This is a genomic window from Mesorhizobium sp. P3_A10 (genome assembly GCF_056403175.1).
Window position 1 is genome coordinate 54282 of the sequence record NZ_JBFUFZ010000004.1, and the last position, 108310, is coordinate 162591.

Sequence of the window (108310 nt, forward strand, 5' to 3'; positions counted from 1 at the left end):
CGCCGCCCGGTCATGCCGTCGGCAACCACGGCCGACAGCAAAGATTCTATGGCGCCGAGCAGGGTAAAGGAAATGGCGTCCGGCAACACCGCGACCACCTTGTCGGGGCTGAACGCCGGCAGCGCCGGAAACGGCAGGCTGCGCGGAATGCCGCCATAGCGCGTGCCGATCGTTTCCGCCGGCAGTGCCAGCAGCGCCACCACCAGCGAGGCCAGCCCGACGGCGATCAGCATGCCCGGCCAGCCGGGCCGCCAGCGTTTCACTGCGACAATGGTGGCGATGGTCAGCACCGCCACCAGCGTCGCGGAGATGTTGAACGTGCCGGCGGCGTCACCGATCGCCATCAGCTTCGGCACCAGTGGCCCGGGCTCCTTGCCCGCCAGTTTCAGCCCGAACAGTTCGACGATCTGGCCGGAAAAGATGATGATCGAGATGCCGGCGGTGAAGCCGACCGTCACCGGATAGGGAATGAACTTGATGTAGGTGCCGAGCCGGAGATAGCCGATGGCGAGCAGGAAGACGCCGGACATCATTGTTGCCAGCAGCAGCCCGTCGAAGCCTTCGCGCTGCACCGTCGCCGCCACCAGCACGATGAAGGCGCCGGCCGGGCCACCGATCTGGAAGCGGCTGCCGCCGAGCGCCGAGACGATGAAGCCGCCGACGATGGCGGTGAACAGGCCGCGCTCCGGCGTCACCCCCGAGGCGATCGCGATCGCCATCGACAGCGGCAGCGCCACGATGGCGACGGTCAGCCCGGCCATGAAGTCGGCCTTGAACTGCGGCAGGTGGTAGCCCTCGCGCCAGACCGTCACCAGCTTTGGCGTGAACAATTCGGAAAATGTCGGCCGTGCCGGATGGCGGCTTGCCTGATGGTCCATGAATGTGCCTTCCGCTCCGTGAAGGCGGCGGGATCGTCGGCAGCAATGTCGGCGGTCGCGTCGCGACTTTATCTGTGCCGGCTCAGGTTGGAGAGGCTTTAGCGCTGCGCGACCGGCTTGAGGCGCACGCCCCTGCCACCGCGCTCGCTGGTCTGGTTCTCGCCGATCAGTTCCACCCCGGCCTCGTCGAGAGCCTGGATGACCTTCATCAGCGTATCGACCACGCCCCTGACCACGCCGTCGCTCGCTTCCATGCGCTGGATGGTTGGAAGCGAAACTCCGGCGCGCTCGGCGAGCGTCTTCTGATCGATGCCGGCCAGCGCCCTCGCGGCGCGCATCTGCGCGGCAGTGATCATCGGCCAAAACCCCCGTCTGAGTCTGCGGGATCAATGCATAATACAATCATGATGATGTTTCAACCATCAGTATGCATATGTGAAACATGGGCTTTGCTCTTGTCGGCGCGATGGTGGTGCGTATGACATTCATGCTAGCCTACCGCATTGTCGTCGTTTGCAAAAAATCGACGGCGATCCCGTTTCATCGACAACATTGAGGGGATAAGCCGTTGAGACTCTTGAAGGCTTTGATGACATCGGCCTGTGTGCTGTCGACGATTTTCCTGCTCGCGGGCTGCGGGCACGTGATCAACAGGATGATCTGACGCTGCACGTGCGGACACGGGTTGGCTCAAGGCCCGGTCTTGCGAGGCGTCAGCCGCCGTCGGGCTGCCCGTGCCAGCGCTGCAACGCCCGGGCGGCGAGCCAGCACAGCATCGCCCAGGTGAAGCCGGCACACCAGCCGGCCAGTACGTCCGATGGCCAGTGGACACCGAGATAGATGCGGCTGATGCCGACCAGCAGGGTCGTCAGCATCGCGAGGCCCAGCACATAGATCTTCGTCGTTCGTCCGGGCAGGAAGCGTGCCGCCAGTGCACCGAGCGTCAGGTAGGTCACCGCCGACAGCATGGCGTGGCCGCTCGGAAAGGACAGCGACGTCTCGTCGACGAGATGCGAGACCAGTTCCGGCCGCGGCCGGTCGATGCCGGCCTTCAGCAGGCTGGACAGCACCTGGCCACCGGCCACCGCCACGAAGATCAGCAGCGCCGTTGCCGGCCGGCGGATCAGCAAGAGATAGACGATCACCGCCGTTACGATCAGCACCAGCACGCTGGCGCTGCCGAGGCTGGTGATGTCGCGCATCGCGCCTTCCAGCCAGGGCGGACCGATCGGGAGTCCCGGTTGACCCGGCTGACGGAAGGCGAGCAGGATTTCGGTGTCGAAGGCGTGCGGCGTGGTGGCGCGCGCCACCTCCATCAGCTCCTCGAACCCCCACAGCCCGCCAGCGATGACCAGCCCGGCCAGCAGCACCGGGAATTCGATCCAGTTAAGCAGGGCGTTCGTGGCGTTCTTCATCGGCAATTCGCCCCGTTACATCCGCCCCTGCAGATAGGGCCCGAGTGTGATCAGCGCCACCGCGGCGATCGCCAGCACGATGCCGGCCGCCTGCAGCGCGTTGACGCGCTCGCCGAAGAAGACCAGCGCCACCACATTGACCGACACCAGTTGGATGACAGCCGACAGGCTGAACGACACCGACATGCCAAATTCGCGGATCAGCCGCAGCATGATCAGATTGCCCAGCGAATAGAGCGCCAGCGTCAGCACGATCTTGCCGAGGCTCGGCGCCAGCCCCCATTGCTTCGCCGCCGTCGCCGCCAGTAGAAAAATCACCGTTGAAAAGCCGAGCTGCAGCAATCCCGAAAAACTCAATTTCTGCTCCTTGACCATGACCCTTGTCGCGGGTGTCGCAATCCTTGTTTCCGAACCGCTGGTCGCGGTCAAGCGGGGGCGATCAAGGACAGCAAATCGGGTCGGAAATTGGCCGGCTGTCGTCGTCATCGCAAAGCCGGGCGGTGGCAAGATCGCGGCCCGGGACGATCAGTCGGCACGGATCCGCATCTTTGCTTCGCCTTGAGATCCATTCAAGCCTCGGGAAAGATTGGCAATTTAAACGTGGCGCCCTAGGTCAGTACCAGGAGACTGCCATGACAAAATCCGTTTATGACCGTGGCCTGCTCAAACCCGCCGACATCGCCAGGCTGCAGCGCGTGTTCGATGAAGCCTGCAAGCGGCGCGAAGCGCATCCCGATTCGGCCGAGGCGCGCGAGATCGCGCTCACCTTGCTCGCCCTGCACAATGCCGGCATGGTCGAAGAAGAGATGCTGATGGAAGCCGTCGGTTTCCGGCGGCTCGAACCGAAATCGGCCTGAGGCCCGAAGTTGACGGTTTGCGCCTATCCTGCGCGCTGAACGACGGCCACATGCATCGGGCTGCGCAAGCTGAAGCCGATGGACTCGTACAGTTTTATGGCCGCGGCGTTGGTGGCATAGGCGTGAAGATACGGAACCTCACCGCGCGCCGCGATCTGATTGGCCACAAACACGGATAGCAGCCGGCCTAGGCCACCGCCGCGAACATCCGGATGCGAGCACACGCCGCTGAGTTCGGTATAGCCGGGCTGCTTCATGCGCTCGCCGGCCATTGCCGCCAGTCTGCCATCGATCTTCACCCCCCAGAAATCGCCGAGGCTGAGTGCCTTGAGCGAGAACGGGCCGGGCTTGGTCAGCGAGGCCAAAGCGAGCATCTCGGCCGCGTCGTCCTGCGTCAGCTGCTGCACGCGCTCGTCCGACACAGCTTGCAAGGGCGTCTCGAGAACCATCTGGACGCCGGAGGCGGTCGAGATCGCGGCCAGTCCCGCGGGAAGCACGATGGCGTCCGCCTGCAGCATGATGATGCTCTCGCCTGCGGCTACGAGCGCCTGAAGCGCCTGCAGGCTTTCGGCGTCGTCAGCGGCGCTGGCCGCAAAAGGAACGATCGACGAGGGATAGCGCCGGGCAAGGGCGCCGCCTTGCGCGAAGGCCTGATGTTTTGTGTCCAGCGCGCTCCAGACAGGGCGATCGAGCACGTGCCTCATTGCGCTTTTTCCACACGGCGATCGAGCGAGGAAGCAGCCAACCCGTCCTCGATGGCGGCCAACTGATCGAGAAGCGGCCCCGAAAGGTCCTTGCACAGATCCGCGACGGCGTTCTCGATGCGCGGCCACACATCTCGCTTGCCAGTATCGACCAGGCGCTCACCCTTCTTCGTCAGCGAGACCATCCTGCGCCGCTGGTCACCGTCCGACTGGATCACTTCGACCAGTCCCAGATCGGCCAGCAGCGACACGCTTCGCGTCACGCCCGGCTGCGTGATCCCCAGAGATTGCGCCAGTTCGCCGACGGGCAGCGGCCCCAGCCTGTCGAGCGCGGCCAGCAGAGGGTATTGGCTCGACTGCACCGGTACCTCCAGGCGATCGAGCAGACGCTGCGTATCAGCCTGCAATTGCTCGCCGATACGCTTCAGCCGGCTGCCCAGGGCGAGGTAGCCAAGAGATCGCAGAACGTCTTCCATGGTGGGCTCACCGCATAACCATAACAAGTTATATAACAAGGCAAGGAACGAGGTCAAGAGCGCGCCTTGGCGATTAGCTGGACCTTGGCGAGTGGCCGAAGCGCCCATCCCTTCGTCATCCACGGGCGGAGCAAGGAGCGTAGCGACGCAGCGCAGACCCGAGGATCCATGCCGCGACTTCTGAACTACGCTGCAGTGCAGGGTCTGCTCCGCTGCACTCTAAGACCAATGTCACGGAATGGATCCTCGGGTCTTCGCGACGCCGCTGCGCGGCTGCTTCGCCCGTGGATGACGAAGGTCCGAGGCGCCGCTACGATCCCCTGGCGATCTGCCTCGCAATATCGCGGGCCTGCAGGCCGGCGCTGTGGAAATAGCTGGTCAGGCTCGGCCGCATGCCGATGAACCATAGGCCGGGCTGGCCGCTCGGCGTGCCGCCATTGGCTTTCGGCACACCCTTTTGGTCGAGCACGCCCAGCTCGCCCACCATGGTTTCTAGCCCGGTGCGATAGCCGGTCGCGGCGATCACCACATCCGGTTCGAGCATCGTGCCGTCACTCAGCCGGACAGCCGCGCCATCGAAGCTTGCCACCGGCGCCACCACGCTGATGCGGCCGGCCTTGAGCGCGGCGACGGCACCGTCGTCGACGGCAATGGCGATCTGCTCGGCGCCGAGCCGGCTGGCGCCGCCCTTCGGCGCCGGCGGCAGGCCGAAGCGGGTGAGATCGCCGAAGACGAGGCGCTGCGTCGCCGAGATCATCCTATCGACGACGGGCGTCGGCAGTTGCGCCATCAAGCCGGCGAAGCGGTGCACGGCGACCTTGCCGATCCGCTTCGGCAGCAGCGACGGGCCGTGCCTTGCCGACAGCCAGGCATGTTTGGTGTCGACGCCTGAGAGATGGTTGAGCACGTCGAAGCCGGAATTTCCGGCGCCGATTACCAGCACGCTTTTGCCCGAATAGTGGTCCGCCGTGCCGAAGTCGGCGGCGTGGATGAGTTTGCCCTGGAAAGATCCGGCCCCTGGCCAGTCGGGCATCCACGGCAAGCGGTCGCGGCCGGTGGCGACGATCACATGCGCGGCGCTGCGCGGACCCGCGCTGGTATGCACCAGCCAGCGTTGGCCATCGTGCGCGATCCCTTCGACCGCTACGCCGAACTCGACTGCAAGGCCGCGCTCGCGGGCAAAGGCCTCGAGATGGCCAACGATGATATCCTTGTGCGGAAAGGCGGCGGTGCGCGGCGGATAGGCAAGCCCCGGCAGCGCCGACAGCGCGCGGTGCGTGTTCAGATGCAACCGCTCGTGCCGTCGCCGCCAGGGTTCGGCCAGCCGCATCTCTTTCTCCAAGACGATGGCAGGCACGCCGAGCCGGCCCAGTGCATCGGCCGCAGCCAACCCGGCCGCACCGGCGCCGATGACGATGACCGGTTCGTTTGTCGTTGCCGTCATTCCGTCGAGATTCCCTTCCATGGGCGCCGCAGGGCGCCGAGTGCGCCCTATATGGCACTTGCGCGATATGATCGATAATCAGGTCGCGTCAATACGACTGATTCGAGGCCCTGGGCTGGCCTCCATACCCCACGGCACGCGAAAGCTCGACCATGCCCTCGTTGCGCATCTATTTCGACCGACTGCTTGAAGGCGCCGCGCCCAAGGTTGCGCGACAGGAGCTGAGCCATGTCGAGCGCCTGGCACTGGTTCGCCGGCATGGCGATTTTTCGCTCGCCTATTCGACCGCCGCGCAACAAAAACTGTCCTATTTCGGCGATGCCGACGGCTACATCGCCTTCGGCACCAAGATGAAGCACCACTTCGCCCTCGGCGACCCGGTGGCTCACTCAGCCGATCGGCCCGACTACATCAAGCGTTTCGTCGAAGCCGCCGGTGGCCCCTGGTTCGTGCAGATCGGCGCGGAGACGGCGCGCGTGCTCGCAGGCCTCGGTTATCAGGTCAACCGCCTCGGCATCGACACCAGGCTTGTCCTGCCCGGTCACGATTTTTCCGGAAAGCGCAACGAGACCGTTCGTTATTCAGAACGCTGGCTGTTGAAAAAGGGCTTTTCCTTTGCCGAGGACAAGCGGACCATTTTCCTCGACGAGATCGCCCGGCTTTCCGAGAACTGGCGCGGTGACCGCATCGTCAAGCGCTGGGAGATGGGCTTTCTCAATCGCCCTTTCGCCGATCATCTTGGCGTCGACATGCGCCGCTTCGTCCTGCACGGTCCAGAGGGCGAGCTTGTCGCCTTGCTCGACTTCGATCCGCTGTTTCGCGACGGCAAGGTCATCGGCTATACCACCGCCTTCAAGCGCAAGCATATCGACGCCTCACCGCATGCCGAGATCGGCCTGACCAAATTCGCCGTCGACCGTTTTCGCGAAGAGGGCATCTCGGTCGTCACCCTTGGCCTGTCGCCGATGCTCGACATCGAGCCGAGCGGCTTTCTCGAAAGCGATTTCTGGCGCAATGCGTTCCAGCGCGCCTACGGCTCGCCATGGATCAACCGCCGCAGGTTCAACCTGCAGGGCCAGGCGGCCTTCAAGCGCCGCTTTCACGGCGTCGAGGAGCCGGTCTACATCGCCTTCCGCAAGGGGACCTATGTCGAGATGCTGGGTCTGCTGCGGCTGGTCAAGGCGATCTAGGCTCTGCGAAGCCGCGTCAGTTGCGCAGCCGGTAACCAGTCCTGAAGATCCACGCGACGATCGCGATGCAGACCAGTAGAAAGACGACTGTCATGCCGAGGCTGATGCCGACCGAGACATCGGACTTGCCATAAAAACTCCAGCGGAACCCGCTGATCAAATAGACCACCGGGTTGAACAGCGTCACCGTGCGCCAGACGCCGGGCAGCATGTTGATCGAATAAAAACTGCCGCCAAGGAAGGTCAGCGGCGTGATGATCAACAGCGGCACCAGCTGCAACTGCTCGAAGCTTTTCGCCCAGATGCCGATGATGAAGCCGAACAGGCTGAAGGTCACCGCCGTCAGCACCAGGAAGGCGAGCATCCAGAACGGATGCAGGATGGCCAGCGGCACGAACAGCGATGCCGTCGCCAGGATGATCAGCCCGAGGATGATCGATTTGGTCGCCGCACCGCCGACATAGGCGATGACGATTTCGAGGTAGGACACCGGCGCCGACAGCAGCTCGTAGATCGAGCCGACGAATTTCGGGAAATAGATGGCGAAGGAGGCGTTGGAGATCGACTGCGTCAAAAGCGACAGCATGATCAGCCCGGGCACGATGAAGGCGCCATAGCTGATGCCGTCGATTTCGGTGATGCGCGAGCCGATGGCCGAGCCGAAGACGACGAAATACAGCGATGTCGAAATCACCGGCGAGACGATGCTCTGCAGCACGGTGCGCAGGGCGCGCGCCATCTCCATCCGGTAGATTGCCCAAACTGCGCGAAGGTTCATGCGTCTTTCCTCACCAGATTGACAAAAATCTCCTCGAGCGAGCTGTTTTGCGTGTCGATGTCGCGGAACTGGATGCCTGATGCCTCGAGGTCGCGGATCAGCGAGGCGACGCCTGGCCGCTCGGCCTGGTTGTCATAGGTGTAGGTCAGTTGTCCGCCATCCGGCGACAGCTCCAGCGCATAGTGTGAGAAAGTCTCCGGGATGGCGGCGAGCGGGCTGCGCAGCTCCAGCACCAGCCGCTTGCGGCCAAGCTTGCGCATCAGTTCGGCCTTGTCCTCGACCAGGATGATCTCGCCGCGGTTGATGACGCCGACGCGGTCGGCCATCGCTTCGGCCTCTTCGATATAGTGCGTGGTCAGGATGATGGTGACGCCGTCCTCGCGCAGCCGGCGCACCATCGCCCACATATCCTGGCGCAATTCGACGTCGACGCCGGCGGTCGGCTCGTCGAGGAACAGCACGCGCGGCTCGTGCGACAGCGCCTTGGCAATCATCAGCCGTCGCTTCATGCCGCCCGACAGCGTGATCGCCTTGGCGTCCTTCTTGTCCCACAGCGACAGGTCGCGCAGCACCTTCTCGACGAAGGCATGGTTAGCCGGCTTACCGAACAGGCCGCGGCTGTAATTGACCGTTGCCCAGACGCTTTCGAAGGCGTCGATGGTCAGTTCCTGCGGCACCAGCCCGATCAGGCTGCGCGCGGCGCGATAGTCCTTGCCGATGTCGTGGCCGTCGACCGTGACCGTGCCCGACGAGCGGTTGACGATGCCGCAGACAATCGAGATCAGCGTCGTCTTGCCGGCGCCGTTCGGCCCGAGCAGCGCAAAGATCTCGCCGCGCTCGATGTCGAGGTTGATCTCCTTCAGCGCCGTGAAACCGGTGGCGTAGGTCTTGGTGACCCCGGAAATGGAAATGATCGATGGCATGGCGGGAAAACAACTGCTTGAAAGAGGCTGGGGATTATTATTGCGCTGAATGTCGGTGCGCGCGGCTGGAAGTCAATGCCGCTCCTGACAAATGTAGACAATCGTTCCACCCATGCCGCTCGTCCGGGGTGCTGACGCTTTCGCCCAAAGTGCTGCGACAACGCGCCCCGCGTGACGCCACGCCGCTTTGACCAGACCGCGCTTCGCGCCTATTCTTCAGGGCATAAGAAGCAGCTGGAGCCCGCCATGGACCCGCTCATCCTGTCGCGCATCCAGTTTGGCGCGAACATCTCGTTCCACATATTGTTTCCGACGATTACCATTGCGCTTGGCTGGGTGCTGCTGTTCTTCAAGCTGCGCTACAACACGACGGGCGACAGCGCCTGGATGCGCGCTTATTTCACCTGGGTAAAAGTGTTCGCGCTGTCCTTTGCCATGGGTGTCGTCACCGGCGTCACCATGAGCTTCCAGTTCGGCACCAACTGGCCGGGCTACATGCAGACCGTCGGCAACATCGCCGGGCCGCTGCTCGCCTACGAGATACTCACAGCCTTCTTCCTTGAGGCGGCCTTCCTCGGCATCATGCTGTTCGGCTTCCGCCGCGTCTCCAACCGCATCCACACGCTGGCCACCGTGCTGGTCGCCGGCGGCACCACCGTCTCGGCCTTCTGGATCATCGCGCTGAACTCGTGGATGCAGACACCGGCCGGTTTCGAGATGCGCGACGGCGTCGCCCATGCCGTCGACTGGTGGGCGATCGTCTTCAACCCGTCCATGCCCTACCGGCTGGTCCACATGCTGCTTGCCTCCGGCCTGACGGTGTCGTTCCTGATCGCCGGCCTGTCGGCGCTGCGCTATCTCACTGGCGACCGTTCGGAATCGATGTGGAAGGCGCTGCGCACTGGCGTCTTCACCGCCGCCATCCTGATCCCGATCCAGATCTTTGCCGGTGACCAGCATGGTCTCAACACGCTGGAACACCAGCCGCAGAAGATCGCCGCCATGGAGGCCAACTGGAACACCGGCCCCAACGTGCCGCTCGTGCTGTTCGCCATTCCCGACGAGGCGACGAAAGAGAACAAATTCGAGATCGCCATCCCCGACGGCGCCAGCCTGGTACTGCGGCACTCGGCCAGCGGCGTCGTGCCGGGGCTCAACGACTATCCCGGTCTCCATCCGCCGGTCTTCCCCGTGTTCTGGGGCTTTCGCATCATGGTCGGCACCGGCATTCTGATGCTCATCGTCTCATGGTCAGCCGCCTTCTTCCTCAAGCGCCGCCACAGCCTGCCCAAGCCGCTGGCGCTGCTGATGGTGCCGATGGCGCTGTCCGGCTGGCTGGCGACGCTGGCCGGCTGGTACACCACCGAGATCGGCCGTCAGCCCTGGCTGGTCACCGGCGTGCTGAAGACGGCCGACGCCGTCGGTCCGGTCGCCGGCAGCCATGTCGCGTTCACGCTTGCCGTCTATCTCATCCTCTACGTGCTGCTCTTGATCGCCTATCTCGGCGTGCTGGTGCATCTGGCGCTGAAGGCGGCGAAGGAGGGCGACAACTCGCTGCTACCGGGTGTCATGAAGACAGCCATGTCGCAACCGGCTGCTGGGGAGTAAGAAGATGACAATCGACTGGCCAACCGCGCTCCCCCTCATCTTCGCCGGCCTGATGGGCCTCGCCATTCTGATCTACGTCATCCTCGACGGGTTTGACCTCGGCATCGGCATTCTCTTTGCCGCCGCCGAAGACGCCGAACAGGACACGATGATCGCCGCCATCGGCCCGTTCTGGGATGCCAACGAGACCTGGCTGGTGCTGGCCGTCGGCCTGCTGCTGGTCGCCTTCCCGATGGCGCACGGCACCATCCTCACCGCGCTCTACATTCCGGTCTTCGTGCTTCTGGTCGGCCTCATCCTGCGCGGCGTCGCATTCGATTTCCGCGCCAAGGTGCCGGCGGGCAAGAAGCACCGCTGGAACCGCATCTTCTTCCTGGGCTCGATCATCGCCTCGCTGGCGCAGGGCTATATGCTCGGCGTCTATGTGCTCGGCCTCGATGTCGACATTGGCGGCATGGCTTTTGGCGCGCTGGTGGCGTTCTGCCTTGCCGCCGCCTATGCGGCGATGGGCGCGGCGTGGCTGATCTACAAGACGGAAGGCGCGTTGCAGAAGAAGGCGGTGCTGTGGCTGCGCACGGCGCTGGTGCTGGCGGCGCTCGGCATGGCCGCTGTGTCGCTGGCGACGCCCTTCGCCAGCCCACGCATCTTCGCCAAATGGTTCGTCTGGCCGCAGATGCTCTATCTGTCGCCGCTGCCGATCCTCTCGGCGCTGCTGTTTGCCTGGCTGTGGCGGCAGACCTTCCATCTGCCGAAGCCCGACGACCGCCACGCGCTGACGCCGTTCCTGACGCTCGCCGCCATTTTCACGCTCGGCTTTGCCGGGCTGGCGTGGTCGTTCTACCCGTTCGTGGTGCCCGACAAGCTGACCATCTGGCAGGCCGCCTCAGCGCCCGAAAGCCTCGCCATCATCCTCGCCGGCACGGTCGTCGTGCTGCCGGTCATCATCTTCTATTCGTTCTATGCCTACCGCGTGTTTGGGGGGAAGGCGACGGATTTGACGTATGATTGAGAGGTGAGGTGGGCGTTGGCGAATAAGGTGGCGTAGTCCTCGCGCCTTCGTCATCCTAGGGCGGAGCAAGGAGCGAAGCGACGCAGCGCAGACCCTAGGATCCATGCCGTGAAGTTTGTCGTAGAATGCAACGGAACAGAATGGCTCTTGTCCACGCACCGACGCTCGCTACCCTGAAACCATGACCGGCTACGTCTATATGACCGCGAGCCAGAAGCGCGGCACGATCTACATCGGTGTCACCAACGATCTTGGTCGGCGCATGCCAGAGCACAAATCCGGCCAGGGTGTGGGGTTCACCAGCCGATACGGTGTGCAACGGCTGGTCTGGTACGAGGAATTCTTCGACATCACGGATGCCATTCAGCGCGAGAAGTCTCTGAAGCGATGGCCGCGGCAATGGAAGATCGAGGCAATCGAAAAGGCCAATCCGGAGTGGTTCGAGCTCTTTCGCGGAACCGGTTGGTAGGCGCTCGGTTTCTTGCACCGCCGGAGCACTGCACTACGGTCACGGCATGGATCCTAGGGTCTGCGCTGCGTCGCTACGCTCCTTGCTCCGCCCTAGGATGACGAAGGGAGGGAGGGCATCGCTGCCCTCGCTCCTCTTCCAACCCCCAGCGCTCAGCCAAACCTCAATTGCTCGCCAGCACCAGCACCGGCTTGTCGCTGTACAGCGACGGGAACAGTTTCTTCAAATTCGCCAGCTTGGGCAGGTCGTTGTAGACGATGTAGGGATAGGTCGGGTTCAGCGTCAGAAAGTCCTGGTGGTAGTTCTCGGCGGGATAGAAGGTCTTGCCGGTCTCCAGCGTGGTGACGATCGGCTTGGCGAACACCTTGGCCTGGTCGAGCTGGGCAATGTAGCTCTGCGCGATCTTCTTTTGCGCGTCGCTTTCGGCAAAGATCGTCGAGCGGTACTGGGTGCCGCTGTCGGGCCCCTGATAATTCAACTGCGTCGGGTTGTGCGCCACCGAGAAATACACCTGCAGCAGCTGGCCATAGGTGACCTTCGACGGCTCATAGGTGATCTCGACGGATTCGGCGTGCCCGGTGCGGCCGCTGCCGACGGTCTCGTAGACGGCGGTGTCCTTGTCGCCGCCCGTATAGCCCGAGACCGCCTTGGTCACGCCCTTGACGTGCTGGAACACGCCTTGCACGCCCCAGAAGCAGCCGCCGGCGAAGATCGCCGTTTCTGTGCCGCTGGCTGCCTTTTCGTCCATCGCCGGCGGCGGGATCACCACCGCGTCCTCGGCCGAGACGGCCGGGCTCTGCCAGAAGGCGGCACCTGCCGCCGCCAGGATGAGGGCGGCGAGCGCGCCCTTGGCGAAGCTCGGCGATCTCGTCTTTGCAATGCCGGTCATGTCTGATCTCCTTGATGGTGGCGAAGACTATACGACAGATCGTCCCGCCTGGTTTCTCAAATTGCCGTGCGCTGGCCCGGCCGCCGGGCGGCCAGGCCCCGGCCTAAGCACCTATTGCGCGGGCGCCATCGCGTCCGCCGGCTTCATCGCATCCGCCGGTTTCATCGCATCGGCCGCGGGCGCTACTGCCGGCTTCATCGCATCCGTCGCTAGCTTCATCGCATTGGTCGCCATCGGATCGACGGGCTTCATCGCATCCGTGGCGGGTTTCATGGCATCGGTCGCCGGTTTCATGGCGTCCGTGGCCGGCTTCATCGCGTCGGTGGTGATCGGCGTGGCCGGCTTCATGGCATCTTCGGCGCGGGCGATGCCGCCGGCAAACAGCGCCGTCGAACACAGCGCCAGGGCAAGGGCCGGCAGCGTCAGGCGAGAATTGGTCATGGAAGTCTCCTTGGGTTGGTGGCGCGCGGATGCGGCCGGCAGTGCGGCGCCGCTCATGCGGCGTTGCGCAAATCTTGAAATCAGTTGGTCGCGGCGGCCAGGATCGGTCCGCCACCCGGCGTCTGCACCAGCACCGCGGTGCTGAGCCCACCAGACGCCGCCGGCAGCGGCAGCGTGGTGGCATCGCCGCTCCAGCTGCCTATCCTTTGCAGCGCATGCACGACATTGGCGTGCGGCAGCGTGCGCCCGGTGTTTTCGCCGCGTGCCACCGGCACCTCGACGACGCCTTGCTTGTACTGCACCAGCCAGACATCGGCCTTGCCGCCGGGCGCAGCACCAGCGCCGATGCTGATCTTGCCGCCGTCAAGCGACAGCGAGGGTCCCTTGGCGCGGCTGCTCGAGGAAATCAGCTGCTCGATTTCGCCCGGTGCGGCACCCACCGCGTCGGCATCGCCATTGACCACCACTTGCGGCGTGAACGGGCCGGAGCGGCCGAGCGCCGGCTCGTAGCTGACCTGGCGCTGGGTGAATTCCTGTTTGCCAAACGTGTCCTTCCAACCGAGATAGTCCCAGTAGGTAACGTTGAACGACAGCGCCAGCACGCCCGGCTGGTCCTTGACCTTGATCAGATTGGCATTGGCCGGCGGGCAGGACGAGCAGCCCTGGCTGGTGAACAATTCGACCACGGTGAGCGGCTGGGCGGCGGCAGCACCCGTCGCGGCAAGCGCCATCAGGGCGGCCAGCAGCGCGCTGCGTTTGGTTTTCGATCCGGACATTGGGGGAGTCTCCTGCGGCGGGGTTCATCTCCCACTTCGCCGCCGGCGGAGGCTTCGTTACATCGTTCACTGGTTTGTGATTGCGGGCGGTAGGTGCTTCTTCCCTTCTCCCCTTGTGGGAGAAGGTGGATCGGCGCGCAGCGCCGAGACGGATGAGGGGTGTTCCAGCGGAGTGAGACGCTGGCATTTCCTGGAACACCCTCATCCGTCGCCTTCGGCGACACCTTCTCCCACAAGGGGAGAAGGCAAGACGGAGCCACTACCGCCACGGCTGCAAGTTCACATCGCGCACATAGGCGATGATCGTGTCGCAAACCGAGTTCATGTCTTTCAGGACGTCGTCATTCCAAAACCGCAGCACGCGAAAGCCTCTCGCCTTTAGCTCAGCTTCTCGGGTCCGGTCTGAATCAGATTCCGCATGCTGGCTGCCGTCGATCTCAACGATCAGCCCGGCTTCCAGGCAGGCGAAATCGGCGACGTATTTACCGACAGGCACCTGGCGCCGGAATTTGATCTGGTCGAGCCTGCGGTCGCGCAATTCACTCCACAGCTTGCCTTCTGCCTCCGTCATCTCGCGCCTGAGCGCACGGGCAAAGCTGCGTTTGGCGGGTGGGACAGGTTGATGTGGCATGACGTCAGAATAGCGAACGCCTCACTCCGCTGGAACACCCCTCATCCGTCTCGGCGCTGCGCGCCGATCCACCTTCTCCCACAAGGGGAGAAGGCAAGAGGCGCCGCCACCCCCCGCCCCGCTTGCCCCTGCAACCCGCCCCTGCTAAAGCGCGCGACATGAGCACGCCCCTCGACCACATCCGCAATTTCTCCATCGTCGCCCATATCGACCATGGCAAATCCACGCTTGCCGACCGGCTGATCCAGTCCACCGGCGGGCTGGAGCTGCGCGACATGAAGGAGCAGGTGCTGGACTCGATGGACATCGAGCGCGAGCGCGGCATCACCATCAAGGCGCAGACGGTGCGGCTGAAATACCGCGCCAACAATGGCGAGGACTATATCCTCAACCTGATCGACACCCCCGGCCATGTCGACTTCGCCTATGAAGTGTCGCGCTCGCTGGCCGCCTGCGAGGGCTCGCTGCTGGTCGTCGACGCCTCGCAGGGCGTCGAGGCGCAGACGCTGGCCAATGTCTACCAGGCCATCGACAACAACCACGAGATCGTCGTGGTGCTGAACAAGGTCGACCTGCCGGCCGCCGAGCCCGAGCGCATCCGCGAGCAGGTCGAGGAAGTCATCGGAATCGACGCCTCCAACGCCGTGCTGATCTCGGCCAAGACCGGCCTCGGCATTCCCGATGTGCTCGAAGCCATCGTCCACCAGCTGCCGCCGCCGCGCGAGGGCGACGCCACCGCCCCGCTGAAGGCCATGCTGGTCGACAGCTGGTACGACGCCTATCTCGGCGTCATCGTGCTGGTCCGCATCATCGACGGTGTGCTGAAGAAGGGCCAGACCATCCGCATGATGGGCACCGGCGCCAAATACCTGGTCGAGCGCACCGGCGTCTTCACGCCCGCCCGCATCAATGTCGACGAGCTCGGCCCCGGCGAGTTCGGTTTCTTCACCGGCTCGATCAAGGAAGTGGCCGACACCCGCGTCGGCGACACCATCACCGAGGACAAGCGCCAGACGGCCAAGGCGCTGCCCGGCTTCAAGCCGGCGCAGCCGGTGGTGTTCTGCGGCCTGTTCCCGGTCGACGCCGCCGATTTCGAGGATCTGCGCGCCGCCGTCGGCAAACTGCGCCTCAACGACGCCAGCTTCTCCTATGAAATGGAAACCAGCGCGGCGCTCGGCTTCGGCTATCGCTGCGGGTTCCTTGGCCTGCTGCATCTGGAAATCATCCAGGAGCGGCTGGAGCGCGAGTTCAACCTCGACCTCATCGCCACCGCCCCCTCAGTCGTCTACCGGCTGCTGCTCAGCGACGGCTCGATGAAGGAACTGCACAACCCCGCCGACATGCCCGACGTGGTCAAGATTTCCGCCATCGAGGAGCCGTGGATCCGCGCCACCATCCTCACCCCCGACGACTATCTCGGCGGCATCCTGAAGCTGTGCCAGGACCGGCGCGGCGTCCAGGCCGACCTGTCCTATGTCGGCAAGCGCGCCATGCTGACCTACGATCTGCCGCTCAACGAAGTGGTGTTCGACTTCTATGATCGCCTGAAATCGATCTCCAAGGGCTATGCCTCCTTCGACTATCATTTGACCGACTACAAGGAAGGCGACCTGGTGAAGATGTCGATCCTGGTCAATGAAGAGCCGGTCGACGCGCTGTCCATGCTGGTCCACCGCACGGCGGCGGAAAAGCGCGGCCGCCAGATGTGCGAGAAGCTGAAGGAGCTGATCCCGCACCATTTGTTCAAGATCCCGATCCAGGCCGCCATCGGCGGCAAGGTCATCGCCCGCGAGACGATCTCGGCGCTGCGCAAGGATGTCACCGCCAAATGCTACGGCGGCGACGTCTCGCGCAAGCGCAAGCTGCTCGACAAGCAGAAAGAGGGCAAGAAGCGGATGCGCCAGTTCGGCAAGGTGGATATCCCGCAGGAGGCGTTTATTCAGGCCTTGAAAATGGGAGACTAAAGGGTAGCAGTTCAGGAAACGGATAGTCGGCCAGGTCTAGTCGGTATCGCGGCCAGCTCTACGAATTCATCAATCGGCAAAATCTATCGCAGCTCTTCGGTTGCGGATGCCCAATACCGATCTTCTGCTGGGTCTGCCGAGATGATAGTCAGCCTCCGTGCAACGTATTACACCTCATCTAGTGAAGCATAATTAATGCAGGAAGCCTAAATTCCTAGGGCGCTTTGTGCTTCGGGCAGCACTTGATTCTGGTGCCAGAATCAAGTGCTATCCCTAATTGCATCTGAATTTATACCACTCCCGCTCCAGCGCAATTATTTTGGCCATAGAAGATCTCCTATTTGAGCGACTATTACGGCCCAGAACTCTCTTAGCTGGGTGGCACCTTACACGGCGCGACGTCCTAAAGGATTTTTACCTCGACGACCTAGGGATGGAGTGCTTCGCCTCGAATCTTTCGAGTCATATCGCTGATACCACGCGCTCGCTTGCGCTGGGCGAATATCGGTTCTCTGAAATAAGGCCTATTTCTATCCCGAAGGGTCCACACGGCACGCGGCCTGGATCGATTATCGCACTTCGAGATCGAGTTACTCTTTGGGCGATTACTACCCTTCTGGCACCAGCTTTAGACGCTGCTCTCGTCGACGGAGTGCTTAGCTATCGGGTTCGACGCCCTTACCGCAGCGGTGACTTTTTCGAGGAAATCGACGAGATAGCCATCCCTTTCCTAAAGGGCTCTTTCGTAAATAGTAGGATATCTCCATTTTCTTCATGGTATTACAACTGGCGAGAGTTTGATGCGCTCTCAAAGAAGGCGTTCGACAGTGGTCATAAATACCTAGCTGTGACCGACATATCGGCCTACTTCGAGAATATTAACCTAGACATACTTAGGGATCTCTTACTTAAATTCCATCCACAGGATCATCGAACTGTCAACATGTTGATAGAGGCCCTGTGTTCATGGACCGTGGCAACGCCAACGGGCCACCGCCCTAAGCGTGGTATACCTCAAGGAAGTGGTATCTCCAGTTTCCTAGGTAATATCTTTCTGATGCCTGTGGATAAGGCTATCTCATCTCATCCCTGGACCTCTGGGATCGTATATCTTCGATACATGGACGATATACGCGTTTTCTGTAAAAACAAAAACGACGCTATCAAAGCCATACTTCTATTGGAATCCGAGCTCAGGAAGATACATCTTAGTGTTCAGTCAGCAAAAACAAAGGTTCTCGGCCAAGTTGAAATCAAAGAACTCCTTTTTGATAGTAGAATCGATCAGATAAAGGCGATTAGGGCTGCCCATCCCGCGCCAACATTTGCGACGTCCATCGCCGTCGCCAAACTCGCCAGAGTCGGAAGTAGCACTGGCAGCGGTGAGGCGTTAGCTCGACGCTTCGAGAACCGGACAGGCTTGCTAGAGAGAGCTACCCGAATGTGGATGAATTCCCTAATGTACTATGGGTCCACAGCCTACATCGGGATTCTAACTCACGTGATCGTCAAGAACGCCGATCCGCGCTATTCCGAAATTTTTGTTCGAACCGCCAAGCGTTTTCCAAATTTTTCATATAATATGGCGCAGATATATTCATATCTATCGAGTGATGCGAATATCTATGAGTATCATGAGTGCACGTTGCTTGAAGCCTGCCGCTATATGACCAAGAGAAGCGCCATAATTTACAGACGGTGTATCCAGATAATAAATGGAGACAACTCTTATAATTTGAAGCTCGCGGCGATACGGTACCTAGCGAAGTGGCGCCTGAGCGGCGTCCAGCTGAGAGCAGTCGAACGAGCTCAACAACGCGAGAAATTTATTCCCTGCGCTATGAATTACATTCTGATTCTTAGGCAGATGAATGGCGTCGATTTTTCAATAATGATTTCTCGAATAGGGCGCATACCGAGCGCGCAGAGCGTAGATACGTTGGAGTTCGTTCGACAGATCCAGCAGTATTCTGCGTTTACCAAGGGGTTTTTGGCATTCATGTTTGATGCGAAATTTCGCTTTCGTTTGAGTGATTGGATTGGTGTTTTGTGGGTCATGTCGCACACGAACGACTCGAGGTTAAAGCGACATCTAGCTGGGCTGGCTAGACGTCGAATATTGTCTGAGCCGGACACATTGATTACAACAGCGCTGGGCGCTATTGGAGCTAGACTGATATGATAGAATGGAACAAGTATCCGAGCTTAAATCGGATGTGGGAAACCAGAGGTGCGCGTTTTGCTTGCCATGAACGGCTTACGAAGACAAACATATGGACGAACTATGCGATCGCCACAGGTTCTGCCTATGTTATATTGTTCTCTCTTATTAGCATATTAAACCTAAATATTTTTTCGGTCGATGATTATAAAGTGATAAACATACTATCAATAGTGATTTCAGTTGTTCTCATTTTTCTGAGTTTGATCGAAGGGGGCAAAAATCTCGTCGCTCATGCAGAGGCGATGCATTCCTGTGCTCGGGAGATAAGTGTCATCTATCATGAGGCTGAGGCCCTTATCGAGATGGGCGGTGGGGCTGCGCAGGTAGACTTGTCGGATCAGGTCAAGCGATATGATGCGATCGTGGACAAATACAAATTCAATCACGATCCCTTGGATTTCGACGTGTTTAAGACGAGCAAGCGGAATGTTTATGAAGCTGTCACTGATGCGGACGTGAAGAGCATACTTAGGAGACGATGGCTAAGTATATATGGATCTTTTCTGATGGTGCTGTGCGGTGTGCCTCTGCTTTTCCTTGCAGTTTGGCTGGCCGGGCATCGAAACGCTTGATGCAATACGCCTCTGTGCATTGGCATCGCACAAATATCGGCGCCTTTGGCCCCGGCCATTGGGGCTAAGCGGAATGGTGTGAAAAGGTTTGTGTAAGGCCGACGCTGAACAAGCGCGAGAAGCTTTCGGCGGTGGCAGCATTTGTTTGTGCCGTATCACAAGGCTGCGGCAAATTAAGTCAAAGCCCGCTCCGGCCATGCCGGGGCGGGCTTTTTTGCTTTGCGACGGCCTCGCACCCTCCTCATCGCGCGCCGCTTGGAGAACCTCCCATCCTGAACTATCCTTGAGCCCGGCTTAGGGGAGGTTTCGATGCGCTCTAATCTGGATATCGTCGCCGCGATCGGCCTCGCCATCGGCGGCGCTCTTGGCCTTGCCGGCACTTTTGTGGCCAGCGCGGAACTGCGCGAAACGCTGTGGGCGATCGATGGCGTCGCCCTCGTGGTGGCAGCTGCCCTGTTGACGATGAAGTATCAGCGGCAGGGCAATGACTGCGTCGCCGCCGGGTTCCTGACCTTCGTCGCTGGCGAGAGCCTGCTTTTGGCCGGCAATGCGGCAGGCCTCGAGGCCAGCGTTCCCGCCTATGCTGGCGGTATCTCGCTGTGGGCGGCAGCCCTGGTCCTGATCAGCGCGCCAAAAACCTTCGCCTTGTGGATGCGTCTCACCGGCCTCATTGCGGCCCTTCTGTTTGCCGTGTCGGTTGGCAAAATCCTCTGGGGCGCGCCCTTGCTGCCGACATCCTCGCCCTTGCCAGCCGCCGGCTATCCGTTCCTGGTGCTGACCTTCGTCGGCTGGATCTGGAACTTGCTGAAGTCCGAACGCTGAGCGCATGTCCGCCCCCGTCGAACTCCGCAACAGTCCCACCGGCAAGATGTCTTCCGCCTTCGGGGCGCTCTTGTTCGCGGCGATCTTCGGCTTCTACACGCTCAAGGGGCTGGTCACCGGCGCCGATGGCGGGCGGGTGCTGCTGGTGGCGATGCTGGCGCTTGGCTTCCTCGGGTTCGGCTATTTCCTCGCGCGCGGCGCCTTCGACACTTCGGTCAAGGTCGTGCTCGACGAAAAGGGCTTTCGCGACCGTCGCCTCGGCGACGTGCTGGTGCCCTGGGACAAGGTGCAGAGCGTGCGCCTCACCTCCGGCAAGGGGTCGGGCATGGTCAATTTCGAATTGGCCGAGGCGCCGCCCGACGAGATCAAATACGCGCTGGCCAACGCGCTCAACCTGATGCTGCCCTTCGGCCAGAACACCGTGCATATGGAGGTCTCCTCGCTCGACATGAGCGGCGCCGACATCATCGCGGCGATCCAGAAGTTCGCGCCGCATGTGGCGGTGACGCGCTGATCTCCCCCTCAAAGAGGGAGATTACGCGCTCCTCCGCCCGTGCTCTACTGCGCCCCTCAGGGAACCCGCCATCATGATTCGCCTCACCCTCGCCGCCCTTCTCCTCACCACCTCCGCCCACGCCGCCGACATGGCCTTCTTCGTGAAGAACCTGCGGCAGCAATCGGTGGCGGTCGAGCTGTTCAGCCATGACCGCAAGACGGTGTGGCCGGGCGACGACCAGGTGTTCATGATCGAGCCGGGCTCGCAGAAATCGGTGCCGATCTCCTGCAATCCGGGCGAAAACATCTGCTACGGCGCCTGGGTCAACGGCAACGACAGCATCTCGGCTGGCGTCGGCCCGGACAATGACCAGCCCTGTGATACCTGCTGCTTCATCTGCGTGGAGAAGACGACGGAGACGATTGATCTGGTGGAGTGAGGAGCGGTCGGCCATAGGCCGATCAATCGACAACGATTTGTCGATTGAAGCGACGAACGCCCGGAGCCATAGCGGAGGGCACGAGCTGCCAATCTCCCCCTTCGTGGGGGAGATGCCCGGCAGGGCAGAGGGGGGCGCGAAGGATCGCCAAACTCGCGCCCTGCGACCGCGCAAAACAGTGTGAAGGCACAGTTGTATTCGATTGAGATGCCGGCGGGACAGCGCCCCCCTCTGTCCTGCCGGACATCTCCCCCACGAGGGGGGAGATTGGCCGTCACCCCGGCTTTCGCCAATCGCACCGACGCACAAATCAGGACCGCATTAGCCGATCCTGACTTCCGCCCCTCCGCACATCATGTAATGATTCCTCCCACGGCCGGGGGCCGATTCTCATCCAGGGGAGATTGCCATGTTTTTTGCCACCACGCGCCGCGTCGTTCTCGCGCTTTCGCTTGCCGCGCTGTTCGCGCCGGCGGCACATGCCGGCGATGTCACGTTCGAAATCAAGAACAGCCATCCCAACGCCATGCGCGTCGAGCTCTACAGCCAGGACCGCGACTATGTCTGGCCGGGCGATGGCAAGGATTTCTATCTCGACGACGGCGAGACCAAGTCGATCCCTTTGTCGTGCAATGACGGCGAATCAATCTGCTACGGCGCCTGGGTCGACGGCGACGAGCAGACCTATTGGGGCGTCGGCCCAGGCAACAAGGAAAAGTGCGAAGACTGCTGCTACACCTGCACCGGCGGCGAGACCGAGGAAATCGAACTGGTGCCGTGAGGCGGTGACGCTGCTGATCTCCCCCCGTGTGGGGGAGATGCCCGGCAGGGCAGAGGGGGGCGCTGTCCCGCCGACGTCTCAACCTACCAGCCCCGCCTTGGGGAATTTTGCCTGCCCGAACGACAGCAGGGCCGCGATCCTTCGCGCCCCCCTCTGTCCTACCGGACATCTCCCCCACGAGGGGGGAGATTGGCTGTCACCCTGGCCTTCGCCCATCGCAAAGGTCGCGCCCAGCCTCTCAGCTAGCTTGACGCGCTTCCGGCTACAGCCATAGCCTGCCGGCGAAAAACAGGAGCATGGCGATGGCAGTGGTTCAAAGCGACAAGGTCGACGTCGGTTTTTCCGGCAAACGCTGCATCCATTCACGCAACTGCGTGCTGGGCAACCCGCACGTCTTCGTGCCCAACGCGGCGGGCGAGTGGATCCACCCCGATGCGGCCAGCGTCGAAAAAGTGGTGGCCATCGCCGAAAGCTGCCCGTCGGGCGCCATCACCTATCTCCGCAAGGATGGCGGGCCGCAGGAAAAGCCTCCGGCGGTCAACACCGTGCGTATCAGGGAAAACGGCCCGCTGGCCGTCCATGCCGAGATCGTGCTCAACGGCGAGACCTTTTACCGCGCCACGCTCTGCCGCTGCGGCGCCTCGCAAAACAAGCCGTTCTGCGACAACAGCCATATCAAGGCCGGCTTCGCCGCCACCGGCGAACCGCCGCTGAAGGACACGCCGGCGCTGGAGGCGCGGGACGGCCCGCTCACCGTCACGCCGACCACCAACGGCCCGCTCAAGCTCGAAGGCAATGTCGAAATCGTCACCGGCACCGGCCACACGATCGACCGCACGCAGCGCACCTTCCTCTGCCGCTGCGGCCATTCGGCCAACAAGCCGTTTTGCGACAATTCGCATAAGAAGGTGGGGTTTGTCGGGTAGGCGACCGAGCTGCCAATCTCCCCCCAAGTGGGGGAGATGTCCGGCAGGACAGAGGGGGGCGCCGTAGAGCGCCAACTCCCCAACCACCGAGCATCGACAATGCCCCACACGCCATTGCCGCCAAAACATCGCGCAAACGCCAGGTCGATGCGCAAGGTCATGACCGATGCCGAACTGAAGCTCTGGAACGAGCTTCGCGCCCACCGGCTGATGGGGCTTGGCTTTCGGCGCCAATTTCCTGTTGCCGGGTACATTGTCGACTTCGCGTGCCCGGATAAGAAACTCGTCGTGGAGGTCGACGGCTCCCAGCATGCGGATGCGGTCGCCGGCGATGATGCAAGGACGGTGCGTCTGGAACAGGATGGCTGGAGCGTGCTGCGCTTTTGGAACGACGACATTCTCCGCGACATCGACAATGTCTGCCAGCATATTGTGATTGCGGCCGGACTCGAGGGTGCGCCTTAGGTCATGGCAAAGTAGGTGATCCTTCGCGCCCCCCTCTGGCCTGCCGGCCATCTCCCCCACGAGGGGGGAGATCGAACTCCTCCACTGGCCCATCTCTCCCGCCTTTATCCCCAGCCCGCTATCGGCTAAGGGCGGGGACTGCGAAATCTCCGGACCCACCTTTATGACCGCCAAGCCAAAACCCTCTCCCCTGTTCCTCGGCATCGACACCGGCGGCACCTACACCGATGCGGTGCTGTGGTCGGAAGCCGAGGGGCCGCACGGCAAGGTGCTGGCCAAGGCCAAGGCGCTGACCACGCGCCATGATCTCGCCGTCGGCATTTCCGGCGCGGTCGACGCCGTGCTGCAGAAGGCCGGCACCGACCCGGCCGCCATCAAACTGGTGTCGATGTCGACGACGCTCGCCACCAATGCGCTGGTCGAGGGCCAGGGCGGGCGCGTGGCACTGGTGATGATCGGCTTTACCGAAGGCGATCTCGCCCGCGACGGGCTGAAGGCAGCGCTCGGCACCGACCCGGTGGTCTTTTGTCCCGGCGGCCACGATGTGCACGGCAATGCGGCCAAGCTCGATCTGTCCGGGCTGGAGGCCGCGCTGCCGGAACTCGGCGCCTCGGTGTCCGGCTTTGCCGTCTGCGCCTATTTTGCCACCCGCAATCCGGCGCATGAACTCGCCGCGCGCGACCTGATCCGCCAAAAAACCGGCCTGCCGGTCACCGCCAGCCACGAGCTGTCGGCCAAGCTCGGCGGCCCGCGCCGGGCGCTGACGACGCTGCTCAACGCAAGGCTGATCTCGATGATCGACCGGCTGGTGGCGGCGACCGAAGGCTTTTTGGAGGCCCGCAAGATCGTCGCCCCCCTGATGGTGGTGCGTGGCGACGGCGCGCTGGTTTCGGCGGCGTTTGCCCGCCAGCGGCCGATCGAGACCATCCTCTCCGGCCCGGCCGCCAGCCTCGTCGGCGCCCGCCACATGACCGGGCTCGACAATGCCGTGGTCTCCGACATTGGCGGCACTACCACCGACGTCGCCGTGCTCGACGGTGGCCGCCCGCGGCTCGATCCGGAAGGCGCCACTGTCGGCGGCTTCCGCACCATGGTCGAGGCGGTGGCCATGCGCACCTTTGGCCTCGGCGGCGATTCCGAAGTGGCGCTGGAGGATGGCGCGCTCAACCCAAAAATCCTGCTCGGCCCGCGCCGCCTGGTGCCGCTCGCCCTGGCCGGCATGGTGCATCGCGAGGCGGTGACGTCGGAGCTCGAGCGCCAGCTGCGCGCGCCAAACCCCGGACGCATGGATGGCCGCTTTGCGCTGCGCACCGGCGTGCCGGACAGGCTCGCCGCCGGCCTGACCGCGCCTGAAGCCAAACTCTACGAGCAGATCGGCACTGTCCCTCTCGCCCTTGATAGGCTGCTGACCTCGAACGCCCAGAACGCCACGCTGAACCGGCTGGTGTCGCGCGGCTTGGTGCATATCTCGGGCTTTACACCCTCGGACGCCGCCCATGTGCTGGGCAAGCAGGCCAACTGGGATCCGGTCGCGGCCCGTCTCGGTGCTGAACTGTTTGCCCGCAAGCGCGACGGCCGCGGCCAGAACATCGCCGCCTCGCCCGAGGTCATTTCCGAACGTGTGCTGGTGACGCTGACGCGCTGGTCGGCGGAATATATCCTCGAAACCGCCTTTGCCGAGGACGGGCTGGATGGCGCGGCGACTGTGGCGCATGCGCTGGTGCAGCGCGCCGTCGATTCGCATCCCGGCATCGCTAGGCTCAGCGTCGCGCTCGACCGCCCGGTCATCGGTCTTGGCGCCTCGGCGCCGCTGCATTATGCCGGCCTCGCCGAGCTGGTCGGCAATGACTGCGTGGTGCCGGAGGATACTGACGTCGCCAACGCGCTCGGCGCCGTCGTCGGCCAGGTCCGGGTCTCGGCCGAGGCGCGGGTCAGTCAACCCCAGGAAGGGCTGTTCCGTCTGGCCTCGGGCGAAACCGTGCGCGATTTCACCGACGAGGGGAAAGCGATCGCGGCGGCCGAAGCCGACGTCCGCGCCATTGTCGCCCTGCGTGCGAAGGATGCCGGCACCGACAATGCTGAAATCGAAGTCGCCACTGAATTCAAGGTTTCCACTGTCGAAGCCCAGCGCATGTTCATCGAGGCGCATGTGGTGGCGGTCGCCTCGGGCCGGCCGAGGATTGCTGTGTGAGGAAGAGCAATCTCCCCCCTCGTGGGGGAGATGGTCGGCAGGCCAGAGGGGGGCGCTGTCCCGCCAGCCTCTCAACGGTGCTCAACCCCACGGCTTGGGTCTGTTCGATCGGTCGCAGAGAGGTTCGCGTTCCTTCACGCCCCCCTCTGCCCTGCCGGGCATCTCCCCCACGAGGGGGGAGATTGGCAGCTGCGCCAATTCGCGAAAATCCCCCCTTCACCCTAAGCTGAATTGACCCTGCACCCCTGACATGCCAAAGGCCGACTTAAGCCTTTCATCTGGAGAAGCCCTGATGACCGATCGCGTCGAGATCGCCGGATTGCAGATTGCCCGCGCGCTTCATGACTTTGTCGTCAACGAAGCGCTGCCGGGCACCGGCGTAGCAGTGGATGCGTTCTGGAGCGGCTTCTCGGCCATCGTCCATGATCTTGGCACCAAGAACCGGGCGTTGCTGGCCAAACGCGACGCCATCCAGGAGCAGATCGACGCCTGGTACCGCGACAATGGCGCGCCGAGCGACATGGAGGCCTACAAGAGCTTCCTGAAGGAGATCGGCTATCTCGTCCCGGAAGGCCCGGCCTTCTCCGTCGCGACCGAAAATGTCGACCCGGAAATCGCTGTCGTCGCCGGGCCGCAGCTGGTGGTGCCGGTGATGAACGCGCGCTATGCGCTGAACGCCGCCAATGCGCGCTGGGGCTCGCTCTATGATGCGCTCTATGGCACCGATGCCATTCCCGAGAGCGGCGGCGCCGAAAAGCGCAAGAGCTTCAACCCCGCGCGTGGCGCCAAGGTCGTCTCCTGGGCCAAGAACTTTCTCGACGAGTCGGTGCCGCTCACTCTGGGCAAATGGGCCGGCGTCAACGGTCTGACGGTCTCGGGCGCCACCTTGCGGCTCGGCGCCGGCGCCGGCGGCACCACGCTGGCTGATCCAAAACAGTTTGCCGGCTATCGCGGCGATGCTGAAAACCCTGAAGCGATCCTGCTGGTCAAGAACGGCCTGCACATCGAAATCCTGATCGACCGCGTCAACCAGATCGGCCGCACCGATCCGGCAGGCATTGCCGATGTCGTGCTGGAATCGGCACTCACCACCATCCAGGACTGCGAGGATTCGGTCGCCGCCGTGGATGCTGACGACAAGGTCGTGGTCTACCGCAACTGGCTCGGCCTGATGAAGGGTGATCTGGTGGAAGAGATAACCAAGGCCGGCAAGACCTTTACCCGAAAACTCAATCCCGACCGCAGCTACAGCGCGCCCAATGGCGGCCAGCTTGCCTTGCCTGGCCGCTCGCTGATGCTGGTGCGCAATGTCGGTCACCTCATGACCAATCCGGCGATAACAGACCGCGACGGCAACGAGGTGCCGGAAGGCATCATGGATGCGGCGATGACGGCGCTGATCGCGCTGCATGATGTCGGCCCGAACGGCCGCCGCAAAAACTCCCGCGCCGGCTCGATGTATGTGGTGAAGCCGAAGATGCACGGCCCGGAAGAGGTCGCCTTCGCCGTCGAGATTTTCGATCGCGTGGAAGTGCTGCTCGGCATGGCCAAGAACACCATCAAGATGGGCATCATGGACGAGGAGCGGCGCACCACCGTCAACCTCAAGGAGGCGATCCGCGCGGCACAAGACCGCGTCGTGTTCATCAACACCGGTTTTCTCGACCGCACCGGCGACGAGATCCACACCTCGATGGAAGCCGGGCCGATGCTGCGCAAGGGCGACATGAAGCAGGCCGCCTGGATCTCCGCCTACGAGGCCTGGAATGTCGACACCGGGCTGGAATGCGGGCTGGCCGGCCACGCCCAGATCGGCAAGGGCATGTGGGCGATGCCGGATCTGATGGCGGCGATGCTGGTCGAAAAGATCGCCCACCCGAAGGCCGGCGCCAACACCGCCTGGGTGCCGTCGCCGACAGCGGCGACGCTGCACGCCACGCACTACCACAAGGTCGATGTCCACGCCGTGCAAGCGGCGCTGAAGAGCCGGCCGAAGGCCAAGCTCGACGACATCCTGTCGGTGCCGGTGGTGGTGCGTCCGAACTGGACGCCCGACGAGATCCAGCGCGAACTCGACAACAATTCGCAAGGCATTCTGGGCTATGTCGTGCGCTGGATCGAGGAAGGCGTCGGCTGCTCGAAAGTGCCTGACATCAACGATGTCGGCCTGATGGAAGACCGCGCCACGCTGCGCATCTCCTCGCAGCACATCGCCAACTGGCTGCGCCACGCCGTCTGCTCGCGCATCCAGGTGATGGATTCCCTGCAGCGCATGGCGGCCATCGTCGACCGCCAGAATGTCGGCGATCCGCACTACCGGCCAATGGCGCCCGACTTCGACAATTCCGTCGCTTTCCAGGCCGCATGCGACCTGGTGTTCAAGGGCCGCGAACAGCCGAATGGCTATACCGAGCCGGTGCTGCACAGGCGGCGGCTGGAGCTGAAGGCGCGGGAGAAGGCCTGAATCAGCCCGGCCGGAGGTGATTGCTGTTACCGGCCGCTCCGCATCTGAGGCGGGATCCGCATGTGGTCGCCGGTTGCGGTGGCCTCACACGCGATGGATCGAGCGTGACAAGAAGACGTCCGTATGCCTGACATGCGCCGGAGTTTCGCGGAAAGGCGCGCAGGGCCTGAAGCCGAACGCCTCGTACAGCGAAACAGCGTTTTCCATATAGAAGGTCGTGTGGATCAGCACCGTGCGGGCCGGCCCTTTCTCGATCTCCGCCAATGCAGCGCCCATCAGCTCGCGACCTATCCCTAGTCCGCGGAAGGATGCGTCGACGAAGAACCTGTGAAGCTCCACTGTGGTGTCGGTGAACTGGTCGAAGGCGAGGCAGCCTGCCGGCCGGCTCTCCGATCGCCCGATGAACGCCATGGCACCCGGCACGCCGAATTGCATTGCCAGCTCGGGGCCGCTTGTTTCCGGCTGGAAGAGGGTCCTGACATCCTCCTCCGAGACGCCGTGGGGCGCCGAAGCGTCGACATCCCATTGCGCAAGCTTGCGACAGAGCCCTGCCAAGGTCTCGAAGTCTTCGGCGCTGCGCGCCGGCGACACTGAAATCATCCCCCAAGCCCCCGCGGATCTGCGCGATCATAGCACGCGCGGCCCCCCGACGCGAAAGCCGGTCACATAAATGAGATGTCGAGGTGATCGGCGATCGGTCTTGGGCGGCTTGACGACTAGCTGTCTACCTACTAGTTGGTAGGCAGTTGAAACGAGAGATCCCGTCATGCTTGGACAAATGAATGATCAGAGCTGTGCCCCGTCATCAGACGGGTGGCTCAAAAGCTATTATTATCTGCGGTTTGCCGTATCGGCAGCCTGGGTTACGGCGGCTTTCACCGTCGCGAAAAGCAGCCCACCGCTCGCTGCCACCATGCTGGTTGCCTACCCTGCATGGGACGCGCTGGCGAATTACATCGACGCTCAGCGCACCGGCGGGCTCGGCCGCAACAAGTCTCAATTGCTCAATTTCGTCGCCAGCATCGTCACTGCGATCGCTATTGCCATCGCGCTTCGCCACAGCATGAACGCGGTGCTCTCGGTCTACGGCGTCTGGGCCGTTGTCTCCGGCGCGTTTCAGCTCCTGACCGCGGCGCGGCGCTGGAAAACCAACGGTGCGCAATGGGCGATGATCCTGAGCGGCGCCCAATCGGCGGTGGCAGGTCTCTTCTTCGTCAAGATGGCCGGCGGCACAGAGATCATTGGCATCGCCAATGTTGCGCCCTATGCAGCTTTCGGCGCCTTCTACTTCCTCGTGTCCGCCTTGTGGCTGTCGGTCAGCGACGTCCTTCGCAAGTCGCCGCGGGTCGCAAGCTAGAGAAATTCCAGGAAAAGCGCGAACGATTGGGCTCGGCGACTTCGCAGTCGCCTCCGTCCGGGATCGCGTCAAAACAAAACAAAGACTTAATCTAAAGCGGGTCACTGTTTGCGTGAAAACGGTGACCCGCTAAGTAGGGAGGAGCCCTCTGCGGAGCAAGTTATGAGCAAGCCTTCAAACACCGCCGATGAGATCCTGGCCGCCGCGCGAACCTTCATCGTCGCCGGCGGATACAATGGCTTCAGCTACGCCGATATCGCCGAAGTGATCGGCATCCGCAAAGCCAGCATCCATCACCATTTCCCCAGCAAGGTCGACCTCGTGCAGACCCTGCTCAGGCGTTACCTCGAGGATGCCGTTACGGGCATGGGAGGGCTAGAGCGCAATGTCCCCGAGCCGCCGGAGTTGCTTCGAACCTATGCCGGCATCTGGGCTCGATGCATCGAGGACGCGAGCATACCGTTCTGCGTCTGCGCGCTGCTTGCCAGCGAGCTGCCGGCCCTTCCGCCGGAGGTTGGCATGGAAGTGCGGGCGTATTTTCAGTTTCTCTCGAAATGGCTGACTGGCGTCATCGAGCGCGGTGCCGAGAAAGGCACGCTGTCTATTTCCGCTTCGCCACGCGTTGAGGCCGAGGCCTTCATGGCGACCGTGCATGGCGCAATGCTTTCCGCGCGCGCTTATGGCGATGTCTTGACCTTCGGCATGATCCTGACGCCGACGCTTCAGAAGTTGATTCCCGCGACCGATTGAGCTGGGTAAAAGAGGATCGGCCGGGAGAAGCGGACCTGGCGTGTAGCTTCAAATGCCCTTTGACTATGCCGCCTGCGCCACGCGCTCCGACATCATGCGATAGGAAATCGCTTCGGCCAGATGAATGCGGCCGACCGCTTCGCTGGCCTCGAGATCGGCCAACGTCCGCGCCACCTTCAGCACCCGGTGATAGGCGCGTGCCGAAAAGCCGAGCTTTTCGCTGGCATCCCTGAGCAGCGACAGGCCTGCGGCATCCGGCATCGCGATCTCCTCGATGACCGAAGGCGAGCAATGCGCGTTGGTGGTGGCGCTGGTGACGCCTAGCCGCTCGAAACGCTCGCGCTGGATGGTGCGGGCGCGGGCCACGCGCAGCGCAACGGATGCACTCTTCTCCGCCCTATCAGGCCGGATCAGATCGCCGGCCGACACTGCCGGCACCTCGATCCTCAGATCGATGCGGTCGAGCAGCGGGCCGGAGATGCGCGCCTGATAGTCGGTGCGGCAGCGCTCGCCGCGCAGGCAGCGATAGCCGGGCTCGCCGGCCATGCCGCAGCGGCACGGGTTCATCGCCGCCACCAGCTGGATGCGCGCCGGATAGGTGACGCGATGGTTGGCGCGCGCGATCATGCAGTCGCCGGTCTCCAGCGGTTGGCGCAGCGCATCCAGCGTCTGCGGCGTGAATTCGGGAAATTCATCGAGGAACAGCACGCCGTGATGGGCGAGCGACACTTCGCCCGGCCGTGCCCTCAGGCCACCGCCGACCATCGCCGCCATCGACGCCGAATGGTGCGGCGCGCGGAACGGCCGCCGGTCGGTCAGCTTGCCCTCGCCTAGCTCTCCGGCCACCGAGGCGATCATCGAGACCTCCAAAAGCTCCTTCGGCGCCAGGGGCGGCAGGATCGACGGCAGCCGCTGCGCCAGCATCGACTTGCCTGAGCCTGGCGGGCCGACCATCAGCAGATTGTGGCCACCGGCCGCCGCCACTTCCAGCGCCCGCTTGGCGGTCTCCTGGCCCTTGATGTCGGAGAGGTCAGGCAGGTCGCGCGCCGAGGCGTGGATGCCGGCCTCGGGCCGCGACAGCACCTGCGTGCCGCGAAAATGATTGGCAATCGCAATCAGGCTGCGCGGCGCCAATATGTCGAAATCCTTGCCGGCCCAGGCCGCCTCCGGGCCGCAGCCGAACGGGCAGATCAGCCCTTTTCCCTCGGCATTGGCACCGATCGCCGCTGGCAACGCACCGGCCACTGCGGCAATGGTGCCGTCGAGCGAGAGTTCGCCGAGCACGACATAGCCGGCCAGCATGTCGCCCGGGATGGCACCGAGGGCTGCCATCAGGCCGAGCGCGATCGGCAGATCGTAATGGCTGCCTTCCTTTGGCAGGTCAGCCGGCGCCAGATTGACCGTCACCTTCTTCGACGGCATCGACAGGCCGGAAGCATGCAATGCCGCCTGCACCCGCTCGCGGCTTTCGGCCACCGCCTTGTCGGCCAGGCCGACGATATGCATGTTGACCTTGCCCGGCGCGATCATCACCTGCACGTCGACCGGCACGGCCTCGATGCCCTGGAAAGCGACCGTGCGAACCCGCGCCACCATTTTCTCTGCCCCCGGATACAGGCTCGCTCAAAGCCGATGCAACCGGGCCGTGAGCGACGTCAAAGGAAGACAAGCATAGATTTTTGGGTTAGGCAAGAACATTACGGGAACATAGGAGCGCCCGCGGCCGCCAGGCCACCTTCCGACAGCGCACGGCTTTTGCGGCACCAAGCGAGGCCGAGCTTCACACGCCCCACCCGGGAGACAGAATTAACCACATTGGAAAACGGCAAAAGCCAGTTGGCTTTGTCACCGATCCGACTCGCTTACCATGGTATCGTTGGATCGGGGGACATCCGCAGCGCGTCCAGGCGCAAAGGCGAGGAAGACCAGGATGCCGACCTTAAGCAATGGAAGTGAACTCACCGTATGGAAAGAACCCGACAATCCCAATCCAAGTCCTGACACGGTCCTTTTCAGCATTGCGGAAACCGACGGCGACGTCATCGGACCGATAGGGGCAAAGCCGGATTTCCCGTTCGGTGGGATCGATCTCGCTTCCGTCGATGTCTTCGACGGCTTCTTCACCATCACCAGCTTCACCCATGAGGGCAGGACCGAAACCTGGACGACGGTGGAAACGCAGGTCTTCGACAACGAAGGCAATCTTATCCGCACCGTGTCCGACCAGGCGGCCTTCCTGTCGGCCCGGATCGTCTCGGTCAACGCCGACAGCCCAGACAGCATCACGGTGACATGGATCGGGGCGAACGACTATTTCGGTGGCGAAAACACCCGGTACGGCCAGCATCAGATCATCCTGGCCGGCGGCGCGCTTCAGCCCGACACCTTCGTCAATCATGCGCCCTCAGCCGCCAACCTGAATGTGTCGGTTTCGCAGGGGCAATTTCTCGACGACGTCAAATTCAGCGCGGCCGATGCCGACTACGATCTCTTGAGCTTTATCATTGTAGACGGGCCGGACCACGGCAGTTTTGAGCAGAGCACGCGTTTCGACGGCAACCACTACCCGTTTCACCAAGGTCACGTCGGCACCAGCCTGCACTATCATGCGGACTTTCTGAGCGGAAATCTGTTCGACTACACGCCCGAGGCCGGCTTCGTCGGCACCGACAGTTTTACGGTTTACGCCACGGACGGCCAGGGCAACAGCAATGTGGCGACGATTACGATCACGGTCACGCCACCGGCCGAATCCGTCACGCTGACCGACGCGACGAACACCGTGAACTATGGAAGCCATGATCGTGCCGTGCTCATCGACGCGCTGGGGGGCGGCGACCGCATCACCGGCACCTCATTCAACGATACGCTCGACGGCGGCGCCGGCCACGACCAGCTGTTCGGCGGCGCCGGCGCCGACACGATCATCGGCGGCGCGGGGACCGACTGGCTGAAGGGCGACGCCGGCAATGACGAGATCAGCGGCGGTGCGGGCACGGACGGCATTCGCGGTGACGCGGGCGACGATTTCCTCGACGGCGGCGCCGGCTCCGACGACCTGCGGGGCGGCGCTGGTGACGACATCCTCAATGGCGGTGCCGGCCGCGCCCGGCTGGCCGGCGACGCGGGCAGGGATGTCTTCGTGTTCGACGCGCTTGGACCGGCGAACTACGACAGTATCGTCGACTTCGATGCGCAAGATGATGTGTTCCGGCTGGACAGCTCCGTATTCGTCGGGCTGTCGGCCGGCCCGCTTCTGGCTGCGGTCTTCGCGATAGGCAACAAAGCCGTCGATGCCAGCGACCACATTCTCTATGACGACGCGACGGGCGATCTGCTGTTCGATGTGGACGGGGCGGGCGGCGTGTCGGCTGTCAAGTTCGCCGCCATAGGCCCGGGCACATGGCTCACCGCGGACGACTTTCTCGTGTTCTAAATGCGTGGGGCGGCATTCAGCGCCGCCTCTTGCCCTCAACCGCGTCCCAGAACAGGCTGGCAATATCGGCACCGCCAAAACGCTTGACCTCGCGCACGCCGGTCGGCGAGGTCACGTTGATCTCGGTCATGTAGTCGCCGATGACGTCGATGCCGACGAGGATGAAGCCACGTTCCTTCAGCGACGGGCCGATGCGGGCGCAGATCTCGCGCTCGCGCGCCGTCAGTTCGGTCTTCTCGGCGCGGCCGCCGACATGCATGTTGGAGCGGGAATCGTGCTCGGCCGGCACCCGGTTGATGGCGCCCACCGGCTCGCCGTCGATCAGGATGATGCGCTTGTCGCCCTTGCGCACGTCCTTGAGATAGCGCTGCACGATATAGGGCTCGCGGAACATCTGGCCGAACATTTCGAGCAGCGAGGCGAGGTTGCGGTCGGCCTCGTGCAGATGGAAGATGCCGGCGCCACCATTGCCGTAGAGCGGCTTGACGATGATGTCGCCGAACTCCTTGCGGAAAGCGGCGACCTCTTGCGGGTCCTTGGTGATCAGCGTGTCCGGCATCAGGTCGGAAAACTCGGTGACAAAGATCTTTTCGGGGCTGTTGCGCACCCAGGCCGGGTCGTTGACCACCAATGTCTTGGGGTGGATGCGCTCGAGAATATGTGTCGTGGTGATGTAGTTCATGTCGAAGGGCGGATCCTGGCGCAGCAGGATGACGTCCATTTCCGACAAATCAGTGCGCACCTTCTCGCCCAACGAAAAATGGTCGCCCTTCTCGTCGCGCACCTGCATCGCCTCGATGCGGGCGAACACCTTGCCGTCGCGCAGCGACAGCCGGTCGGGCGTGTAGTGGAACAATTGGTGGCCGCGCCGCTGCGCCTCCAGCGACAGCGCGAAGGATGTGTCGCCGGCGATCGACACTGTGGAGACATGGTCCATCTGGACGGCGATTTTCAGCGGCATCTCGTGTCTCCAGCGGGATCAAGCAATTCCAGCAAAAGCGCGTAGCGTCCGGAATTGCGGCAAGGCAAGGTGCCGATATACGGAACTCGGCGGCGTCTGCCAATCGCGCTTGCTTGGCCCAGCCCTAATGCGTGTCGTCTGCGGCAAATCTGCCCTGGCGGTGTAGTTTGAGCACCGCATAAACCGCATCGTTCGCTGGTGTTGGCACCCCGAACTCCCGCCCGAGTTGAACCACCTTGCCCGCGAGCCAATCGAGTTCAAGCCGGTTGCCGTGCTCCAGATCATGCAGCATGGATGCCTTGAAGCCAGGTGGCGAGGCTTCGCCGAACTTCATCCGGTCGTCAGCAAAATCAGCCGGTAGCGATACGCCCTTGGCGCGACCGATCTCCACCACTTCGCGCATGAGATTGTAGAAGAAAGCGCGCGTGTCGGAATCTCCAAGTATCGCGCCAAGAGGTTTGCGGGTCGCTGCGGTCGCTCCAGAAAGCCCGATCAGGAAAACAAATTTTTGCCACCTCTCGCGCTCAATCGCGTCGGTCAATGCGCCGTCGAGCCTCGCTGCCGAGGCGGCATCGGCAAAGGCCTTCAGCATTGCGTCAGGCTTGCCGTCCGCACGCCCGAAGATGAGGCGCGCGAATTTGCTTGTATGCGCCACCACGCCAGGCGCGGCGATCGTCGCCGCGATATAGGCGCAGCCCGAAACCACATTCCCGGCGCCGAGGATCGGGCTCAGTCGCTCTATGCTGTCCACACCGTTCTGGAGGGTAACTACGCGCGTGGCGGGCCCAACGAGCGAACGCGCGCGCTCGGCCGCCTTTTCGGTATCCCAGAGCTTCACCGCGAAAAGCACGATATCGACCGGGCCGATCGAGGCAGGGTTGTCGGTGACATTCGGATTCGGCAGGTGCAGATCGCCGAGAACGCTTTGGATCCTCAATCCGTTCGCCTTGAGTGCCTCGAGATTGGCACCTCGCGCGACGAAGAACACATCGTGCCCCGCTGCTGCCATCCGCGAGCCGAAATATCCGCCGATGGCGCCGGCGGCCATCACTGCAATACGCATCTCATCCCCCTTTGTCGGGTTCGACGACCTGGCCCGGCTGACGACTGCCAAGGCAGCGCGGTTCGGCCCTTAGCCAATTTCCTTTGATTGAGTATTGGCTAATATACGCTTACGCCGGGGGAACCGTGAATGAAAGTCAATGTCGTCTACGCACACCCGCTCGCCGACAGCTACCAGGCATCGCTTCACAAACGCGTCGTGCAGACACTCAAAGCCAGGGGCGACGAGGCAGGGGCAGATCCAAGTCTGAACAGGAGGGGAGATGGCCACGCAGGAAAACTGGAATGCAATGTCGGATTCGGCAGCCGGCGCTACTTTGCCTTCGGCGACAACGCTGACCGGAAACCACATCAGCCTCGCCCCACTCTGCCTTGAAGATGCGGAGGATATCTTTCGGCTCACCCACGCCCGCGGACGCGACGAAATCTGGGCTGAAATGAAGGTTGGACCATTCGACGGGATCGAGTCTTTCCGGGCTCATGTCGGCAGCATACTCAACGACCAATCGCGCACATTCCTGACGCTACGCACCAAAGCGGCGGTGGGACCGGTCGGCTGGCTTTGTCTGATGGAGGCCAGACCGGCGCACAGGGTGATCGAGCTGGGCTACGTGCTCTTCTCGCCGGCGCTGCAACGGACGATCGCGGCCAGCGAATCTCTCTTCCTGATCATGCGACACATCTTCGACGACCTCGGCTATCGGCGGTTGGAGTGGACGTGCACTACGGACAATGCGAAATCGAGGCGAGCGGCCGACAGGTTGGGCTTTGTCTTTGAGGGCATATTGCGCCACGGATTGGTGCTGAAGGGCCACGCACGCGATATCTGCATGTATTCGATGCTGGCACGCGAATGGTCGGTCGCCGGCGCGGCATTTGATGCCTGGCTGTCCCCCGACAATTTCGTCAATGGCCGTCAGATGCGATCCTTGCAGGACGTAAGAGCGGCGGCATCTTCGGGCTTTGCGCCAGCGTAGGCTCATGCAGTCAATGCGGCGCGCGGGGTCATGCGCTCCGCGGGTCACCTTCCTCGGACCAGCGCCTCAGCGGTCGAAGACCAGCCTGGAGTAGCCAAGGAAGGACAGCGCCATGGCGATCAGCGAGGCGATCGCCAGCGCCGCCAGCGGCGGCATCGCCGGCAAGGTAAGCAGGATGGCTGAGTAGACGAGATAGTTGACGATGCTGGTGGCGATGCCGACGCCGCCATAGCGCGCGCCCTCTTTTGCGATGCCGCGGCTTGACGGCGAGAAGGTGAAATGGCGGTTGATCAGCCAGGTGACGGTGAGCGCAAAGCCGATCGAGAGGAGGCGGGCGACGAACGGCCCAAGCGGCGTGACGGCCAGCAGCAGCCAAAGTGCCGCAGCGTCGGCGACGAAACCGACGCCGCCGGCAAAGAGGAAGCGGACGAGGCGGTTCACGACAGGCTCTAGGCCGCCCGGGGGGTCTTGCCCGGCTCGGCCTTCACGTTTGCGTGCGGGCCGGCGCGTTCGACGCGGCCCGACGGCATCGACAGATAGAAGATGCGCTTCTGCTCGGCCCGGCCGCGCGATACCGAATCGAGGATCACACCGGTCACCCCCGCCAGCATGGAAAGCAGGAGCAGGCCGACCGACAGCACCCAGGTCGGCATGCGCGGTACAAGGCCGGTCTCGGCGAATTCGATCAGCACCGGTATCATCAGGCCGATGCTGGCCGACAGGAAGAACAGCGCGAATGTCCCGAAGAAGCGCAGCGGCTGCGTCTCCTTCATCAGCATGGCGAACATCCACAGGATCCTGGCGCCGTCGCGAAAGGTCGACAGCTTGGACGACGAACCTTCCGGCCGGCGGCCATAGTCGAGGGCGATCTCGCTGACCGGCAATTTGAGCTGCGAGGCATGCACCGACATTTCGGTCTCGATCTCGAAGCCGCCGGAAACGGCTGGGAAGCTTTTGACGAAGCGTCGGGTGAAGACGCGATAGCCCGAAAAGATGTCGGTGAAGTCGGTGCCGAAGAGGCGCTTGTAGAGGCTGTTGAAGACGCGGTTGCCGAAGGCATGGCCGGAGCGACCGGCATCGTCGGTGACGCCGCGCCTGGTGCCGACCACCATGTCGCAGCGTTCGGTCAAGAGCGTGTTGATCAGCTGCGGCGCGTCCTCCGGCGCATAGGTGCCGTCGCCGTCGGCCATCAGGTAGATGTCGGCGTCGACATCGGCGAACATGCGGCGCACGACATTGCCCTTGCCTTGGCGCGGCTCGCGGATGACGATGGCGCCGGCGGCGCGTGCCTTCAGCGCCGTGAGATCCCTGGAATTGTTATCGTAGACATAGATGGCGGCAGCAGGCAGGGCTTCGCGAAAACGCAGCACCACCTCGGCGATCGTCAACTCCTCATTGTAGCAAGGCAGGAGCACGGCGATGGTGGGTTCATAGCGAACTTCGTGCGGCATTTTCGTCTCCGGATGCCAATTGGCGCTCCATGGCCGCGCCGAATGTCGGCTGCGCTCAGGCGGCTTTACTATTTATTGAAGCTGTTAAGGCTAGGTTTAAACCGCCTCGCATTCCCCCAAAGGTCATGAAGATGAGCACAGTCAAGGATGGCGCTTCCACCTGGAAGCCCGATGTCATGCTGGCTTTGCTTGCCACGTTGGTGGCGTTTGCCGTCAACGCCTGGACGGGTTTCCCGCATTTGGCCAATGCCGGCGGCGACAACGACAGCCTTCTGCGCATGGTCGAGGTTCGCGACATGCTGGCCGGCCAGGGCTGGTTCGATCTGCATCAATACAGGATGGGGCCGGAAGGTGGTTTCGTCATGCACTGGTCGCGGCTGGTCGATGCGCCGCTTGTCGGCATCATCCTGGCGGCAAAGGCCCTGACCGGCAGCATGGCTGTCGCCGAAAACGTCGCGCAAGTGCTCTGGCCGGCGCTGCTCTTCTGTGTGGCCGTGTTTTTCATCGCCCGCGCGGCGCGCAGTTTCGGCGGCTCGGGCGCCGTGCTGCCCGCGATCGTCGTCGGTGCGGCGGCGCTGCATTTCATCGGCATCTTTTTGCCGGGGGCCCTTGATCACCACAATGTCCAGCTGACGCTGACCATCGCCAGCCTCAGCCTGCTGCTCGAGGCACCTGTGCGCCGGTGGGCTGCACTTTTTTCCGGCCTGTGTGCTGCCTTGACCCTGGCCGTCGGCATGGAAACTGCACCCTATGTCGCCACCATCGGTGCCTGCGTCGCGCTGCTCTTTGTCGTCGACCCAGGCGGCGAACGGCTGATCGCCAGGGATTTCGGCCTCGGCTTTGCCGGGGTTTCAGCGCTCGTCTTCGTCACGACCATCCCGATCTCGGCCTGGGGCCAGGCGCAATGCGACGCGTTCTCGACCGTGCAGTTCGTGGTCGCGGCACTCGCCGGAACCGGCCTTGCAGCCATCGTTTCGGTCGACGCGACCGGCCGCACGCGCCGGCGGCGGTTGATCTCGCTCGGCCTGCTTGCCGTCGTGCTGGGCGCTGTCGTGGTGGCGCTGTTCCCGCAATGCCTGGTAGCTCCTTATGCGAACCTTGATCCGCGCCTCAAGGATTTGTGGCTCGATCACATCGACGAGGCGCAGTCGCTGTTCAAACTCTTCGTCTACGATCCGGCCAGGGTGGTGGCGCGCTATGTCACCCCGCTGGTGGCGATCGTCCTGATGGCGCTTCGCCTCGGCCGCGGCCGCAGCGGCTGGCGCCGGCAGGACAGCCTTGTCGGCGCTCTTCTTGTCGTGGCGTTCATCGTCAGCGCCTGGCAGGTTCGCGGTTCGACATTCTCGATTGCCTTTGCGGTGATCCCACTTTCTGCCTGGATCGCCAAATGGCGTGAGCGGGCGCAAACCAGTCCCTCACGCAGCGTGTCGCTGCGCATGGCCGCAGTCTGGCTGGTGTCGATGAACGCCGTCTGGACCGGCGCCGCCGCCGCGACCTCGATCGCCTTTGACGCCAACAAGGTTGCTACCAAGGACGCAGGTATAGACGCCGTGTGCGAGGCCAAGGCATCGTTCGCAGCGCTGGCGCGGCAGCCCGACACCACCGTGCTCGCCATTTCCAACCTCGGCTCGCCGATCCTGGCCTATTCCGGACACCGCGCATTCGCCGGACCCTATCACCGCAACATCGCCGGCGATCTGCTTGCGCTCGATGCTTTCCTGGGATCAGCCGCTGACGCCAGGGCAATTGTGGCGGCGCATAATGTCGGCCTGGTGGCGCTGTGCCGTGGCAGCGCGGAAAGCAAGCTTCTCGCCGCCAAGGCGCCGCAAGGCTTTCTTGCCGGGCTGATGCAAGGCACTGTGCCGGATTGGCTCGAGCCGGTATTGGAAACCAAGGGAGCCCCCATCGAACTCTATCGTGTCCGGCAAGGTGCCTGAAGGCATCCGTCCCTGAAAAGGGTCGGACATTTCATGCCATCGGCAGCTTTTCTTCAGCCGACGAAAAAATCGATTTCGCGATACGTTTCCTAAAGGGTTTGCTGGCAGTCTGGCCATAAATTCCGATATTCAAAACAGGGACACCGATGCAAACGACGTTTGGCACCGGGCAGGCAAGCAGGGAAAGCTCGGATCAGGCCTTCACGGATCCGTTGACCGGACTTGGCAATCACCGCCGCTTCTTCGACAAGGTCGACCGCCTGATCAGCGATCGCTCCGAGGACCCGGCGCCGTTCACGGTCGGCATTCTCGATCTTGATGGCTTCAAGCCGATCAACGACCTGTTCGGGCACAAGGCCGGCGACGATATCCTGATCCAGGTGGCGATGCGGCTGCGCGCCTCGATGGACAGCTATTCCACCGTCTGTCGTATCGGCGCCGACGAATTCGCCTTCCTCTATCCGATGGTGTTCTCAGAAGACGCCGCGGCTGAAAAGTCGCGCATGCTGATCGAGATACTGTCAGCGCCCTATGATGTCGGCGAACGCACCGCCAGGCTTTCGGCCTCGGTTGGCTGCTCGCTGTTCTACTCTGGCGACGAGACCACGGAAATCCTGGTCAACAAGGCCGAAACGGCCCTCTATCATGCCAAGCGTTCGGGCCGCGGCCGGGTTGTCGTCTACACCCGCGAGATGGAAGAGGCCGCCAAGCGCGTCACCCGCATCGAGCAGGCGCTGCGCCGCGCCGTCTCCGCCGGCGAGGTTGAGCCGCATTTCCAGCCCATCGTCGATTTGAACACCCGCCGCACCATCGGCTTCGAGACGCTGGCGCGCTGGACCGATCGCGACCTCGGCTCGGTGCCGCCGACGGTCTTCATCCCCATCGCCGAGGAGCGCGGCATCATCGGTCCGCTCTCGCAGCTGGTGCTGCGCAAGGCCACCGAAGCGGCCCGGAGCTGGCCCAAGGACCTGTTCCTGTCCTTCAACCTGTCGCCGTCGCAGCTCGTCGACCAGAACACCGGCCTGCACATTTTGGCCATCCTCGACCGCAGCGGTTTCGATCCGCGCCGGCTGGAGATCGAGATCACCGAGACCGGCCTGATGAACGATCCGGCCTCGGCCGAGAAGATCGTCGAGGATCTGCGCCGCGTCGGCATCCGCGTCTCGCTCGACGATTTCGGCACCGGCCAGTCCTCGCTCGGCCGCTTGCGCGAGTTCCATTTCGACAAGCTCAAGATCGACCGCGCCTTCGTTTCCTCCATTCTCGACGACCGGCCGTCGGAACACATCATCCGCGCCATCCTCGCCATGTGCGAGGGGCTCGGTATGGACGTGGTCGCCGAAGGCATCGAACAGGAGGCGCAGGCCGACCGCCTCGTCCAGTTCGGCTGCGCTGGCGGCCAGGGCTATCTGTTCGGCAGGCCGGTCGATGCCGACGCCACGCTCGGCTACCTCCGCGATTCCTATCGCGGCGCCTTGCACGCCAAGGCAGTCTGAACCGGCGATCTCGACGCAGTCAGCATTCCCGCCGCACGCCCGGTGCGGCGCATTGTCGTTTTGTCTGACATATGCCCGCAAATCCGACGTTTCGCCCTTGCCCACACGACGTGTCTGGCTAGGATGCGCGCCGGTCAGGCTGGGAGAGAACAGATATGATGCCATCGGCGGATTTTGCCGACCTTAGGGGAGCCTCGGTGCTGATCACCGGTGGCGGCTCCGGCATTGGCGCGGCACTGACAGAAGGCTTCGTGCGCCAGGGCGCGAAAGTCGCCTTCATCGACATCGCCGACGGGCCAAGCACAGCGCTTGCCGATAGCGTCGAAAAGCAAACTGGCTTTCGGCCGCTCTACTTCAAGACCGATTTGCGCGACGTCGAGGCCTTGCGGACGTCGGCAGCCAGCGCTGCGGCGGCGCATGGCGATGTCACCGTGCTGGTCAACAATGCCGCGTGGGACGAACGCCACGCCGTCGAAGACGTGACGGTCGAATTCTGGGACAACAACCAGGCCATCAATCTGCGGCCGCATTTCTTCACCGCGCAAGCCGTGGCGCCGGGCATGAAACGGGCCGGCGGCGGCTCGATCATCAACTTCACCTCGACCTCCTACCTGATCAACCACCCCGACATGCCGGCCTATACCGCCGCCAAGGCCGGTATCCTGGGTCTCACCAAGGGCCTCGCCGGCAAGCTTGGTGTTGACGGGATTCGCGTCAACGCCATCGCGCCTGGCTGGGTGATCACCGAGCGGCAGAAGGAACTCTGGGTGACCGAACAGGCGCTAGCCGCCCATGTCGCCAAGCAGTGCATCAAGCAGGTGATGCAGCCGGAAGACATCGTTGGAACGGTGCTGTTCCTGGCGTCGGACGCTTCGCGCATGCTGACCGCGCAGATGCTGATCGTCGACGGAGGCTTCCTGTGAGCCAGGTTCCGGGAAGCAAAGTGCCTGCTGTCGCCGCCGTCGACTGGGGCACCACCCGCATGCGGGTCTGGCTCGTCGACGATGCCGGCAAGGTTCTTGTCGAGCGCCGCGGCGATGACGGGCTGATCACCGCGCAGCAAAAAGGCTTCTCGACCATTCTCGAAGGCCATCTGGCGGCCATGGGCGCGCCGGAAGCGCTGCCCATCATCATCTGCGGCATGGCTGGTTCCCGCCAGGGTTGGCTCGAGGCGCCCTACGTCACCGTGCCGTCGCCGCTCGATGCCATCCTTGCCGGGGCAGCCAAAGTTCCCGGCCAGCGCCGCGACATCCGCATCGTGCCGGGCCTCGCCCAGCGAGCTCTCGACGCGCCAGATGTGATGCGCGGCGAGGAAACACAGCTTGCCGGCGCTGGTTTGCCGGCAAAGGGCCGCCAGCTCGTCTGCATGCCGGGCACGCATTCGAAATGGGTGCTGGTCGAGGACGGCGCTGTCGGCGGTTTTGGCACCTGGCCGACCGGCGAGCTGTTTTCGGTGCTGGCCGCGCATTCGATCCTGCGTCATTCGCTGGGCGAGCAACCAAAGCCGGTCACATCAGACAACCCGTTTTTCCAGGACTGGTGCCGCAAGGCGCTGGCTGAGGGCGGCGATGTCACCTCAAGACTGTTTTCGATCCGCGCCGCCGGCCTGCTGCAGGACCTGAAGCCCGACGATGCCGCTGCGTGTCTCTCCGGCCTGCTGATCGGCGGCGAGATCGCCTCGGCTAACCGGCGCTATGGTGCAAATGCCGCGCCCGTCGTGCTGGTTGCCTCAGGCGCGCTGGGCACGCTTTATACTGAGGCGCTCGGCCTTGCTGGGCTTGCGGTCAGGGTTGTCGACGCCGACGAGGCGGTGCGTGCCGGCCTGATCGAGGCCGCGCGCGAAAACGGCATGATCGGCCGAACGTGACTGATCGAGAAGGCATGATCGCCATCAACGGAGTTATCGCATGAACCAGACCGCACCTTTCCCAAAGCTTAGGCGTGGTTTGGTTGCCATCCTGCGCGGCCTCAAGCCGGAGGAGGCGGTGGCTGTTGGCCGGGCGCTGTTCGAAGCCGGCATCGAAGCCATCGAAGTGCCGCTCAATTCGCCGCAGCCGTTCGCGTCGATCGCCAGCATTGTCAGAGCGCTTCCCGGCTCGGCGCTGGTCGGCGCCGGGACCGTACTGACACCGGACGATGTCGATGGCTTGCACGAGGCCGGCGGCAGGCTGCTGGTCAGCCCCAACATCGATGCGCAAGTCATGGGTCGCGCCATGCAGCACGGCATGGTGACGATGCCCGGCGTGTTCACCCCGACCGAAGCCTTCCAGGCGATCCGGCTCGGCGCCTCGGCGTTGAAATTCTTCCCGGCAAGCGTGCTCGGCGCGGCGGGCATTTCGGCGATGCGCGCGGTGCTGCCGGTTGAGACGCTGGTCGGCGCCGTTGGTGGCGTTTCGGAAAAAGACTTTGCCGGCTACAAAGTGGCCGGCGTCAGCGTCTTCGGCCTCGGCTCCAGCCTATTCAAGCCGGGCATGAGCGTTGACGAGGTGGCCGCGCGGGCTCAGGCCGCCGTTGCTGCCTGGGATGCAGCCTTCGGAGCGGCCTCATGAACGAAACCATCGTTTCCGTCTTTTCCGACCATGTCTGCCATCTCGGCGAGGGGCCAAGCTACGATCCGGCCACCGATACGCTCTACTGGTTCGACATCGTCAACTGTCAGCTTCTGGAAAAGCGCTTTTCCGGCGGTGTGCTGAAGATCCATGAGCTTGGCCAGATGGCCAGCGCCATCGCCATCATCGACGACCAGCGCCAGCTGATCGCCACCGAGACGGGCCTGCATGTGCGCGACGTGGCGACCGGCAAGCTGACGCTGCACACCGCCATCGAGGCCGACAATCCGCTCACCCGCTCCAACGATTCGCGCGTCCATCCTTGCGGCGCCTTCTGGGTCGGCACGATGGGCAAAAGCGAGGCGAAAGGCGCCGGCTCGATCTACTGGTTCTTCAAGGGCGAATTGCGCAAGCTATTCTCCGACATCACCGTGTCGAACTCGATCTGTTTTTCCGAGGATGGCGCCATCGCCTATTACACCGACACCTCGACCGGGCTGTTGATGCGCGTCGCCTGCAATCCAGCGACTGGCCTGCCATCCGACGAGCCGAAAGTGTTCGTCGATCACCGCGCTTCCAAGGGTTACATCGACGGCTCCGTGCTCGACCGCGACGGCGTGCTGTGGAACGCCGTCTGGGGCGGCAAGGTCATCGAAGCCTATGGCCCCGACGGCAAGCTCCTGCGCTCGGTCGCCATGCCGGTGACGCAACCATCCTGCCCGGCCTTTGTCGGCGCCAAGGCCAACCGGCTGGCGGTGACCTCGGCCTGGAAGGGCAAGGACGACAAGCAGCGCAAGCTCGATCCGCAGGGCGGCATGACCTTCCTTCTCGATATCGAGGTCAACGGCCGCTTCGAGCCGCGCGTGCTGATCGCCTGACGGCTCGGTGCCGGTCCTTAGGTGTCGGGCAACCATACCGCCAAGCAGAGCGCTGCCTGTGTTGAACTGCTCCGCAGGAGAGAGCACTGTCTATCGATGCTCATGTTGGTGCACTGGTTGAGAATCTCGCCCGATCTGGTCGTGCGGGTCTCCAAGGTAATCATAGCCGCGGCCTCGCGCCTGTATGCGAAGTTGCTCCTGGCCGGCCTCTTCTTGGCAATGGTTGCATTCGGCGCGGACACGTCGGGCCAACCATCACCGCAACTGTGCATCGTCCCGATTGCTGACGGCCAGCCAACGGAAGCGGACGAGGGAGACGCCTGGCGGATGGTGTTCAGGGTCGTCTTGCTTCCGGACATTCCTCGGCCCATCATCTATCCGTCCAACCGCTCGGGAGTATGGACGATAGATGAGACAGGCAGCTATGTGCGGTTTGGCGGCAAGTTCCCATCCAACCAAATTCATGATCGTTTCGCACGCGACCCCTCCACAAAGCGCGTCGTTGGAACAAACAGCTTCGACGGCCTGTTCAAAATCGATGCGGGTGCGACGCGCTTCGAGCAAATCGTTTTGGGCAAAGAGGCGTCGCTAGACCATCCTGGAGCTCCGACATTCGTGCCGCGCCTCGATGGATTTGTTGTTCCTGACCCAACTGGGCTTTACCTCCTTGATCGTCGGATGCGGCTTGCGCTGCTGCCGGTGGATGCTCCTGCCAACTATGGCGGGCCGGGTGAGGTCTTCGATCTACCTGAGATAAACGCCCTGCTGATAAGTGCCGGTGACCGTGTTTTTCTGCGCTTCGATGACGGCAGGCTCGTCCTCATCGCGACCTTGGAAAAGTGGGACTTTGTAACTGGCACCACGGTGGGATCGAAGGGCACCTCGATCGCGATCAAGACTTACTGGAACGAGTTCGCCGTGGAGCTGCCCCCAAGGCACGTAGACGGCGCCTTCGAAGAGCCGGTCGATGCGCATCTGGTGCGTCCACGGCCACAACCAGGGGCCGGCAATTCTTCGGAAGGCAGGGCTATCAGTGTGGCGAGCATCGGGAAGACCCTGGTGTGGAAACCAACAGGATTGTGGGAGCGAGAAGGGGATCGCCTTACCCCTATCGCTTTGCCGTTCGATCCGACAAGGCAGAACCTCACCGATGTCGCCGAGTTCCCGCCATTGAAGGTAGTGGTGATCTTCTCCCGTGCGGGGATTTTCACACTCGATGCCGAGGCGCGCGTAAGCGAGGTGTCTGGCGGCCGCAACGCTGTTGGTCCAGGTTCCATTCGAAGCGAAGGTATCATCCCTCTTCGCAACGAGATGATCGTCCTGGGCAACAATGCGCTTCACCTGTTGGCAAAGAGCGGAACCTTAGGGCGCAATGGCTGTCTTTCGGCCCGCGATCATTCCTGAACCTTCATCTCCATCCGCGGTCCGAGTCGTCGACGCCTTGTTACTCAATCGCCCGGACCGGTCGGTTTCCCGCAAGCCGATTGCCTCGGCCGTGCGATGGTGGCGCACGAATTGAAATAGAGCGATGCATCAGATGCCGCAAAAAACGCCGACGTTGATCCTCGTCCACGAGCCGGAAAAGGCCTGTCTCGACCGGCTGGTCGCCGACGGCTTTCCGGCCAAACGTGCGCTCGAAATCTCGTCCTATCTGGCACAGTCGACCGACCTTGCGCCTGAATTCGATGAGCTTGCCGCGGCTTGCGAGCGGCGCGGCCTAATCTTCATACCGGTCGACCTCGACGATGCCGCGGTAGCACTGGCGAAGGCCGATCCGCAGACGACACTGGTCTGGACACTGACCGACGGCATCGCCTATTTCCGCGGTGGTGCAGTACCCGCTTTGGCAAGGCTGAACGGCCTGAAAACCATCGGTGCCGACGATGCGCTGTTTGCACTCTGCCAGGACAAGTTCCGCTCCGGCGCCGTGCTTGGGGCACTCGGCCTGCCGGTGCCGGCGGCCGGCCTCGCCCGCGACGGCCACTGGCTGTCCGAGCCACCGGCCTCTTCTGCCGGCTGGTTCGTCAAGCCGAACCGTCTCGGCGCCAAGATCGGCATCTGGCCGGATTCGCGCTGCACCGATCTCGGCCACGCGCTGGAACTTAGCCGGCGTGTTTTCGCCGCCTATCGCGACGATGTCGTCGTGCAGCCCTATGTTGCCGGGCGCAATGTGCGGGCCAGTTTCCTCGGCCTGAAGCCGGACACCGGCGCCGAGGCGCTCGGCATCGTCTTTGTCGATTCAGGCGCCGATTTCCAGACCATGGCAGACAGCCTGGCGCTCTATGGCGATACCGGCGAGGCGGCCAAGGCGGCAGGACACTACACCGAGCCTGCGCTGCTGCCGGTCGCCGACACCCAGCCGGCAGCCGCCGCAACAATCCGCCGCATTGCTGAGAGGCTGATCAGCGGGCTCGGCCTGCGCGATGTGTTTTCGATCGATCTCCGGGTCGAGGCGGACGATCATGTCCATCTCATCGAGTTCGAGGTCTGCCCCGGCCTGCCCTGCTTCGATTTCCGCGCCTATTGCCGCTCGCAATGGGGGATGAGCCTTGCCGATGCGATGGCCGAGACCGCTGCAAACCGGCTGGTCGGCCAGGAAAGTCGCGTATAGACGGCGCAACCGAAACCGCCAGGCTTTTTGGCGACGTGCAGGTTCTGGCCGCGCGCTTGACGCTTGCCGCCTTGCCTCTAGTGTCGGCTGACGACCCCTAGCGAAGGCCGCGCGATGAACACCACGCCCGTCAGCCCCGAAACCCTCCACCATCATGTCAGGCGCATGGCTGGACGCGATCCGCATGAGGGGCATCGTGTCGCGACCCCGCTCGAACTTCTGTTCGACCTGACCTTCGTGACTGCTTTCAGCCTCGCGTCTTCCCAACTCGCCCATGCGCTGGCCGAAGGCCACTATGCCGCCGCCCTGCTCGGCTTCGCTTTTGCCAGCTTCGCCATCTGCTGGGCCTGGATCAATTTCTCCTGGTTCTCCTCGGCCTACGACACCGACGACTGGATTTTCCGCCTCGTCACCATGGTGCAGATGATCGGCGTGCTGGTGCTGGCGATCGGTCTGCCACGCATGTTCGCTTCGATCGAGCACGGCGGGCATCTCGACAATTCCATCATGGTGCTCGGCTACGTCATCATGCGCGTCGCCATGATATTCCAGTGGCTGCGCGCGGCGAGGCAGGATCCCGCCCGGCGTCGTGCTTGCCTGACCTATGCCACGGCCATCTCGGTGGCGCAGATCGGCTGGGTGGTGCAAATCCTGGTCGATTTCTCCTTGTCGGCGAGCTTGCTGTTCGGCGCTGCCCTGCTTGTCATCGAACTCGCCGGGCCGGTGATCGCCGAGCGCAAGGATGGCGGCACGCCCTGGCACGCTCACCACATGGCCGAGCGCTACAGCCTGTTCGCCATCATTGCGCTGGGTGAAGGGGTTGTCGGCACGCTGGCGACGCTTTCGGCCGTGGTCGAGGAGCAGGGCTGGAACCTCGATGCGGCCCTTGTCGGCATCGCCGGCACCGGGCTCACCTTCGGCATGTGGTGGGTCTACTACATAGTGCCGTCAGCGCCGATACTTCACGCGCATCGCAACCGCGCTTTCATCTGGGGCTATGGGCAGATGCTGATCGTCACCGCCATCGTCGCGACCGGCGCCGGGCTGCACGTCGCGGCCTATTTCATCGAGCACAAGGCGCATATCGGCCCGCTTGCGACGCTGCTCACCGCGGCTATTCCGGTGGGTGGTTTCCTGGGATTGATCTATGCGCTCTATTACTATCTTGTTCCGCGCTTCGATCCCCTGCACGTCTGGCTGCTGACCGCGACCGCGGGGGTGGTTGTGTCAGCCGTTTTCGCGGCGCTTGCCAGCGTCGACATCGCGGTTTGCCTCGTCATTCTCATGCTCGCGCCGGCCGTCACCGTCGTCGGCTACGAAATGCTCGGACACCGTCATCAGGCGGAGGCGCTGGCCGTTGGCGAACGCTCAACGGCCGACTAGAAGACGAACTTCAGACCCCTTCGACCAGCACGATTTCGCCGTCGGCCACCTTCTGGCGAATGGCCGCGGCGCGCTGATATTCCGGCGAGTGGTAGCAATCATGCGCCGCGGCAAGCGACGGAAACTCGATGATGACGTTGCGGGCGCGGCCGGCGCCTTCGGCAAATTCGTAGGGTCCGCCGCGTGCCAGGAATTTTAGGTCGAATTTGTCGAAGGCCAGTTTGGCGGCGGCGACATATTCCTTGTAGCCTTCGGCGTCGCGCACTTCGACGCGGGCAATCCAGTATCCCTTGGGCATTTCTTTTCTCCGAAATTTGTTCGTGGGAACGTTTATGCCGAGCGCATCTCATCAAGAATGGCTTCCGCCGCCGCGCGCCGGTCGCTTGCCGCGACGATGGGGCGGGCGACGACGAGGTGGCTGGAACCGTTGCGGATCGCTTGCGCCGGCGTCACCACGCGCTTCTGGTCGCCATGGTCGCTGCCCTTGGGCCGGATGCCCGGCGTCACCACGGCCATGTTCGGCCCGACGATGCGGCGCACCGCTTCGGCTTCCTCGGCCGAGCAGACGATACCGCCCATGCCGGCATGCAGTGCCTGTTCCGAGCGCCGCAGCACCAGCGTATGCGGGTCATACTCATAGCCGACATCGATCATGTCCTGTTCGTCCATCGAGGTCAGCACACTGACGGCAAGCAGGCAAAGCTCGCTGCCCCTGGCGGCTTCCACCGCCGCCCGCATCGCCTTCGGGTAGGCGTGGATGGTCAGCATGCTGACGCCCATCTTGACGATGTTCTCGACGCCCTTGGCCACCGTGTGGTCGATGTCGAGCAGCTTCATGTCGAGGAAGACTTTTGTGCCGCCGCTGGCCAATTCCCTGGCAAAGTCCAACCCGCCGGCGAAGGCCAGCTGATAGCCGATCTTGTAGAAGGAGACGACGCCTTCGAGCTCGCGCACCGCGTCCTCGGCCTGCTTCAGCGTCGGCACATCGAGGCCGACGATCAGCCTGTCGCGCATCGTCTCTTGCGCGTGGATCATGCCTCGATCCGGGTCGACAGGAGACGCGAGGTTTCGATCAGCGTGCGGCATAGATGCTCCATCGATTTATGCAGTCTTGCGTCCCTGAAATTGCCGCTGTCGTCGAAGGCGTTGCCGCCCTCCGGCACCGAGCACTCAGGCGTCACCACCTCCATCTGGCAGCGCACCAGCACGGCGCGCAGATGGTTGATGCAGCGTATCCCGGCGAAATGTCCATTGGAAGACGAACAGAGGCCGGCGACCTTGCCGGCAAGCGGCCTGAACGAGCCGCCGCCATCCTTGCGCACCAGGCTTACCCAGTCGATGCTGTTCTTGAGCAGTGGTGGGATGGAGCCGTTATATTCGGGCGTGGCGATCAGCAGCCCGTCATGGGCGGCGATCAGTCGGGCGAGTCTGACGGCGTTGTCGGGAACGCCCTTTTCCTTTTCCAGGTCCTCGTCGAGGATCGGCAGCGGATAGTCGGCGAGCGAGATGCGGGTCACCTCGGCGCCCTGCATGGCCAGCTCCTTCTGCGCCACATCGGCGGTCCTGCCGCTGAAGGCGCCGGTGCGGATCGAGCCGGCGAAGACGAGGATTTTCGGGGTTACTGCCATTGGCATCCGGAGGAAGCGGACCGCTTCAGGGTGTGTTGAGATTCAGGTCAGGCCGAGTCGAAAATGGCTGATACCGAGAACCGGAGCGGAGCGTACTCAAAGTACGTGAGCACCGGAAGCGCAGGAAGCTGCCATTTGCAGGCCGGCCTCACCTGAATATCGGCATACCCTAATGCGCCTTGCGGCGGTAGATCCACAGCTGCGTCGGCGGGATGTTGCGGATGACGAAGTGGAAATGCTCGACCGTGTAGTCGCCGCGGCCGGGCGGGATCGGCGACAGCGGACCGTAGGTCAGCTGCACGATCGGCCGTCCCTCCGGGATACGGTCGAGCAGGCTTTCGATATAGGCGATGCGCTGTGCCACCGGGAAGTTGAGCAGCGGCACGCCCGAGACGACCGAATCGAAGACCATCTCGCTCTTGTCACCGAGCGTGGCGTTGAGATTGAAGGCGTCGCCTTCGATCACATGGACGCCCGGGTAGATGCGGCGCAAATGGCGGACGAAATCGGTGGAATATTCGACCGCGTAGAGATCTTCAGGCTTCACGCCGAGCGCCAGGATGGCGCGGGTGATGACACCGGTGCCGGGGCCGACTTCGAGCACCGGCAGGCCGGACTTGGGATTGACGATCGAGGCCATCTTGCGGGCGGTGATGGAGCTGGTCGGGACGATCGATCCGACTGTCTTCGGCTTGTCGATCCAGCCCTTGAAGAACTTCAGCTCGTCGTCGAACTTTTCCGCCAGTGCTTTCCGCAATCCCGGACCACGTGCCATGCAAGTTCTCCTGAAGGCTTCCCTGACGCTACTTAGCACCTAGGCAGTCCAAGGCAAGGCGCGGTCGCGCCAATGGCGTGGATAAGATAGTTTTTGTCGCGTCTCAAGGCGCGACGTTTTTCACGGACTCAACGCGGGCATCGTTGGTTTCGCGCTGGATGCCCCAAACCGGCTCTCGCTTTGGAGCGATAGATATCAGTGCTCGCCGAAGGACTCGAAGAAATCCTTCATGCGGGCGAAAAAGCCGCTCGACTGGGGCGAATTGTCCTGTGACGATAGCTGCTCGAACTCTTCCAGCAATTCGCGCTGGCGGCGCGACAGGTTCTGCGGCGTCTCGACCGCGGTCTGGATATAGAGATCGCCGACATTGGGCTGGCGCAGCACCGGCATGCCCTTGCCCTTGAGGCGGAACTGGCGGCCGTTCTGGGTGCCTTCCGGCACCTTCACCTTGGTCTGCGTGCCGTCCAGCGTCGCCACCTCGAACGAGCCGCCAAGGGCGGCCGTCGTCATCGAGATCGGCACCTTGCAGTAGAGATCGGCGCCGTCGCGCTGGAAGAATTCGTGCGGCTTGACCGCCAGGAAAATATAGAGATCGCCCGACGGGCCGCCGCGCAGACCGGCCTCGCCCTCATTGGCAAGCCGGATACGGGTGCCGTCCTCGATACCGGCCGGGATGTTGACCGACAGGGAACGCTCCTCGACGACCCGGCCCTGTCCCGCGCATTTCGGGCACGGGTCCTTGATCGTCTGGCCGCGGCCCTGGCACTGCGGGCAGGTGCGCTCGATCGAGAAGAAACCTTGCGTCGCCCGCACCTTGCCGTGGCCGTTGCACATCGCGCAGGTGACGGGCTGCGTGCCCGGCTTGGCGCCGGTCCCTGAGCATTCCGAACAGGAGATCGAGGCTGGCACGCGGATCTGCGCGGTCTTGCCGGCGAACGCCTCTTCCAGCGAGATTTCCATATTGTAGCGCAAATCGGCGCCGCGCTCGCGGCCGCCCGACGAGCGGCGCTGGCGCCCGCCCATCATGTCGCCGAAAATGTCTTCGAAAATATCGGCGAAGCCGCCGCCGCCAAAGCCTTGTGCGCCGCCATTCATGCCGCCCTGTTCGAAGGCGGCGTGGCCGAAACGGTCATAGGCCGCGCGCTTCTGCGGGTCCTTCAGCGTCTCGTAGGCTTCATTGATTTCCTTGAACTTGTGCTCGCAGGAATGGTCGCCCGGGTTGCGGTCTGGATGGAACTGCATGGCGAGCTTGCGGAAAGCGCTCTTGAGCTCCTTCTCGTCGGCGCCCTTTTGCACGCCCAGCGTTTCGTAGAAATCAGCTTTCATCTTTTCCCGCAGTCCGGATGCTCAACGTCTTGAAGCTTTATGCGTCGCTTGCCGGCACGTTGTGTCGATTTAGGTGCGATGGGGCCGGGATGCCAGTGTCGACACCGGTTTGTCCGTGTTTTTTCGGCCGGGCTCGCACTTTTTTGGCCAAGGGTTGCAAAAAAGCCCGGCTTTGCGCCGGGCTTTTCGCTTGTTCTGCCGTCAGACGGTCAGGCCGACTTCTTCTTGTCGTCGTCCTCGTCGATTTCCTCGAAATCGGCATCGACCACGTCAGAGTCCTTGGCGGCGTCCGCCTTGGCATCGGCTTCCGCGGCTTCCTTCTGCGAGGCCTCGTACATGGCCTGGCCGAGCTTCATCGACGCTTCGGCAAGCACCTGGCTCTTGGCCTCGATGTCGGCCGCGTCGTCGCCTTCGGCGGCAGCCTTCAGCGCCGTGATCGCATCGGCAATCGCCGTGCGCTCGGCTTCCGAGACCTTGTCGCCATATTCCTTCAGCGACTTCTCCGAGGAATGCACCAGCGCCTCGGCCTGGTTGCGGGCCTCGACCACAGCGCGCCGCTTCTTGTCGCTCTCGGCATTGGCTTCGGCGTCCTTGACCATCTTCTCGATGTCGGCGTCGGAAAGACCACCCGAAGCCTGGATGCGGATCTGGTGCTCCTTGCCGGTGCCCTTGTCCTTGGCCGAGACGTTGACGATGCCGTTGGCGTCGATATCGAAGGTGACTTCGATTTGCGGCACGCCGCGCGGCGCCGGCGGAATGCCGACCAGGTCGAACTGGCCGAGCGCCTTGTTGTCGGCGGCCATTTCACGCTCGCCCTGGAAGACGCGGATGGTCACCGCCGACTGGCTGTCTTCGGCCGTCGAGAACACTTGGCTCTTCTTGGTCGGGATCGTCGTGTTGCGTTCGATCAGGCGGGTGAACACGCCACCCAGCGTCTCGATGCCGAGCGACAGCGGCGTCACGTCGAGGAGCAGAACGTCCTTGACGTCCCCCTGCAGCACGCCGGCCTGGATGGCAGCACCCAGTGCGACGACCTCATCGGGGTTGACGCCCTTGTGCGGCTCCTTGCCGAAGAACTGCTTCACGATCTCCTGGATCTTGGGCATGCGGGTCATGCCGCCGACCAGGACCACTTCGTCGATCTCGCCAGCCTTCAGGCCGGCATCCTTGAGCGCCGCCTTGCAAGGGTCGATGGTGCGCTGGACGAGGTCGTCGACCAACTGCTCGAACTTGGCGCGGGTCAGCTTCAGCGTCAGGTGCTTCGGGCCGGTCGCGTCAGCGGTGATGAAGGGCAGGTTGATTTCGGTCTGCGTCGTCGACGACAGCTCGATCTTGGCCTTTTCAGCCGCCTCTTTCAGGCGCTGCAGGGCCAGCTTGTCGTTCTTCAGGTCGATGCCCTGTTCCTTCTTGAACTCGGCCGCCAGATATTCGACCAGGCGCATGTCGAAATCCTCGCCGCCGAGGAAGGTGTCGCCGTTGGTCGACTTGACCTCGAACACGCCGTCGCCGATCTCGAGCACCGAAATGTCGAACGTGCCGCCGCCAAGGTCATAGACGGCAATGGTCTTGCCTTCCTTCTTGTCGAGGCCATAGGCAAGCGCTGCCGCGGTCGGCTCGTTGATGATGCGCAGCACTTCCAGACCGGCGATCTTGCCGGCATCCTTGGTCGCCTGGCGCTGGGCGTCGTTGAAATAGGCCGGAACGGTGATGACCGCCTTCTCGACCTTTTCGCCGAGATAGGCTTCCGCCGTTTCCTTCATCTTCTGCAGGATCATGGCCGAGATCTGGCTGGGCGACTGCTTCTTGCCGCCGGCCTCGACCCAGGCATCGCCATTGTCGCCCTTGACGATCTTGTAGGGGACAAGCTTCTTGTCCTTCTCCGTCACCGGATCGTCATAGCGGCGGCCGATCAGGCGCTTGACCGCGAAGATGGTGTTTTCAGGATTGGTGACCGCCTGGCGCTTGGCCGGCTGGCCGACGAGGCGCTCGCCGTCGCCCGAGATGGCGACAATGGAAGGGGTCGTGCGCGCGCCTTCCGCATTCTCGATAACCTTCGGCTCCTTGCCATCCATGATGGCGATACAGGAGTTGGTGGTTCCCAGATCGATACCGATTACTTTTGCCATTTTTCTAGTCTCTCCGCTAAGCAGGCTCTCAGGACCCGTTACAGGCGTTCCAACGAAAGCCCCTGTTCACAAGAAATTCCGCTCCGGCAACCGGCATTCCGGCACCGAACGGCTTGGCGCGTATATAAGAACAGGCTGCATCGGGCGCAAGCATTCTGCGCAAGGCGTCCACCGCCATACTGGTCGGTGGAGAACGGACCAATTGTCACGCGTCGGATCAGAACCTGAACGCCTCTGAACAAAGCGTGTGCAATTTAGGAAAAATAGCCTTGCCGGCAGTAATCACCAGCGTTCCGTCCCGCAGCACGGTCTTCGGGTCTGGCTTTACGATCGTGCCGCCGGCTTCTTCGACCAAAAGCATGCCGGCCAGGCAATCCCAGGCATTCATGTGCTCTTCCACGTAGCCAAGCAGCCGGCCGGCGGCGACATAGGCCAGCATCAGGGCGCCTGACGCGTTGCGGAAGAACACGCCGCCTTCCGCCAGGATGAGGCGGACCAGCACGGCGACATTTTCGGTTCTGGCGCGGTTTGAAAGTCCGGTTCCGACCGAGCCTTCCTCGAGGCTGCCGGTGGTGGTTGTCTTGATCGGCTTGCCGTCGATGAAGGCGCCGCCGCCGCGCCGGCCATGAAAGGTCTCGCCGGTCGATGGCTCATGGATGACGCCAACAACGGTCTCCCCATCCCTGGCGCAAGCGATCACCACGCACCAGGCCGGAATGCCGCGGACGAAATTGGCGGTGCCGTCAATGGGATCGATCACCCAGACATATCCTGTGGAGCCACCCACCGAGGCATGTTCCTCGCCGACAATGCCGTCTTGCGGATAGTTGGCGGCGATGGCGGCGCGGACAAACAGCTCAACCTCGCGGTCTGCTTCCGAGACCAGGTCCTGATGCCCCTTGCTCTCGATGGTCAGGCTGTCGAGGTCGCGGAAATATCTTAGCCCGAGCTCGCCGGCGCGCCGCGAAAGGTCGATGGCAAAGCGCATGCGCTGGTCGAGATCATGGGTCACGGGAGAGCTCGCGCTTGAGAGCAATTCCAGGAAAAGTGTAAAGCGTCTTTTCCGTCCGGAATTGCGAATAAACAAAAGAGGAGTCTGCCCTTAGCAGACGCACATGTCAGGCAAAAGCCAACCACTCACGCGGCTTGCGACAGCGATTTGTGGGCCTCGGCCAGGATCTCGAACGACCGCACCCGCGCCGCATGATCGTACATCTGCGCGGTGACCATCAATTCGTCGGCGCCGGTGCGGCGAATGAAGGCATCGACGCCTTGCCGGACCGTTTCCGGCGAGCCGACGACGGCGCAGGACAGCGCCTGGCTCAGCATGGTTTTCGCCATCGGGTCGAGGTCGCGCTCGTAACCCTCGACTGGCGCCGGCAAGCGGCCGGGCCGGCCGGTGCGCAGATTGACGAAGGCCTGCTGCAGCGAGGTGAACAGCAGTTTTGCCTCGGCATCGGTGGGGGCCGCAAAGACGTTGAGGCCGAGCATCACATAGGGTTTTTCCAGCTGTTCCGACGGCTGGAAGCGCGAGCGATAGATCTCCAGCGCGTGGTCGAGTTCGGCCGGCGCGAAATGCGAGGCAAAGGCGTAGGGCAGGCCGAGCATGGCGGCGAGCTGCGCGCCATAGAGGCTGGAGCCAAGGATCCACACCGGCACCTGCTGGCCCTCGCCGGGCACGGCGCGGATGCGCTGGCCATCCTCGGCCGGCCGGAAATAGCCCATCAGCTCGACGACGTCCTGCGGGAAATTGTCTGAGGCCTCGAGATTACGGCGCAGCGCCCGCGCCGTGCCCATATCGGTGCCGGGCGCGCGGCCAAGCCCGAGGTCGATGCGGCCGGGGTGCAGTGCCGCCAGCGTGCCGAACTGCTCGGCGATGACCAGCGGCGCATGGTTGGGCAGCATGATGCCGCCGGCGCCGACGCGGATCGTCCTGGTGCCGCCGGCGACATGGGCGATGACGACCGCGGTGGCGGCACTGGCGATGCCCGGCATGTTGTGGTGCTCGGCCAGCCAATAGCGCTTGTAGCCGAGACGCTCGGCGTGGCGGGCAAGGTCGAGCGAATTGGCCAGCGACTGCGAGGCATTGCTGCCTTCGATGATCGGCGACAGGTCGAGAACGGAAAGAGCGGTCATGATCAGCTTCCTACGATATTCTTCTGCCGCACCTTGGCCTCGAAGGCGGCACGGTCGGGAATGGTGATGTCGAGCACGCCTTCCAGCACGTCTGCGAGCTCGGCTGCTGTGGCGATTTCGCGCTGCTCGGTGCGGCCGCCCTGATGATGGATCGACAAGCGGTTGTTACGCAGCGCGTAGCGCCGGTCCGGCAAAGCGCGGGCGGCAATGATGGAGAACAGGAAATGCGAGGTCGGGTGGGTCGAGACGAAATGGTTGGCGACCGCATAATCGACCTCGTAGGCCTCTTGCATGTCGAAACGATAAAGTGTGCGCCAGTCGCCGCCGAGATTGGCCTGCAGGCGGAAATGGTCGCCGGCTTCAACGATGCGGAAGGTTTCATGCGGTGTCGTTTGCTCGAGACCGGGCTCGAGCAGCAGCGGCGCCGTCAGCGTCAGACCGCCGAAGCCGACATCGGCGATGTAGGTTCGGCCATCGAGCTCGACCCGCAACAGCATATGGCTGCGCGCGGTGATGGCGTCTTCTGCCTGGCCCCACAGAACCCGCGCGGCAAGGCCGCTGACGGTAAAACCCAGCGCCTTCAGCGCCTGCATGAGGAGCAGATTGTGCTCGAAGCAGTAGCCGCCGCGACCCCGCGCGAAGAACTTGTCCTGCAGCGAGGCGAGGTCGAGATGAACGGGAGTGCCCAGCAGCGTATCGAGATTTTCAAACGCGATCGCTTGCGGGTGCTTGAGATGCAGTGCTTTCAGCGTTGGCAGCGAAGCATCTGTCGCGCCGGTGTAGCCGATGCGGGCGAAATAGGCATCGAGATCAAATGAGGCGTCGGTCATGAAAAGGAGTCCGGCTTGACCGGCTCGATATAGGCACTCGGATCGGGAGCCGCAAACTGTGCGCCGGTTTATGTCGAGGCCTTCTCGACAGCCTCGGTTGATTCCTCCTCGACGACAACGGTCTGCTGTGCCGCCAAAAAATTGCCGACATGGCTCAGCCCATCGAAATGGTCGCAAAACACCTTGATGACGACCAGCAGCGGCACCGCCATCAGCGCGCCGACGAAACCCCACAGCCAGGACCAGAAGGCGATGGCGATGAAGATCGCCACCGCGTTGATCTCGAGCCGGCGGCCAACCACCATCGGCGTCACGAACTGGCCTTCGACGATGTCGCACAACAGCACGAAGGCGGGCGCCAGCAACGCGTAGGAGATGCTATCGAAGCTGATCAGCGCGATGACCGCGACGAGCAGTATTGTGATCAGCGCCCCGACATAGGGCAGGAAGTTGAGCAGCGCTGCCGCCGCCCCCCAGACCAGCGGGTTGGGCACGCCGAGCCCCCACAGGCCGAGGAAGATGACCGTTCCGAGGCTGGCGTTGATGAGAGCGACGGTGAGCAGATAGTTCGAGATCTCGCGCTCGACGTCGTAGACGACGCGCAGCGCCCGCTTCTTTTCGCTGAGGCTGGCAAACGACTGGATGATCTTTTCATAGAACATCGTACCTGACGCCAGCAGGAACAGCGACAGCACGAAGATGATGGTCAGGCTGGTTCCCGCTGAAAGTATGTTGCCGGCGGCTTGCGACAGGATGCCGGACTGCGACATCACCACCTTCTGTATGCCGGGCTCCTGGCCAGTGTTGGTCAGCCCCTCAAGCTCATGCGAGATATGCATGATCTTTTCGAAAGGACGACGCAACTGCGCCAGTCGCTCGGTCAATTGCTGGCCGATCGACGAGCTGTTGTTGACGAGGTCGATGACCGGGCCGCTGAGCAGATAGCCGGCGCTGGCAAAGAGGCAGACCGACAGCAGCACCAACAGGGTCGCCGACACCACGTCGGGCACGCCATGCTTTCGCAAATAGCGCACGATCGGCGTCAGCGTCAGTGTCAGCAGGAAAGCCAGGATAACCGGCATGAAGAAGGCGCGAGCGAAATACAGCGCGTAGATGGTCATCAGGATGAAGATGCCGATGAGCAGCGAGCGCATCAGCCGTGTGTCCGCGCGCGCCTCCACGCGCGGATCCGGGCTTTCGGCTGCGCCCAAAGCGGCGGGTTCGACTTTCATTCTGGTTCCCTCGATCGGGCACCGCAATTGGTGCAGCCGATCGGCGAAAACGCCGGTGCATCCTCAAAGTTCCTTTAGCCGGCAGCGACAAGGCTCGTGTGAGCCTTGTCCGGCAATCCTCAGCCTCGGATCAGGCGACCGATGCTGTGATGGCGGGAACGGCCGTCGCCGTTTCCTTGCGCACGATCGGCGCCACTTTGGTGCCGTAGAGTTCGATCGCTTTCATGATCTTGGCGTGTGGCATGGTGCCGATCGCCATCTGCAGCAGGAAGCGGTCATTGTTGAAGATCTTGTGCTGGGCGACGATCTTCTCGGCCACCTGCTCGGGATTGCCGACGAACAAGGCTCCGTTGGGGCCGCGCGACTGGTCGAAATGCGCCCGCGACGTCGGCCCCCAGCCACGTTCGCGGCCGATGCGGTTCATCACCTCGGCTTGCGGTCCATAAAAGTCGTCGGCCGCCTGCCCGGTGGTCTCGGCGATGAAGCCGTGCACATTGATGCTGGTGGCCAGATTGGCCGGATCGGTGCCGGCCCGTTTGGCGGCGTCGCGGTAGATGTCGAACAGCGGCGCGAACCGCGCCGGCTCGCCGCCGATGATGGCCAGCGCCAGCGGCAGGCCGAGCACACCCGCGCGTGCCGCAGATTGCGGCGTGCCGCCAATCGCGATCCAGATCGGCAATTTGTCCTGGAATGGGCGCGGGTAGACGCCGCGATCGTTGATCGCTGCCCGCAGATTGCCGGACCAGCTCACCTTGACATGATCGCGGATGGCGAGCAGCAGGTCGAGTTTCTCGGCAAACAGCTCGTCATAGTCTTCGAGATTGTAGCCGAACAGCGGGAAGGATTCGATGAACGAGCCGCGCCCGGCCATGATCTCGGCGCGGCCGCCGGACAGAAGGTCGAGCGTCGCAAACTGCTGGAAGACACGCACCGGATCGTCGGACGACAGCACGGTGACGGCGCTGGTCAACTTGATGTGCTTGGTGCGTTCGGCAGCTGCGGCCAGCGCAACGACTGGTGCCGAGGCGGCATAGTCGGGGCGGTGATGCTCGCCCAGACCGAAGACGTCGAGCCCGACCTGGTCGGCGAGCTCGATCTCCTCGATCAGATTGCGCAATCGCTGATGCGGGCCGATTGCGCCGGGGCCCGGTTCCGGGCTGACGTCGGCAAAGGTATAGAGACCGAGTTCCATGAGTTGTCATCCAATGTTTTGATTGTTGCGCTAGAGGTAGCGATGCGCCCGCCCCGCCGCCAGAGGGGCGGACGGTGAACAGTGCATGTCGGTTTCGCCTCGAAAGGCGTCTCCCGGCTGCAACAGCCAGGAATTTCATGGCTGCCATGCCGTTTTGGCGCTTGAACTCTCGGTTTTCGCGCGTATGTAAGCGTCGCGAATTGACTTCAGGGAAGTGGACTTGGCTATTTACAGGGAAAAAGACGTTTTCGAGCGGCGCAACGCCGCAAACGAGGCAAAGAAGGCGCTTCTGGAGCGCTTCAAGTCAAAGCCGGCGGCAGACGATCCCGCGGTGCTGGCACGACAGGCCGAACGCAAGGCGATCCTCCAGGCCCGCGAAATCCGCGAGGCTGAAAAGGCCCGGCTGAAGCAGGAAAAGCTGGCACGCGAGGCGGTCGAGAAGGCCGAGCGCGAGGCAGCAGCTGAAGCGGCGCGTATTGCTGCCGAAGAAGCGGCGCAGGCGGAAGCAAAGATCCGGGAAGCCGAAGAGAACGAGCGCATTGCTCGTCTGCTCGCCGACGAAGCTGAACGCAAAGCCAAGCGCGACGCGCGCTATGCGGCGCGCAAGCAGCGTACCGGCAGGACGCCTCCGGGCTTCTCCGCCCGCTAGCCTCAAGGCTACGAAGCATCTGCTTCGAGATCAGGGTCGCTTCGCAGCGGCCCTGAATGTGTTTGTCCGCAGGTATGGTCAGGCTGCCAGCTTCAGCCCCATGATGCCGCAGACGATCAGCGCGATACAGCCCAGCCGGATCGCGGTCGCCGGCTCGCCCAGCAACCAGATACCAAGCAGCGCCGTGCCGACGGTGCCGATGCCGGTCCACACCGCATAGGCGGTGCCGACAGGCAGCGTCTTCAGCGCCAGGCCGAGCAAGGTCAGGCTGACGATCATCGAGGCGACAGTCAGCACGGTCGGCAGCGGCTTTGAGAATCCGTCGGTGTATTTGAGGCCGATCGCCCAGCCGATCTCGAACAGGCCGGCGAAGAAAAGAAGTGTCCACGACATCGGAGCGCTCCATCAGGGCATCGGACCGAAAACTGGAATCCGGTTTTCGCGGGATCGATGCTCAATCAAACAAGGGCGGGTCGTCCCGGCCGTTTTCGGGGAAAGCGCGAAGTCGTCTTCGTCGGGCGAGATATAGAAACTTGCGAGCGCCCAATCAATGACTACACCGGCGGCATCGGGTGCCGCCGGCTAAAAACCTTTGCCGAAACGAATGGCCGAGGCCTACCGCTCCTTGAGCTTCATCGCCTTGACGGGCGGTGCCTTCAGGGCCGGAGCCGCGGCGGGCTTCTTGGCGTCCTTCTTCGGCTTGCGGGCTTCCTTGCCCGCCTTCATCGCACCTTTAGCCATGATTCGTTCCTCCAATTGCGAGACGGCAAGTGAAACAAGAGAAACGCCCGACTGCAAGAGGTTAGCGCCTGCCACCGCCGCCAGCCGCCCGCTTTCAACCGGTTTCTAATTTGCTCGTAAACCATGTCGGTCCGTGTCATGGTTGTTTTCGCACTGCAGCATCGGCCCGTGCTTTCGCCGGGTGATGATCAGGCAGGCCGGTCAGGACAAAGATGCGAATCCACATCGGCTGCGAGATGAGCTTCGACTTTCCGCAGGAAACGCCGCTGATCGCGATGCTCAACGTCCACTATAGCAGAGCATCCGATCTCGAACGCCCGGATTTCCTGACCTCCAATCCGCCGGTACCGATCCAGAGCTATCGCGACAGTTTCGGCAATTGGTGCAACCGTTTTGTCGCCCCGCCCGGCCGCTTCACCTTCGGCACAGATGCAGTGATCCGCGACCCCGGCACCTTCGAGATGGGCGACCTGATGGCCTGGCAGCACGAGGTGCGCGACCTGCCGTCGGATACGCTTTTGTTCCTGCTGCCGAGCCGCTTTTGCGAGAGCGACCTGCTGGCCAGTGAAGCCTGGCGGCTGTTTGGCCACACGCCGCTCGGCATTGCGCGCGTGCAGGCGGTCTGCGACTTCGTCCACAACCACATCGTCTTCAACTACGGCAATGCGCGGCCGACGCGCACCGCCGCAGAAGCCTATCGCGAGCAAAGCGGCGTCTGCCGCGACTTCGCGCATCTTGCCGTCACTTTCTGCCGCGCCCTCAACATTCCGACCCGCTACTGCACCGGCTACATCAGCGACATCGGCACGCCAAAACCGTGGTCGAGCATGGATTTCGCCGCCTGGATGGAGGTCTATCTCGGCGGTCGCTGGCATGTCTTCGACCCGCGCAACAATGCGCCGCGCATCGGCCGCATCCTGATCGCCTCCGGCCGCGACGCCGCCGATGTGCCGCTGACCCATATTTTCGGTCCGGGCCTGCTCACCGGCTTCAAGGTATGGACCGACGAAATCGTCGAGTAGGCGCCGTCCCTGAACGGCGGGCCAGGTTGCGCCTTGTGAAGGCTGTGGAGCTTGGGCGGGTGCTCGGCTAACCTCCTGACATCAACCGGGACAGCACACCATGGCGGCGCATGGCGGGTCGAAAAAGGTCATCTACGCGGCGCTCGCCGGCAATCTCGCCATCGCGCTGACCAAATTCGCCGCCGCCTTCTTCACCGGCAGTTCGGCGATGCTGTCGGAAGGCGTGCACTCGCTGGTCGACACCGGCAATGGCGGCCTGCTGCTCTACGGCATGCACCGCGCCGCCCGCCCGCCGGACCGTACGCACCCGCTCGGCCACGGCCGCGAGCTCTACTTCTGGAGTTTCATCGTTGCCCTGCTGGTCTTCGCGCTCGGTGCCGGCGTGTCGTTCTACGAAGGCGTGATCCACATCCTCGCACCCGAGCCGGTCGCCAATGCCATGGTGAACTACATCGTGCTTGGCCTGTCATTCCTGTTCGAAGGCAGTTCCTGGTGGGTGGCGCTCAAGGAGTTTCGACGGGAAAAGGGCAGGCTCGGCTGGCTCGAAGCGGTCCAGCGCAGCAAGGACCCCAGCGTCTACACCGTGCTGTTCGAGGACAGTGCCGCCCTGCTAGGCCTGATCGTCGCCTTCGTCGGCATACTGGCGGCGGAGCTGCTGGAGATGCCGCAGCTCGACGGCGCCGCCTCGATCGGCATCGCGCTGATCCTGGGCGCCACCGCGATCTTCCTGGCGCGTGAAAGCAAGAGCCTGCTGCTGGGCGAACCGGCGTCGCCCGAAGTGCAGAGACAAGTGCTGGCCATTGCCCAGCAGGACCCGGCGGTGCAGCGCGCGAACGGTGTGCTGACGCTGCATTTGGGTCCGCAGGAAATCGTTGCCGGCTTGAGCATCGAGTTCGAGGATCATCTGGCGGCGCCTGAGATCGAGGCCTGCGTCGAGCGCATCGAAGCGCGGCTGAAAAAGGAAATGCCTGATATCACGCGACTGTTCGTCAAGCCGCAGACGACCGGGACCTGGGAACGGCGGCGCAAGGCGGTCGAGGCAGCATCCGGAGAGGCTCTGGACTAGCCGCTAGCCATTGCCTGACGACCCCGCCGCGCTAAGATCGCAGGACGGATTTCGGAGGAACCAGCATGAAAATCGACGGCGGTTGCCATTGCGGCGCCATCACCTACGAGGCGGAGGTCGATCCGGAAAAGACCTCTATCTGTCATTGCACGGATTGCCAGCAACTGACCGGCACGGCCTTTCGCGTCACCGTTCCCGCGCCTGAGAGCCAGTACCGGATTACCAGCGGTACGCCCAAGGTCTATATCAAGACAGGGTCGAGCGGCGCCAAGCGCGCGCAGGGCTTTTGCGGCGACTGCGGTTCGCACCTTTACGCAACGTCGGTTGGCGACGGCCCGAAGGTCTACGGAATCAGAGCGGGGACCGCACGGCAGCGCGAGGATCTGGTCCCGACACAACAGAAGTGGCACCGATCGGCGCAGCACTGGCTTCCGGAATTCGAGGGGATCAGCGTCGTGGAAGAACAGTAGCCCCGGCGCGGGGCCTTCTCAGTCGTCGCCTTCGACGACCCGCAGCCTCAACTGCCCGGTCTTGGAATCCGCCACCCGCACCCCGGGCTCGGCCTTGGCCGGTCCACCGCGCGGCTCAACTTCGCTTTCGCCAAACTCCAGCGCCTCGATCTTCTGGCCGCGCTTGGTCACCTTCGACGTCGACACCAAAATGTCGTCAATGTCCTTGGCCGACTGGCCGAAATGCGTCTGCAGCCGGCGCACCCGCTCGTCGACGCGTGCGACATCCTCCATCAGCCGGATCACCTCGCCCTGGATCAGATGCGCCTGCTCGCGCATGCGGGCGTCCTTGAGGATCGCCTGGATGACCTGGATCGACAGCATCAAAAGCGATGGCGAAACGATGATGACACGGGCGCGGTGCGCCTTCTGGATAAGCGCATCGAAATTCTCGTGGATTTCGGCAAACACCGATTCCGACGGCACGAACATGAAGGCGGTGTCCTGCGTCTCGCCCTGGATCAGGTATTTTTCCGAGATATCGCGGACATGGATCTCGATGTCGCGGCGGAAGGCTTGCGCGGCCACCTTCTGCAAATCAGCGCCGTCGGCGGCGCGGATGGCGTTCCAGGCCTCCAGTGGAAATTTGGCGTCGATGGCCAGCGACGGCGCGCCGTTCGGCATCTTCACCAGGCAGTCGGGCCGGCTGCCATTCGACAACGTCGCCTGAAACTCATAGGCGCCCATCGGCAGGCCGTCGGCGACGATCGCCTCCATGCGCGACTGGCCGAAGGCGCCGCGCGTCTGCTTGTTGGACAGGATCGCCTGCAATTGCACGACCTGGCCGGCCAGCGACTGGATGTTGCCTTGCGCGGTATCGATCACCGCCAGCCGCTCCTGCAACTTGGCCAGGCTCTCATGCGTCGATTTGGTCTGCTCGGTCATGGTCTGGCCGAGGCGGCCGGTCATCGCATCGAGCCGCTGACCGATCGACTGGTTGAGTTCGGCCTGTCTTGCGCCGAACACCTCCGCGATCGCGCCCATGCGACCCTGCATTTCGGCCTGGCTTTGCAGGATGCCCGCCATCCGCGCCTCGGCGTCGCGGGCATGGTCGGCGGCCTCCGCGGCGGCGATGGTCCGCGCCTTGGCCGACCGCCACAGCGCAACCACCAGCGTCAGGAACAGGCCAAGAAACAGCATCGCGCCGAACGCCACCGCGTGGCCGAGCGTGATCGTCGTGGCGCCGAGCCGGGCAACAGGCTCGGAAAGGATTGATGTCAGATCATTCATTTGGGCAGCATAGATGATTCGGCCCATCGGCACAGATCAAAACGTGAACGACACCGCAAGCGCCCCGGTTGACGCTTTTCGCGCGAGGTCTTAGGTGAGAACGCATGTCGATCAAGCCGCTTATCATCCTTCCCGATCCCGTCCTGCGCCAGCTTTCCAAGCCGGTCGAGCGCGTTGACGGCGCCTTGCGCAAACTGGCCGGCGACATGCTGGACACCATGTATGACGCCCCCGGCATCGGTCTGGCGGCGATCCAGATCGGCGAACCGCTGCGCATGCTGGTGATCGATCTCGCCAAGGAAGACGAGACGCCGGCGCCGCATGTCTTCATCAATCCAGAAATTCTCGAAAGCGCCGACCAGCGCTCGGTCTACGAGGAAGGCTGCCTGTCGATCCCCGACTATTATGCCGAGGTCGAGCGGCCGGCGGCCGTGCGGGTGAAATATCTCGACCGCGACGGCAAGTCGCAGGAGCTCGAGGCCGAAGGGCTGATGGCGACCTGCCTGCAGCACGAGATCGACCATCTCAACGGCGTGCTGTTCATCGACCACATCTCGAAGCTGAAGCGCGACATGGTGGTGAAGAAGTTCAAGAAGCTCGCCAGGGACAAGGTGCCAGGCAAGCTGGTGGGATAGGGGTCGGAAAATGCCCCTTCGAGTCATCTTCATGGGCACACCTGAATTCTCCGTGCCGACGCTGCGGGCAATCGCCGAGGCCGGACACGAGATCGTTGCCGTCTACACGCAGCCGCCGCGTGCCGCCGGCCGCCGCGGGCTGGAGCTGACGCCGTCGCCGGTGCAGCGCGAGGCGGAACGGCTGGGCCTGGAGGTCCACACGCCGGTATCGCTGAAAGGCGAGGCCGAGCAACAGGCCTTTAGCGCCTTGCAGGCCGATGTCGTCGTCGTCGTCGCCTATGGATTGCTGTTGCCCAAAGCCATTCTCGACGCGCCACGGCTCGCTTGCCTGAACGGCCACGCGTCGCTTTTGCCGCGCTGGCGCGGCGCTGCCCCCATCCAGCGCGCCATCATGGCTGGCGACAGCGAGACCGGCATGATGGTGATGCGCATGGAGGAGGGTCTGGACACCGGCCCGGTGGCAATGGTTGAAAAATGCGCCATCGAACCCGATATGACGGCCGGTGATCTGCATGACCGCCTGATGGCGATCGGTGCCTCGCTGATGGTGGAAGCTCTCGGGCAGTTAGCGACAAATTGTCTGACATTTACCCTACAGGCGACTGCGGGGGTGACCTACGCCCGAAAAATAGATAAATCGGAGACGCGCGTAGACTGGACGCGGCCTGCCGGCGAAGTTCACAATCACATTCGCGGCCTTTCGCCCTTTCCCGGCGCATGGTGCGAAACTGAAATTGGTGGCCGCACAGAACGGCTGAAACTGCTTCGCTCGACGCTTTCGGATGGCCTGTCGCTTTCCGAAAATTTGGGCGAGTCGGGAGGAATTCTCGATGACCGACTGACGGTCGCCTGCGGGTCAGGCGCAATCAGGCTGGTCGAAGTTCAACGCGCGGGCGGAAGGCCCGCTGCCGTGCAGGAGTTTCTGCGCGGGACCAAGCTCGAAAAAGGAATGAAATTCTCATGAGCATGATGTCGATACGCGCGGCAATGCCGCGGGATCGCGAGGCGATCCGCCTCGTCGAGGAACATGCATTCGGCCAGCAGGCGGAGGCCGGGCTGGTCGACGCACTGGTCACCGGCGGCGATGCCGTCGTCGAACTCGTGGCGGAAGAAGACGGGCAAGTGGTTGGCCACATCCTGTTTTCCAGGCTGTTCGTCCAGAACGGCGGCAAGCAGTTTGCAGCCGTTGCGCTGGCGCCCTTGGCGGTCGAGCCGTCCTTCCATGGCTCGGGCATTGGCGGCGCGCTGATCCGCGAGGCGCACATCCGCCTCAAGGACGCCGGCGAGACGCTGGCCGTCGTGCTCGGCGACCCCGCCTACTATGGCCGCTTCGGCTACACCCATGCGCGTGCCGAAAAGTTCGACAGCGAATACCAGGGCGAAGCGCTGCAGGCATTGACCTGGGGCGAGGCGCCCGAGGCCGGCAAGCTGGTCTACGCCTCGGCCTTCAGTTCCGCTCTCGCCGCCTAGGCGAGAGTAACCGCAGGGGATGCCGCGTTTTCGCCTCGACGTCGAATATGACGGCAGCCTGTTTGCCGGCTGGCAGCGCCAGGCCGACCAACCCACGGTGCAGCAGGCGATAGAGAAAGCCATCGAGAGCTTCTGCGGCGAGCAGGTCTCGCTGCGCGGCGCCGGCCGCACCGATGCCGGCGTCCACGCCACCGGCCAGGTGGCGCATGTCGACCTCGTCAAGGCGTGGCCAAACGACAAGGTGCGCGACGCCCTCAACGCCCATCTGCAAATGGCCGGCGCCCGCATCGCCATCCTTAGGGCAGCCGCTGTTCCGGATGGCTTCGACGCGCGTTTCTCGGCCATCGGCCGTCACTATCTCTACCGCATCGTCAATCGCCGCGCGCCGGCAGCGCTCGACAAGGGCAAGGTGTGGTGGGTGCCGAAGCGCCTCGACGCCGCTGCCATGCACGAAGCGGCAAAAGTGCTGCTCGGGCGGCATGATTTCACCACCTTCCGTTCGACCCAGTGCCAGGCCGACAGCCCGGTTCGAACGCTCGACCGCCTGGATGTCAGCCGGGTCGACGATGTGATCGAAATCAGGGCCTCGGCGCGCTCGTTCCTGCACAATCAGGTGCGCTCGATGGTCGGCTCGCTGAAGCGCGTCGGCGAAGGCGGCTGGACGATTGCCGATCTCAAGGCCGCGCTCGACGCGCATGACCGCGCTGCTTGCGGCCAGGTGGCGCCGCCCGACGGGCTTTTTCTCATCGGCGTCGATTATCCGGAGACGGACACATCCGGCATGGAAATGCCGAGCAGCACCTGAAGCCCGTAGGACACAAGCTGCGACGCGACAAACATGCCCAAAAAGACGGCGCTGCCGACTGCCGCTCCCCTGCCGATGACCGCATTGGTCATCCGCCAGATCAGCACCTGCGAGAACACAAACAGCGCCAGCATCGTCAACAGGACGAACTGATCTGTGAAGGGCACAAAGAGGCTGAGCAACGCTGACGGCAGCGATACCCAGGCAGCAATTGCCATCGCCCAATTGTAGGCGACGACATAATGGACGAATCGCCCGCCAATGCCGACTCGCGGTGCGATGAGGGCAAGCCCGACAAGCGGCAGCACCCAGCCGCCGATCTCGACAGTCGCAAGGCGGGTGAGCATGCCGAAGCGACCCGCTATGGCCTCGGGATCGGCGATCACATTGGCAATGCCGACCCAACCGACGATCAGCGCCGGCGCCGCCACGACGAGGGCGAAAAAGGAATTCCAGAAACCGTCCGCCGACAGGTCGAGCAGCCGCAATCCGTCGGCCTTGCCGAGCATCAGCCGCCAGGCGCCGGTCAGCGATGTGTAGGTTTCGTCCGCCGAAAGCATCTACGCGCCGCCCCGCTCGAACCAGTCTTCGATGAAGCGCAGGTAGATCTGCGTCAGCGTTTCAAGGTCGGCCAACGCGACGCGTTCGTCGACCATGTGCATGGTCTTGCCGACCAGCCCGAACTCGACCACGGGACAATAGTCCTTGATGAAGCGTGCGTCGGAGGTGCCGCCGGAGGTCGACAGCCCCGGTTTTCTGCCGATCGTCGCCTTGACCGATTGGCTGAGCGTCTTGATCAGCCGGTCGTCGCGGGTCAGGAAGACATGGCTCGGCCGGTCGCGCCAGACGAGTTCATAGTCGACCGGCGTCTTGGCCGTCCGGTACTTCTTGCGCCGGGATGCCTGGTCGAGGCGGTTGTGGATCTCCGCCTGCACGGTCTCGGCGGTCCATGTGTCGTTGAAGCGGATGTTGAAGGTTGCTGTCGCCTTCGCCGCAATGACGTTGGTCGCCGGATTGCCGACATCGATCGAAGTCACTTCCAGATTGGTCGGCTGGAAGTCCTTGGTCCCCTTATCGAAGACCGGGTGCAGCAAGGCGTCGACCAGGCTCATCAGCCCGCGCACCGGGTTGTCGGCAAGCTGTGGATAGGCGACGTGGCCCTGGCGGCCATTGACGGTGATGCTGCCGGAGAGCGACCCGCGGCGGCCGATCTTGATCATGTCGCCGAGCGCGTCCGGATTGGTCGGCTCGCCGACGATCGCGGCATCCCATTTCTCGCCCTTGCCAGCCGCCCAATCGAGCAGCTTCGTCGTGCCGTTGATGGCCGGCCCTTCTTCGTCGCCGGTGATCAGCAGCGAGACCGAGCCCTTCGGGCCGCCCTTTTGCTCGACATGGCGCGCCACCGCGGCGATGAAACAGGCGATGCCGCCCTTCATGTCGACGGCGCCGCGGCCGTACATCTCGCCCTTGGCGATCTCGGCGGCAAAGGGCGGGTGGGTCCAGGAGGCTTCGTCGCCGACCGGCACCACATCGGTGTGGCCGGCAAACATCAGATGCGGGCCGTTGCCGGAGCGCCGCGCGTAGAGGTTCTCGATGTCCGGCGTGCCACCTTCGGAAAACACTGGACGCTCGACGGAAAAGCCGAGCGGCTTCAGCATATCTTCCAGCGCGCTCAGCGCACCGCCCTCGGCGGGGGTTACGGAGGCGCAGCGGATGAGGGCGGCGAGGTTTGCGGCGGGGTCGGTCGGCAGCGTCATGGGCAAAGCGATAGTCGAAAGCGAAAGGCCTGTCACGGCCTGACATGAAGACCGACCATGCCGCCGACATTATGGTTTTCATGTCGTATAGTTGCAGGTCACGGCAGGATTATCGGATGGCCAACGGGGAAAAAACAATCGCCATTGCCGGCGCCGGCAGCATTGGCTGCTACGTCGGCGGGTGCCTGGCGCTCGCCGGCCGGCCGGTGATTCTGCTGGCGCGGCCACGCATCGACGCGGCTTTGCGGCAAGGCGGATTGCGCATCACCGACCTCGACGGCCGCGACCGCTTGATCGAGCCAGAGGCGGTTTCGGTGACTGTCGACCCGGCGGTCGCCTTGCACGACGCCGAAATAATCCTGGTGACGGTCAAGAGCGGCGCGACGCAAGAGATGGCCGCACTGATTGCCGCCCATGCCCGTCCGGACGCGGTGTTGGTCAGCCTGCAGAACGGCGTCGATAATGCCGGCATATTGCGGGCCGGGCTTGGCCAGCGGCTTGTGCTCGCCGGCATGGTGCCGTTCAACGTCGTCCAGTCCCCGGACGGGCTATTGCCGCTTCGCGTGCACCGCGCCAGCGAGGGCAAGGTGATGATCGAGTACGGCATGGCCGACCTTGCCGAGCGCCTCGATGTCGAGGGGCTTGCCCTCGAAACCCATGCCGACATGACGGCGGCGCTGTGGGGCAAGCTGCTGATGAACCTGAACAACGCGCTTGCCGCGCTGTCCGGCCTGCCACTGGCGACGGAGCTTGCCGATCGCCGCTGGCGGCTGATCCTGGCCGGTCAGATCGACGAGGCGCTGGCAGCCATGAAGGCGCTGAGCATCAAGCCGGCGCGCATCGCCGGCCTGCGGCCCGCGCTGCTGCCAAAGGTGCTGAGGCTGCCGGACTGGCTGTTCAGGCGCCTGGCGCGGCGCATGCTTGCCATCGACCCGCAAGCGCGTTCGTCGATGTGGGACGATCTGCAGCGCGGCCGGCCGACCGAGATCGGCGAACTGCAGGGGGCGGTCGTGCGCCTCGCTGAAAAGGCGGGCACGCCGGCGCCGCTGCTGAACAGCGTTATCGCTTTGGTGCGCGCGGCGGAGGCGGCGCAGATTGGCTCGCCGGGCCTGACGCCGGAGCAGGTTGCGCGGCCGGGTGGTTCTCGATCAGCGTGATCTTCTGCCAGATCTTGCGCGACAGGTTGGACGCCAGGTTCTCGATGTCGTTGACACCGTCGATGACCACGTCGTCATTGACCGACTGCGCGAACAGCGCCGCTATCTTGCCGGTGATCGACAGCATTTCCGAGCAATAGTCGAGGTAGCGCGCCAGGTCGGCGGCGTTGGTGATACGGGCCGGGGACTGCGACGTCGGTTTGAAACTGGCCGAAAGCGCCGCCGGATCCTTGGTCAATTGGTGCATGTCGATGACATGGATCAGCGATCTCAGCCCGTGCAGCTGGCGAAACACCTGCTTGCGCTTGAGACGCTCCTCGGTGCGGATCAACGCCAGGAAGCCGAGCACGGCCAGGATCATCATGTTGATCGTGGCTTCGATGCCTTGCACCGACTGCACCGCATCGTCGGCCTGGGAGATGTGAATGAGCGGCAGGATGGTGCCGACGAACAGGAAGATCAGCGCGCCGGCGACCACGGCCGCGGCGATGATGCCGCGCAGCCACCAGATCGGCGCTTCGAGCGCCTTGGCCGCCTTGGTCAGGTCGCGCGACAGCGACACCAGTTCGGCGGCGACGCCGCGCAAGCCGGCATCGGGAAAACGCTCGGCGACGCGGCTTTCCAGCCGCTCGGCGGTGTCGATGATCAGTTTCGGATCAAGCGTGCGGTAGCGCATGACGAGAGGTCCGATCGGCGCTCAGGGTTCACCCGGTGCATTGGTGCGTTTGCCGTAGCGATTGGGCCCAGGATCGCTCCTGAAACACGCCAGGATGATGAGAAGAATGGGGCCAATGACAAGAGAGATCAACGCATAGTAGGTCGGCTTGCCGAAATCATGGAAGCGCTTTGCGGTCACGGCGAAGCTGGACCATGTCGAAATCAGCAGGACGGACCAGAACACAACCGCCCAGATCTGACTGTTTTGAGTGCCGGGCTCCAGTCTGGCGAACTGGTAAAGCGGGAAAAACTGCGCGACCAGCAGCAGCAAACCCGCAAGCACGTACGCGCTCGGGCTGACGCGGCCCGAGAGGCTGAAGAAGAGCCAGGGAAGTTGCGGTCTATCGGTCAATCGGGAACGCTCGCATTGTCGGAAAAGGTCAATCGCGCAGCAATTCGTTGATCGAGGTCTTGGACCGCGTCTTGGCGTCGACCCGCTTGACGATGACGGCGCAATAGAGGCCCGGGCCCGGCTCGTTGTTCGGGAAAGCCTTGCCCGGCATCGAACCGGCGACGACGACGGAATTCGGCGGCACTTCGCCATAAAAGACTTCGCCGGTGGCGCGGTCGACGATCTTGGTCGACTGGCCGATGAAGACGCCCATGCCGAGCACCGAGCCCTCGCGCACGATGCAGCCTTCGACCACTTCGGAGCGCGCGCCGATGAAGCAATTGTCCTCGATGATGGTCGGGCCGGCCTGCATCGGCTCCAGCACGCCGCCAATGCCGACGCCGCCCGACAGATGCACGTTCTTGCCGATCTGGGCGCATGAGCCGACCGAGGCCCAGGTGTCGACCATGGTGCCACTATCGACATAGGCGCCGACATTGACGAAGGACGGCATCAGCACGGCGCCCGGCGCGACATAGGCGGAGCGGCGCACGATCGACGACGGCACGGCGCGGAAGCCAGCCTTCTCGAAATCGACCGCGCTCCAGCCGTCGAACTTCGACGGCACCTTGTCCCACCACACGGCTTCGCCGGGACCACCCTTGATGATCTCCATCGGGTTGAGCCGGAAGGACAAAAGCACCGCCTTCTTCAGCCACTGGTTGACGTGCCATTTGCCGTCGGCCTGACGCTCGGCGACGCGCACGGCACCCCGGTCAAGCAGGTCGAGCGCCGACTGGATGGCGTCGCGCGTCTCGCCGCGGGTCGCGGTCGAAATCGTATCGCGCTCCTCGAAGGCCTTTTCGATGGTCTTTTCGAGGCTCGCCAGATCGGGCTTCGACATGAATTCGCTCCATTACCAAGCTGTTAAGGGGCAGCGCCTTAACCTGTTTCGAAAGTCGCGCGGACCCTGGGCAGGCTTTGTCTGCTTGGGTCTTTGCATGTAGCAGGTTCTTGTCGCAAAACCGCAGGACACTTTTGCGGAACCTGCTTATGTGAAGGCATGGGGAGGGTCAATCGCGGCTGCGTCACGGGACGGCGCAAGTGAATTATTTGGACGGGTAAACTGATATGACACCTATGGAAAAGGCGGGATGGACGCCGCTGCCGCATTCGGACGAGGATCTGGAGCGGTCGAAAAGCGTACCGGACACGCCGCAGACACGCGCCGAAACCTATCGTCTCGCCTGGAACGACCCGGATTTCATGACGCGGCGCGAATTGCGCGCGGTGCGGCTACAGCTCGAACTCCTGAAGCCGGAGATGATCCTGGCCGAGCGCGGCATCCGCTCGACGGTGATCCTGTTCGGCGGCGCGCGCATTCCAGAACCAGGCGGTGAAGCCTGGGCGGCCAAGAACGAAACGCAGAAGAAGAACCTCGAGGAAAACAGCAAATATTACGAGGAGGCGCGCAAATTCGCCCGCCTCTGCTCGCAGCAGTCGGCTGCCTCCTACTACCGCGAATTCGTCGTGGTGACCGGCGGCGGGCCGGGCGTCATGGAGGCCGGAAACCGTGGCGCCGATGATGTCGGCGCCCCGTCGATCGGCCTCAACATCGTGCTGCCGCACGAGCAGGCGCCGAACGCCTATGTGACGCCGGAGCTGTGTTTCAACTTCCACTATTTCGCCATCCGCAAGATGCATTTCGTCATGCGCGCCAAGGCCGTCGCAGTGTTTCCGGGCGGCTTCGGCACGATGGACGAATTTTTCGAGACGCTGACCCTGATCCAGACCGGCCGCATGGAGCGCGTTCCGGTGATCCTGTTTGGCAAGTCGTTCTGGAAGCGGGCGATCGATCTCGATTTCCTCGCCGAGCAAGGCACGATCACGCCCGGCGACCAGGACATCATCGATTTCGTCGACACCGCCGACGAAGCCTGGGGGATCATCAGGCGCTTCTACAAATTAGGGGAGTAGGGTGGGGAAATGGGGAATTGAAGAATTGAGGAAAAAGGGGGTCCGGATCGTTCCTCCGTTCCCCAGTTCTTCAATTCCTCAGTTCTTCAATTCCTCTACCCCCTCCACAATCGCCGTGAGAAACGTCGCGAGGTCGTCGGTGACGAAATCCACGTCGTCCTCATTGGCCGGATCGCGTTCCCAGATTTCCGCGAAGGTCGGTTCGAAATTGCGCGGCACGATGAGCACCGTGGTCATGCCGAGTGATTTCGGCACGGCCAGATTGCGGGCCAGATCCTCGAACATCACCGCATTGTGACCGGTGACGGCGTGCAGTTCGGCAAACTTCTCGTAGGTCTGGCGCGCCGGCTTGGGGTTCAGCCCGGCGGCGACGATGTCGAAGATGTCGTCGAAATGGTCGAGTATGCCGAGCTGGCGCGCGGTGCGTTCGGCATGCCGGCGGTCGCCATTGGTGAAGATGAACTTGCGGCCGGGAAGCTGGCGGATCGCGGTGCCGAGCACCGGGTCGGGCACCAGCCATGAATAATCGATGTCGTGGACCTTCTCGAGAAAATCGTCGGGGTCGATGCCATGGCGCGTCATCAGCCCGTTCAGCGTCGTTCCGTATTCCTGATAGAGCTCCTTCTGCAGCTTGCGCGCCTCGTCGCGCGGCAGCGTCAGCAACTCCCCGATATAGGCGGTCATCTTGACGTCGATTTGCGAAAACAGGTTCGAGTGATGCGGGTAGAGCGTGTTGTCGAGGTCGAACACCCAGTCGGTGACGTGAGCGAAGCGGGCGGGATCAGGGAGCGTGGTCATACGCGTCTTATGGCACGAAAAGATTTCCCTGACAGGGGGATTTATCCACAACTTATACGCGTCGAAAGTGACGAAAGTGGTGTCACGATTCAAATTTTAGCCATCGCCGAAAGGTGACCTTTAGGGCTTGCTGGCACAGAGACGGTTCAGTGGGAGCTAGCGATGAACAGCATACTTCTAAAGTCCGCCGCCGTCGCTTTCGCCTCCGTAGCAGCCTCGCTTCTGTTGACGCTGATCGTCGTTCCCGCGATGGGATTCCCGATCAGCCGCACCATCTGGCTGAGCTCGACGGTCTGTCCGCTGGCCCTCGCCTGGATCGCCAGCGCCAGCACGTTCTGGCAGAGCGACAGGCTGAAAAGCGCGCATCGCGAACTCGCTCGCGCCCACGCCCAGCTCGCCGCCGCGCACCGGCGCCTCTCGGAAAAGGCGAGCCGCGACGACATGACCGGCATGCTCAATCGCGAGAGCTTTTTTGCCGCACTCGACAGCTCCCGGCGCAAATCCGATCGCGGCGCGCTGCTGATCATCGATGCCGACCATTTCAAGGCGATCAACGACAGTTTCGGTCACCTGACCGGCGATGACGCGTTGCTTTTGATCGCCAGCGCCATCGAGCGCGGCGTGCGCAGCGGCGACGTGCTCGGCCGCATCGGCGGCGAGGAATTCGGCGCCTTCCTGGTCGGCGCCACCGAACAGGAAGCCAAGCGCGTCGCCGAGCGCATCCGCCGCGAAGTCGAACTGATCCGCTTCCGTCCGGTCGACGAACGAACGGTTCCGCTGACCGTCAGCATCGGCGGCACCACCTGCGGCGAAGACGTCAACGTGTCGGAGCTGATGCGCGCCGCCGACCGGCGGCTCTACGAGGCCAAGCATCGCGGCCGCAATCTGTCGATCCTCGACCGGGACATTTCCGAAGCCGCCTGAAGTCCCGCTCAAGCGCCCCGCGCTTGCTAAGCAATTGCTAACCTTGTTTTCACTCAACCATGCCGTTTACCCGCTTGAAATCAGGTTCCGGCTAGGTTGGCACGAGATTGGCATATCGCTGGGGCACGTGTGCCGTTCAGAGAACGCCATGTGGGATCGAAGTTCCATCGAGAGATGTGTCATGAGTTTCTTCGTCAAGAAAATATCGCGCCGCGCGATCGTCCAGGCGCTGATTGCGTTGCCGGCCCTGTCGCTGCTGCGCCGACGGCCCGATGTCGAACCCCCTTACGCCGACCCAAATGAGATCGTCGAGGTCAATGGCTGGATCCTGAAGCGGAGCGATCTGGCATGATCTTCGACAACTACGAGACGTTCAAAGCCTCGAATTTTGCCGCCAAGGTCTGCATCCTGGGCTCGGGGCCTGCCGGCACCACGATCGCCAGGAAGCTTGGCGCCGCCGGCATTCCGGTTGTCGTGCTGGAGGCGGGCTCGCGGGAATTCAGCGACGATTCGCAGGATTTCTACCGCGGCACTACGGTCGGCGACCCCTATTTCGATCTCGACATCACCCGGCTGCGCTTCATGGGCGGCAGCTCCAACCACTGGGCCGGCTGGTGCCGCGTGCTGGACAAGCAGGATTTCGAGCCCAAGGCCTGGGCGCCCGATACCGGCTGGCCGATCAGCCGCGCCGATATCGAGCCCTACCTGTCGGAAGTGCACGATATTCTGGAACTGCCGGCCTTTCAGCCGGATGTGCCAATTTCGGACGACATCCGCTGGGTGCAGTTGATCAAGAGCCCGGCGGTGCGCTTTGGCGAAAAATTCGCCGATGAGCTCGACAAGAGCAAGAACATCGCCGTCGTGCTCAACACCTATGCCACCGAGCTTGCCGGTGACGGCAAAAAGGTGACCGGCGCCAAGATCTGGTCGAACGGCCAGGATGCCGGCTCGTTCACTGCCGATTATTTCATCTCTTGCACCGGCGGATTGGAAAATTCACGGCTGCTTTTGTGGTCGAACCAGCGCTCGAACGGCGGCGTGGTGCCGAATGCGACCGCGCTCGGCCGCTATTGGATGGAGCACCCGACCTTCGAAGGCGGCAATGCCATCCTGGCCGACTATGGCGAGTTCCAGGTCGACGCCGTCAACGAGGCCTTCTTCTCGCCGACGCTTGCCGCGATGGAGCGCCTGCAGATCATGAATTTCGGCATCCGGCTGATCGAGACGCCCTATGCCGGCGTCAAGGGTCTGATCGCCGACCTCGCCTGCACCGCGCCCGACGCGGCCGAATGGGTCGCCTACCAGCTCAGCCAGAACCTGCGCTGCGCCGCCCAGCTCTATGTCGCCTGGGAACAGGTGCCACTGGCCTCGAACCAGATCGAACTGTCGAGGACCGACGTCGACCATGCCGGCGTGCCGCGCATCGAACTGCATTGGAAGAAATCGGAGCTGGAACGCCGCACCATCCTTGAGGGACTGCGGCTGTTCGGCACGACATTGGTGCAGAAGGATCTCGGCCGGGTGCGCATCGCCGACTGGCTCACCAAGGGCGAGGACTATCCGACCAATGAGGAACTGGCCGGCCACCATCACATGGGCGGCACCCGCATGGGCACCGATGTCACCAAGAGCGTCGTCGACGCCAACTCCAAGGTGCACGGCATGGAGAACCTCTATATCGGCGGCTCCTCGGTGTTCTGCACGTCGGGCGAGTGTAATCCGACGACGACCATCACCGCCCTGGCCTGTCGGCTCGGCGATCACCTCAGCAAAGTCATTGCCGTGTGACGCAGATCATCACCGGTGTGACGAAGTCATCCCGGCGCGACGAAGTCGTCGCCCGTCTTACCACCAAAAAGCCGGCGGCGCCGGCAGCAGTGATCGCTACCGGCGCCGCCCTGGCGCGCCTTTGGGTGGATTCTGATCTGGCCTCCTAAAAGATGATCCCGAAACCGGTTTTCGGAAAAACACGGAGGCCCCATCCCGAGTCCATCGAGATGGAAGAGGCGTTAAAAGCCGTAGACGGCGATGCGCACCAGCACGGAGGCGGCCGCAAGCGATACGAGCAGAATGCCGAGGCCGATGGGAGAGCCCCAGCCATACCATTCCATCGCCAGCTTGGCGTATTTGAACTCTTCCTCGTGGGAGAGGGGCGCACGCTGTTGGATCAAGCTCATTTTTCACTCCTTGTCGGCGGCCGGCCCTTGCTATGTCTGAGCTGCAGCCGCATATTGTTGTTACGGTCTAAATGTTAGACAGATTGATAGTTAGATGATCGAACTAAATTCGTCAAGCGAGAATCGCCACGAAATGACGACGGCCATCGGCCTGGCCATCATGCAATGGCAGGACGCGACGCAGGCCTATGACGAAGCCGTGGGGGTCAGGCTTGGGCTGAACATGGCGGAACGCCATTGCATCGGGCTGCTCTATGGCGGCCCGCAATCGGCTGGTGCGATCGCCACCGCAACTGGCCTGACGCCGGCCGCGGTGACGGCGCTGATCGACAGGCTGGAGGCGCGCGGCCTGCTCACGCGCACGCGCAGTCTGGAGGACAGACGCAAGGTGGTGATCGAGGGCACCGAGGCGACGCGAGACCTGTCGGCGCGCTACTACGGCGCCATTGCGCGGGAGGGCGAAAAGGTCATCGCCACCTTCAGCGATGCGGAGCTGGCCACCATATCGCGTTTCGTCCGCGCCGCGCTCGACCTGCAGCGCGACCAGTTGGCGCGGCTGAAGGCCGAGGGGCCGGACATCCCAAACGGGCGATAGGGGGACGTTGCGTTCGCGGCTTCACCGCAAACGTCGGCAGAGAGCGCGACTATTTCGGCTGGACCCCATAGGCGACGAGAAACGCCTCCACCGAGGCATCCGCGTGCCGTTCAAGTTCGGCCTTGGATCGCCGGTTGCTTCCAGTGAACATGGCTTCATTCATCGGGATCCAAAGAAGCATCCCAAAAAAATGGCTGGCGGCCAGATAGGGGTCACTGGTTTGTATAAGTCCTCGGCTGGTGAGCTTTTGAAAGCAGGAAGCCATTGAGCCAAGCATGCGCTCGAAGCCCTTTTCGTACCAGCTGCGGCCAAGCTGCGGCATTCGATCCGCGTTGGCGATGATCAAGCGCCGCAGCTTCAACAGCTCTTCATCCATGAGCACCGATATCAAACGTCGGGCAAGCTGCTGCAGACCGCCTTCCATGAATTTCGCCTCGGAAAGCAGCGTCGTCACCGACTCGATAATATCGTTGGCCTGGGCAGCGGTTGCCAGAACGACTTCGCCGAAAAGCGTCTCCTTGTCCGTGAAATGTTTATAGACGGTCTGCTTGGAAGCCCCCGCCCTGGTGGCGATTTCCTCCATGCTGGTGCCGTCATAACCCTTGCTGACGAACGCCGCCGTGGCCGCCTGGATGATTTCACGATCCTTGCGTTCTGATCTGGTCTCACCGTCGATTTTCATGATGCCCTCAAACAAGTACTAGACGGTACCGTTCCCACATGGTAGCCATGAAAACGGTACTGGACTGACTAGTACCTGTCAACGAAGGCAAGGCTTAGACCGATGACCAAGATGATCTTTATTAATCTGCCGGTGCGCGATCTGCAGGCAGCGACCAATTTTTATCTCGCGATCGGCGGCACGCTCAATCCGCAGTTCTCGAACGACCAGGCCAGCTCGATCATGTTCTCGGACTCCATTGGGGTCATGCTGCTGACGCACCAGCACTACAGCCAGTTCACGGCGCGGCAGATCGGCGACCCCAGGCGGGAAAGCCAGATGCTGATCGCGCTCACCGCCGACAGCAAGGACGAGGTCAATGCCGTCATCGAGAAGGGCGTGGCGGCCGGCGGCCGCGCCGATCCCAACCCTGCGCAGGACCTCGGCTTCATGTTCAACCGCCACATCGAAGACCCGGACGGAAACGTCTGGGAGTTGCTGTGGATGAACCCGTCTGCCATGCAGTAGCCAGGCGGATCCAAAGCGCGTCGCGTTGAAACGGATTCATGCGACGCGCTTTGGGTTTTCGTCTTATGCAGGCCGGGCGGAGCGCCTTAAACACTGGTCCCGGATTGCTATACCGTCGCCGGGTCGAGCGCCGGCTGTCCCTTGCGGCGGTTGACGATCGCGTTGAAATCGGCGGTCTGGAAGGCGTCGCGCAGCACGTCGAAGGACGGCAGCACGAAATAGGCGCGCTGGAACTTGTCGATCTCGTAACTGGTGCGCATCACCGTCTCCAGGTCGAAGGGGACGTGGTGGGCATCCTTGGTGGCGACGGCGAACTGCAACTCGGTGAAGGACGACATCAGCCCGGCGCCGAACGCCTTCAGCTTCTGGCCCGGCTCCTGCATCAGCCCGTATTCGGCGGTGTACCAGTAGAGGCGGGTGATCATCTCGTCGCCGCCAAGCGCGATCACAGCCTCGGCCTTCTGCCCGTACATCTGCATGAAATCGGCAAACACCGGCTGCGTCAGGATCGGCACATGGCCGAAGAAATCGTGGAACATGTCCGGCTCGACAATGTAGTCGAGTTCTTGCTCCGTGCGCAGCCAGTTGGTGACCGGGAAGCGGCGGTTGGCGAGATGGTCGAAGAACGGCGCCGCGGGAATGAGCCCCGGCACGGCGACGATTTCCCAGCCGGTAAGCTTGCGCAGCCTGTCGCTGACCGCACCGAAATCCGGGATCCGGTCGAGCAGGCCAAGCGCGGCAACGCCGTCGAGATAGGAATGATGCGCCAGCTGCTGCGTCAGCTTCGTCTGGCGGTCACACAGCGTGCGCCACACCGCCTGTTCGCTGGCAGAGTAGTCGTAGCCTTGCGCCACGGTGAAATCGGCACGGCAGACCGAATAGTCGCCGCGCAGGCCCTGTGCCGCGCAGTCGCGGGCGTAGTCGGCAACACTCATCGTCATGGCTGTTCTCCTCGCAAATCATCAATGGCGAATTCTGCCGCAAGGCTAACCGGATTTGCCGAGGCAAATCGGTTTTGATGATGGCTCAAACGGGGTATTCGAGATAATATTCACTCAATCCATGCCACAGGAGAGTGAAAATGCCTCAGTTTGACGAGTTCGAGATCAAGATGCTCGACATCCTGCAGCGCGATGGACGCAAGCCGGTGTCCGAGCTGGCGCAGGAGATCGGCCTGTCGACGACACCTTGCGCGCGGCGCTTCGAGGCGCTGCAGGACACCGGCATCGTCAAGGGCTTTGCCGCCGTGCTCAGCCGCCGCGCCGTCGGATTGATGGTCGAGGTGTTCATCGAGGTGCGGCTGACCAGCCACAGCGATGGCTCGCCCGAAGCCTTCATCGCCGCCGTCCAGCGCATGGACGAAGTGTCGTCGTGCTGGACGATGACCGGCGACCACGATTTCCTGCTGCATGTCATGGTGCCCTCGGTCGACGAGCTCAACGCCTTTGTCATGCACCGGCTGATGCGGCTCGCCGGCGTGCGCGACGTCCACACCCAGCTCGTGCTGCAGAACATCAAAGGGCCGGGCCACGTGCCGCTCGGGCATCTGAGGCGCTAAGCATTTCTGCGGAAAAGCTGCACACAAACTGCTGAACAGAGCCCAATTCCAAGTTTGAATCGCCGGCTACGACATGCGGACCGCCATTGCGAAGGGTCCGTCATGAAAATCGTCCTGATCAATCCGCCGCACACCGCCATCGGTAGCCGCGTACCCGACGACCATCTGCCGCCACTCGGCCTGCTTGCGGTAGGCGGCCCGCTGATCGATGCCGGTCACGCCGTGCGCCTCGTCGATGCCGAATTCGGGCCAATGCCGCTCGCCACGCTCGTCCGCGATGCCTTGAGCGATCATCCCGATTGCATCCTGATCGGTCACTCCGGTTCGACCTCGGCGCATCCGACGGCCTTGCAGATCGCACGGATGGTCAAGGCGCGTGAACCGGCAACGATGGTGATCTATGGCGGCGTGTTCCCGACCTATCATTGGCGCGATATTCTCTGCGCAACCGATGTCTTCGATTTCATCGTCCGCGGTGAAGGCGAGGCGACCATCGTCGCTCTGGTCGAGGCGTTGGCGAGACGCCAGCCGCTGGCGGAAGTCGCCGGCATCGCCTTTCGCGACGATTTGCGCCGTCCCTTCGCCACAGGGCCGACGATGACGATCGCCGACCTCGACAACTATCGCGTCGGCTGGGAACTGATCGATCACAGGCGCTACAGCTATTGGGGCGGCAAGCGCGCCGTGGTCATGCAGTTTTCGCGCGGCTGCCCGCATCTGTGCAACTATTGCGGCCAGCGTGGCTTTTGGACCCGTTGGCGGCATCGCGACCCCGTGAAATTTGCCAAGGAGATTGCCTGGCTGCACCGCGAACATGGCGTCGAACTGATCAATCTCGCCGACGAGAACCCGACCGTTTCGAAGAAGGCCTGGCGTGCCTTTCTCGATGCGCTGATTGCCGAGAACGTGCCGGTGCTGATCGTCGGCTCCACCCGCGCCGACGACATCGTGCGCGACGCCGACATCCTGCATCTCTACCGCAAGGCCGGTGTCATCCGCTGGCTGCTCGGCATGGAAAACACCGACGAACAAACACTTCAACTGATCCGCAAGGGCGGCAGCACCTCATCCGACCGCGAGGCGATCCGGCTGCTGCGCCTGCACGGTATCCTGTCGATGGCGACCTGGGTGGCCGGGTTTGAGGACGAGACCCTTCGCGACCTGTGGCGCGGCTTGCGCCAGCTGCTTGCCTACGATCCCGACCAGATCCAGGCGCTCTATGTCACCCCGCATCGCTGGACGCCGTTCTTCCGCATCGCCCGCGACCGCAAGGTGATCCAGCGGGACGCCCGCCTGTGGGACTACAAGCACCAGGTGCTGCAGATGACCCGGCTGAAACCCTGGATGCTGTTCTTCTCGGTCAAGCTGATCGAGGTCGCGGTGCAGTCGCGGCCCAAGGCGCTGGCACGCATTCTTTTCCACAGGGACCCGGAACAGCGCCATTCGATGCGCTGGTACACGCAAATGGGCCGCCGCGTCTGGTTCCGCGAAGTCTGGGGCTTTCTGGCCCGCGACATCAGGGTGAAAGACGGCCCGACGCTGGCCGAGTTCTGGGGCGCACCGCAGGACGCCGAGGAAGAATCGATGGTGTTCGCGCGCCCGGCCCGCAAGCCGGCCCAGCCCGCTATCGGGATTTCGCCGAGCGCCTGAGGCGCTATCGGCCTTCGTTGCTCAAGGAACTATAAGCGTTCCGGCGCCATGCTCGGTAAACAGCTCGAGCAGCACCGCATGCGGCGTCTTGCCGTTGAGGATGACGACGCCTTCGACGCCGCGCTCGATCGCCTCGATGCAGGTCTCGACCTTGGGGATCATACCGCCCGTCACCGTGCCGTCCTTGATCAGCGCCTTGGCCTCGGCCACGGTCAATTCGTCGATCAGCTTCTTGTTCTTGTCGAGCACGCCGGGCACGTCGGTCAGGAACAAAAGGCGCGTCGCCTGGCAGGCGCCGGCGATGGCGCCGGCAAAGGTGTCGGCATTGATGTTGTAGGTGTGGCCGTCGCGGCCGGGCGCCACCGGCGCCAGCACCGGGATCATTTCCGACCGTGCCAGAAGGTCGAGCAGCGTGCGGTCGACTTCGACCGGCTCGCCGACAAAACCGAGATCGAGCACCCGCTCGATGTTGGAGTCCGGGTCGATCATGGTCTTGCGCGCCTTTTCGGCAAAAACCATGTTGCCGTCCTTGCCGCACAGGCCGATCGCCCACTCGCCCTCGGCGTTGATCAGCGCCACGATCTCCTTGTTGATCGAGCCGGCCAGCACCATCTCGACGATCTCGACCGTCTTCTGGTCGGTGACGCGCAGGCCGCCCTCGAACTTCGATTCGATGCCCATCTTGGCCAGCATGGCGCCGATCTGCGGGCCGCCGCCATGGACGACGATCGGATTGACGCCCGACTGTTTGAGCAGCGCGATGTCGCGGGCAAAAGCCTTGCCGAGTTCGATGTCGCCCATGGCGTGGCCGCCATACTTCACCACCACCGTCTTGTTCTCGTAGCGCTGCATATAGGGCAGCGCGCGCGATAGCAGGGCGGCCTGCATTTCGGCGGTGGCGGTGATCTCCGTCATCGGCATGGTTCCCAGCTTGGCATGAACGGCGGCGTCTTAGCGGGAATTGGGGCAGGCCGCAAACGGCTTTGCTATCACAATGATGAAATCTGGGAGTGTGCGAGATCTAGCCTGGCACCTTGAGTGGCGCCCGCCGCGCCAACCAGCCCGAAATCTTTTCCATCTGCGCGGCCAGCGACAAAAGCGTCTCCTCGTCGCCCGGCCGTCCTACGGCCTGGATGCCGAGCGGCAGGCCGGCATCGGTGACATGGACAGGCAGCGCGATCGATGGCTGGCCGGTGATGTTCTGGATCGCCGGCCAGTGGGTGAACCACAGACTCTTGTCCATCAACTGCCCCAGCAATGGCTTGAGTTTCAAGAGCCGGGTGAGGTGCAGTTTGTCGAGCACGTTTTCAATGAACTCGTCGGCCCCTTTGGGATCCATGGCGCCGCAGGCAAGTGGCGGATGCGCAATGATCGGCATCAGCACGGCGTCATACCGGACGGTGTCAGCGATCAGCCGGCGCGATGTCGCATTGAGCCGCTGCAGGCCGGCATAGATGTCGCCGGCCGAGACGATCTCGCCGAAGCGCGCGATGATCCGCGTGGCGCGTTCGATGTCGCCCAGGACAGGGCGGCCGACGCGCAAGGCCTCGCTGCGCATCGTGCCGGCCACCGCCGAGGCGACCGACCTGGCGAAATCGGCCATGAAATCGCGATCGATATAGGGCAGGTCGATCTCCTCCACCGTGTGGCCGCCTTCACGGGACAGCGCCACGGCGATATCCAACGCCTTCAGCGTCTCTGCCGATATCGGCAGGCCAAGCGGCGATCCCCGGTAGACGGCGAGCTTGAGTTTGCCCGGATCGCGCCCTGCCGCGGCGACGAAACTGCCTTGCGGCGTCGGCGCGGCATAGGGCGCCAGCGGATCGGGGCCGTGCGTCAGGTCGAGCAGCAAGGCGCAATCGCGCACCGAGCGGGTGACGGCGTGCTCGACGACCATGCCGTACCAGCTCTCGCTGACCAGCGGCGTCTGCGGCACGCGGCCGCGCGAGGTCTTCAGGCCGACCAGCCCGCTGCAGGCCGCCGGCACCCGGATCGAGCCGCCGCCATCCGAGGCATGCGCCGCCGGCACCACGCCGGCAGCAACGAGCGCGGCTGCGCCACCGGAAGAACCGCCGCTGGTATGGGCCGTGTTCCACGGATTGCGGGTGATGCCGAAGGCGGCCGATTCGGTCATCAGCCTCAACCCCTGTTCGGGCGTGGTGCTGGTGGCGATCGGAATGAGCCCGGCGGCGAGATGGCGCTCGGTCATCACCGAGTTGAAATCGGCGGTGAAAGCCGGGATGCGGCTGCCCGTATGCGTCGGCACACCTTTGATGGCGATACCGAGATCCTTCAGCGCAAACGGCACGCCGGCAAGCGGCAGCTTGCGGTCGATGGTTTTGGCGCGTGTCCGGGCCGCGTCATAGAGCGTCTCGGCGATGGCGTTGATGTCGGGACGGGTCGCCTCGGCGCGCGCAATCGCGGCATCGACAAGCTCCTCTGGCGAGATCTCTGCCTTGTGCACAAGAGCGGCGAGGCCGGTTGCATCTTGTTCCCACAGAACCCGTTCAACCGACATTTCGGAAGTCCTCCACCTCTAAGAAGGCTAGCGGCCGGCGATTTCTTTGGCAATCGATAGGAAATACTGGCGAGCCGGGCGCAACAACGGTTTGCGTGGACAACAACGTTTCCACCGTTGCAAATACACGGCAATCACCTAATTTGTCAGCATGACGCCGCAGGACATCACCACGCTGATTGTCCGGACTTCGATGAAGGATCGGGCCGCGTTCGATCTGCTCTATCGGCAGACCAGTGCGAAACTTTTCGGTGTCTGCCTTCGTGTATTGCATGACCGGGGAGATGCGGAAGAAGCGCTGCAAGAGGTCTTCGTCAAAGTATGGACGAAGGCAGATCGTTTCGCTGTTTCCGATCTGAGTCCGATCTCCTGGCTGGTGGCAATCGCGCGCAATCACGCGATCGATCGCATCAGGGCGAGGCGCAAGCCTGCTGCCGATATCGATGCCGCGCTCGACGTGGCCGATCCGGCTCCGGGACCTGAGGCTATGGTTGTGGCGGGTGGTGAATCCGAACGCATCTATCAATGTCTCGATGAGTTGGAAAAGGATCGGGCAGCGGCTGTCCGGGGCGCCTATCTCAATGGCGAAAGCTATGCCGAATTGGCGGAGCGCCACAGCGTTCCGTTGAACACGATGCGGACCTGGCTGCGGCGCAGTCTGCTGAAACTTAGAGAATGTCTGGAAAGATGACGCTGGCACAAGACAACGGACCGGAACGTGGAGGCGACGACCTGCTCGCCGCCGAATACGTTCTCGGCGTCCTGGCAGCGGACGAACGCCAGATTGCCTCCAGCCGTATCGATGCGGAAACCGGCTTCGCCCGTCTTGTCGACGGCTGGGAAGTGCATTTTTCGCCGCTGGCGTCCGCCTATCCGGAAGTCGCACCTCCGGCGACCGTCAAGGTCGCCGTCGACCGCCGGTTGTTCTCCTCGACCGCGACAAGCTCCACCACAACCGCGCAACCGAGCGCCGGTCTCTGGGCCAGCCTTGCCTTCTGGCGAGGTCTTGCCACCGCAGCCGTCGCGGCATTGGCGATCTACATTGCCGTGCCCTACATCAACCCGCCGGTCGAGCAGCCGCAGACACGCCTCGTCGCTTCGCTGGGCGCCGAAGGCAGCGATGTCAAATATCTGGTCGTCTACGACGCCGCCCATCACGATGTCAGCCTGTCCCATGTCTCCGGCGAACGCGCCGCCGGCAAGGACTTCGAGCTGTGGATGATCGAAGGCAAGAACAACCCGGTCTCGATGGGCGTCATCCCCGCTGGCGGGGCCGCACACCTGATCGTTTCGCCGGCCGTGCAGGCAAAGCTTGCGCAAGGCGCCGTGCTGGCGGTCAGCGTCGAGCCCACCGGCGGTTCGCCGACCGGTCAGCCAACCGGACCGGTGGTCGCGGCGGGCGATCTGAAGAGCATCTGATAGGCTCTCGGCGCCAGTTTCCAAAGGAAAGTATATTTTGGCTCATTGCCTAGATGCGCGCGTATGCAAAAAGCATATGAGCCGGCAAAGGCAATGCAGAAAAATTCTGCGCGCCGGCGTGTAAAAATAAAAAATCTCCTAATTTGGTGAAACTTGCACATTTCTATCCCGTAACTCCCTCGCGTCCCAAATATGGGAAACGATAACCCCAAGGAGTTCGACATCATGCGTAAATTCGCCACCCTTTTGCTTGCCGGTACGATCGCTGTTTCTGCACTCGCCACCGTCGCCTATGCCGAAAATCCAATGGTCGGCGGCGCCGCCATGTTTGCCACCAAGAACATCGTCGAGAATGCGGTCAATTCGAAGGACCACACGACGCTGGTCGCCGCCGTCCAGGCAGCCGGCCTGGTCGAGACGCTGCAGAGCGCCGGTCCGTTCACCGTCTTCGCACCGACCAACGAGGCTTTTGCAGCCCTTCCGGCCGGCACCGTCGAGACGCTGCTCAAGCCTGAGAACAAGGACAAGCTCACCAAGATCCTGACCTGCCACGTCATCGGCGCCAAGGCGATGGGCGCGGACGTCGCCGCGATGGCCAAGGCCGATGGCGGCACGCACAAGGTCAAGACCGTTGGCGGCTGCGAACTGTCGCTGAAGGCCGAAGGCGGCAAGGTCACGGTGACCGACGAGAACGGCAACGTCGCCAATGTGACGATCGCCGATGTCGAGCAGTCGAACGGCGTCATCCACGTCATCGACAAGGTTCTTCTGCCGAAGATGTAACAAAAGCTTCGCTGCCAGCGAAGCTACGACCAAGGCTCCATGTAGATTGCGCGGCTACCGTCCCCTCGTGACCCGCGCAATCGACCAGCGTACACTCCGCACCGTCCGCTCCAATGCGGAGCCGTTGCGGAGTGTCCGTTTTCAGGGGGCATGATCGTCACTGGCATTTGATTTCCCTGTGACGGTCGAATTTGGCAAAGGACGACAGGAGAAAATGGTCATGAACCGTCGCGACTTTCTTTGGAGCGGTGCCGCCGCTGTGGCATTGCTGGCGGGCACGGCAGCCATGTTGCGCATGGGCGGAGCCCAGGACGCACGGGCAGCGGAAAAATTCGAAGTCACCAAGACCGACGCCGAGTGGCACGCCATCCTGTCTGATGAAGCCTTCAATGTGCTGCGCAAGGAAGGTACCGAATATCCCGGCACCAGCCCGCTGCTCAACGAGCATCGCAAGGGCATTTTCGCTTGCGCCGGCTGCGACCTGCCGGTCTATCCCTCGGACACCAAGTTCGATTCGGGCACCGGCTGGCCGAGCTTCTGGCAGGAGATCGCCAATGGCATCGGCAAGACCACCGACCGGTCGCTCGGCATGACCCGCACCGAGGTCCACTGCCGCCGTTGCGGCGGCCATCTCGGCCATGTCTTCGACGATGGTCCGGCCCCGACCGGCCTGCGCCATTGCATCAACGGCGTCGCCTTGACCTTCAAGCCGGCGTCGGCCTGACGGCGCCGGATAGGGCGCCTTCAGGGGGGCGCTATTTCAGCGGCAAAAAGAGTTCGGCGACTACCTCGTGCTCCGGCACCTCCGGGAAGAAGCTCAGCCGCTGGCAATAGATCGGGAAGTCGCGTGCTTCCTCGCCGCTGGCCGGAAGCCAGTCGCGATAAAGGTAGAGCGCGGCGGGCTCCAGATTGTGCGTGTTGCCGACGACGCGCAGCACCGCGCAGCGCCCGCCAGGGATCTCGCCGGCTTTGATCTGCTCGCCATTCGCCTCGATCGGTTGGTCGGTCCCAACACAAAGGTCGAGGCTATAATCGGCGGGCGACGCAGGACGCCGCTCGGAACGCCAGACATTGAAGGTCGGGCTTGTCCTGGGGTGCAGGCCAGCGGCCTTGCGCCATGCGATGAACCGCTGGATGGTGGCGCCGATCGTCGCCGGATCGCCCCGATGCTCCATGATCGCCACCGGCGTGGCGGGCACATCGCGAATCGTCACGTCGTCAGTGGTAAAAGTCTTCTGCATGAGCTTGCTCCTGGCGTTGTCGAGAGGCCCGAAGGCCGCAAGCCACGGCTCCCAGTCGGGAGACTTCCGGAACGACGAAGGCGATTGCCCGAACCGTTGCCGAAAGGCGCGGGCGAAGGCATCCGGTGCATCGTAACCGGCATCCATCGCAATATCCGTGACGCTTTCGGCGTCCCTGTAGGCCAGCCGGTACGAAGCGCGCTTCATACGGGCGAGCTGGACATAGCGATGCACGGACAACCCGAAGGTCGACATGAACTGCCGGTGGAAATGGTATTTCGAGAACGCCGCGACGCCGCTCAACGCTTCCAGGCCCAGATCGTCGTCCAGGTGCTGGTCGATATGGTCCAGCACCCGCTGCATCCGGGCATGGTAGTTTTCAAGCGCCGCCTTCATCGTCTCTTCCCCGTGGCGACACCAGCTAGGCCCTTCCGGGTATGCTGCGCTCGACCGATCTTGCGATTTGGCATGGATCAACAGCTGCCCGCCAGCAGCGGCTTGCAGGCAAAGCCAGGTCTACGGTCGAACGTATGGGTCGTTTTCCGGCGGCTTGGGCGACAACGTCCTCGCCGGCTACGCGCCTGTGAGCCTGCGAACTGGAGTTTCTCGGCGTGCGGGGAATTTCGGCTACGGCTTGACTGCCTCGCCTACCCTAGAAATGGGGCCAAAACAGTCAAATTCAAGAATTGGCAAACGGCTTTTTATGCGTAGATTTCGCAGCCCTGATCGAGAGGGCCAGAACCTATGCAAAGAACCGAAGAACGCGCTCGCCAAGGCGAACGCCAATCGACCGGCCGCGTTGATGCCGGCCGGTCGCAGATCTCCCATCAAGTGGTGATCGCCGGAGGCGGCCCGACCGGGCTGATGCTGGCCGGCGAGCTTTCCTTGGCCGGCATCGATGTCGCCGTCGTCGAGCGGCGCGACAGCCAGGCAATCACCGGCACGCGTGCGGGCGGTCTGCACGCACGCACCATCGAGGTCTTCGACCAGCGCGGCATTGCCGATCGGTTCCTGTCGCAAGGCAAGACCGCCCAGGTCGCATCCTTCGCCGGCGTTACCCTTGATATCAGCGACTTTCCCACCCGCCACAATTACGGACTGGCGCTCTGGCAAAAGCACATAGAGCGCATTCTTGCCGATTGGGTCGATGAGCGCGGCGTCACCGTCTACCGTGGCCGCGAGGTGACGGGCTTCGTGCAGGATGACGTTGGCGTCGATGTCGCGCTCAGCGATGGCCGGGCGCTTCGTGCCGATTATCTCGTCGGCTGCGACGGCGGTAGAAGCCTCGTACGCAAGGCAAGCGGGATAGAGTTCCCGGGCTCGGATCCGACCGTCAGCAATTTGATCGCCGAGGTCGAACTGTCTGGAGAGCCGCAATGGGGTGTCCTCCACCGCGACGCCATCGGCATTCACGGCTTTGGCAGGCTGGACGACGGAACGGTGCGGGTGCTGGTGACCGAGCGCGAGGTCGGGGCTGGCGGAGAGCCTACGCTGCATGAACTCAGCGAGGCGCTCATTGCCGTCTATGGCACCGACTATGGCGTTCACAATCCGACGTCGCTGGCCCGCTTCACCGATATGACAAGGCAGGCGGCTTCATACCGCAAGGGCCGGGTGCTGCTGGCCGGAGACGCCGCGCACGTGCATCCGCCGGACGGCGGACAGGGCCTGCAGACCGGCGTGCAGGACGCCGTCAACCTTGGCTGGAAGCTTGCCCAGGTGATCGAGAAAACATCGCCGGAAAGCCTGCTCGACACTTACCAGGCCGAGCGTCATCCGGTTGCCGCGCGTGTGTTGAAAAACACCATGGCGTCGGTCGCGCTCCGCCGCGAAGACGACCGCACCAAGGCGTTGCGCGACACGATGTCCGAGCTTCTCGCCATGGCGGAGCCGCGCAAGCGCTTTGCCGGCATGTTGTCCGGCCTGGACATCCACTACGACCTTGGCGAGGGGCACGAGCTGCTCGGACGCCGCATCCCGGATCTCGACCTCATCACCGCTGACGGCCCCATGCGGGTCTTCGCCCTCCTGCACGACGCGCGGCCGCTGCTGCTCAACCTCAGTCCATCAGGCGCATTCGACATCGGCCCCTGGGCGGATCAGGTTCGGCAGGTCGACGCCAGATGCGATGGCGCCTGGGAGCTTCCGGTGCTGGGTGCGGTCACGGCTCCCGGCGCCGTGCTGGTCCGGCCCGACGGCTATGTCGCCTGGGTCGGCGACCCTGAAACGGCGGGGTTGACCGATGCGTTGACCAGCTGGTTCGGACAGTCGTGACGATGTAGCGGCTTGATAAGACATGACCCCGGAAATCGTTTCCAATTTCCGGGTCATGCGTGAGGGCGCCAGGGGGGTTCCGACAGCCTCAATGACCTCCGCCGCCGCCACCGGCGGCGACGGGTTTGCGGATCACCATGGTGAACAGGCCCAGCGTCGCGAACAGCACCGTCAGCATGAAGAACACATCCATGAAGGACAGCAGCGCTGCCTGCTGGTGGACCATGGCGGACAGCTTGGAGATCGCAGCACTTGTGGCGTCGAGGCCGGCAGTCTGCTCGAAATTGAGCGTCATGTTCTGCAGCTTCTGCTGTGCCGCGGCACTGCCCCATTCCACATGCTCGGCCAGCCTTGCATAGTGGAAGGCATTGCGGTCGATCAGCACCGTGTTGATGACGGCAAGGCCGACGGCGCCGCCGAGGTTACGGGTCAGGTTGAACAGGCCGGACGCGTTCTTCAGCCGGTCGGGCGGCAATGTGCCCAGCGCGATGTTGTTGATCGGCACCATGCACAGCATCATCGAACAGCCGCGCAGGATCTGCGGGATCAGCAGTTCATAGAAATCCCAATCGGCGGTGAGATGCGTCATCCACCAGGTGCCCGTGGCAAAACCGAAGAAGCCGATCATCATCATCAGCCGCGGATCGATCTTGCCGGACAGGATGCCGGAAATCGGCGCGGTGAAGAACATCGCCAGGCCGCTGACGAACAGCGCCTCGCCGATCATCATCGAATCGTAGCCGCGGATGCGTCCGAGGAACACCGGGTAGAGATAGGTCAGGCCATAGAGGCCGATGCCGATGACGAAGGAAAACAGCGAGCCGAAGGCGAAATTGACATTGCTGAACGCCCTCAGGTCGACGATCGGCTCCTCGGCGGTGAACACGCGCCAGAAGAACAGCACCCCGCCAACGGTCATGATGATGGCGCAGATCAGCACCGCCTGGTCCTGCAGCCAGTCGTTGTTGGGGCCTTCCTCGAGCACATATTCCATGCAGCCGAGGAAGGCTGCCATGCCGGCGAGACCCCACCAGTCGAACTTGCTGAACAGCTTGAGGTTCGGCTTGTCGAAGTCGATCAGCGACCAGGCGGCCACCGTCACCATGATGCCCGGCACGACGTTGACCAGGAACAGCCAGTGCCAGGACATCGCATGGCTGATATAGCCGCCGACGGTCGGACCGATGGTCGGCGCCAGTGTCGCCACCAGGCCGATCATCGGCGACACCACGGCGCGGCGCGACGGCGGGAAGATGGTGAAGGCTGCGGCGAAGACGCTCGGGATCATGCCGCCGCCGATAAAGCCCTGGATGGCGCGGTAGACGATCATCTGGTCGATGTTGGTGGCGGTTGCGGCAAGCGCGCTCGCCGCCGTGAAGCCTGCCGCCGAAATCGTGAACAGCACGCGCGTCGACAGCATCCGGCTGAGGAAGCCCGACAGCGGGATCATGATCACCTCGGCGATCAGATAGGCGGTCTGCACCCACGGAATCTCGTCGGAGCTGGCGCTCAGGCCGGCCTGGATCTCGGCCAGCGAGGCCGAGACGATCTGGATGTCGAGGATGGCCATGAACATGCCGAACACCATCGCCAGGAAGGCGATGACGCGCCGCGTCGAGATGGTGGTCGGCATGGCCGGCATTGCCGCCGGCACCGATCCTGCTGTCAGGGTTGCGGTCGCCATGACCCTTGCTCCCGGGTTCCGCTTACTTCGACGCCGAAGGTGCGGTGCGGCTGTCGACGGCGACGACGACGCTCAAGCCAGCGCGCAGCCTGCCGGTCTTCAGCACGTCGGCCGGAACGTCGATGCGAACCGGAACGCGCTGCACGACCTTGGTGAAGTTGCCGGTGGCGTTTTCGGGCGGCAGCATCGAGAACACCGCACCCGAGGCCGGCGCCAGCGACGACACGGTGCCCTCGAAATCCTGGCCATCGGTCGCATCGACCGAAATCCTGACCTTCTCGCCAGGCACCAGGCGGGCAAGCTGCGTCTCCTTGAAATTGGCGACGATATAAAGCTTGTCCATAGGCACGATGACGGCGAGCTTCTGTCCGGGGCTGATCAGGTCGCCCTGCTCGACCGAGCGGTTGCCGACGACGCCGTCATAAGGCGCCTTCAGCACGGTAAAGGAGAGGTCGCGCACGGCCTTGTCCCGGCCAAGCTGCAACGAGGCCAGCGTGCTTGCCGATTCCGCGCGCTGTGCCTGCAGCACGCCGATATTGGCCTGCGCTGCCGCGATCTGCGCATCGGCGCCGACAAGGGCTGCATTGGCCTGGTCGACCGCGGTCTGGGCGTCGTCCAGCTGCGCCTGCGTGCCGACATGTGTCTTCAGCAATTGCGCGGCGCGCGACTGGGCCCGGGCGGCGTTGTCGGCCGCGGCCTGGTCGGCGGTCTTCTGCGCCTGCGCCTGGCTGAGCGAGGCGCGCGCGGCTTCGGTCTGGGCGTCGATGCGGTCTAGCGTCTTGCTCAACGTGGCGATCTGCGCCTCGGCCTGGGCAACGGCAATCTTGTAGTCGCCATCATCGACGACCAGCAGCGGGTCGCCAGCCTTGACCAGCTGGTTCTCGGTCACCTTGACCTGGTCGACATAGCCGGAAATCTTGGGCGAGATGAACGCCATGTCGGCCTGGACATAGGCGTCGTCGGTCGAGATCATGAAACGGCCATCGATCCAGTAATCATAGCCATACCAGCCGCCGGCGCTCAGCAAGCCAAGCCCGATGATGGGCAGCAGCAAGGAGCGCACCGAACGCTTCTTCTTCGCCGGCGCTTCAACGGGCGTGGCGGTTGCGGGCCGGACGGGCACTTCCGGCGCTTCGGTCGCGGGAGCGACCTTGGCATTGGGGAAAGGGCGAACTTCGGCAGTGGCGGGCGCATTCGAGGACATGGTAATCTCTCAACAGGTCTATATGAGGAAAATCTGTTATACTGAACCGTTCGGTTCGATACGGACATTGACTTAGCGCGGAGAGAGGCCCATATCAAGGGCAATCGAACCGATCGGTTCGAATTATTTTGCGAGGTGTGACTTTTATGGCCGAAATATTACCCGATGCCGGCGAGGAACAGTGCGATGTTCTGGACAGCCTGCGTCGCGGCCGCCCGGCAGCGGGACAGGATCCGCTCAAACGCAGCCAGATCATCGACGGCGCCCGTCGCGTCTTCATCGACAAGGGCTTCGAAGCCGCGTCGATGAACGACATCACCCGCGAGGCCGGTGTCTCCAAGGGCACGATCTATGTCTATTTCGCCAACAAGGAAGAGCTGTTCGAAGCGCTGATCGAAGAAGAGCGCGGCACCATCTTCAAGAACATGTACGACGTGCTGGATCGCGCCGACGATCTGCACGAGACGCTGGTGAAGTTCGGCAAGGTGCTGTCCCTCAAGATCACCTCGGCCAAGGTCATCCAGGCGCAGCGCACGGTGATCGGCGCCTCTGACAGGATACCCGACATGGGCGCTCGTTTTTACGAGCGCGGCCCCAAACGCGGCCATGACAAGTTCGTGGTCTTTCTCAATACCGCCATCGAGCGCGGCCTGCTCAAGATCGACGATGTCGATCTTGCCGCCTATCAGTTCACCGATCTGTGCCTGGCCGGCCTTTTCCGCCAGTGCATCTTCGCCTACCGCACGGAAGCCCCGAGCGAGGATGAAATCGACCACGTCGTCAGGTCAGGCGTCAGCATGTTCCTGAAGGCTTACGGCACCGAAGCTCTTGCTGCGGAAGAAAGCCACCCGAGGATTGCCCTGGAGGCAAGGGGTTAGAGCAATTCCAGGAAAAGTGCGCAGCGGTTTTCCGTCCGGAATTGCGTAAAAACAAATACTTAGAGCGGTTCAGCGATTCTACCAAGCACTGAACAGCTCTACCCGCCATTGGCCGCGAGCACGATCGCGGCCTTCAAGTCCTCGAGGCCCTCGCCCTTTTCCGACGACGTGGCGAGCACAAACGGAAACGCGGCCGGCCGCTTCTTGATTTTCAAGAGCGTCTCTTCGATCAGCCGCGGCACGCCGGCCGCCTTGATCTTGTCAGTCTTGGTCAGCACGATCTGATAGGACACCGCCGCCTTGTCGAGCAGCGACAGCACTTCTTCGTCCTTGGCCTTGATGCCGTGGCGGGCGTCGATCAGCACATAGACGCGCTTCAGCGTAACGCGGCCCTTGAGGTAGTCGAAGACCAGCTTGGTCCATTCGTCGACCTTTTCCTTTGGCGCGGTCGCGTAGCCGTAGCCCGGCATGTCGACCAGCGCCATCGGCGGCAGGTCGGCGCCTTCGCCCGAAAATCCATCCGGCACGAAATAGTTGAGCTCCTGCGTGCGCCCCGGCGTGTTGGAGGTGCGCGCCAGCCCTTTCTGGTTGACCAGCGCGTTGATCAGCGACGACTTGCCGACATTCGAGCGGCCGGCAAAGGCGATCTCCGGCGGCCCTTCCGGCGGCAGGAACTTCATCGCCGGCACGCCGCGTATGAAGATCCAGGCGCGGGTAAACAGTTCGGTACCGATCACAGTCTTGTTCAACGCGTTCAAACCGCTGCCTCCAGAAGGGAAATGTCGGCGCCACGAATGGCATTGAGGTTACGGCTGACCTTTTCCACCGGCCAGTCCCACCAGGCCACCGCCAAAAGCCGCCGGATCGTCCTGTCGTCGAAGCGCATCTTCACCACCTTGGCCGCATTGCCGGCGACGATCGCATAGGCCGACACATCATGCGTCACCACCGATTTTGCAGCTATGATGGCGCCGTCGCCGATTGTCACGCCTGGCAGGATAACCGCTTCCATGCCGATCCATACATCATTGCCGAGCACCGTGTCGCCGCGCAATTCCTTCGACCATGTCGTTGGATCGAAACCGTCCTCCCAGCCGTGGCCGAAGATGTTGAACGGATAGGTCGAAAAACCGGACATCGCATGGTTGGCGCCGTTCATGATGAAGCGCGCGCCCTCGGCGATGGCGCAGAACTTGCCGATGATCAGCCGGTCGCCGATGAACGGGTAGTGATGCAGCACGCATCGCTCGGCAAATTTGTCAGGCCCGTCGGGGTCGTCGTAATAGGTGTAGTCGCCGATCTCGATGTTCGGCGCCGTCACCAGGCCCTTCAGGAAACCGACGCGTATATGCATCGGGATCGGATGCTTGATGTTGGGGTTGGGTGCGATCATGGTCTGGCTCCGTCAATAACAGGCAAGGTCAAAATAGCGCGATCCGCCCGGCGGCACCAACGGCGTGCGGAACGGATCAACCCTGGTTCTGATCGACGAAGCGCTCCTGAAACGAAACGCAGTGTATAGGGATGGGCTGCAGCCGCGTCTACCGCCGTGGCGCGTTGCCTTGAAGCCGCACGAAATGCCGGATGTCGCCCGGTTTCGCCGAGAAACCGGGGTCCTGAGAAGGACCTTCAGGACCCCGGTCTGCCGCCACGGCCTCCCAAACACCGGCGCCTGTGCGCCGGAAGCCGTTATGGCAAGGGTATCTCGCCGGCGTCGCGAAACACGCGATGGTTTACCGCGCTAACGACGCAGCTACGGCTCGGGGCAGGCCAAAGTTTCGCCGGCTAGAGCATGATCCCTAGAAGTGGGAACCGGTTTTCGGAAAAGAACATGCTCAGACAGGTGACCCGGCAAACAAAACCCCGGATGAACCGGGGTCTCTTCGAAGCTGAAAACCGGGGCCCTGCGAGGGACTGCAGGACCCCGGCCATGCCGGAACGGCTCCTTAGACTTGACCTCTCATGAGGTCGAAAAGTCAGGGTCCCAGAAAGCCGACGGGACAGCTGCCCTTTCCGTTCTCGGAACCGTTACTTCGGCAAGAGCACCTTGTTGACGACGTGGATGACGCCATTCGACTGGTTGACGTCGGCGACCGTAACCTTGGCGGTGCCGCCGGACTCGTCGACGATGTAGAGCGAGCCGCCTTTGACTTCGGCGGTCAGCGTGTCGCCGCTCACCGTCTTCATCTCATATTTGCCACCCATCGCCTTGGCCTTGGTCATCATGTCCTTGGCAGAGATTTTGCCGGCCACGACATGGGCGGTCAGGATCTTGGTGAGCTGGGCCTTGTTCTCGGGCTTGACCAGCGTGGCGACGGTGCCGGCGGGCAGCTTCTTGAAGGCCGAATCCGTCGGCGCGAATACGGTGAATGGGCCGGCGCTTTCCAGCGTTTCGACCAGCCCGGCTGCCTTGACGGCTGCGACCAGGGTCTTGTGGATCGGCGAATTGACGGCGTTCTCGACGATGTTCTTCGAGGTCAGCATCGCAGCGCCGCCGACGGCGGGGTTGGCGAACGAATAGGCCGTGGTGGCGGCGAGACCGGACAGCGCGAGACCAGCGGAAATGCAGAATGCCTTGAGGATGGACTTTGCCATTGGAGAACCCTTCTGATGCGACAATTGTTGATTCGATTGTCGGAGAGAGTTACGCGGCGGCGAAAGGATAGTTTCCGCAAGAGGACGAAAAAATATAATAAAACCAAATAGTTAGGTGAATATCACCCGCCCACGGCCAGCGTCCCCGCGACGCAAGCCGCGAGGCTATCGGATCAAAACGAAGCGGTCTTCGGATGGGGGCTGAGCGATTTCGAGCGCCCGTGAAAGTCAGAGGCAGTCACGCGGCTCGCGGGGCGCTAGTTTCGCGGCTCACGGGAACGTGATCGATCGCTCGCCCAACAAAAAAAGCCCCGGACGACCGGGGCTTTTTGATTTCGCCAAAAAGGGGCGCCTTCTATTCGGCCGGCGACGGTTTCTTTCGAAACAATGCCACCAGATTGTCCCACAATTCGATCTTGGCGCCCTGGCGCTTCATGATCACGCCTTGCTGTAGGATCGACAGCGAGTTGTTCCAGGCCCAGTAGATGACCAGGCCGGCCGGGAAGCTCGCCATCATGAAGGTGAAGATGATCGGCATCCAGGTGAAGATCGCGGCTTGCGTCGGATCCGGCGGTGTCGGGTTCATGCGCATCTGCAGGAACATGGTGACGCCCATGATCAACGGCCAAACGCCGATCATCAGCATATGCGGCAGCGTGATCGGAACGAGGCCGAACAAATTGAACAGCGAGGTCGGATCGGGTGCGGCCAGATCCTGGATCCAGCCGAAGAACGGCGCGTGCCGCATCTCGATGGTGATGTAGAGCACCTTGTAGAGCGAGAAGAAGACCGGGATCTGCAGCGCCACCGGCCAGCAGCCGGCCAGCGGATTGATCTTCTCGGTCTTGTAGAGCTCCATCATCGCCTTTTGCTGCGCCATCTTGTCGTCCGCGTATTTCTCGCGGATCTCGAGCATTTTGGGCTGCACCTTCTTCATGTTCGCCATCGACGCGTATGACTTGTTGGCGAGCGGGAAGAACAGGGCTTTGACGATGACGGTGGTGGCCAGAATGGCCAGGCCGAAATTGCCGAACAATTTGTAGAGCGTGTCGATCAGCCAGAACATCGGCTTGGTGATGAAGTGGAACCAGCCCCAGTCGATCAACAGGTCGAACCGCTTGATGTGGCGGTCTTCTGCGTAGGCGTTGATCTTGCCGACCTCCTTGGCGCCGGCAAAGATTTCGCTCTCCACCGTCGCCGACTGGCCGGCGTCAACCGTGATCGGGTCGGTGAGGAAGTCGGACTGGTAACGATGACGGCCGTCCTCGAAATAGGCGTAGCGCGGCTGGAACGGCTGTTTCTCGGTCGGAACCAGCGTCACCGCCCAGTATTTGTCGGTGATGCCGAGCCAGCCATCGGTCGACTTGCCCGGCGTGAACTGCTTGTCCTTTTCGATGGACGCGTATTTGTGTTCCTGCAGGCCTTCCGTACCGGTGAAACCGATCAGGCCTTCATGCAGCACATAGGTGCTGGCAACGGCCGGCTTGTCGAAACGGGTGACGCGACCGTAGTTGGACAGTGAGACCGAGACCGCGCCCGAATTCTGCACCGTATCGGAAACGGTGAACAGGTAGTTTTCGTCGACCGAAAAGGTGCGCTTGAAGGTCAGGCCCTTGTCGTTGGTGAAAGTCAGCGTGACCGGTGTTGCCGGCGTCAGTGTCGCATTGCCGTCGACGGCCCACACAGTCTCGGGACCCGGCACTGCACCGGTCTTGTCGTTGCCGACAAAGCCGATCTCGGCATAGTAGCCATTGGGCAGCGCCGCCGGGTTGAGCAGGCTGATCTCGGGCGAGTTCTTGTCGACCGTCTCGGTGTAGTGCTTGAGCCTGAGGTCATCGAGCCGCGCGCCGGTCAGGTTGATCGAACCTTCCAGGCTTGGCGTGTCGATCTTGACGCGCTTGCTGGTCGCAAGCGCCTGCTCGCGGCCGGCCGGCGTCACCGCGTCGGTGCCCGGCGCGTTGGGAATGGCGCCCGGCGCTGCCGGCGTAGTGGTATCGCCGGGATTGGCGCCTTCGGCGGCCTTCTTCTGCTCCGCCACCCGTTGCTCTTCGATGCGGGCCGCCTCGCGCTGCTGCTCGCTGCGCGGCAGCACGTAAAAATACTGCCACAGCCCCAGGATCAGCACCGACAGTGCGATGGTGATGAAGAAGTTCCGGTTGTTTTCCATCGAAAGCCCTTGGCCTATCGTGTTCCGCGCAGTCGGCGGGAGAGTTCGGCCTTCAACTGGCCGAACGGAATGGTCAGCACGTCTTCGCGCCCGACGATGACATAGTCATTGCCAGGCGCCATGTCACTGGCCGCATGCGTGCGCACGGCCTCTCTCAGCCGCCGCCGGACGCGATTGCGCACGACCGCATTGCCGACCTTCTTGGTGACGGTATAGCCGACGCGCGGCGACAGGCCGTCGCCGCGGTCGAGAACCTCAACGAGAAAAAGCCGCCCGCGCCGCTTTTCACCGCGGCGGACGGCCAGAAATTCCGCGCGCTTCAGAAGCCGCTTGGGATGTGGTCCCACTGGCTTGCCGGTTGCGGGCAACGATCTCGTCTTCCGTTCAGGCGCTCAGCCGCTTGCGACCGCGGTTGCGGCGGGCTGCGACGACGCCGCGACCACCTTTGGTGGCCATGCGGGCACGGAAACCGTGCCGGCGCTTGCGGACGAGTTTAGACGGTTGGTAGGTACGCTTCATTTGTTTTAATACCGCGGGGTGCGGCCCTTCTTGATTCTGTCACTTTGTAACAGGAGCTTTGCCGGGCCGGCTTTGGCGCGATCGAAACCGCGCCGGGACGAATGGCCCGAGCGTGAGCGGCTTATAGAAAGAAGGCTTTTGGGAGTCAATCCAGTGCGAACTGCCAGTTCGTCACGGCGCGAACTAGCAGTTTGTCTCGGCGCTGTCGGGCGGATGGACGCGGATTCTTGCGCCGTTGCCGCTGTGCGACGAAGGATGAAATTGGCAAAAAAGCCGCGATCGCCTAGTCTCGGGCGATCAAGGGATTGTGAAGACAGGTCTCAATGAGCGAAGTCCCACCCGTGGATGAAAGGACCGGCCCGGCCAACACCGCCGTGCGCACGGTGCCTTTGTCGCGCGGCCTGTCGACCAAACTGCTGCTGCTCACCATCGTTTTCGTGCTGTTGGCCGAAGTTCTGATTTTCCTGCCCTGGATTGCCAGCTACCGGCTGAGCTGGCTGAAGGAGCGGCTGGGCACCGCGGCGGCGGTGTCGATCGTGCTGGTGCAAGGAGAACCCAATTCACTCTCCCGCGCCGCCCAGAACGACGTGCTGATGGCGATCGGCGCCAAGGCGATTGCCGTGCGTGACGGCGGCGTCTCGCGGCTTCTGGTGGTGGCCGAGATGCCGCCGCAGGTCGATGAACACATCGATATCGCCAGTGTCGGCATGATCAAGGGCATGACCGGCGCGCTCGACACGCTGTTTTTCGGCGGCAGGCGCATGCTGCGCGTGTTCGGGCCGGTTGGCGAAAGCGACAAGGAATTCGAGCTGATCATGCCCGACCGCAGCCTGCGCGATGCCATGCTCGTCTATTCGCGCAACGTCGCCTTCGTCTCGCTGCTGATCTCGCTGTTCACCGCCATGCTGGTCTATGCCGCGATCGACCTGATCATGATCGGCCCGATCCGGACGATGACGCGCTCGATGCTGGCCTTCTCCGAGGCGCCCGACGACCCCGGGCGCATCATCCACCCCGCCGCCCGCGCCGACGAAATCGGCGTTGCCGAACGCGAGCTGTCGCTGATGCAGGAGCGGCTGCAGAAAATGCTGTCAGAGCAGAAACATCTGGCCGACCTTGGCCTCGCCGTGTCGAAGATCAACCACGACATGCGCAACATCCTGGCCTCGGCGCAGCTGATGTCGGACCGCTTGCGCCAGGTCAAGGATCCGACCGTCCAGTCCTTCGCGCCGAAACTGCTGCGCGCGCTCGACCGCGCCGTCTCCTATTCGGAAGGCGTGCTGGCCTATGGCCGCACCCAGGAGCCGCCCCCGTCGCGCCGCCGGCTGCGTCTGCGCCAGCTGGTCGAGGAGGTGCACGGCTTGCTCGACATCGAGGACGGCATCGAATTCGTCAACGCCGTCGACCTGACCTTCGAGGTCGACGCCGACTCCGATCAGCTGTTCCGCGTCCTCACCAACCTTTGCCGCAACGCCGTGCAGGCGATGGCGGCAGACACCGAAAGCGCGCTGGTGCGGCGCCTGGCCGTGTCGGCCGTGCGCCTGGGCAGCGTCAGCCGCATCGCCGTTAGCGACACCGGCCCCGGCCTGCCGCCGAAAGCGCGCGAAAACCTGTTCGCGGCGTTTCGCGGTTCGGCCCGCAGCGGCGGCACCGGCCTTGGCCTGGCGATCGCCCATGAATTGATCCGTGCTCATGGCGGCACGGTCGAACTTGTCGAATCGATCGGCGGCAGCACCACCTTCGCCGTCACCATTCCCGACCAGCCGGTCCGGCTCGACCAGGCCCGCAACGGCCTGCGCCGCTCGGCCTGATCCCGAGCAATTTCAGGAAAAGCATGGGGCAGGCTCCGTCCGCGATTGCCCGAGGGCAAAGAGCCGCAGCGCGCGAATAACAAAACTTTTGCCGGATCGGCTTGCTTTTCGGAAATTCAGTCGCTAGGGAACACGTCTTGTCGCGGCCGGTCGTCAGGATCGGTTCGCGGGGCTATGCCAAGCATGGCCTGTTGCGCGCCCGTAGCTCAGCTGGATAGAGCACCAGACTACGAATCTGGGGGTCAGGAGTTCGAATCTCTTCGGGCGCGCCATTTCGCAATTCACTGATTTGACATTGGAAGCCTTCTGGGCCCCCGGGAATAAAACCGGGCACATCAGTTCGCAGTTGCCCAGTCGTCTATTCTCGTCTGGGTTTCTTCGCTGGGGCGCCCGCCTCAGCTCATACCAAACATTCGCGCCACCCCGCGAAACGTCGCCTCAGTCATTCGTGCTCAGGATGATGCGGGCGTCGCCTCTGTTTGCGCACAATATACGAAAGAAAGAAAAGCAGGCGGATCCGGCGGAAGGAATTCCTGCTGATGTTTCCATGCGAGACAGAGGGCGTATGTATCGAAGGGTTTCTGTTCTCGCCGTTCTTCAATACCGCCATTTACAAATGTAAGCGAAATAACATGCGCGGTTGCATTCACACTATGGGAGTCCGCTTTTGCAGCCGTTTGTGCTGTCAAAAGGAGAGCGAGGGCGATGATGAACCTGGTCCGTTTCATGTCAGCCTCCTGTCCAATCCAGCGCCGCCAGGATCGCTTGGATGCGGCGGCCGAATGGGCTAGGCTAGGGAGCGCGCCATGAGGGTGAAATGTCCCGAAAGGCTCCTGAAATTGACCCGAAATCTGCCGAAACGATCACGTTTGGCGGTTTTGTTTTCCTGACCAGAATCAACGAACTCCGAAGGGTTGAAGGCAAAGCGGTCGATCTCCGCAGCCAGTCCGCCGAGGTGCTCTCCGTGCTCGCGGAGCGACCGGGCGAGATCGTGTCCAAGGATGCGCTGATGCAGGCGGTCTGGCCCGATACCTTCGTGACGGACGACAGCCTTACCCAATGCATTGCCGATATTCGCCGCGCCTTGGGGGACGACGCGCATGCGATGGTGGAAACCCTCCCCAGGAGAGGTTACCGGCTGAATGCCGATCCATCGGACGCAGCCGACCCAAACGCCGCGGCCGTTATGGAACGAGCCAAGGCACGGTTTTCGCAACGCGGGTTCATTCTTGCTGCGATCGTTCTCGTCGCGGCAGTGATCGGCGCATACTACGGCGCGCAAACGTGGCGAGCCGCCCCGGTTCGTTCGAGCGACATGCCGAGGATTGCGATCCTTCCCTTCGACGATATGAGTGCAGGTGCGGACAAGGGATATCTCAGCGATGCCGTTGCCGAGGGCATCATCACCGCGCTGGCGCGGAGCAAGACTTATGCCGTCATTGCCCGGAACTCGAGCTTCAAGTACCGCGGCAAGCCGATCGACGCCAGACAGATAGGAGATGAACTCGGTGTCGACTACCTGCTCGAAGGCAGCCAGCAGAAGGTCGGAGACCGGCTGAAAGTGTCCGCCCAGTTGCTGAATGCGCGTGACGGATCACATGTCTGGGCCAACTCCTACAACCGGGAGATCGGCGATCTTTTCGTCGTCCAGGAGGAAATCATCCGCACGCTTGCGGATCGGGTCGGAGTGAGGATCGAGCGACCCTTGCCACACAGCGATGCCGCGCAGGTCAGCGCGCTCAGCTATTACCTGACGGGGAGGGCCTTGATCGGAGACAATATCACAGCCGAGGGGACTGAGCTGTTAAGGCAGTTCAGCCTCAAGGCGTTCGAAGCTGATCCGAACTCCCAGTTCGGCTATATCGGGCTGGCCTGGTCCTATCGCAACGACGCGGTATTCGGGTGGCGCGCGCAGGAACACAACCGGGACGAGGCGTTGAAACGCGCTGCCGAATACGCCGACAAGGCCATCCTGCTCGCCCCTGATGACGCTGAAGCGCATGAGGTCCGCGCCAGCATCCACACCGAAGCCGGAGAGGTCGAGCAGGCCCTTGCCCAGTACGATCAGGCGATCGCCTTGAACCCCAGCAGCTCGCATATGCTCGTCATGAGTACGGACGTGCTGCTGTATGTTGGCCGCGCCGACGAAGCGATCGATCGGATCGAGCGGGCCAAGGGCATCGATCCCTTCCACCCTGACTGGTTCCACTGGCAGATGGGCTGGGCGCTCTGGGAAAAGAATGATTGTGGAGCGGCGCTGGCGGCGATGCGGAAAATGTCCAGAATCCCGAGCGGCGCACAGCGCATGCTCGCGGGGATCCACGCCTGCCTGGGAAACAAGCGAGAGGCAAAGGAAGCGCTTGCGGTTTTCCTCCAGAACACTCCCAGTGAATCCATCAGTAAGGAACGCGGGGAGTGGGACAAGATTTGGACCGCACCCGGAAGCCTCGACCGCTGGATCGAACACATGCGGTTCGCTGGGTTGCCGGAGTGAACGGCTGTCCGTGCGTTGCAGCGACCTTGAGTGCACATGTGACAGTTGAGATAGCGGGACGAAACGCCCTGCACTGTAGCGCGCGTGCCGAACCCACCCGTCACGTCAAGCGCACGCCGCGCTCGGTCTCCATATGGCGTTTCCATCGGTTTCTCAGTTCGCCGAGGCGATTGCCGTGGTTCTCGTCAAGAAATTCGGCGGCGACAATGCGATCTGTCCTGAAGTTGCGAAACGCCTGGCGCAGCTCACACCAGGCCGCCAGCAGGCGCACCGTTTCGGCATAGCCGATGATCACCGGCCAGATGACGCGTTCGCTGTCTTGCGCCTCCTGGTTTCGATAGCGGATCCGTATCTTGCGCCCGCTGCGGATCCACAAGCGGGCTTTCGCAATGTCCAGGACGTCAGGGGCGAGCATCCTGGCCGGCGCCACCCCGGTGGCCGGTTCGGCGATAAAGGGACGCAGTCGCTGGGGCACGACGGTGGCGATCTTGGCGATCAGGTCGCGCGCCGCAATCGCCAGCACAGGGTCGCCCCGCTCGGCGACCAGTTGCGCGCCAAGCACCGCGGCTTCGATCTCATCTGGCGTCAGCATCAGCGGCGGCATGTCGAAATCGCTGTCGAGGACATAGCCGAGCCCAGCCTCGCCGCGGATCGGCACCCTTTGCCCGATCAGATCCGCCATGTCGCGGTAGACGCACCGCTTCGACACCTCCAGCTCTTCGGCCAGCATGCCGGCGGTGACCGGGCGGGTGGAGCGCCGCATGATCTGGATAATCTGAAACAGGCGGTCGGCTCGGCGCATGTCGGTCTCGCTGCTGACGGGAAGCTGTCAGCAGGACCCTGCCACAAGCCGGCCAGCGCCGCACCCCGCGACGCAAAGTCGGGAACATCACCCGCAGAAGGAGAACACCATGAATTTCCTCTCGGTGCGCATAATTACCAGCGACGTCAGCCGCCTCGTTGAATTCTACGAAGCCATCACAGGCCTGTCGGCGACGCGCTACACGGACGATTTTGCCGAGTTGGCGACGCCGGCCTGTACCTTGGCAATTGGCAGCGAGCGCACCGTGGCTCTGTTCGGCGCCGGCTCCGCGCGCCCTGCCGCCAACCACAGCTGCATCATCGAGTTCCGCGTCGATGACGTCGACAAGGATTTTGCGAGACTGGGCAAGGTCGTCAGCGAATTTGTCCAGCAGCCGACAACCATGCCATGGGGAAACCGCTCCTTGCTGTTTCGTGACCCCGACGGGAATCTGATCAATTTCTTCACGCCGGTCAGCGCCGAAGCGATCAAGAAGTTCAACGGCTAGACGTTTCGGCTCACCCGTCGATGAAGCGAACATCCGCATCGACAACGCAATAAGCCGCATAGCGGAAATCGCGGATCGCGATGACCTGCTCGTCCAGCCATTCGACCAGCATGAAACCGCGCACGGCGGCGTCCTTCGCTCGCGGGTCGCGGATCAGGATCGCCGGCCGGCTCTCGACAAAGCCGAGCGACAGGACCCAGTCGGTGACGCGGTCGTAATTGCCGAAGTAGGTCGATGCCTGCGCCTTGCCATGCAGCCGCGTGCGGTTGACGACTTCGAGCTGGATATCCTCGGCGATCAGCGCCCGCACGGCGTCGAAATCGCGCGCGTTGAACAGATCGACATAGTGGCGCAGGCGCCGCTCGTCGTCGGGATCGAGCTTCGGCACCGGGACCTCGTCCGGCGCCGACGCCAGCAGGCGAAGGTGCGCCCGTCCGCGATGCAGTGCCGCCTTGGTCGCGGCAAGCGTCGCGCCGGAGACGTCGCAGGTCTCGTGCAGGCTGAGGCCGAGCACGTCGACCAGGATCACGGCGCTGCGCTGTGGCACCGAAAGCTGTATGAAGCTGCGCAGGCCGGTCGCCGCGGCGAGCCTGGCGTCGGCGCTGCTGGTGGGGTCCTCGATCGTCGTCATGTCGGCCTCGGTGATGCGCAACCTCTCCCGGTTGCGCCGGCGCAGATGATCCTGCGCGGCATTGTGGGCGATGCGAAACAGCCATTGCTCGGGGCGCTCGACCGCGGCAACGCCGTCGATCGCCTGCAGCGCCTTCACCAGCGTCTCCTGCACAATGTCCTCGCCGTCGATCACCGAGCCGGCCATGCGCGCGCAATAGCGATGCAGCTTCGGCCGCAGCCCGGCCAGCATCGCTTCCAGGACCGGCCGGTCGAGTTTTGCTGTGCTCATCGTCATTCCCACGCGGTTGATCCCGACTTCAGTGTTCAGCCAGCATACGATAATTGCCGATGATCCTGGCGGGCGATCTGACAACCGGCGTCGCGCGCCGATCCTCATGATCCGTGCTGAAGGCCTTGAAGGCCGCCAGCCCGGTGATCGCGGAACTGTCCTGGTCGTGGCCGACGATGTGGATGAACTCGCCATTGTCCAGTTCGAGCACGAGATAGCCCACGGCTGGCGGCGCCGCCTCGGCGAGCGCCTCGAACACCTTGGTCACCAGCGCGCGGTTCTCCGCCAGGCTGGTGTCCTTCACGCCGTAGCGAATGAATGTGTAGCCCATCGTCCGTCTCCTGTTTGGTTGGTCTGCTCAAAGGACGTTTCGCGGTGCCGGAAAGATTCTCGCACGCCTGAGAATCTTTTTGACCACCCGCATCGTCTTTCACGCGTGGGGGCTGCGCCGCGGCCATCAAGAGCAGGAGAGACATGTCATGCACATCCAGTTTGCCGAATTGCCTGTCATCGACCAGGACCGCGCCAAGGCCTTCTACACCGATCACCTCGGCTGCCAGGTCATAGCCGATCAGCCGATGGGCGACGGTGGTTGGCGCTGGATTGAGCTGGCGTTCCCCCACGCGGTCACCAACCTGCATTTCGTCAGGCGGGCCGACGCAGCACCAAGTGCGGAGCCGGTGCTGGTTCTGGTCGACGACAATGTCGAGGCAACGGTCGCATCCCTGAAGGCGCGTGGCGTCGAGATCGTCACCGAACCGCAGGAAGCGCCGTGGCAACCGGGCCGCACCGTCGCCGAGTTCCGCGACAGCGAGGGCAACCGCATGGTGGTCGCCAGCCGATGAGCGGACTCGGCCGCAGCGGCTGAGCCGCACCGAACCCTGACCACTCAGTTTCAAACCCTAGAGGAGAAATGCGATGAGCCCCCAAACCGCGAGCCCGAAGCATGCGACCCCGGAGGATATGACGGCATCGACGCTGAAAGTGCCGGGCGCCAGCCTCTACTATGAGACGAGGGGCACTGGACCTCTGCTGCTGATCATCCCTGGCGGGCCGCAGGATGCCGGCGTCTTCGCCGATGTCGCGCGCCTTCTCGCCGGCCGCTATACGGTGGTCGCCTACGACCCGCGTGGCAATTCTCGCAGCATCTTCGACAGCCAGCCCGAAGCACAGGATCTCGATGTCCATGGCGATGATGCCGCGCGGCTGATCGAGGCGCTGGGCGCCGGGCCGGCCTATGTCTTCGGCACCAGCGGCGGCGCCCAGATAGGGCTCAATCTCGCCGCCCGCCATCCCGAGCGCGTGCGTGTGCTGGTGGCGCATGAACCGCCGAGCATGATGCTGCTCGAAGACCCGTCACAGGCGCTAGCCGGCATGTGCGACCTGCATGACACCTATCGCAGCCATGGTGTCGAGGCGGCGATGCAGAAATTCTTCAGCGACCACGGCCTGTCCGCAGGGCCGGAGCAGGAAGAAGCCAGGCCGCAGAAAGCGCAGCCGCAATTCGCGCCGACGCCCGAAGAAGCTGAGACCTTTACCCGGGTCAGCGGCAATTTCGAATACTGGCTCGCGCATGGCCTCATGCCGCTGTCGCTTTACCGTCCCGCCGTCGAAGCGCTGCGCGGCGCCC

116 protein-coding genes and 1 tRNA gene (2 of these 117 only partly in view) are annotated in these 108310 nt (G+C 63.0%); 59 read left to right on the forward strand and 58 right to left on the reverse strand.

Features of this window, described 5'->3' with window-relative positions; genetic code table 11:
• From AC1DXU_RS17015 to AC1DXU_RS17030, 4 genes are all read right to left on the reverse strand, one after another.
• A protein-coding gene (locus AC1DXU_RS17015; protein ID WP_477370519.1) for a SulP family inorganic anion transporter crosses the window boundary here: on the reverse strand, positions 1–878 show its 5' portion. It extends 826 nt beyond the left edge of the window; 878 of the gene's 1704 nt are visible here — the first part of the coding sequence; the start codon lies at positions 876–878; its stop codon lies off the left edge, out of view.
• 98 nt (positions 879–976) lie between these two features.
• Positions 977–1234, reverse strand: coding sequence for a helix-turn-helix domain-containing protein (locus AC1DXU_RS17020; protein ID WP_477370522.1), 258 nt, complete (start codon positions 1232–1234; stop codon positions 977–979).
• A 357-nt stretch (positions 1235–1591) separates the two neighbouring features.
• A complete protein-coding gene (locus tag AC1DXU_RS17025; protein ID WP_477370525.1) occupies positions 1592–2293 on the reverse strand; it encodes a phosphatase PAP2 family protein in 702 nt (233 codons plus the stop codon).
• A 15-nt stretch (positions 2294–2308) separates the two neighbouring features.
• Complete coding sequence (locus AC1DXU_RS17030; protein ID WP_477310442.1) at positions 2309–2650, reverse strand: hypothetical protein; 342 nt, start codon at positions 2648–2650, stop codon at positions 2309–2311.
• 275 nt (positions 2651–2925) lie between these two features.
• Here AC1DXU_RS17030 and AC1DXU_RS17035 point away from each other — a divergent pair, with 275 nt between their 5' ends.
• Entirely contained in the window at positions 2926–3150 is a 225-nt protein-coding gene (locus AC1DXU_RS17035) for a hypothetical protein (protein WP_477310444.1), read from the forward strand.
• A 23-nt stretch (positions 3151–3173) separates the two neighbouring features.
• Here AC1DXU_RS17035 and AC1DXU_RS17040 read toward each other — a convergent pair whose 3' ends face one another.
• The 3 genes from AC1DXU_RS17040 to AC1DXU_RS17050 form a co-directional block, all read right to left on the reverse strand.
• Positions 3174–3854 carry a GNAT family N-acetyltransferase gene (locus AC1DXU_RS17040; RefSeq protein WP_477370527.1) on the reverse strand — a complete coding sequence of 227 codons (681 nt, stop codon included), beginning with the start codon at positions 3852–3854 and terminating at the stop codon, positions 3174–3176.
• The gene (locus tag AC1DXU_RS17045) at positions 3851–4330 is read right to left on the reverse strand and encodes a MarR family winged helix-turn-helix transcriptional regulator (protein WP_477370530.1); all 480 of its coding nucleotides are present in this window, start codon (positions 4328–4330) and stop codon (positions 3851–3853) included. Before AC1DXU_RS17045 ends, AC1DXU_RS17040 begins: the two co-directional genes overlap by 4 nt.
• Positions 4331–4640: 310 nt before the next feature.
• A complete protein-coding gene (locus AC1DXU_RS17050; protein ID WP_477370534.1) occupies positions 4641–5774 on the reverse strand; it encodes a flavin-containing monooxygenase in 1134 nt (377 codons plus the stop codon).
• A gap of 152 nt (positions 5775–5926) precedes the next feature.
• Between AC1DXU_RS17050 and AC1DXU_RS17055 the strand changes: the two genes are divergently transcribed.
• Positions 5927–6964, forward strand: coding sequence for a phosphatidylglycerol lysyltransferase domain-containing protein (locus tag AC1DXU_RS17055; protein ID WP_477370537.1), 1038 nt, complete (start codon positions 5927–5929; stop codon positions 6962–6964).
• A gap of 16 nt (positions 6965–6980) precedes the next feature.
• On the opposite strand, the gene AC1DXU_RS17060 is transcribed toward AC1DXU_RS17055, so the two are convergent.
• Entirely contained in the window at positions 6981–7742 is a 762-nt protein-coding gene (locus AC1DXU_RS17060) for an ABC transporter permease (protein ID WP_477370540.1), read from the reverse strand.
• Positions 7739–8665 (reverse strand): ABC transporter ATP-binding protein, encoded by a 927-nt coding sequence (locus AC1DXU_RS17065; RefSeq protein WP_477370543.1) that lies wholly within the window; start codon positions 8663–8665, stop codon positions 7739–7741. Before AC1DXU_RS17065 ends, AC1DXU_RS17060 begins: the two co-directional genes overlap by 4 nt.
• A 246-nt stretch (positions 8666–8911) precedes the next feature.
• Here AC1DXU_RS17065 and AC1DXU_RS17070 point away from each other — a divergent pair, with 246 nt between their 5' ends.
• The 3 genes from AC1DXU_RS17070 to AC1DXU_RS17080 all read left to right on the forward strand — a co-directional run bounded on the left by AC1DXU_RS17070 (position 8912) and on the right by AC1DXU_RS17080 (position 11751).
• Positions 8912–10273 (forward strand): cytochrome ubiquinol oxidase subunit I, encoded by a 1362-nt coding sequence (locus AC1DXU_RS17070; RefSeq protein ID WP_477370546.1) that lies wholly within the window; start codon positions 8912–8914, stop codon positions 10271–10273.
• A gap of 4 nt (positions 10274–10277) precedes the next feature.
• A complete protein-coding gene (locus AC1DXU_RS17075; RefSeq protein WP_477370549.1) occupies positions 10278–11282 on the forward strand; it encodes a cytochrome d ubiquinol oxidase subunit II in 1005 nt (334 codons plus the stop codon).
• Positions 11283–11463: 181 nt separating this feature from the next.
• Positions 11464–11751 (forward strand): GIY-YIG nuclease family protein, encoded by a 288-nt coding sequence (locus AC1DXU_RS17080; protein ID WP_477370551.1) that lies wholly within the window; start codon positions 11464–11466, stop codon positions 11749–11751.
• Positions 11752–11914: 163 nt separating this feature from the next.
• Here AC1DXU_RS17080 and msrA read toward each other — a convergent pair whose 3' ends face one another.
• From msrA to AC1DXU_RS17100, 4 genes are all read right to left on the reverse strand, one after another.
• Entirely contained in the window at positions 11915–12640 is a 726-nt protein-coding gene (gene msrA / locus AC1DXU_RS17085; RefSeq protein WP_477370554.1) for a peptide-methionine (S)-S-oxide reductase MsrA, read from the reverse strand.
• A gap of 111 nt (positions 12641–12751) precedes the next feature.
• Complete coding sequence (locus tag AC1DXU_RS17090; RefSeq protein WP_477370557.1) at positions 12752–13081, reverse strand: hypothetical protein; 330 nt, start codon at positions 13079–13081, stop codon at positions 12752–12754.
• Between the two features lie 80 nt (positions 13082–13161).
• Positions 13162–13857, reverse strand: coding sequence for a DUF1223 domain-containing protein (locus AC1DXU_RS17095; protein ID WP_477370559.1), 696 nt, complete (start codon positions 13855–13857; stop codon positions 13162–13164).
• 259 nt (positions 13858–14116) lie between these two features.
• Positions 14117–14488, reverse strand: a complete 372-nt coding sequence (locus AC1DXU_RS17100) for an endonuclease domain-containing protein (protein WP_477370562.1) — start codon at positions 14486–14488, stop codon at positions 14117–14119.
• A 158-nt stretch (positions 14489–14646) separates the two neighbouring features.
• Here AC1DXU_RS17100 and lepA point away from each other — a divergent pair, with 158 nt between their 5' ends.
• The 11 genes from lepA to AC1DXU_RS17155 all read left to right on the forward strand — a co-directional run bounded on the left by lepA (position 14647) and on the right by AC1DXU_RS17155 (position 27832).
• Positions 14647–16452 (forward strand): translation elongation factor 4, encoded by a 1806-nt coding sequence (lepA, locus tag AC1DXU_RS17105; protein ID WP_477370564.1) that lies wholly within the window; start codon positions 14647–14649, stop codon positions 16450–16452.
• A gap of 433 nt (positions 16453–16885) precedes the next feature.
• Positions 16886–18634, forward strand: a complete 1749-nt coding sequence (locus AC1DXU_RS17110; RefSeq protein WP_477370567.1) for a reverse transcriptase domain-containing protein — start codon at positions 16886–16888, stop codon at positions 18632–18634.
• Positions 18631–19248, forward strand: a complete 618-nt coding sequence (locus AC1DXU_RS17115) for an SLATT domain-containing protein (protein WP_477370570.1) — start codon at positions 18631–18633, stop codon at positions 19246–19248. Before AC1DXU_RS17110 ends, AC1DXU_RS17115 begins: the two co-directional genes overlap by 4 nt.
• Before the next feature lie 309 nt (positions 19249–19557).
• Entirely contained in the window at positions 19558–20070 is a 513-nt protein-coding gene (locus AC1DXU_RS17120) for a hypothetical protein (protein ID WP_477370573.1), read from the forward strand.
• A 4-nt stretch (positions 20071–20074) separates the two neighbouring features.
• Entirely contained in the window at positions 20075–20584 is a 510-nt protein-coding gene (locus AC1DXU_RS17125) for a hypothetical protein (RefSeq protein ID WP_477370576.1), read from the forward strand.
• Positions 20585–20657: 73 nt separating this feature from the next.
• Positions 20658–21005 (forward strand): hypothetical protein, encoded by a 348-nt coding sequence (locus tag AC1DXU_RS17130; protein WP_477370579.1) that lies wholly within the window; start codon positions 20658–20660, stop codon positions 21003–21005.
• Between the two features lie 409 nt (positions 21006–21414).
• On the forward strand, positions 21415–21786 hold the full coding sequence (locus AC1DXU_RS17135; protein ID WP_477310480.1) for a hypothetical protein: 372 nt from the start codon (positions 21415–21417) through the stop codon (positions 21784–21786).
• Positions 21787–22088: 302 nt separating this feature from the next.
• Entirely contained in the window at positions 22089–22712 is a 624-nt protein-coding gene (locus AC1DXU_RS17140) for a CDGSH iron-sulfur domain-containing protein (RefSeq protein ID WP_477370582.1), read from the forward strand.
• A 99-nt stretch (positions 22713–22811) separates the two neighbouring features.
• A complete protein-coding gene (locus AC1DXU_RS17145) occupies positions 22812–23177 on the forward strand; it encodes an endonuclease domain-containing protein (protein WP_477371586.1) in 366 nt (121 codons plus the stop codon).
• A 163-nt stretch (positions 23178–23340) separates the two neighbouring features.
• A complete protein-coding gene (locus AC1DXU_RS17150) occupies positions 23341–25368 on the forward strand; it encodes a hydantoinase/oxoprolinase N-terminal domain-containing protein (protein ID WP_477370585.1) in 2028 nt (675 codons plus the stop codon).
• Positions 25369–25660: 292 nt separating this feature from the next.
• Positions 25661–27832 (forward strand): malate synthase G, encoded by a 2172-nt coding sequence (locus AC1DXU_RS17155; protein WP_477370588.1) that lies wholly within the window; start codon positions 25661–25663, stop codon positions 27830–27832.
• 84 nt (positions 27833–27916) lie between these two features.
• Here the strand turns inward: AC1DXU_RS17155 and AC1DXU_RS17160 are convergent, their stop codons facing one another.
• Positions 27917–28432 carry a GNAT family N-acetyltransferase gene (locus AC1DXU_RS17160; protein ID WP_477370591.1) on the reverse strand — a complete coding sequence of 172 codons (516 nt, stop codon included), beginning with the start codon at positions 28430–28432 and terminating at the stop codon, positions 27917–27919.
• 166 nt (positions 28433–28598) lie between these two features.
• Between AC1DXU_RS17160 and AC1DXU_RS17165 the strand changes: the two genes are divergently transcribed.
• Both AC1DXU_RS17165 and AC1DXU_RS17170 read left to right on the forward strand, forming a co-directional pair.
• The gene (locus tag AC1DXU_RS17165; RefSeq protein WP_477370594.1) at positions 28599–29189 is read left to right on the forward strand and encodes a DUF308 domain-containing protein; all 591 of its coding nucleotides are present in this window, start codon (positions 28599–28601) and stop codon (positions 29187–29189) included.
• 162 nt (positions 29190–29351) lie between these two features.
• Complete coding sequence (locus AC1DXU_RS17170) at positions 29352–29939, forward strand: TetR/AcrR family transcriptional regulator (protein ID WP_477310492.1); 588 nt, start codon at positions 29352–29354, stop codon at positions 29937–29939.
• A 63-nt stretch (positions 29940–30002) separates the two neighbouring features.
• On the opposite strand, the gene AC1DXU_RS17175 is transcribed toward AC1DXU_RS17170, so the two are convergent.
• A complete protein-coding gene (locus tag AC1DXU_RS17175) occupies positions 30003–31535 on the reverse strand; it encodes a YifB family Mg chelatase-like AAA ATPase (RefSeq protein WP_477370597.1) in 1533 nt (510 codons plus the stop codon).
• A gap of 343 nt (positions 31536–31878) precedes the next feature.
• Positions 31879–32082: a hypothetical protein gene (locus tag AC1DXU_RS17180; protein ID WP_477370600.1), complete on the reverse strand. Its 204-nt coding sequence runs from the start codon at positions 32080–32082 to the stop codon at positions 31879–31881.
• 27 nt (positions 32083–32109) lie between these two features.
• Between AC1DXU_RS17180 and AC1DXU_RS17185 the strand changes: the two genes are divergently transcribed.
• A complete protein-coding gene (locus tag AC1DXU_RS17185; RefSeq protein ID WP_477370604.1) occupies positions 32110–33375 on the forward strand; it encodes an Ig-like domain-containing protein in 1266 nt (421 codons plus the stop codon).
• A gap of 16 nt (positions 33376–33391) precedes the next feature.
• On the opposite strand, the gene gshB is transcribed toward AC1DXU_RS17185, so the two are convergent.
• Positions 33392–34336, reverse strand: a complete 945-nt coding sequence (gene gshB / locus AC1DXU_RS17190) for a glutathione synthase (RefSeq protein WP_477370607.1) — start codon at positions 34334–34336, stop codon at positions 33392–33394.
• 124 nt (positions 34337–34460) lie between these two features.
• Complete coding sequence (locus AC1DXU_RS17195; RefSeq protein ID WP_477370610.1) at positions 34461–35399, reverse strand: 2-dehydropantoate 2-reductase; 939 nt, start codon at positions 35397–35399, stop codon at positions 34461–34463.
• Between the two features lie 262 nt (positions 35400–35661).
• On the opposite strand from AC1DXU_RS17195, the gene AC1DXU_RS17200 reads away from it, so the two are divergent.
• Positions 35662–36375, forward strand: a complete 714-nt coding sequence (locus AC1DXU_RS17200; protein ID WP_477370613.1) for a GNAT family N-acetyltransferase — start codon at positions 35662–35664, stop codon at positions 36373–36375.
• A 66-nt stretch (positions 36376–36441) separates the two neighbouring features.
• On the opposite strand, the gene AC1DXU_RS17205 is transcribed toward AC1DXU_RS17200, so the two are convergent.
• Both AC1DXU_RS17205 and AC1DXU_RS17210 read right to left on the reverse strand, forming a co-directional pair.
• Positions 36442–36816: a GtrA family protein gene (locus AC1DXU_RS17205; protein ID WP_477370616.1), complete on the reverse strand. Its 375-nt coding sequence runs from the start codon at positions 36814–36816 to the stop codon at positions 36442–36444.
• Between the two features lie 8 nt (positions 36817–36824).
• Complete coding sequence (locus tag AC1DXU_RS17210) at positions 36825–37826, reverse strand: glycosyltransferase (protein WP_477370619.1); 1002 nt, start codon at positions 37824–37826, stop codon at positions 36825–36827.
• 131 nt (positions 37827–37957) lie between these two features.
• On the opposite strand from AC1DXU_RS17210, the gene AC1DXU_RS17215 reads away from it, so the two are divergent.
• The 9 genes from AC1DXU_RS17215 (at position 37958) to AC1DXU_RS17255 (ending at position 48680) form a co-directional block, all read left to right on the forward strand.
• Positions 37958–39763 (forward strand): GtrA family protein, encoded by a 1806-nt coding sequence (locus AC1DXU_RS17215; protein WP_477370622.1) that lies wholly within the window; start codon positions 37958–37960, stop codon positions 39761–39763.
• 146 nt (positions 39764–39909) lie between these two features.
• On the forward strand, positions 39910–41259 hold the full coding sequence (locus AC1DXU_RS17220) for a putative bifunctional diguanylate cyclase/phosphodiesterase (RefSeq protein ID WP_477370625.1): 1350 nt from the start codon (positions 39910–39912) through the stop codon (positions 41257–41259).
• 155 nt (positions 41260–41414) lie between these two features.
• Positions 41415–42182: an SDR family NAD(P)-dependent oxidoreductase gene (locus AC1DXU_RS17225; RefSeq protein WP_477370629.1), complete on the forward strand. Its 768-nt coding sequence runs from the start codon at positions 41415–41417 to the stop codon at positions 42180–42182.
• Between the two features lie 20 nt (positions 42183–42202).
• The gene (locus AC1DXU_RS17230) at positions 42203–43126 is read left to right on the forward strand and encodes a 2-dehydro-3-deoxygalactonokinase (protein ID WP_477370632.1); all 924 of its coding nucleotides are present in this window, start codon (positions 42203–42205) and stop codon (positions 43124–43126) included.
• A 40-nt stretch (positions 43127–43166) separates the two neighbouring features.
• Positions 43167–43808, forward strand: coding sequence for a 2-dehydro-3-deoxy-6-phosphogalactonate aldolase (locus AC1DXU_RS17235; RefSeq protein WP_477370635.1), 642 nt, complete (start codon positions 43167–43169; stop codon positions 43806–43808).
• On the forward strand, positions 43805–44686 hold the full coding sequence (locus tag AC1DXU_RS17240; protein ID WP_477370638.1) for an SMP-30/gluconolactonase/LRE family protein: 882 nt from the start codon (positions 43805–43807) through the stop codon (positions 44684–44686). The genes AC1DXU_RS17235 and AC1DXU_RS17240 overlap by 4 nt, the downstream gene beginning before the upstream one ends.
• 96 nt (positions 44687–44782) lie before the next feature.
• Positions 44783–46090, forward strand: coding sequence for a hypothetical protein (locus AC1DXU_RS17245; protein WP_477370641.1), 1308 nt, complete (start codon positions 44783–44785; stop codon positions 46088–46090).
• 133 nt (positions 46091–46223) lie between these two features.
• The gene (locus tag AC1DXU_RS17250; RefSeq protein WP_477370644.1) at positions 46224–47297 is read left to right on the forward strand and encodes a D-alanine--D-alanine ligase family protein; all 1074 of its coding nucleotides are present in this window, start codon (positions 46224–46226) and stop codon (positions 47295–47297) included.
• A gap of 114 nt (positions 47298–47411) precedes the next feature.
• Entirely contained in the window at positions 47412–48680 is a 1269-nt protein-coding gene (locus tag AC1DXU_RS17255; RefSeq protein WP_477370647.1) for a low temperature requirement protein A, read from the forward strand.
• A gap of 10 nt (positions 48681–48690) precedes the next feature.
• Here AC1DXU_RS17255 and AC1DXU_RS17260 read toward each other — a convergent pair whose 3' ends face one another.
• The 11 genes from AC1DXU_RS17260 to AC1DXU_RS17310 form a co-directional block, all read right to left on the reverse strand.
• Positions 48691–48978 carry a DUF1330 domain-containing protein gene (locus tag AC1DXU_RS17260; protein ID WP_477370650.1) on the reverse strand — a complete coding sequence of 96 codons (288 nt, stop codon included), beginning with the start codon at positions 48976–48978 and terminating at the stop codon, positions 48691–48693.
• 32 nt (positions 48979–49010) lie between these two features.
• The gene (pyrF, locus tag AC1DXU_RS17265) at positions 49011–49715 is read right to left on the reverse strand and encodes an orotidine-5'-phosphate decarboxylase (RefSeq protein ID WP_477370653.1); all 705 of its coding nucleotides are present in this window, start codon (positions 49713–49715) and stop codon (positions 49011–49013) included.
• Positions 49712–50308, reverse strand: a complete 597-nt coding sequence (locus tag AC1DXU_RS17270; protein WP_477370656.1) for an NADPH-dependent FMN reductase — start codon at positions 50306–50308, stop codon at positions 49712–49714. Before AC1DXU_RS17270 ends, pyrF begins: the two co-directional genes overlap by 4 nt.
• Positions 50309–50477: 169 nt before the next feature.
• Positions 50478–51083, reverse strand: coding sequence for a phospholipid N-methyltransferase PmtA (gene pmtA / locus AC1DXU_RS17275; RefSeq protein ID WP_477370659.1), 606 nt, complete (start codon positions 51081–51083; stop codon positions 50478–50480).
• 195 nt (positions 51084–51278) lie between these two features.
• Complete coding sequence (gene dnaJ, locus AC1DXU_RS17280) at positions 51279–52409, reverse strand: molecular chaperone DnaJ (protein ID WP_477370662.1); 1131 nt, start codon at positions 52407–52409, stop codon at positions 51279–51281.
• Between the two features lie 209 nt (positions 52410–52618).
• Positions 52619–54535: a molecular chaperone DnaK gene (dnaK, locus tag AC1DXU_RS17285; protein WP_477370665.1), complete on the reverse strand. Its 1917-nt coding sequence runs from the start codon at positions 54533–54535 to the stop codon at positions 52619–52621.
• A gap of 217 nt (positions 54536–54752) precedes the next feature.
• Positions 54753–55547, reverse strand: a complete 795-nt coding sequence (locus tag AC1DXU_RS17290) for an inositol monophosphatase family protein (RefSeq protein ID WP_477370668.1) — start codon at positions 55545–55547, stop codon at positions 54753–54755.
• Between the two features lie 125 nt (positions 55548–55672).
• Positions 55673–56671, reverse strand: a complete 999-nt coding sequence (locus AC1DXU_RS17295; RefSeq protein ID WP_477370671.1) for an LLM class flavin-dependent oxidoreductase — start codon at positions 56669–56671, stop codon at positions 55673–55675.
• A 2-nt stretch (positions 56672–56673) separates the two neighbouring features.
• The gene (locus AC1DXU_RS17300) at positions 56674–57501 is read right to left on the reverse strand and encodes an arylamine N-acetyltransferase family protein (protein ID WP_477370674.1); all 828 of its coding nucleotides are present in this window, start codon (positions 57499–57501) and stop codon (positions 56674–56676) included.
• 68 nt (positions 57502–57569) lie between these two features.
• Positions 57570–58733, reverse strand: a complete 1164-nt coding sequence (locus AC1DXU_RS17305) for an AI-2E family transporter (protein WP_477370677.1) — start codon at positions 58731–58733, stop codon at positions 57570–57572.
• Positions 58734–58863: 130 nt separating this feature from the next.
• Positions 58864–59925 (reverse strand): LLM class flavin-dependent oxidoreductase, encoded by a 1062-nt coding sequence (locus AC1DXU_RS17310; protein ID WP_477370680.1) that lies wholly within the window; start codon positions 59923–59925, stop codon positions 58864–58866.
• Between the two features lie 220 nt (positions 59926–60145).
• On the opposite strand from AC1DXU_RS17310, the gene AC1DXU_RS17315 reads away from it, so the two are divergent.
• Positions 60146–60574, forward strand: coding sequence for a DUF6481 family protein (locus tag AC1DXU_RS17315; protein ID WP_477310617.1), 429 nt, complete (start codon positions 60146–60148; stop codon positions 60572–60574).
• A 78-nt stretch (positions 60575–60652) separates the two neighbouring features.
• Here the strand turns inward: AC1DXU_RS17315 and sugE are convergent, their stop codons facing one another.
• Positions 60653–60967, reverse strand: a complete 315-nt coding sequence (gene sugE, locus AC1DXU_RS17320) for a quaternary ammonium compound efflux SMR transporter SugE (protein WP_477370683.1) — start codon at positions 60965–60967, stop codon at positions 60653–60655.
• Positions 60968–61189: 222 nt separating this feature from the next.
• Positions 61190–61315 (reverse strand): hypothetical protein, encoded by a 126-nt coding sequence (locus tag AC1DXU_RS17325; RefSeq protein ID WP_477274112.1) that lies wholly within the window; start codon positions 61313–61315, stop codon positions 61190–61192.
• 212 nt (positions 61316–61527) lie between these two features.
• Here AC1DXU_RS17325 and AC1DXU_RS17330 point away from each other — a divergent pair, with 212 nt between their 5' ends.
• The 3 genes from AC1DXU_RS17330 (at position 61528) to AC1DXU_RS17340 (ending at position 63873) form a co-directional block, all read left to right on the forward strand.
• Positions 61528–62337 carry a transglutaminase-like domain-containing protein gene (locus AC1DXU_RS17330; protein WP_477370686.1) on the forward strand — a complete coding sequence of 270 codons (810 nt, stop codon included), beginning with the start codon at positions 61528–61530 and terminating at the stop codon, positions 62335–62337.
• A gap of 100 nt (positions 62338–62437) precedes the next feature.
• On the forward strand, positions 62438–63403 hold the full coding sequence (locus tag AC1DXU_RS17335; RefSeq protein ID WP_477370689.1) for a cation diffusion facilitator family transporter: 966 nt from the start codon (positions 62438–62440) through the stop codon (positions 63401–63403).
• A 65-nt stretch (positions 63404–63468) separates the two neighbouring features.
• Entirely contained in the window at positions 63469–63873 is a 405-nt protein-coding gene (locus AC1DXU_RS17340) for a GFA family protein (protein WP_477370691.1), read from the forward strand.
• 18 nt (positions 63874–63891) lie between these two features.
• Here the strand turns inward: AC1DXU_RS17340 and AC1DXU_RS17345 are convergent, their stop codons facing one another.
• Positions 63892–65142, reverse strand: coding sequence for a DNA recombination protein RmuC (locus tag AC1DXU_RS17345; RefSeq protein WP_477370694.1), 1251 nt, complete (start codon positions 65140–65142; stop codon positions 63892–63894).
• A 104-nt stretch (positions 65143–65246) separates the two neighbouring features.
• On the opposite strand from AC1DXU_RS17345, the gene def reads away from it, so the two are divergent.
• The 4 genes from def to truA are packed head-to-tail and all read left to right on the forward strand — an operon-like array spanning position 65247 to position 68052.
• Positions 65247–65777 (forward strand): peptide deformylase, encoded by a 531-nt coding sequence (def, locus tag AC1DXU_RS17350; RefSeq protein WP_477240452.1) that lies wholly within the window; start codon positions 65247–65249, stop codon positions 65775–65777.
• A 10-nt stretch (positions 65778–65787) separates the two neighbouring features.
• The gene (gene fmt / locus AC1DXU_RS17355) at positions 65788–66741 is read left to right on the forward strand and encodes a methionyl-tRNA formyltransferase (RefSeq protein ID WP_477370696.1); all 954 of its coding nucleotides are present in this window, start codon (positions 65788–65790) and stop codon (positions 66739–66741) included.
• Positions 66738–67247, forward strand: a complete 510-nt coding sequence (locus tag AC1DXU_RS17360) for a GNAT family N-acetyltransferase (RefSeq protein ID WP_477240456.1) — start codon at positions 66738–66740, stop codon at positions 67245–67247. The genes fmt and AC1DXU_RS17360 overlap by 4 nt, the downstream gene beginning before the upstream one ends.
• A 19-nt stretch (positions 67248–67266) precedes the next feature.
• A complete protein-coding gene (truA, locus tag AC1DXU_RS17365) occupies positions 67267–68052 on the forward strand; it encodes a tRNA pseudouridine(38-40) synthase TruA (protein ID WP_477370699.1) in 786 nt (261 codons plus the stop codon).
• On the opposite strand, the gene AC1DXU_RS17370 is transcribed toward truA, so the two are convergent.
• A complete protein-coding gene (locus tag AC1DXU_RS17370) occupies positions 68004–68612 on the reverse strand; it encodes a transporter (protein WP_477370702.1) in 609 nt (202 codons plus the stop codon). The two genes, truA and AC1DXU_RS17370, sit on opposite strands and share 49 nt — an antisense overlap.
• Complete coding sequence (gene dapE, locus AC1DXU_RS17375) at positions 68613–69809, reverse strand: succinyl-diaminopimelate desuccinylase (RefSeq protein ID WP_477370705.1); 1197 nt, start codon at positions 69807–69809, stop codon at positions 68613–68615. It lies immediately after the preceding gene.
• A gap of 116 nt (positions 69810–69925) precedes the next feature.
• On the opposite strand from dapE, the gene AC1DXU_RS17380 reads away from it, so the two are divergent.
• Positions 69926–70966 carry a 2-dehydropantoate 2-reductase gene (locus tag AC1DXU_RS17380; RefSeq protein ID WP_477370707.1) on the forward strand — a complete coding sequence of 347 codons (1041 nt, stop codon included), beginning with the start codon at positions 69926–69928 and terminating at the stop codon, positions 70964–70966.
• Here the strand turns inward: AC1DXU_RS17380 and AC1DXU_RS17385 are convergent.
• The 3 genes from AC1DXU_RS17385 to dapD are packed head-to-tail and all read right to left on the reverse strand — an operon-like array spanning position 70869 to position 72918.
• Positions 70869–71642 (reverse strand): hypothetical protein, encoded by a 774-nt coding sequence (locus tag AC1DXU_RS17385; protein ID WP_477370710.1) that lies wholly within the window; start codon positions 71640–71642, stop codon positions 70869–70871. The genes AC1DXU_RS17380 and AC1DXU_RS17385 overlap by 98 nt on opposite strands.
• 21 nt (positions 71643–71663) lie before the next feature.
• The gene (locus AC1DXU_RS17390) at positions 71664–72035 is read right to left on the reverse strand and encodes a DUF805 domain-containing protein (RefSeq protein WP_477370711.1); all 372 of its coding nucleotides are present in this window, start codon (positions 72033–72035) and stop codon (positions 71664–71666) included.
• Positions 72036–72063: 28 nt separating this feature from the next.
• Complete coding sequence (gene dapD, locus AC1DXU_RS17395) at positions 72064–72918, reverse strand: 2,3,4,5-tetrahydropyridine-2,6-dicarboxylate N-succinyltransferase (RefSeq protein ID WP_477370714.1); 855 nt, start codon at positions 72916–72918, stop codon at positions 72064–72066.
• Between the two features lie 227 nt (positions 72919–73145).
• Here dapD and AC1DXU_RS17400 point away from each other — a divergent pair, with 227 nt between their 5' ends.
• Positions 73146–73991, forward strand: a complete 846-nt coding sequence (locus AC1DXU_RS17400; RefSeq protein ID WP_477310649.1) for an LOG family protein — start codon at positions 73146–73148, stop codon at positions 73989–73991.
• A 78-nt stretch (positions 73992–74069) separates the two neighbouring features.
• Here the strand turns inward: AC1DXU_RS17400 and AC1DXU_RS17405 are convergent, their stop codons facing one another.
• Complete coding sequence (locus AC1DXU_RS17405) at positions 74070–74789, reverse strand: pyrimidine 5'-nucleotidase (protein ID WP_477370717.1); 720 nt, start codon at positions 74787–74789, stop codon at positions 74070–74072.
• Between the two features lie 162 nt (positions 74790–74951).
• On the opposite strand from AC1DXU_RS17405, the gene AC1DXU_RS17410 reads away from it, so the two are divergent.
• The 4 genes from AC1DXU_RS17410 to AC1DXU_RS17425 all read left to right on the forward strand — a co-directional run bounded on the left by AC1DXU_RS17410 (position 74952) and on the right by AC1DXU_RS17425 (position 77650).
• Positions 74952–75713, forward strand: coding sequence for a GGDEF domain-containing protein (locus AC1DXU_RS17410; RefSeq protein WP_477370720.1), 762 nt, complete (start codon positions 74952–74954; stop codon positions 75711–75713).
• A gap of 181 nt (positions 75714–75894) precedes the next feature.
• Positions 75895–76065 carry a hypothetical protein gene (locus AC1DXU_RS17415; RefSeq protein ID WP_477370723.1) on the forward strand — a complete coding sequence of 57 codons (171 nt, stop codon included), beginning with the start codon at positions 75895–75897 and terminating at the stop codon, positions 76063–76065.
• Complete coding sequence (locus AC1DXU_RS17420; protein WP_477370726.1) at positions 76062–77501, forward strand: GMC oxidoreductase; 1440 nt, start codon at positions 76062–76064, stop codon at positions 77499–77501. Before AC1DXU_RS17415 ends, AC1DXU_RS17420 begins: the two co-directional genes overlap by 4 nt.
• On the forward strand, positions 77498–77650 hold the full coding sequence (locus AC1DXU_RS17425) for a hypothetical protein (protein WP_477370729.1): 153 nt from the start codon (positions 77498–77500) through the stop codon (positions 77648–77650). Before AC1DXU_RS17420 ends, AC1DXU_RS17425 begins: the two co-directional genes overlap by 4 nt.
• Before the next feature lie 72 nt (positions 77651–77722).
• Here AC1DXU_RS17425 and AC1DXU_RS17430 read toward each other — a convergent pair whose 3' ends face one another.
• Entirely contained in the window at positions 77723–77890 is a 168-nt protein-coding gene (locus tag AC1DXU_RS17430) for a hypothetical protein (RefSeq protein ID WP_477370732.1), read from the reverse strand.
• Between the two features lie 94 nt (positions 77891–77984).
• Here AC1DXU_RS17430 and AC1DXU_RS17435 point away from each other — a divergent pair, with 94 nt between their 5' ends.
• Positions 77985–78485 carry a MarR family winged helix-turn-helix transcriptional regulator gene (locus AC1DXU_RS17435; protein ID WP_477370735.1) on the forward strand — a complete coding sequence of 167 codons (501 nt, stop codon included), beginning with the start codon at positions 77985–77987 and terminating at the stop codon, positions 78483–78485.
• 49 nt (positions 78486–78534) lie between these two features.
• On the opposite strand, the gene AC1DXU_RS17440 is transcribed toward AC1DXU_RS17435, so the two are convergent.
• Positions 78535–79167 (reverse strand): TetR/AcrR family transcriptional regulator, encoded by a 633-nt coding sequence (locus tag AC1DXU_RS17440; protein ID WP_477370738.1) that lies wholly within the window; start codon positions 79165–79167, stop codon positions 78535–78537.
• A gap of 102 nt (positions 79168–79269) precedes the next feature.
• On the opposite strand from AC1DXU_RS17440, the gene AC1DXU_RS17445 reads away from it, so the two are divergent.
• Positions 79270–79674: a VOC family protein gene (locus AC1DXU_RS17445; protein ID WP_477370741.1), complete on the forward strand. Its 405-nt coding sequence runs from the start codon at positions 79270–79272 to the stop codon at positions 79672–79674.
• Between the two features lie 107 nt (positions 79675–79781).
• On the opposite strand, the gene phhA is transcribed toward AC1DXU_RS17445, so the two are convergent.
• Positions 79782–80615: a phenylalanine 4-monooxygenase gene (phhA, locus tag AC1DXU_RS17450; RefSeq protein WP_477370744.1), complete on the reverse strand. Its 834-nt coding sequence runs from the start codon at positions 80613–80615 to the stop codon at positions 79782–79784.
• A gap of 140 nt (positions 80616–80755) precedes the next feature.
• On the opposite strand from phhA, the gene AC1DXU_RS17455 reads away from it, so the two are divergent.
• On the forward strand, positions 80756–81232 hold the full coding sequence (locus AC1DXU_RS17455) for an Lrp/AsnC family transcriptional regulator (protein ID WP_477370747.1): 477 nt from the start codon (positions 80756–80758) through the stop codon (positions 81230–81232).
• Positions 81233–81334: 102 nt separating this feature from the next.
• Positions 81335–82882, forward strand: coding sequence for a magnesium-protoporphyrin IX monomethyl ester anaerobic oxidative cyclase (gene bchE / locus AC1DXU_RS17460; RefSeq protein ID WP_477370750.1), 1548 nt, complete (start codon positions 81335–81337; stop codon positions 82880–82882).
• 21 nt (positions 82883–82903) lie between these two features.
• On the opposite strand, the gene argB is transcribed toward bchE, so the two are convergent.
• Together argB and AC1DXU_RS17470 are read right to left on the reverse strand one after the other, a co-directional pair.
• Positions 82904–83797, reverse strand: a complete 894-nt coding sequence (argB, locus tag AC1DXU_RS17465; RefSeq protein ID WP_477240494.1) for an acetylglutamate kinase — start codon at positions 83795–83797, stop codon at positions 82904–82906.
• Between the two features lie 106 nt (positions 83798–83903).
• Positions 83904–85400 carry an amidase gene (locus tag AC1DXU_RS17470; RefSeq protein ID WP_477370753.1) on the reverse strand — a complete coding sequence of 499 codons (1497 nt, stop codon included), beginning with the start codon at positions 85398–85400 and terminating at the stop codon, positions 83904–83906.
• Positions 85401–85551: 151 nt separating this feature from the next.
• Between AC1DXU_RS17470 and AC1DXU_RS17475 the strand changes: the two genes are divergently transcribed.
• From AC1DXU_RS17475 to msrB, 4 genes are all read left to right on the forward strand, one after another.
• Positions 85552–86091 (forward strand): sigma-70 family RNA polymerase sigma factor, encoded by a 540-nt coding sequence (locus tag AC1DXU_RS17475; protein WP_477370756.1) that lies wholly within the window; start codon positions 85552–85554, stop codon positions 86089–86091.
• Positions 86088–86819 (forward strand): anti-sigma factor, encoded by a 732-nt coding sequence (locus AC1DXU_RS17480; RefSeq protein ID WP_477371588.1) that lies wholly within the window; start codon positions 86088–86090, stop codon positions 86817–86819. Before AC1DXU_RS17475 ends, AC1DXU_RS17480 begins: the two co-directional genes overlap by 4 nt.
• A 225-nt stretch (positions 86820–87044) precedes the next feature.
• Positions 87045–87602 (forward strand): fasciclin domain-containing protein, encoded by a 558-nt coding sequence (locus AC1DXU_RS17485; protein WP_477370759.1) that lies wholly within the window; start codon positions 87045–87047, stop codon positions 87600–87602.
• A 220-nt stretch (positions 87603–87822) separates the two neighbouring features.
• Entirely contained in the window at positions 87823–88326 is a 504-nt protein-coding gene (msrB, locus tag AC1DXU_RS17490; RefSeq protein WP_477370761.1) for a peptide-methionine (R)-S-oxide reductase MsrB, read from the forward strand.
• Between the two features lie 31 nt (positions 88327–88357).
• Here msrB and AC1DXU_RS17495 read toward each other — a convergent pair whose 3' ends face one another.
• Positions 88358–89239: an AraC family transcriptional regulator gene (locus AC1DXU_RS17495; protein ID WP_477370763.1), complete on the reverse strand. Its 882-nt coding sequence runs from the start codon at positions 89237–89239 to the stop codon at positions 88358–88360.
• A gap of 348 nt (positions 89240–89587) precedes the next feature.
• Here AC1DXU_RS17495 and AC1DXU_RS17500 point away from each other — a divergent pair, with 348 nt between their 5' ends.
• The gene (locus tag AC1DXU_RS17500) at positions 89588–91117 is read left to right on the forward strand and encodes an FAD-dependent monooxygenase (protein ID WP_477370766.1); all 1530 of its coding nucleotides are present in this window, start codon (positions 89588–89590) and stop codon (positions 91115–91117) included.
• A gap of 88 nt (positions 91118–91205) precedes the next feature.
• Here the strand turns inward: AC1DXU_RS17500 and AC1DXU_RS17505 are convergent, their stop codons facing one another.
• Positions 91206–92801: a DHA2 family efflux MFS transporter permease subunit gene (locus AC1DXU_RS17505; RefSeq protein WP_477370769.1), complete on the reverse strand. Its 1596-nt coding sequence runs from the start codon at positions 92799–92801 to the stop codon at positions 91206–91208.
• A 22-nt stretch (positions 92802–92823) separates the two neighbouring features.
• Entirely contained in the window at positions 92824–94005 is a 1182-nt protein-coding gene (locus AC1DXU_RS17510; protein WP_477370772.1) for an HlyD family secretion protein, read from the reverse strand.
• A 146-nt stretch (positions 94006–94151) separates the two neighbouring features.
• On the opposite strand from AC1DXU_RS17510, the gene AC1DXU_RS17515 reads away from it, so the two are divergent.
• Positions 94152–94883 carry a TetR/AcrR family transcriptional regulator gene (locus tag AC1DXU_RS17515; protein ID WP_477310688.1) on the forward strand — a complete coding sequence of 244 codons (732 nt, stop codon included), beginning with the start codon at positions 94152–94154 and terminating at the stop codon, positions 94881–94883.
• 98 nt (positions 94884–94981) lie between these two features.
• On the opposite strand, the gene yihA is transcribed toward AC1DXU_RS17515, so the two are convergent.
• The 6 genes from yihA to rpmH all read right to left on the reverse strand — a co-directional run bounded on the left by yihA (position 94982) and on the right by rpmH (position 100164).
• Positions 94982–95641, reverse strand: coding sequence for a ribosome biogenesis GTP-binding protein YihA/YsxC (yihA, locus tag AC1DXU_RS17520; protein ID WP_477370775.1), 660 nt, complete (start codon positions 95639–95641; stop codon positions 94982–94984).
• On the reverse strand, positions 95638–96276 hold the full coding sequence (locus tag AC1DXU_RS17525; RefSeq protein ID WP_477370778.1) for a CatB-related O-acetyltransferase: 639 nt from the start codon (positions 96274–96276) through the stop codon (positions 95638–95640). The genes yihA and AC1DXU_RS17525 overlap by 4 nt, the downstream gene beginning before the upstream one ends.
• A 635-nt stretch (positions 96277–96911) precedes the next feature.
• Entirely contained in the window at positions 96912–97478 is a 567-nt protein-coding gene (locus AC1DXU_RS17530) for a fasciclin domain-containing protein (protein ID WP_477370781.1), read from the reverse strand.
• 355 nt (positions 97479–97833) lie between these two features.
• Positions 97834–99645, reverse strand: coding sequence for a membrane protein insertase YidC (yidC, locus tag AC1DXU_RS17535; RefSeq protein WP_477370784.1), 1812 nt, complete (start codon positions 99643–99645; stop codon positions 97834–97836).
• Between the two features lie 14 nt (positions 99646–99659).
• Positions 99660–100013 (reverse strand): ribonuclease P protein component, encoded by a 354-nt coding sequence (gene rnpA / locus AC1DXU_RS17540; RefSeq protein ID WP_477310698.1) that lies wholly within the window; start codon positions 100011–100013, stop codon positions 99660–99662.
• A 16-nt stretch (positions 100014–100029) separates the two neighbouring features.
• A complete protein-coding gene (gene rpmH, locus AC1DXU_RS17545) occupies positions 100030–100164 on the reverse strand; it encodes a 50S ribosomal protein L34 (RefSeq protein WP_008833937.1) in 135 nt (44 codons plus the stop codon).
• A gap of 323 nt (positions 100165–100487) precedes the next feature.
• On the opposite strand from rpmH, the gene AC1DXU_RS17550 reads away from it, so the two are divergent.
• Both AC1DXU_RS17550 and AC1DXU_RS17555 read left to right on the forward strand, forming a co-directional pair.
• Positions 100488–101975, forward strand: a complete 1488-nt coding sequence (locus AC1DXU_RS17550; RefSeq protein ID WP_477370787.1) for a sensor histidine kinase — start codon at positions 100488–100490, stop codon at positions 101973–101975.
• A 195-nt stretch (positions 101976–102170) separates the two neighbouring features.
• A tRNA-Arg gene (locus tag AC1DXU_RS17555) sits at positions 102171–102247 on the forward strand.
• A gap of 180 nt (positions 102248–102427) precedes the next feature.
• On the opposite strand, the gene AC1DXU_RS17560 is transcribed toward AC1DXU_RS17555, so the two are convergent.
• Complete coding sequence (locus AC1DXU_RS17560; protein ID WP_477370790.1) at positions 102428–102703, reverse strand: hypothetical protein; 276 nt, start codon at positions 102701–102703, stop codon at positions 102428–102430.
• Positions 102704–102792: 89 nt separating this feature from the next.
• On the opposite strand from AC1DXU_RS17560, the gene AC1DXU_RS17565 reads away from it, so the two are divergent.
• Positions 102793–104469 carry a winged helix-turn-helix domain-containing tetratricopeptide repeat protein gene (locus tag AC1DXU_RS17565; RefSeq protein WP_477370793.1) on the forward strand — a complete coding sequence of 559 codons (1677 nt, stop codon included), beginning with the start codon at positions 102793–102795 and terminating at the stop codon, positions 104467–104469.
• A 100-nt stretch (positions 104470–104569) separates the two neighbouring features.
• Here the strand turns inward: AC1DXU_RS17565 and AC1DXU_RS17570 are convergent, their stop codons facing one another.
• Complete coding sequence (locus AC1DXU_RS17570; protein ID WP_477370796.1) at positions 104570–105271, reverse strand: helix-turn-helix transcriptional regulator; 702 nt, start codon at positions 105269–105271, stop codon at positions 104570–104572.
• 109 nt (positions 105272–105380) lie between these two features.
• Here AC1DXU_RS17570 and AC1DXU_RS17575 point away from each other — a divergent pair, with 109 nt between their 5' ends.
• Complete coding sequence (locus AC1DXU_RS17575; RefSeq protein WP_477370799.1) at positions 105381–105779, forward strand: VOC family protein; 399 nt, start codon at positions 105381–105383, stop codon at positions 105777–105779.
• Positions 105780–105789: 10 nt separating this feature from the next.
• Here the strand turns inward: AC1DXU_RS17575 and AC1DXU_RS17580 are convergent, their stop codons facing one another.
• Positions 105790–106680: a sigma-70 family RNA polymerase sigma factor gene (locus tag AC1DXU_RS17580; RefSeq protein ID WP_477370802.1), complete on the reverse strand. Its 891-nt coding sequence runs from the start codon at positions 106678–106680 to the stop codon at positions 105790–105792.
• 28 nt (positions 106681–106708) lie between these two features.
• A complete protein-coding gene (locus AC1DXU_RS17585; RefSeq protein ID WP_477370805.1) occupies positions 106709–107011 on the reverse strand; it encodes a hypothetical protein in 303 nt (100 codons plus the stop codon).
• 148 nt (positions 107012–107159) lie between these two features.
• On the opposite strand from AC1DXU_RS17585, the gene AC1DXU_RS17590 reads away from it, so the two are divergent.
• The gene (locus AC1DXU_RS17590) at positions 107160–107525 is read left to right on the forward strand and encodes a VOC family protein (RefSeq protein ID WP_477370808.1); all 366 of its coding nucleotides are present in this window, start codon (positions 107160–107162) and stop codon (positions 107523–107525) included.
• Between the two features lie 73 nt (positions 107526–107598).
• A protein-coding gene (locus AC1DXU_RS17595; protein ID WP_477370811.1) for an alpha/beta hydrolase crosses the window boundary here: on the forward strand, positions 107599–108310 show its 5' portion. Its footprint extends 176 nt past the window's final position; only the first 712 of its 888 coding nucleotides appear in the window; it begins with the start codon at positions 107599–107601; the stop codon falls past the right edge of the window.

What these genes read in the sequence shown, in the direction of transcription:
- AC1DXU_RS17020 (WP_477370522.1), bottom strand. Translation starts at nt 1,234, where the DNA reads ATGATCACTGCCGCGCAGATGCGCGCCGCGAGGGCGCTGGCCGGCATC.
- AC1DXU_RS17025 (WP_477370525.1), bottom strand. Translation starts at nt 2,293, where the DNA reads ATGAAGAACGCCACGAACGCCCTGCTTAACTGGATCGAATTCCCGGTG.
- AC1DXU_RS17035 (WP_477310444.1), top strand. Translation starts at nt 2,926, where the DNA reads ATGACAAAATCCGTTTATGACCGTGGCCTGCTCAAACCCGCCGACATC.
- AC1DXU_RS17040 (WP_477370527.1), bottom strand. Translation starts at nt 3,854, where the DNA reads ATGAGGCACGTGCTCGATCGCCCTGTCTGGAGCGCGCTGGACACAAAA.
- AC1DXU_RS17045 (WP_477370530.1), bottom strand. Translation starts at nt 4,330, where the DNA reads ATGGAAGACGTTCTGCGATCTCTTGGCTACCTCGCCCTGGGCAGCCGG.
- AC1DXU_RS17050 (WP_477370534.1), bottom strand. Translation starts at nt 5,774, where the DNA reads ATGACGGCAACGACAAACGAACCGGTCATCGTCATCGGCGCCGGTGCG.
- AC1DXU_RS17055 (WP_477370537.1), top strand. Translation starts at nt 5,927, where the DNA reads ATGCCCTCGTTGCGCATCTATTTCGACCGACTGCTTGAAGGCGCCGCG.
- AC1DXU_RS17060 (WP_477370540.1), bottom strand. Translation starts at nt 7,742, where the DNA reads ATGAACCTTCGCGCAGTTTGGGCAATCTACCGGATGGAGATGGCGCGC.
- AC1DXU_RS17065 (WP_477370543.1), bottom strand. Translation starts at nt 8,665, where the DNA reads ATGCCATCGATCATTTCCATTTCCGGGGTCACCAAGACCTACGCCACC.
- AC1DXU_RS17070 (WP_477370546.1), top strand. Translation starts at nt 8,912, where the DNA reads ATGGACCCGCTCATCCTGTCGCGCATCCAGTTTGGCGCGAACATCTCG.
- AC1DXU_RS17075 (WP_477370549.1), top strand. Translation starts at nt 10,278, where the DNA reads ATGACAATCGACTGGCCAACCGCGCTCCCCCTCATCTTCGCCGGCCTG.
- AC1DXU_RS17080 (WP_477370551.1), top strand. Translation starts at nt 11,464, where the DNA reads ATGACCGGCTACGTCTATATGACCGCGAGCCAGAAGCGCGGCACGATC.
- msrA (WP_477370554.1), bottom strand. Translation starts at nt 12,640, where the DNA reads ATGACCGGCATTGCAAAGACGAGATCGCCGAGCTTCGCCAAGGGCGCG.
- AC1DXU_RS17090 (WP_477370557.1), bottom strand. Translation starts at nt 13,081, where the DNA reads ATGACCAATTCTCGCCTGACGCTGCCGGCCCTTGCCCTGGCGCTGTGT.
- AC1DXU_RS17095 (WP_477370559.1), bottom strand. Translation starts at nt 13,857, where the DNA reads ATGTCCGGATCGAAAACCAAACGCAGCGCGCTGCTGGCCGCCCTGATG.
- AC1DXU_RS17100 (WP_477370562.1), bottom strand. Translation starts at nt 14,488, where the DNA reads ATGCCACATCAACCTGTCCCACCCGCCAAACGCAGCTTTGCCCGTGCG.
- lepA (WP_477370564.1), top strand. Translation starts at nt 14,647, where the DNA reads ATGAGCACGCCCCTCGACCACATCCGCAATTTCTCCATCGTCGCCCAT.
- AC1DXU_RS17110 (WP_477370567.1), top strand. Translation starts at nt 16,886, where the DNA reads ATGGAGTGCTTCGCCTCGAATCTTTCGAGTCATATCGCTGATACCACG.
- AC1DXU_RS17115 (WP_477370570.1), top strand. Translation starts at nt 18,631, where the DNA reads ATGATAGAATGGAACAAGTATCCGAGCTTAAATCGGATGTGGGAAACC.
- AC1DXU_RS17120 (WP_477370573.1), top strand. Translation starts at nt 19,558, where the DNA reads ATGCGCTCTAATCTGGATATCGTCGCCGCGATCGGCCTCGCCATCGGC.
- AC1DXU_RS17125 (WP_477370576.1), top strand. Translation starts at nt 20,075, where the DNA reads ATGTCCGCCCCCGTCGAACTCCGCAACAGTCCCACCGGCAAGATGTCT.
- AC1DXU_RS17130 (WP_477370579.1), top strand. Translation starts at nt 20,658, where the DNA reads ATGATTCGCCTCACCCTCGCCGCCCTTCTCCTCACCACCTCCGCCCAC.
- AC1DXU_RS17135 (WP_477310480.1), top strand. Translation starts at nt 21,415, where the DNA reads ATGTTTTTTGCCACCACGCGCCGCGTCGTTCTCGCGCTTTCGCTTGCC.
- AC1DXU_RS17140 (WP_477370582.1), top strand. Translation starts at nt 22,089, where the DNA reads ATGGCAGTGGTTCAAAGCGACAAGGTCGACGTCGGTTTTTCCGGCAAA.
- AC1DXU_RS17145 (WP_477371586.1), top strand. Translation starts at nt 22,812, where the DNA reads ATGCCCCACACGCCATTGCCGCCAAAACATCGCGCAAACGCCAGGTCG.
- AC1DXU_RS17150 (WP_477370585.1), top strand. Translation starts at nt 23,341, where the DNA reads ATGACCGCCAAGCCAAAACCCTCTCCCCTGTTCCTCGGCATCGACACC.
- AC1DXU_RS17155 (WP_477370588.1), top strand. Translation starts at nt 25,661, where the DNA reads ATGACCGATCGCGTCGAGATCGCCGGATTGCAGATTGCCCGCGCGCTT.
- AC1DXU_RS17160 (WP_477370591.1), bottom strand. Translation starts at nt 28,432, where the DNA reads ATGATTTCAGTGTCGCCGGCGCGCAGCGCCGAAGACTTCGAGACCTTG.
- AC1DXU_RS17165 (WP_477370594.1), top strand. Translation starts at nt 28,599, where the DNA reads ATGCTTGGACAAATGAATGATCAGAGCTGTGCCCCGTCATCAGACGGG.
- AC1DXU_RS17170 (WP_477310492.1), top strand. Translation starts at nt 29,352, where the DNA reads ATGAGCAAGCCTTCAAACACCGCCGATGAGATCCTGGCCGCCGCGCGA.
- AC1DXU_RS17175 (WP_477370597.1), bottom strand. Translation starts at nt 31,535, where the DNA reads ATGGTGGCGCGGGTTCGCACGGTCGCTTTCCAGGGCATCGAGGCCGTG.
- AC1DXU_RS17180 (WP_477370600.1), bottom strand. Translation starts at nt 32,082, where the DNA reads ATGGGTGAAGCTGGTGATGGTGAAGAAGCCGTCGAAGACATCGACGGA.
- gshB (WP_477370607.1), bottom strand. Translation starts at nt 34,336, where the DNA reads ATGCCGCTGAAAATCGCCGTCCAGATGGACCATGTCTCCACAGTGTCG.
- AC1DXU_RS17195 (WP_477370610.1), bottom strand. Translation starts at nt 35,399, where the DNA reads ATGCGTATTGCAGTGATGGCCGCCGGCGCCATCGGCGGATATTTCGGC.
- AC1DXU_RS17200 (WP_477370613.1), top strand. Translation starts at nt 35,662, where the DNA reads ATGGCCACGCAGGAAAACTGGAATGCAATGTCGGATTCGGCAGCCGGC.
- AC1DXU_RS17210 (WP_477370619.1), bottom strand. Translation starts at nt 37,826, where the DNA reads ATGCCGCACGAAGTTCGCTATGAACCCACCATCGCCGTGCTCCTGCCT.
- AC1DXU_RS17215 (WP_477370622.1), top strand. Translation starts at nt 37,958, where the DNA reads ATGAGCACAGTCAAGGATGGCGCTTCCACCTGGAAGCCCGATGTCATG.
- AC1DXU_RS17220 (WP_477370625.1), top strand. Translation starts at nt 39,910, where the DNA reads ATGCAAACGACGTTTGGCACCGGGCAGGCAAGCAGGGAAAGCTCGGAT.
- AC1DXU_RS17225 (WP_477370629.1), top strand. Translation starts at nt 41,415, where the DNA reads ATGATGCCATCGGCGGATTTTGCCGACCTTAGGGGAGCCTCGGTGCTG.
- AC1DXU_RS17235 (WP_477370635.1), top strand. Translation starts at nt 43,167, where the DNA reads ATGAACCAGACCGCACCTTTCCCAAAGCTTAGGCGTGGTTTGGTTGCC.
- AC1DXU_RS17240 (WP_477370638.1), top strand. Translation starts at nt 43,805, where the DNA reads ATGAACGAAACCATCGTTTCCGTCTTTTCCGACCATGTCTGCCATCTC.
- AC1DXU_RS17245 (WP_477370641.1), top strand. Translation starts at nt 44,783, where the DNA reads ATGCTCATGTTGGTGCACTGGTTGAGAATCTCGCCCGATCTGGTCGTG.
- AC1DXU_RS17250 (WP_477370644.1), top strand. Translation starts at nt 46,224, where the DNA reads ATGCCGCAAAAAACGCCGACGTTGATCCTCGTCCACGAGCCGGAAAAG.
- AC1DXU_RS17255 (WP_477370647.1), top strand. Translation starts at nt 47,412, where the DNA reads ATGAACACCACGCCCGTCAGCCCCGAAACCCTCCACCATCATGTCAGG.
- AC1DXU_RS17260 (WP_477370650.1), bottom strand. Translation starts at nt 48,978, where the DNA reads ATGCCCAAGGGATACTGGATTGCCCGCGTCGAAGTGCGCGACGCCGAA.
- pyrF (WP_477370653.1), bottom strand. Translation starts at nt 49,715, where the DNA reads ATGATCCACGCGCAAGAGACGATGCGCGACAGGCTGATCGTCGGCCTC.
- AC1DXU_RS17270 (WP_477370656.1), bottom strand. Translation starts at nt 50,308, where the DNA reads ATGGCAGTAACCCCGAAAATCCTCGTCTTCGCCGGCTCGATCCGCACC.
- pmtA (WP_477370659.1), bottom strand. Translation starts at nt 51,083, where the DNA reads ATGGCACGTGGTCCGGGATTGCGGAAAGCACTGGCGGAAAAGTTCGAC.
- dnaJ (WP_477370662.1), bottom strand. Translation starts at nt 52,409, where the DNA reads ATGAAAGCTGATTTCTACGAAACGCTGGGCGTGCAAAAGGGCGCCGAC.
- dnaK (WP_477370665.1), bottom strand. Translation starts at nt 54,535, where the DNA reads ATGGCAAAAGTAATCGGTATCGATCTGGGAACCACCAACTCCTGTATC.
- AC1DXU_RS17295 (WP_477370671.1), bottom strand. Translation starts at nt 56,671, where the DNA reads ATGACCGCTCTTTCCGTTCTCGACCTGTCGCCGATCATCGAAGGCAGC.
- AC1DXU_RS17300 (WP_477370674.1), bottom strand. Translation starts at nt 57,501, where the DNA reads ATGACCGACGCCTCATTTGATCTCGATGCCTATTTCGCCCGCATCGGC.
- AC1DXU_RS17305 (WP_477370677.1), bottom strand. Translation starts at nt 58,733, where the DNA reads ATGAAAGTCGAACCCGCCGCTTTGGGCGCAGCCGAAAGCCCGGATCCG.
- AC1DXU_RS17310 (WP_477370680.1), bottom strand. Translation starts at nt 59,925, where the DNA reads ATGGAACTCGGTCTCTATACCTTTGCCGACGTCAGCCCGGAACCGGGC.
- sugE (WP_477370683.1), bottom strand. Translation starts at nt 60,967, where the DNA reads ATGTCGTGGACACTTCTTTTCTTCGCCGGCCTGTTCGAGATCGGCTGG.
- AC1DXU_RS17325 (WP_477274112.1), bottom strand. Translation starts at nt 61,315, where the DNA reads ATGGCTAAAGGTGCGATGAAGGCGGGCAAGGAAGCCCGCAAGCCGAAG.
- AC1DXU_RS17330 (WP_477370686.1), top strand. Translation starts at nt 61,528, where the DNA reads ATGCGAATCCACATCGGCTGCGAGATGAGCTTCGACTTTCCGCAGGAA.
- AC1DXU_RS17335 (WP_477370689.1), top strand. Translation starts at nt 62,438, where the DNA reads ATGGCGGCGCATGGCGGGTCGAAAAAGGTCATCTACGCGGCGCTCGCC.
- AC1DXU_RS17340 (WP_477370691.1), top strand. Translation starts at nt 63,469, where the DNA reads ATGAAAATCGACGGCGGTTGCCATTGCGGCGCCATCACCTACGAGGCG.
- AC1DXU_RS17345 (WP_477370694.1), bottom strand. Translation starts at nt 65,142, where the DNA reads ATGAATGATCTGACATCAATCCTTTCCGAGCCTGTTGCCCGGCTCGGC.
- def (WP_477240452.1), top strand. Translation starts at nt 65,247, where the DNA reads ATGTCGATCAAGCCGCTTATCATCCTTCCCGATCCCGTCCTGCGCCAG.
- fmt (WP_477370696.1), top strand. Translation starts at nt 65,788, where the DNA reads ATGCCCCTTCGAGTCATCTTCATGGGCACACCTGAATTCTCCGTGCCG.
- AC1DXU_RS17360 (WP_477240456.1), top strand. Translation starts at nt 66,738, where the DNA reads ATGAGCATGATGTCGATACGCGCGGCAATGCCGCGGGATCGCGAGGCG.
- truA (WP_477370699.1), top strand. Translation starts at nt 67,267, where the DNA reads ATGCCGCGTTTTCGCCTCGACGTCGAATATGACGGCAGCCTGTTTGCC.
- AC1DXU_RS17370 (WP_477370702.1), bottom strand. Translation starts at nt 68,612, where the DNA reads ATGCTTTCGGCGGACGAAACCTACACATCGCTGACCGGCGCCTGGCGG.
- dapE (WP_477370705.1), bottom strand. Translation starts at nt 69,809, where the DNA reads ATGACGCTGCCGACCGACCCCGCCGCAAACCTCGCCGCCCTCATCCGC.
- AC1DXU_RS17380 (WP_477370707.1), top strand. Translation starts at nt 69,926, where the DNA reads ATGGCCAACGGGGAAAAAACAATCGCCATTGCCGGCGCCGGCAGCATT.
- AC1DXU_RS17385 (WP_477370710.1), bottom strand. Translation starts at nt 71,642, where the DNA reads ATGCGCTACCGCACGCTTGATCCGAAACTGATCATCGACACCGCCGAG.
- dapD (WP_477370714.1), bottom strand. Translation starts at nt 72,918, where the DNA reads ATGTCGAAGCCCGATCTGGCGAGCCTCGAAAAGACCATCGAAAAGGCC.
- AC1DXU_RS17400 (WP_477310649.1), top strand. Translation starts at nt 73,146, where the DNA reads ATGACACCTATGGAAAAGGCGGGATGGACGCCGCTGCCGCATTCGGAC.
- AC1DXU_RS17405 (WP_477370717.1), bottom strand. Translation starts at nt 74,789, where the DNA reads ATGACCACGCTCCCTGATCCCGCCCGCTTCGCTCACGTCACCGACTGG.
- AC1DXU_RS17410 (WP_477370720.1), top strand. Translation starts at nt 74,952, where the DNA reads ATGAACAGCATACTTCTAAAGTCCGCCGCCGTCGCTTTCGCCTCCGTA.
- AC1DXU_RS17415 (WP_477370723.1), top strand. Translation starts at nt 75,895, where the DNA reads ATGAGTTTCTTCGTCAAGAAAATATCGCGCCGCGCGATCGTCCAGGCG.
- AC1DXU_RS17420 (WP_477370726.1), top strand. Translation starts at nt 76,062, where the DNA reads ATGATCTTCGACAACTACGAGACGTTCAAAGCCTCGAATTTTGCCGCC.
- AC1DXU_RS17430 (WP_477370732.1), bottom strand. Translation starts at nt 77,890, where the DNA reads ATGAGCTTGATCCAACAGCGTGCGCCCCTCTCCCACGAGGAAGAGTTC.
- AC1DXU_RS17435 (WP_477370735.1), top strand. Translation starts at nt 77,985, where the DNA reads ATGATCGAACTAAATTCGTCAAGCGAGAATCGCCACGAAATGACGACG.
- AC1DXU_RS17440 (WP_477370738.1), bottom strand. Translation starts at nt 79,167, where the DNA reads ATGAAAATCGACGGTGAGACCAGATCAGAACGCAAGGATCGTGAAATC.
- AC1DXU_RS17445 (WP_477370741.1), top strand. Translation starts at nt 79,270, where the DNA reads ATGACCAAGATGATCTTTATTAATCTGCCGGTGCGCGATCTGCAGGCA.
- phhA (WP_477370744.1), bottom strand. Translation starts at nt 80,615, where the DNA reads ATGACGATGAGTGTTGCCGACTACGCCCGCGACTGCGCGGCACAGGGC.
- AC1DXU_RS17455 (WP_477370747.1), top strand. Translation starts at nt 80,756, where the DNA reads ATGCCTCAGTTTGACGAGTTCGAGATCAAGATGCTCGACATCCTGCAG.
- bchE (WP_477370750.1), top strand. Translation starts at nt 81,335, where the DNA reads ATGAAAATCGTCCTGATCAATCCGCCGCACACCGCCATCGGTAGCCGC.
- argB (WP_477240494.1), bottom strand. Translation starts at nt 83,797, where the DNA reads ATGACGGAGATCACCGCCACCGCCGAAATGCAGGCCGCCCTGCTATCG.
- AC1DXU_RS17470 (WP_477370753.1), bottom strand. Translation starts at nt 85,400, where the DNA reads ATGTCGGTTGAACGGGTTCTGTGGGAACAAGATGCAACCGGCCTCGCC.
- AC1DXU_RS17475 (WP_477370756.1), top strand. Translation starts at nt 85,552, where the DNA reads ATGACGCCGCAGGACATCACCACGCTGATTGTCCGGACTTCGATGAAG.
- AC1DXU_RS17480 (WP_477371588.1), top strand. Translation starts at nt 86,088, where the DNA reads ATGACGCTGGCACAAGACAACGGACCGGAACGTGGAGGCGACGACCTG.
- AC1DXU_RS17485 (WP_477370759.1), top strand. Translation starts at nt 87,045, where the DNA reads ATGCGTAAATTCGCCACCCTTTTGCTTGCCGGTACGATCGCTGTTTCT.
- msrB (WP_477370761.1), top strand. Translation starts at nt 87,823, where the DNA reads ATGAACCGTCGCGACTTTCTTTGGAGCGGTGCCGCCGCTGTGGCATTG.
- AC1DXU_RS17495 (WP_477370763.1), bottom strand. Translation starts at nt 89,239, where the DNA reads ATGAAGGCGGCGCTTGAAAACTACCATGCCCGGATGCAGCGGGTGCTG.
- AC1DXU_RS17500 (WP_477370766.1), top strand. Translation starts at nt 89,588, where the DNA reads ATGCAAAGAACCGAAGAACGCGCTCGCCAAGGCGAACGCCAATCGACC.
- AC1DXU_RS17505 (WP_477370769.1), bottom strand. Translation starts at nt 92,801, where the DNA reads ATGGCGACCGCAACCCTGACAGCAGGATCGGTGCCGGCGGCAATGCCG.
- AC1DXU_RS17510 (WP_477370772.1), bottom strand. Translation starts at nt 94,005, where the DNA reads ATGTCCTCGAATGCGCCCGCCACTGCCGAAGTTCGCCCTTTCCCCAAT.
- AC1DXU_RS17515 (WP_477310688.1), top strand. Translation starts at nt 94,152, where the DNA reads ATGGCCGAAATATTACCCGATGCCGGCGAGGAACAGTGCGATGTTCTG.
- AC1DXU_RS17525 (WP_477370778.1), bottom strand. Translation starts at nt 96,276, where the DNA reads ATGATCGCACCCAACCCCAACATCAAGCATCCGATCCCGATGCATATA.
- AC1DXU_RS17530 (WP_477370781.1), bottom strand. Translation starts at nt 97,478, where the DNA reads ATGGCAAAGTCCATCCTCAAGGCATTCTGCATTTCCGCTGGTCTCGCG.
- yidC (WP_477370784.1), bottom strand. Translation starts at nt 99,645, where the DNA reads ATGGAAAACAACCGGAACTTCTTCATCACCATCGCACTGTCGGTGCTG.
- rpmH (WP_008833937.1), bottom strand. Translation starts at nt 100,164, where the DNA reads ATGAAGCGTACCTACCAACCGTCTAAACTCGTCCGCAAGCGCCGGCAC.
- AC1DXU_RS17550 (WP_477370787.1), top strand. Translation starts at nt 100,488, where the DNA reads ATGAGCGAAGTCCCACCCGTGGATGAAAGGACCGGCCCGGCCAACACC.
- AC1DXU_RS17560 (WP_477370790.1), bottom strand. Translation starts at nt 102,703, where the DNA reads ATGAAACGGACCAGGTTCATCATCGCCCTCGCTCTCCTTTTGACAGCA.
- AC1DXU_RS17565 (WP_477370793.1), top strand. Translation starts at nt 102,793, where the DNA reads ATGTCCCGAAAGGCTCCTGAAATTGACCCGAAATCTGCCGAAACGATC.
- AC1DXU_RS17570 (WP_477370796.1), bottom strand. Translation starts at nt 105,271, where the DNA reads ATGCGCCGAGCCGACCGCCTGTTTCAGATTATCCAGATCATGCGGCGC.
- AC1DXU_RS17575 (WP_477370799.1), top strand. Translation starts at nt 105,381, where the DNA reads ATGAATTTCCTCTCGGTGCGCATAATTACCAGCGACGTCAGCCGCCTC.
- AC1DXU_RS17580 (WP_477370802.1), bottom strand. Translation starts at nt 106,680, where the DNA reads ATGAGCACAGCAAAACTCGACCGGCCGGTCCTGGAAGCGATGCTGGCC.
- AC1DXU_RS17585 (WP_477370805.1), bottom strand. Translation starts at nt 107,011, where the DNA reads ATGGGCTACACATTCATTCGCTACGGCGTGAAGGACACCAGCCTGGCG.
- AC1DXU_RS17590 (WP_477370808.1), top strand. Translation starts at nt 107,160, where the DNA reads ATGCACATCCAGTTTGCCGAATTGCCTGTCATCGACCAGGACCGCGCC.